This is a genomic window from Paenibacillus sp. J22P169 (assembly GCF_059691995.1).
The window spans coordinates 1-115,343 of record NZ_JCAUAO010000006.1; the positions used below are offsets into that span (position 1 = coordinate 1).

Annotated in this window: 94 protein-coding genes; 27 read left to right on the plus strand and 67 right to left on the minus strand. The window is 47.9% G+C overall.

Going from position 1 to position 115,343, the window contains the following annotated elements; all coding sequences use genetic code 11:
- Positions 1-281: 281 nt before the first annotated feature.
- From AC58QG_RS24275 to AC58QG_RS24285, 3 genes are all read right to left on the minus strand, one after another.
- Entirely contained in the window at positions 282-1,238 is a 957-nt protein-coding gene (locus tag AC58QG_RS24275; protein WP_497364687.1) for an ABC transporter permease subunit, read from the minus strand.
- The gene (locus tag AC58QG_RS24280) at positions 1,235-2,311 is read right to left on the minus strand and encodes an ABC transporter permease subunit (RefSeq protein WP_497364688.1); all 1,077 of its coding nucleotides are present in this window, start codon (positions 2,309-2,311) and stop codon (positions 1,235-1,237) included. Before AC58QG_RS24280 ends, AC58QG_RS24275 begins: the two co-directional genes overlap by 4 nt.
- Before the next feature lie 155 nt (positions 2,312-2,466).
- The gene (locus AC58QG_RS24285; protein WP_497364689.1) at positions 2,467-4,182 is read right to left on the minus strand and encodes an ABC transporter ATP-binding protein; all 1,716 of its coding nucleotides are present in this window, start codon (positions 4,180-4,182) and stop codon (positions 2,467-2,469) included.
- Between the two features lie 176 nt (positions 4,183-4,358).
- Here AC58QG_RS24285 and AC58QG_RS24290 point away from each other — a divergent pair, with 176 nt between their 5' ends.
- Positions 4,359-5,141 carry a lipase family protein gene (locus AC58QG_RS24290; RefSeq protein WP_497364690.1) on the plus strand — a complete coding sequence of 261 codons (783 nt, stop codon included), beginning with the start codon at positions 4,359-4,361 and terminating at the stop codon, positions 5,139-5,141.
- Between the two features lie 52 nt (positions 5,142-5,193).
- On the opposite strand, the gene AC58QG_RS24295 is transcribed toward AC58QG_RS24290, so the two are convergent.
- From AC58QG_RS24295 to cysK, 6 genes are all read right to left on the minus strand, one after another.
- The gene (locus AC58QG_RS24295; protein ID WP_497364691.1) at positions 5,194-5,667 is read right to left on the minus strand and encodes a DinB family protein; all 474 of its coding nucleotides are present in this window, start codon (positions 5,665-5,667) and stop codon (positions 5,194-5,196) included.
- Positions 5,668-5,706: 39 nt separating this feature from the next.
- Positions 5,707-6,216: a HugZ family pyridoxamine 5'-phosphate oxidase gene (locus AC58QG_RS24300; protein WP_497364692.1), complete on the minus strand. Its 510-nt coding sequence runs from the start codon at positions 6,214-6,216 to the stop codon at positions 5,707-5,709.
- Complete coding sequence (locus tag AC58QG_RS24305) at positions 6,161-7,003, minus strand: ABC transporter ATP-binding protein (RefSeq protein ID WP_497364693.1); 843 nt, start codon at positions 7,001-7,003, stop codon at positions 6,161-6,163. Before AC58QG_RS24305 ends, AC58QG_RS24300 begins: the two co-directional genes overlap by 56 nt.
- On the minus strand, positions 6,996-7,997 hold the full coding sequence (locus AC58QG_RS24310; protein ID WP_497364694.1) for a FecCD family ABC transporter permease: 1,002 nt from the start codon (positions 7,995-7,997) through the stop codon (positions 6,996-6,998). Before AC58QG_RS24310 ends, AC58QG_RS24305 begins: the two co-directional genes overlap by 8 nt.
- Before the next feature lie 18 nt (positions 7,998-8,015).
- A complete protein-coding gene (locus tag AC58QG_RS24315; RefSeq protein WP_497364695.1) occupies positions 8,016-9,020 on the minus strand; it encodes a helical backbone metal receptor in 1,005 nt (334 codons plus the stop codon).
- A gap of 190 nt (positions 9,021-9,210) precedes the next feature.
- A complete protein-coding gene (gene cysK, locus AC58QG_RS24320) occupies positions 9,211-10,149 on the minus strand; it encodes a cysteine synthase A (protein ID WP_497364696.1) in 939 nt (312 codons plus the stop codon).
- 225 nt (positions 10,150-10,374) lie between these two features.
- On the opposite strand from cysK, the gene AC58QG_RS24325 reads away from it, so the two are divergent.
- The 4 genes from AC58QG_RS24325 to AC58QG_RS24340 all read left to right on the plus strand — a co-directional run bounded on the left by AC58QG_RS24325 (position 10,375) and on the right by AC58QG_RS24340 (position 16,782).
- Positions 10,375-11,133, plus strand: coding sequence for an exodeoxyribonuclease III (locus tag AC58QG_RS24325; protein WP_497364697.1), 759 nt, complete (start codon positions 10,375-10,377; stop codon positions 11,131-11,133).
- Between the two features lie 129 nt (positions 11,134-11,262).
- Complete coding sequence (locus AC58QG_RS24330; RefSeq protein ID WP_497364698.1) at positions 11,263-11,919, plus strand: DUF2306 domain-containing protein; 657 nt, start codon at positions 11,263-11,265, stop codon at positions 11,917-11,919.
- Positions 11,920-12,044: 125 nt separating this feature from the next.
- Positions 12,045-12,560, plus strand: coding sequence for a hypothetical protein (locus AC58QG_RS24335; protein WP_497364699.1), 516 nt, complete (start codon positions 12,045-12,047; stop codon positions 12,558-12,560).
- A 127-nt stretch (positions 12,561-12,687) separates the two neighbouring features.
- Complete coding sequence (locus AC58QG_RS24340; RefSeq protein WP_497364700.1) at positions 12,688-16,782, plus strand: S-layer homology domain-containing protein; 4,095 nt, start codon at positions 12,688-12,690, stop codon at positions 16,780-16,782.
- A 54-nt stretch (positions 16,783-16,836) separates the two neighbouring features.
- On the opposite strand, the gene AC58QG_RS24345 is transcribed toward AC58QG_RS24340, so the two are convergent.
- The 3 genes from AC58QG_RS24345 to AC58QG_RS24355 all read right to left on the minus strand — a co-directional run bounded on the left by AC58QG_RS24345 (position 16,837) and on the right by AC58QG_RS24355 (position 19,627).
- On the minus strand, positions 16,837-17,244 hold the full coding sequence (locus AC58QG_RS24345) for a VOC family protein (RefSeq protein ID WP_497364701.1): 408 nt from the start codon (positions 17,242-17,244) through the stop codon (positions 16,837-16,839).
- A gap of 351 nt (positions 17,245-17,595) precedes the next feature.
- Entirely contained in the window at positions 17,596-18,039 is a 444-nt protein-coding gene (locus tag AC58QG_RS24350) for an SRPBCC domain-containing protein (protein WP_497364702.1), read from the minus strand.
- Positions 18,040-18,055: 16 nt separating this feature from the next.
- The gene (locus AC58QG_RS24355; protein ID WP_497364703.1) at positions 18,056-19,627 is read right to left on the minus strand and encodes an ABC-F family ATP-binding cassette domain-containing protein; all 1,572 of its coding nucleotides are present in this window, start codon (positions 19,625-19,627) and stop codon (positions 18,056-18,058) included.
- A gap of 171 nt (positions 19,628-19,798) precedes the next feature.
- On the opposite strand from AC58QG_RS24355, the gene AC58QG_RS24360 reads away from it, so the two are divergent.
- Genes AC58QG_RS24360 through AC58QG_RS24370 form a run of 3 tightly spaced genes read left to right on the plus strand, consistent with a single transcriptional unit; the run spans position 19,799 to position 21,503 of the window.
- On the plus strand, positions 19,799-20,245 hold the full coding sequence (locus tag AC58QG_RS24360; RefSeq protein WP_497364704.1) for a hypothetical protein: 447 nt from the start codon (positions 19,799-19,801) through the stop codon (positions 20,243-20,245).
- Between the two features lies 1 nt (position 20,246).
- Positions 20,247-20,468, plus strand: coding sequence for a helix-turn-helix transcriptional regulator (locus AC58QG_RS24365; RefSeq protein WP_497364705.1), 222 nt, complete (start codon positions 20,247-20,249; stop codon positions 20,466-20,468).
- A 36-nt stretch (positions 20,469-20,504) separates the two neighbouring features.
- Positions 20,505-21,503 (plus strand): NAD(P)-dependent alcohol dehydrogenase, encoded by a 999-nt coding sequence (locus AC58QG_RS24370; RefSeq protein WP_497364706.1) that lies wholly within the window; start codon positions 20,505-20,507, stop codon positions 21,501-21,503.
- Here AC58QG_RS24370 and AC58QG_RS24375 read toward each other — a convergent pair.
- Complete coding sequence (locus AC58QG_RS24375; protein WP_497364707.1) at positions 21,463-22,362, minus strand: LysR family transcriptional regulator; 900 nt, start codon at positions 22,360-22,362, stop codon at positions 21,463-21,465. The two genes, AC58QG_RS24370 and AC58QG_RS24375, sit on opposite strands and share 41 nt — an antisense overlap.
- 243 nt (positions 22,363-22,605) lie before the next feature.
- Between AC58QG_RS24375 and AC58QG_RS24380 the strand changes: the two genes are divergently transcribed.
- Positions 22,606-24,804 carry a YhgE/Pip family protein gene (locus tag AC58QG_RS24380; RefSeq protein ID WP_497364708.1) on the plus strand — a complete coding sequence of 733 codons (2,199 nt, stop codon included), beginning with the start codon at positions 22,606-22,608 and terminating at the stop codon, positions 24,802-24,804.
- Between the two features lie 65 nt (positions 24,805-24,869).
- Here the strand turns inward: AC58QG_RS24380 and AC58QG_RS24385 are convergent, their stop codons facing one another.
- The 14 genes from AC58QG_RS24385 to AC58QG_RS24450 form a co-directional block, all read right to left on the minus strand.
- Positions 24,870-25,082 (minus strand): helix-turn-helix domain-containing protein, encoded by a 213-nt coding sequence (locus AC58QG_RS24385; RefSeq protein WP_497364709.1) that lies wholly within the window; start codon positions 25,080-25,082, stop codon positions 24,870-24,872.
- A 137-nt stretch (positions 25,083-25,219) separates the two neighbouring features.
- Positions 25,220-27,370 carry a hypothetical protein gene (locus tag AC58QG_RS24390; protein WP_497364710.1) on the minus strand — a complete coding sequence of 717 codons (2,151 nt, stop codon included), beginning with the start codon at positions 27,368-27,370 and terminating at the stop codon, positions 25,220-25,222.
- Positions 27,371-27,400: 30 nt separating this feature from the next.
- Complete coding sequence (locus AC58QG_RS24395) at positions 27,401-28,870, minus strand: ABC transporter substrate-binding protein (RefSeq protein WP_497364711.1); 1,470 nt, start codon at positions 28,868-28,870, stop codon at positions 27,401-27,403.
- Positions 28,867-29,796 carry an ABC transporter ATP-binding protein gene (locus AC58QG_RS24400; RefSeq protein WP_497364712.1) on the minus strand — a complete coding sequence of 310 codons (930 nt, stop codon included), beginning with the start codon at positions 29,794-29,796 and terminating at the stop codon, positions 28,867-28,869. The genes AC58QG_RS24395 and AC58QG_RS24400 overlap by 4 nt, the downstream gene beginning before the upstream one ends.
- 1 nt (position 29,797) lies before the next feature.
- Positions 29,798-32,728, minus strand: a complete 2,931-nt coding sequence (locus AC58QG_RS24405; protein ID WP_497364975.1) for an ABC transporter permease — start codon at positions 32,726-32,728, stop codon at positions 29,798-29,800.
- A 5-nt stretch (positions 32,729-32,733) separates the two neighbouring features.
- On the minus strand, positions 32,734-33,837 hold the full coding sequence (locus tag AC58QG_RS24410; RefSeq protein ID WP_497364713.1) for an efflux RND transporter periplasmic adaptor subunit: 1,104 nt from the start codon (positions 33,835-33,837) through the stop codon (positions 32,734-32,736).
- The gene (locus AC58QG_RS24415; RefSeq protein WP_497364714.1) at positions 33,800-34,570 is read right to left on the minus strand and encodes an ABC transporter ATP-binding protein; all 771 of its coding nucleotides are present in this window, start codon (positions 34,568-34,570) and stop codon (positions 33,800-33,802) included. The genes AC58QG_RS24410 and AC58QG_RS24415 overlap by 38 nt, the downstream gene beginning before the upstream one ends.
- Before the next feature lie 246 nt (positions 34,571-34,816).
- The gene (locus tag AC58QG_RS24420) at positions 34,817-36,094 is read right to left on the minus strand and encodes an MFS transporter (protein WP_497364715.1); all 1,278 of its coding nucleotides are present in this window, start codon (positions 36,092-36,094) and stop codon (positions 34,817-34,819) included.
- Positions 36,095-36,331: 237 nt separating this feature from the next.
- Entirely contained in the window at positions 36,332-36,769 is a 438-nt protein-coding gene (locus AC58QG_RS24425) for a rhodanese-like domain-containing protein (RefSeq protein WP_497364716.1), read from the minus strand.
- Positions 36,770-36,861: 92 nt separating this feature from the next.
- Positions 36,862-37,749, minus strand: coding sequence for a LysR family transcriptional regulator (locus tag AC58QG_RS24430; RefSeq protein ID WP_497364717.1), 888 nt, complete (start codon positions 37,747-37,749; stop codon positions 36,862-36,864).
- Positions 37,750-37,825: 76 nt separating this feature from the next.
- Positions 37,826-39,022 (minus strand): glycosyltransferase family 4 protein, encoded by a 1,197-nt coding sequence (locus tag AC58QG_RS24435; protein ID WP_497364718.1) that lies wholly within the window; start codon positions 39,020-39,022, stop codon positions 37,826-37,828.
- Positions 39,023-39,178: 156 nt separating this feature from the next.
- Positions 39,179-39,706, minus strand: coding sequence for a hypothetical protein (locus AC58QG_RS24440; protein WP_497364719.1), 528 nt, complete (start codon positions 39,704-39,706; stop codon positions 39,179-39,181).
- A 221-nt stretch (positions 39,707-39,927) separates the two neighbouring features.
- Positions 39,928-40,773 carry a sulfurtransferase gene (locus tag AC58QG_RS24445; RefSeq protein ID WP_497364976.1) on the minus strand — a complete coding sequence of 282 codons (846 nt, stop codon included), beginning with the start codon at positions 40,771-40,773 and terminating at the stop codon, positions 39,928-39,930.
- Between the two features lie 28 nt (positions 40,774-40,801).
- Positions 40,802-41,275, minus strand: a complete 474-nt coding sequence (locus AC58QG_RS24450; protein ID WP_497364720.1) for a GNAT family N-acetyltransferase — start codon at positions 41,273-41,275, stop codon at positions 40,802-40,804.
- Positions 41,276-41,387: 112 nt separating this feature from the next.
- Here AC58QG_RS24450 and AC58QG_RS24455 point away from each other — a divergent pair, with 112 nt between their 5' ends.
- Positions 41,388-41,975 carry a GNAT family N-acetyltransferase gene (locus AC58QG_RS24455; protein WP_497364721.1) on the plus strand — a complete coding sequence of 196 codons (588 nt, stop codon included), beginning with the start codon at positions 41,388-41,390 and terminating at the stop codon, positions 41,973-41,975.
- Here the strand turns inward: AC58QG_RS24455 and AC58QG_RS24460 are convergent.
- From AC58QG_RS24460 to AC58QG_RS24470, 3 genes are read right to left on the minus strand one after another with little or no spacing between them, the layout of a single operon-like run.
- Complete coding sequence (locus tag AC58QG_RS24460) at positions 41,964-42,269, minus strand: 4a-hydroxytetrahydrobiopterin dehydratase (protein WP_497364722.1); 306 nt, start codon at positions 42,267-42,269, stop codon at positions 41,964-41,966. The two genes, AC58QG_RS24455 and AC58QG_RS24460, sit on opposite strands and share 12 nt — an antisense overlap.
- A 15-nt stretch (positions 42,270-42,284) precedes the next feature.
- Positions 42,285-44,096 (minus strand): DNA helicase RecQ, encoded by a 1,812-nt coding sequence (recQ, locus tag AC58QG_RS24465; RefSeq protein WP_497364723.1) that lies wholly within the window; start codon positions 44,094-44,096, stop codon positions 42,285-42,287.
- 39 nt (positions 44,097-44,135) lie between these two features.
- On the minus strand, positions 44,136-44,429 hold the full coding sequence (locus AC58QG_RS24470; RefSeq protein ID WP_497246133.1) for a hypothetical protein: 294 nt from the start codon (positions 44,427-44,429) through the stop codon (positions 44,136-44,138).
- A 193-nt stretch (positions 44,430-44,622) separates the two neighbouring features.
- On the opposite strand from AC58QG_RS24470, the gene AC58QG_RS24475 reads away from it, so the two are divergent.
- Together AC58QG_RS24475 and AC58QG_RS24480 are read left to right on the plus strand one after the other, a co-directional pair.
- Positions 44,623-46,221 carry an SWIM zinc finger family protein gene (locus AC58QG_RS24475; RefSeq protein WP_497364724.1) on the plus strand — a complete coding sequence of 533 codons (1,599 nt, stop codon included), beginning with the start codon at positions 44,623-44,625 and terminating at the stop codon, positions 46,219-46,221.
- Positions 46,209-49,085: a DEAD/DEAH box helicase gene (locus tag AC58QG_RS24480; RefSeq protein WP_497364725.1), complete on the plus strand. Its 2,877-nt coding sequence runs from the start codon at positions 46,209-46,211 to the stop codon at positions 49,083-49,085. The genes AC58QG_RS24475 and AC58QG_RS24480 overlap by 13 nt, the downstream gene beginning before the upstream one ends.
- A 490-nt stretch (positions 49,086-49,575) precedes the next feature.
- Here AC58QG_RS24480 and AC58QG_RS24485 read toward each other — a convergent pair whose 3' ends face one another.
- Entirely contained in the window at positions 49,576-50,757 is a 1,182-nt protein-coding gene (locus AC58QG_RS24485; RefSeq protein ID WP_497364726.1) for an EAL domain-containing protein, read from the minus strand.
- A gap of 209 nt (positions 50,758-50,966) precedes the next feature.
- On the opposite strand from AC58QG_RS24485, the gene AC58QG_RS24490 reads away from it, so the two are divergent.
- The 3 genes from AC58QG_RS24490 to pyrH all read left to right on the plus strand — a co-directional run bounded on the left by AC58QG_RS24490 (position 50,967) and on the right by pyrH (position 56,214).
- The gene (locus AC58QG_RS24490) at positions 50,967-53,852 is read left to right on the plus strand and encodes an ATP-binding protein (protein ID WP_497364727.1); all 2,886 of its coding nucleotides are present in this window, start codon (positions 50,967-50,969) and stop codon (positions 53,850-53,852) included.
- Between the two features lie 132 nt (positions 53,853-53,984).
- Positions 53,985-55,310: an MFS transporter gene (locus AC58QG_RS24495; protein WP_497364728.1), complete on the plus strand. Its 1,326-nt coding sequence runs from the start codon at positions 53,985-53,987 to the stop codon at positions 55,308-55,310.
- 163 nt (positions 55,311-55,473) lie between these two features.
- Positions 55,474-56,214 (plus strand): UMP kinase, encoded by a 741-nt coding sequence (pyrH, locus tag AC58QG_RS24500; protein WP_497364729.1) that lies wholly within the window; start codon positions 55,474-55,476, stop codon positions 56,212-56,214.
- Positions 56,215-56,724: 510 nt separating this feature from the next.
- On the opposite strand, the gene AC58QG_RS24505 is transcribed toward pyrH, so the two are convergent.
- Positions 56,725-57,606: a GNAT family N-acetyltransferase gene (locus AC58QG_RS24505; RefSeq protein WP_497364730.1), complete on the minus strand. Its 882-nt coding sequence runs from the start codon at positions 57,604-57,606 to the stop codon at positions 56,725-56,727.
- A gap of 178 nt (positions 57,607-57,784) precedes the next feature.
- Between AC58QG_RS24505 and sigY the strand changes: the two genes are divergently transcribed.
- The 4 genes from sigY (at position 57,785) to AC58QG_RS24525 (ending at position 60,312) form a co-directional block, all read left to right on the plus strand.
- The gene (sigY, locus tag AC58QG_RS24510; RefSeq protein ID WP_497364731.1) at positions 57,785-58,309 is read left to right on the plus strand and encodes an RNA polymerase sigma factor SigY; all 525 of its coding nucleotides are present in this window, start codon (positions 57,785-57,787) and stop codon (positions 58,307-58,309) included.
- Between the two features lies 1 nt (position 58,310).
- A complete protein-coding gene (locus AC58QG_RS24515) occupies positions 58,311-58,721 on the plus strand; it encodes a YxlC family protein (protein WP_497364732.1) in 411 nt (136 codons plus the stop codon).
- Complete coding sequence (locus AC58QG_RS24520; RefSeq protein WP_497364733.1) at positions 58,708-58,920, plus strand: sigmaY antisigma factor component; 213 nt, start codon at positions 58,708-58,710, stop codon at positions 58,918-58,920. The genes AC58QG_RS24515 and AC58QG_RS24520 overlap by 14 nt, the downstream gene beginning before the upstream one ends.
- A 186-nt stretch (positions 58,921-59,106) precedes the next feature.
- Positions 59,107-60,312, plus strand: a complete 1,206-nt coding sequence (locus tag AC58QG_RS24525) for an MFS transporter (RefSeq protein WP_497364734.1) — start codon at positions 59,107-59,109, stop codon at positions 60,310-60,312.
- A gap of 6 nt (positions 60,313-60,318) precedes the next feature.
- Here AC58QG_RS24525 and AC58QG_RS24530 read toward each other — a convergent pair whose 3' ends face one another.
- The 9 genes from AC58QG_RS24530 to AC58QG_RS24570 form a co-directional block, all read right to left on the minus strand.
- Positions 60,319-60,846 (minus strand): GNAT family N-acetyltransferase, encoded by a 528-nt coding sequence (locus AC58QG_RS24530; protein ID WP_497364735.1) that lies wholly within the window; start codon positions 60,844-60,846, stop codon positions 60,319-60,321.
- A gap of 39 nt (positions 60,847-60,885) precedes the next feature.
- On the minus strand, positions 60,886-61,656 hold the full coding sequence (locus AC58QG_RS24535) for a DeoR/GlpR family DNA-binding transcription regulator (protein ID WP_497364736.1): 771 nt from the start codon (positions 61,654-61,656) through the stop codon (positions 60,886-60,888).
- A gap of 57 nt (positions 61,657-61,713) precedes the next feature.
- The gene (locus AC58QG_RS24540; protein WP_497364737.1) at positions 61,714-62,754 is read right to left on the minus strand and encodes a DUF4432 family protein; all 1,041 of its coding nucleotides are present in this window, start codon (positions 62,752-62,754) and stop codon (positions 61,714-61,716) included.
- 3 nt (positions 62,755-62,757) lie between these two features.
- Positions 62,758-63,309, minus strand: coding sequence for a D-lyxose/D-mannose family sugar isomerase (locus AC58QG_RS24545; RefSeq protein ID WP_497364738.1), 552 nt, complete (start codon positions 63,307-63,309; stop codon positions 62,758-62,760).
- 4 nt (positions 63,310-63,313) lie between these two features.
- A complete protein-coding gene (locus AC58QG_RS24550; protein ID WP_497364739.1) occupies positions 63,314-64,528 on the minus strand; it encodes a carbohydrate kinase family protein in 1,215 nt (404 codons plus the stop codon).
- Position 64,529: 1 nt separating this feature from the next.
- A complete protein-coding gene (locus AC58QG_RS24555; RefSeq protein ID WP_497364740.1) occupies positions 64,530-65,687 on the minus strand; it encodes a Gfo/Idh/MocA family protein in 1,158 nt (385 codons plus the stop codon).
- Entirely contained in the window at positions 65,687-66,529 is an 843-nt protein-coding gene (locus AC58QG_RS24560) for a class I fructose-bisphosphate aldolase (protein ID WP_497364741.1), read from the minus strand. The genes AC58QG_RS24555 and AC58QG_RS24560 overlap by 1 nt, the downstream gene beginning before the upstream one ends.
- 132 nt (positions 66,530-66,661) lie before the next feature.
- A complete protein-coding gene (locus AC58QG_RS24565) occupies positions 66,662-67,792 on the minus strand; it encodes a trans-sulfuration enzyme family protein (protein WP_497364742.1) in 1,131 nt (376 codons plus the stop codon).
- A 36-nt stretch (positions 67,793-67,828) separates the two neighbouring features.
- Entirely contained in the window at positions 67,829-68,839 is a 1,011-nt protein-coding gene (locus AC58QG_RS24570; RefSeq protein ID WP_497364743.1) for a Gfo/Idh/MocA family protein, read from the minus strand.
- Positions 68,840-68,946: 107 nt separating this feature from the next.
- On the opposite strand from AC58QG_RS24570, the gene AC58QG_RS24575 reads away from it, so the two are divergent.
- Both AC58QG_RS24575 and AC58QG_RS24580 read left to right on the plus strand, forming a co-directional pair.
- On the plus strand, positions 68,947-70,755 hold the full coding sequence (locus tag AC58QG_RS24575; RefSeq protein ID WP_497364744.1) for a sensor histidine kinase: 1,809 nt from the start codon (positions 68,947-68,949) through the stop codon (positions 70,753-70,755).
- Positions 70,733-71,779, plus strand: coding sequence for a response regulator (locus tag AC58QG_RS24580; RefSeq protein ID WP_497364745.1), 1,047 nt, complete (start codon positions 70,733-70,735; stop codon positions 71,777-71,779). The genes AC58QG_RS24575 and AC58QG_RS24580 overlap by 23 nt, the downstream gene beginning before the upstream one ends.
- 61 nt (positions 71,780-71,840) lie before the next feature.
- Here the strand turns inward: AC58QG_RS24580 and AC58QG_RS24585 are convergent, their stop codons facing one another.
- The 8 genes from AC58QG_RS24585 to AC58QG_RS24620 all read right to left on the minus strand — a co-directional run bounded on the left by AC58QG_RS24585 (position 71,841) and on the right by AC58QG_RS24620 (position 84,451).
- Positions 71,841-74,315: a hypothetical protein gene (locus AC58QG_RS24585; protein WP_497364746.1), complete on the minus strand. Its 2,475-nt coding sequence runs from the start codon at positions 74,313-74,315 to the stop codon at positions 71,841-71,843.
- Complete coding sequence (locus AC58QG_RS24590; protein WP_497364747.1) at positions 74,312-76,057, minus strand: polysaccharide deacetylase family protein; 1,746 nt, start codon at positions 76,055-76,057, stop codon at positions 74,312-74,314. Before AC58QG_RS24590 ends, AC58QG_RS24585 begins: the two co-directional genes overlap by 4 nt.
- A gap of 44 nt (positions 76,058-76,101) precedes the next feature.
- A complete protein-coding gene (locus tag AC58QG_RS24595) occupies positions 76,102-77,337 on the minus strand; it encodes a DegT/DnrJ/EryC1/StrS family aminotransferase (protein WP_497364748.1) in 1,236 nt (411 codons plus the stop codon).
- A gap of 18 nt (positions 77,338-77,355) precedes the next feature.
- Positions 77,356-79,830, minus strand: a complete 2,475-nt coding sequence (locus AC58QG_RS24600; RefSeq protein WP_497364749.1) for a glycoside hydrolase family 38 N-terminal domain-containing protein — start codon at positions 79,828-79,830, stop codon at positions 77,356-77,358.
- Positions 79,831-79,886: 56 nt separating this feature from the next.
- Complete coding sequence (locus tag AC58QG_RS24605; RefSeq protein ID WP_497364750.1) at positions 79,887-81,485, minus strand: extracellular solute-binding protein; 1,599 nt, start codon at positions 81,483-81,485, stop codon at positions 79,887-79,889.
- Between the two features lie 38 nt (positions 81,486-81,523).
- A complete protein-coding gene (locus AC58QG_RS24610) occupies positions 81,524-82,393 on the minus strand; it encodes a carbohydrate ABC transporter permease (RefSeq protein ID WP_497364751.1) in 870 nt (289 codons plus the stop codon).
- A 13-nt stretch (positions 82,394-82,406) separates the two neighbouring features.
- Positions 82,407-83,366 (minus strand): ABC transporter permease, encoded by a 960-nt coding sequence (locus AC58QG_RS24615; protein ID WP_497364752.1) that lies wholly within the window; start codon positions 83,364-83,366, stop codon positions 82,407-82,409.
- A gap of 245 nt (positions 83,367-83,611) precedes the next feature.
- On the minus strand, positions 83,612-84,451 hold the full coding sequence (locus AC58QG_RS24620) for a DUF6597 domain-containing transcriptional factor (RefSeq protein WP_497364753.1): 840 nt from the start codon (positions 84,449-84,451) through the stop codon (positions 83,612-83,614).
- A gap of 93 nt (positions 84,452-84,544) precedes the next feature.
- On the opposite strand from AC58QG_RS24620, the gene AC58QG_RS24625 reads away from it, so the two are divergent.
- Positions 84,545-84,994, plus strand: coding sequence for an SRPBCC domain-containing protein (locus tag AC58QG_RS24625; RefSeq protein WP_497364754.1), 450 nt, complete (start codon positions 84,545-84,547; stop codon positions 84,992-84,994).
- Between the two features lie 148 nt (positions 84,995-85,142).
- Here AC58QG_RS24625 and AC58QG_RS24630 read toward each other — a convergent pair whose 3' ends face one another.
- The 4 genes from AC58QG_RS24630 to AC58QG_RS24645 are packed head-to-tail and all read right to left on the minus strand — an operon-like array spanning position 85,143 to position 88,405.
- Complete coding sequence (locus AC58QG_RS24630) at positions 85,143-85,814, minus strand: GNAT family N-acetyltransferase (protein ID WP_497364755.1); 672 nt, start codon at positions 85,812-85,814, stop codon at positions 85,143-85,145.
- Between the two features lie 15 nt (positions 85,815-85,829).
- Positions 85,830-86,504 (minus strand): GNAT family N-acetyltransferase, encoded by a 675-nt coding sequence (locus tag AC58QG_RS24635; protein ID WP_497364756.1) that lies wholly within the window; start codon positions 86,502-86,504, stop codon positions 85,830-85,832.
- 4 nt (positions 86,505-86,508) lie between these two features.
- Entirely contained in the window at positions 86,509-87,366 is an 858-nt protein-coding gene (locus AC58QG_RS24640) for a carbon-nitrogen hydrolase family protein (RefSeq protein ID WP_497364757.1), read from the minus strand.
- A gap of 49 nt (positions 87,367-87,415) precedes the next feature.
- On the minus strand, positions 87,416-88,405 hold the full coding sequence (locus AC58QG_RS24645; protein WP_497364758.1) for an acrylyl-CoA reductase family protein: 990 nt from the start codon (positions 88,403-88,405) through the stop codon (positions 87,416-87,418).
- A 195-nt stretch (positions 88,406-88,600) separates the two neighbouring features.
- On the opposite strand from AC58QG_RS24645, the gene AC58QG_RS24650 reads away from it, so the two are divergent.
- Both AC58QG_RS24650 and AC58QG_RS24655 read left to right on the plus strand, forming a co-directional pair.
- Positions 88,601-90,190: a histidine kinase N-terminal 7TM domain-containing diguanylate cyclase gene (locus AC58QG_RS24650; protein ID WP_497364759.1), complete on the plus strand. Its 1,590-nt coding sequence runs from the start codon at positions 88,601-88,603 to the stop codon at positions 90,188-90,190.
- Positions 90,191-90,248: 58 nt separating this feature from the next.
- Positions 90,249-90,452: a hypothetical protein gene (locus tag AC58QG_RS24655; protein ID WP_497364760.1), complete on the plus strand. Its 204-nt coding sequence runs from the start codon at positions 90,249-90,251 to the stop codon at positions 90,450-90,452.
- A gap of 127 nt (positions 90,453-90,579) precedes the next feature.
- On the opposite strand, the gene AC58QG_RS24660 is transcribed toward AC58QG_RS24655, so the two are convergent.
- Genes AC58QG_RS24660 through AC58QG_RS24670 form a run of 3 tightly spaced genes read right to left on the minus strand, consistent with a single transcriptional unit; the run spans position 90,580 to position 94,581 of the window.
- A complete protein-coding gene (locus AC58QG_RS24660) occupies positions 90,580-92,355 on the minus strand; it encodes an ABC transporter ATP-binding protein (protein WP_497364761.1) in 1,776 nt (591 codons plus the stop codon).
- The gene (locus AC58QG_RS24665) at positions 92,348-94,102 is read right to left on the minus strand and encodes an ABC transporter ATP-binding protein (protein ID WP_497364762.1); all 1,755 of its coding nucleotides are present in this window, start codon (positions 94,100-94,102) and stop codon (positions 92,348-92,350) included. Before AC58QG_RS24665 ends, AC58QG_RS24660 begins: the two co-directional genes overlap by 8 nt.
- Positions 94,103-94,134: 32 nt before the next feature.
- A complete protein-coding gene (locus AC58QG_RS24670; protein WP_497364763.1) occupies positions 94,135-94,581 on the minus strand; it encodes a MarR family winged helix-turn-helix transcriptional regulator in 447 nt (148 codons plus the stop codon).
- 405 nt (positions 94,582-94,986) lie between these two features.
- Here AC58QG_RS24670 and AC58QG_RS24675 point away from each other — a divergent pair, with 405 nt between their 5' ends.
- Entirely contained in the window at positions 94,987-95,169 is a 183-nt protein-coding gene (locus AC58QG_RS24675; protein ID WP_497364764.1) for a hypothetical protein, read from the plus strand.
- A 278-nt stretch (positions 95,170-95,447) separates the two neighbouring features.
- On the opposite strand, the gene AC58QG_RS24680 is transcribed toward AC58QG_RS24675, so the two are convergent.
- The 3 genes from AC58QG_RS24680 to AC58QG_RS24690 form a co-directional block, all read right to left on the minus strand.
- Positions 95,448-97,025, minus strand: coding sequence for a UDP-glucose--hexose-1-phosphate uridylyltransferase (locus tag AC58QG_RS24680; protein WP_497364765.1), 1,578 nt, complete (start codon positions 97,023-97,025; stop codon positions 95,448-95,450).
- A gap of 127 nt (positions 97,026-97,152) precedes the next feature.
- Positions 97,153-98,151 (minus strand): UDP-glucose 4-epimerase GalE, encoded by a 999-nt coding sequence (galE, locus tag AC58QG_RS24685; protein WP_497364766.1) that lies wholly within the window; start codon positions 98,149-98,151, stop codon positions 97,153-97,155.
- Positions 98,152-99,333 carry a galactokinase gene (locus AC58QG_RS24690; RefSeq protein ID WP_497364767.1) on the minus strand — a complete coding sequence of 394 codons (1,182 nt, stop codon included), beginning with the start codon at positions 99,331-99,333 and terminating at the stop codon, positions 98,152-98,154.
- Positions 99,334-99,554: 221 nt separating this feature from the next.
- Here AC58QG_RS24690 and AC58QG_RS24695 point away from each other — a divergent pair, with 221 nt between their 5' ends.
- Together AC58QG_RS24695 and AC58QG_RS24700 are read left to right on the plus strand one after the other, a co-directional pair.
- Positions 99,555-100,412, plus strand: coding sequence for an AraC family transcriptional regulator (locus tag AC58QG_RS24695; protein ID WP_497364768.1), 858 nt, complete (start codon positions 99,555-99,557; stop codon positions 100,410-100,412).
- A 107-nt stretch (positions 100,413-100,519) separates the two neighbouring features.
- Entirely contained in the window at positions 100,520-101,560 is a 1,041-nt protein-coding gene (locus AC58QG_RS24700) for a bifunctional transcriptional activator/DNA repair enzyme AdaA (protein WP_497364769.1), read from the plus strand.
- A gap of 80 nt (positions 101,561-101,640) precedes the next feature.
- Here the strand turns inward: AC58QG_RS24700 and AC58QG_RS24705 are convergent, their stop codons facing one another.
- The 8 genes from AC58QG_RS24705 to AC58QG_RS24740 form a co-directional block, all read right to left on the minus strand.
- Positions 101,641-104,712, minus strand: coding sequence for a response regulator (locus tag AC58QG_RS24705; protein ID WP_497364770.1), 3,072 nt, complete (start codon positions 104,710-104,712; stop codon positions 101,641-101,643).
- A 131-nt stretch (positions 104,713-104,843) separates the two neighbouring features.
- Entirely contained in the window at positions 104,844-106,871 is a 2,028-nt protein-coding gene (locus AC58QG_RS24710; RefSeq protein ID WP_497364771.1) for a methyl-accepting chemotaxis protein, read from the minus strand.
- A gap of 415 nt (positions 106,872-107,286) precedes the next feature.
- Positions 107,287-108,270, minus strand: coding sequence for an ABC transporter permease (locus AC58QG_RS24715; RefSeq protein WP_436239190.1), 984 nt, complete (start codon positions 108,268-108,270; stop codon positions 107,287-107,289).
- Between the two features lies 1 nt (position 108,271).
- Positions 108,272-109,351, minus strand: a complete 1,080-nt coding sequence (locus AC58QG_RS24720; RefSeq protein ID WP_497364772.1) for an ABC transporter permease — start codon at positions 109,349-109,351, stop codon at positions 108,272-108,274.
- Positions 109,344-110,885 carry an ABC transporter ATP-binding protein gene (locus AC58QG_RS24725; protein ID WP_497364773.1) on the minus strand — a complete coding sequence of 514 codons (1,542 nt, stop codon included), beginning with the start codon at positions 110,883-110,885 and terminating at the stop codon, positions 109,344-109,346. The genes AC58QG_RS24720 and AC58QG_RS24725 overlap by 8 nt, the downstream gene beginning before the upstream one ends.
- Positions 110,886-111,017: 132 nt before the next feature.
- Positions 111,018-112,067 carry a BMP family lipoprotein gene (locus AC58QG_RS24730; RefSeq protein ID WP_436239193.1) on the minus strand — a complete coding sequence of 350 codons (1,050 nt, stop codon included), beginning with the start codon at positions 112,065-112,067 and terminating at the stop codon, positions 111,018-111,020.
- Between the two features lie 300 nt (positions 112,068-112,367).
- Positions 112,368-113,624: a threonine ammonia-lyase IlvA gene (gene ilvA, locus AC58QG_RS24735; protein WP_497364977.1), complete on the minus strand. Its 1,257-nt coding sequence runs from the start codon at positions 113,622-113,624 to the stop codon at positions 112,368-112,370.
- A gap of 174 nt (positions 113,625-113,798) precedes the next feature.
- Positions 113,799-115,301: an MDR family MFS transporter gene (locus AC58QG_RS24740; protein WP_497364774.1), complete on the minus strand. Its 1,503-nt coding sequence runs from the start codon at positions 115,299-115,301 to the stop codon at positions 113,799-113,801.
- Between the last annotated feature and the right edge of the window lie 42 nt (positions 115,302-115,343).

Below are 115,343 nucleotides of genomic sequence, written 5' to 3' on the forward strand. Positions count from 1 at the left end.
GTACAAGGTCGAATAGCACAATTGGTTACATGTCCCCCGCACAATTCGAGCAGCTCTACTACCAGCGGTTAGCTTAACTTAGTGACGTCCACTTTCTTGACAGAAGAGCAATTTTCCAGTTAAACGAAGCGTAACTCCCTTTTCGCAGCCATGCAATTGCAACCATCCGATTCCCAGGGCAAGTGAAACAGCACCAGCACCAGCACCACCCCCACTTCCTCCTCCTCCTCCACAACTGACAAAAAAGCCGAGCCCCATCCCTAGGATGAAGCTCGACTCTGTTACATCAGTTGGCGCTCCTCGCCATAGCGGCGCTTAAGCTGATTTAAGAAAAATTGTAGTGAAAGGAATAACAACGCAAAGCTTGTGCCCGCGCTGAGAATAATCCACGGGTGGAGACGAATATAGCGTGCGCCGTACGCGATCAGCGACAGCCATTCACCGGAGGTGCTGATCGTAATCTGGAAGCCGGCTTCCTCGTCGCCGATCGTTTCTGTACCGCCGAGCACGATATTGAATACGGCTAGCTGCCCCAGCAGGAAGAGCACCTGCATGAACTCGCTCAAGAAGATGAACATCATTTCATTACGCATCGACGGGAAAATATGTCGAAGCGTCCGATGCCAGAATGAACCGCCCATGAGGCGAGATGCTTCAATAAACATTTTACCACTATAATAGCGTGTCCGATCTGCGATCTGATGAGCCAACGGGAACATGCCAATCAGTGTAATTAAGATAATGAAAGTGATGCTGAACAATAGCTTATTGTGTGGATCCGCTTTGGCCCCTAGATCGAGCCTTAGCCCGTAATACATCCCCGCGAGCGGCGGATAGAGGAAAATAAATGCCGGCACCGCCGCAACCGCCCACTGCAAGGAACGGAGAAGGCCACGCCCTCTGCCGGTCATCCCGCTCCACAATCCCCAAGGCAGCGCCACAGCAAGACGGAGCAAGGTTAGCGCAAGTGCCGTACCTAGTGTGTATTTTAACCCATTCAATAATAAGCTGACCATGTCGAATCCACGATGATCCGTTCCGAGCAGGAATGTGCTATTCGGTGCATAAGGCGGGATTGCGTATCTTGTTTTGCCATCCTCTTGGTATTGGATCATGTTGATCTTGTCCTCTGGCGAAATCCCATGCGGCTTCAACCAGGACCCGAACACCATCACAATAAGGAATAGTGCCAAGACAGCGATGGAGATATAAAAGGCGGTAGAAGGACGTTTTCTCATGGCCTAGCCACCTCCTCTGCACGAACCACGAACCGCTTCCGAAGCAAAGCGTACAGGATATGAAAGGCCATTGCAACCACACCAAGCACCACACAGATTGCCGACATAGAAGTGATCCCCTGGTAGATAGGCAAAATGATGAAGCCACCCAAGCCACCAATGCCACAAATCGCTTCGGCGACCGCCATACTGGCTAGCGCTAATGTCGTTGCTCTAGGCAATATAGCGAGCACATCCTCCATCACATTCCGCAGTACATGCGAGAAGAGCACCTCGCGTCGCGTTAATCCTTTGGCCAGTGCGGTTACAACGTAATCCTGCCCCAGTTCCCGTGCAATCGCGACACGAAGTGTCCCATAAATCGTCACCGACGGAATCAACGCAATCGTCAGAAAAGGAATGAGGAATGGCGTTCTGTCTCCCACTTGAACGATCAGCAGCACATAGTGACCGAGAAGCTTAGTCGCGTAAATGGCCCCCAATTGAATCAACACGATCAGGAAAAAGTCCGGTAATCCCACTAGCAACGCATGAATACCATCCAACAGGGCGCCGAGTCGCCTTGATATGGAAGCCCACAGGGCGAACAGCATACTGAGTATGATTGCAAGCAGTAAGCCAGGAATGAAGTAGGTACAGGTTTTTAATAGCATCTTAGGGATCGCGGCCGTCACCGCCACTTCCTTGCGCGTATAGGGATCTCGGTATTTCCCAAAATCACCATGCAGGAAGCCCTTGAGCTGATCTTTGACCGTATAGCCATAATAACGCCACGAAATAATAGGCTGTTCTAACGGAACGACCGAGGATCGCAGCACACCTTTAATCGTCATCGCCGTTCCTTGGTACTCCCAGAACTTGCCGTAAGGGACTTCTATCAGACCACTTTTCTCATTCAAAATCTTACTGCCGGGCAGCATTTCACTTACTTTCTGCATGCTGATGCTGGTATTGACTGCCACCTTGATCTGATCCGGCTGGACGGAAAGAAACATCTGCCGAATGTTACTCAGCAAGAAGATTCCCATCAGCGTGATCACACCCAGCAATAGCCATCGTCCTATTGACTTCAATCCGTGCCACCTCATTTATTATTTACCCTAGGTAAAATAGTCATTGTATTGTCATAGTTTATCACGAAGGTTTTGGACAGGACTAGTCTATTCTGTTGAAAAAAGAAAAAGCCTCCACCTTCCCGAATGAACAGGAAGGTGAAAGCTTCCAAACCTTAAGAACTGAACTGCGCCTGATGCAGGCGGCTGTAGACACCGCCTACGGCGATAAGCTCCTCATGTGCGCCTTGCTCGGTGATGCCCTCTTCCGTCACAACGACGATCCGATCCGCATTCTTGATCGTCGCGAGTCGATGCGCAATGACGAGCGTCGTGCGGCCCTTCGACAGCTCCGCCAAGGACTGCTGGATCGCCGCTTCGGTCTCGGTATCTAGCGCCGATGTCGCCTCATCGAGGATGAGAATCGGCGGATTCTTCAAGAACATGCGCGCAATCGCGAGGCGCTGCTTCTGCCCACCGGAGAGCTTGACGCCGCGCTCTCCGATCACCGTATCCAGTCCCTTCGGCTGGGACTGGATATAGCCCTGCAGCTGCGCGCGCCGCGCAGCGTCCCAGATCTCCTCATCCGTCGCGCCTAGCTTGCCGTACGCAATGTTCTCCCGCATCGTGCCGGAGAACAGGAACACATCCTGCTGCACGATGCCGATTTGGCGGCGCAGCGATTCCAGCTCGATATTGCGAATATCGAGACCGTCAATGGCGATGCTGCCCTCGCTGACATCGTAGAAGCGAGGCAGCAGGGAGCAGATCGTCGTTTTGCCTGCGCCTGATGGTCCGACGAAAGCGACCGTCTCCCCCGCGCGAATGGACAGGGAGATGTTATTCAAAATACGAGCCTCGTCCCCATATCCGAAGGACACGTTGTTGAACTTGATTTGGCCATCGAGGTGGTCGACCTTAATCGCATTCGGGTGATTGGCAACCTCCGGCTCTGTGTCGATGACCTCTACATAGCGTTTGAAGCCCGCAATCCCCTTCGGATAGCTCTCAATGACGTTATTGATTTTCTGAATCGGGCCTAAGAAAACATTCGTTAATAGAACAAAGGCAATGAACTCGCCATAAGTAATTTGCTTATCGATAACAAACCACGTACCACAGATGAGCACGAATACCGTTACGGAACGCATTAAGATGTAGCTTAAGGAAATGTTCCACGCCATGATTTTATAAGAAGCCAGCTTCGTCAATCGGAATCGGCCATTGTTCACCTCGAACAATTTCTTCTCATGGTTTTCATTCGCAAACGCTTGTACCACACGAATACCGCCGATGTTATCTTCGACTCTTGCATTAATATCCGCGAGATCGCCCATCATGCGGCGGAATGTCTTTGTCATTTTCTGATTAAAATACACCGCAATCCACAGCAAAAACGGCACAATAACGAACGTTAGCAAGGCTAGCTTCACATTAATTTGCAGCATCAGCAGAAGCGCGCCAATGAGCGTCATTACGGCAATAAACAGATCTTCTGGACCATGATGCGCAACCTCTCCGATTTCAAGCAAATCATTCGCCATGCGCGACATCAACTGTCCCGTTTTGTTATTGTCATAGAACCGGAAGCTCAGCTTCTGCAGATGGTTGAACATCTTTTTCCGCATATCCGTTTCAATGTTAATCCCCAGCATGTGTCCCCAATACGTAACGACAAAGTTCAGCAGTGTATTCAGCGCATAGACGGCCAACAATCCTACGCACGCCCATATAATCCACGCCCAATTCCCCGCAGGAAGTAATTTATCGATCACCTGATTGACGGCCAGCGGAAACCCTAGCTCCAACAACCCAGCCACCACTGCACAAGTAAAATCCAAAATAAATAAGTGCTTATAGGGCCGATAGTATGAAAAAAACCTTCTTAACACGTGTCTATCCCACCTTTCGTATCGTTGACAACCCACATTGCATCGTGCACGTAGTGGTGGCAACATCTGCCTATTATACCTGAAAACCTCCACAAATAGGCAGTTGCCAGAGGACATGTATCCAATATTTTCATATAAATAGGTATATCATATCCTGGCTGTGGAGGCATGGAATCATGTTCAGCAACTCTATGGATACGCGAACTGCCATTCGCCTTGCGGCGATGTGCGGTCAAAGCTACACCCAACTGGAACAAGGAACGGAAGCTGTCACTCTACCTGCTACCTATCGAATCGTTTCTCCGATCACGGCGAATTCCGCTTTTGGCGGACGCGAGCTGTTTGGTTTTATTGCAGAATCCGACAGTCAAATTGTGATTGTATTTCGAGGCACCTCCACCACGTCGGACTGGATCTCGGATGCCATCGCTAGACAGACTGATTTCCCCTATGCCAAAGAAGGCGGACTTGTGCACCAAGGGTTTCTAGATATTTACCAATCTGCACGCAAACCAATGATAGCGACGATGGCCAAACTCTCTGCTCACAAACAACTTTACCTGACAGGGCACAGTCTCGGCGGCTCGCTCGCTACCTTATGTGCTGCTGATTTAGCAACGAACACGAAGTTTAAGGATCCCTCTGTGTATACCTTCGGTTCACCTAGGGTCGGCAATACGACATTCGCTAATCAATTTAATCGCAAAACAGGGCCCCACTATCGCGTATACAATCGCAACGATATGGTTCCTTCCCTGCCACCTCTCGTTTATAAATCGCCTCGTACGGGTGATCTCTATCACTATATTCATGTTAAAAAAGGCGTTGAGCTTGCCTTTCCAACCGGGTCGTTCGCAGGTAACCATGCCGTTAGCAGCTACTACACAGAGCTCGCTAAGCTCGATCCGAAGTATGCGAAGCTAATCTGTACCAAAACGCCGGGCTTCTGCCCGAACTGAAAGAGACTATGGGACATGGCCCATAGTCTCTTTTGGCGATTACAACCGCTTCTTAGTGCGCTGCATTTTCTTGAACAGCAAAGTGCTTCTGAATCAAAGAAATTTGACCCGAATGAATGCCCGTGTGATACATCAATCTTCCCACTGCTTCTAATGGTGTCGATGGCCCCATTGGCGATTCAACGGGTACGCTCCATGCTTCTTCAGGCAGTGCGCGCATAGCTTCAATTAGATGGTTATTGGAGGCAGTCAGATCATCGACCAATTCTTGCAGGTTGGTAAATGCAGGTTTTACCTTCGGGCCATTAGGACCGCCTGCTGTATACAGCTTAGTGCCTTCTGGAATTTTCACTCCGAAAAACCAGTTTGCGAACATATATTCAACCTCAGCGTTATGACGAAGCATATAGCCAATTGAAGCTGAACCCAATTCGAGGGTCAAATCAGCTTCCGGGAGCTTTTGGACTGTTTTATGGAAACGACCTTGAATCGCATTCCAAATCGGCAATACCGTTTCAAAACTCATGTTTAAGCACTCCTTCGGGATTCGAAATTCGGAATTATATTAGGATGATTTTGCAGGTTGGTGACCGTCTCTGGCTACGTGCTCGAATTTGGTTGCTGCCAAGTCGATATCGAAAGCTTGACCGAATCCAGCTACATAGCGTCCTTCTAGTGTTGAAAGTTCGAACAAGGAGAAGTCCAGCGTTTTCAAAACGTTGATCATTTGCTTACCAAAGCGTTCACCGAACAAGTCAAAAATATCTTCCTTATCTTCATTTCCAATATTAACAGCTGTACATACGAAACGTGCACGTTGTCTTGCAAACAGGTTCTCTGTGGAAATTTCGTCTTCAATTAGCATAACATCAATGGAAGGGTTCGTCTCCATATAACGGAAATGATTCGCGATTCTACTAATAAAGATATACAGCTTCCCATCCTTCTTCACAAAAGGGGCATAGGAAATGAACGGCTTCCCGTTATCATCCACTGTGCTCAACATTAACGATTTCAAACTATCTGAGAACTTCAAGTACTGGAGCTTGCTGATTTCTTGATCCAATTGTTTCATTCGGTAACACCCCTGCTTTCTTCAAAATATGTATGCGGGGACCCGCACCATGATCGCTATATTGAATGTCGGATTCCACATCGTAGACATGTCTGAGCAAGTCGCTCGTTAACACATCTTGCGGTTTGCCGTATTGATACCGTTGCCCATTCTTCAGTACACAAATGTTATCGCTGTATGCACTCGCATGATTCAAATCATGAAGAACCATGACCACGGTTATCTTCAGTTCACGATTCAACTTGCGCACTAGCTCTAATACATCCAATTGATGTGCGATGTCCAGATACGTCGTAGGCTCATCCAATAGTAGCAGCTTAGGACGCTGCGCTAATGCCATGGCGATCCAGGCACGCTGCGCTTCACCGCCAGATAGGGAGTTTACGAGACGGTCTTTGTAGGGGAGCAGCCCCGTTTGTTCCATAGCCCAGTTGATAATTTCGTAATCTTCCCCATTAAAGCGTTCAAACCACTTCTTATGCGGCATCCGCCCGTAGCCAACAAGCTCTTCAATCGTCATATCCGAAGGACTTGTGTTCGATTGACACAGCATGCACATCATACGTGATACTTGTTTCGTGCTGAGAGATTGCAACTCTTGATTGGCAATACAGATGCGACCGCTCTCGCATGGAACGAGTCTGGAAACGCCTTTGAGAATGGTTGATTTCCCAGAACCGTTGGGTCCGATAATCGATACGACTTCCCCCTCCTGCACAGCTAACGAGAAGTCATTCACAATCGTTTTATCCCCGTATCGAATCGTTAAGGACTGAACATCAAGCACGGCTTGCTTCCCCCTTTCGCATCAGATATAGGAAATAAGGGCCTCCAACCATCGCCATCACAATGCCTGAGGGTATCTCTAATGGTGCAAATACGGTTCGCCCGACGGTATCAGCTAGTAATAAAATAAGTGCTCCAAGCACGACACTTATAGGCAGCATAAACCGATAGTTGGAGCCGACCAGCATGCGAGCAATGTGTGGAACAACGAGTCCCACAAACCCGACAAGTCCGACCGTGGATACCGAAACAGCAGCCAAGTAGACCGCGACGAACGACAGCGTAAACCGGATACGTGTCAGGTTCTGCCCTAAGTTATGCGCAGCCTGCTCTCCCAAACGCAAAATGTTTGCTTGGCGAATGCATAGGAAGGCAACCACCAAGCCCACTATTGAATAGGGGAAAATCGTCATGACACTGCCCATCCCTTTACCGGAAAGGCTGCCGTTTAGCCATTGCAGTGCAGCAGGCAGCTTATCGCTATATAAAATAGAGAGAAGTCCAATGACACCTCCGAAAACAGCATTGACGGCAACCCCAGATAGAATCACGCGAATTGGCGCGAAGCCGCTGCGTTTATGCCAAGCCCACACATAGACCATGATTGCCGCAAAGGAGCCTCCAATAATGGCACCTAGCGGTATCAAGGAAGAGAAGCTTGGAAACACAAGAATAATGAGCAGCACCGCAACCGCCGCACCACTCGAAACGCCCGTCAGTCCAGGATCAGCGAGCGGATTAAGCAAAACAGCCTGGAGTAAAGCACCCGATGCCGCTAAGTTAGCTCCGATTATTAAAGCTAGAAAAACTCTGGGGATACGAATATCCCACAGAATTGTATGATTGGAGCCATCACCATTACCAAATATAGTAAGGATCGTATCTAGTGGTGATATACGGGCGCTGCCTAGGCCGATAGATAGCAACGTGCTCGCGAGAAGCAGAACACATGCAATCCCTATATAAGTGATGTTTCTTTTCTGCTTCTCGACCACGAATGCATTCCCCCGGCTTTATTTATACAGAACTTGCGCTAGATCTTTGAAAGCCGCAGGGGCATTAACGATAGATGCAATACCGAATAGGTTGTAATCTAGCGGTTTGAATTTACCATTTTTGAATGCGTTCAGTTTCTCCCATGCGCCGTTCTTCTTCAAATCCTCTTCTAATTTCTTCGATACAGCCGCAGGATCACCATGTGCTACCAGCAAAATAACATCTGGATTTGCTGTTACAATGCTTTCCATGTTCAGTGGCACGTACGCTTCTTTCATCTTCAGAACGTCGGATACCACGTTGGAGGCTCCTAGTTGTTTAACCAAGCTGCCTGTGAACGTATTCTCGTTCATGAACATCAGCGATTCAGCGGATCCGAAAAGGATCAGTACCTTCGGTGCTGCTTTGCCTTTACCTAGCTCACGCGCTGCTGTTTCTTCGGTCGTGGTTTTCTCAAGAAGTGCTGTTGCCTTCGCCTCTTGTTTGAATAATCTGCCCAGGACAACTGTAGAAAGCTTCAGCTCTTCTAGGGAATCTACAGGAATGTAAGCAGATGGCAGCTTCGCTGGTTGGAATTTCTTCTCTAGGCTATCTTTAATGGAAGCTGGTGAAACAATTACATCAGGCGTTAGCTTAGCAATTTGCTCTAGATCAGGTGCATGTGAGCTGCCGATTTTCGTTACATTCGCATACGCTGCTGGCATCTTGCTCGTTGTAGTGGGTACGCCAACTGGCATAACGCCAAGTTCATTAAGGATTTCTGAGATCCCTACAGAGACGGTAACGACTTTAGCAGGGTTTGGTGTTTTGAACTGAGCGAGAAGCTCCGTCGCTTTGGCTTCATCAATGGCAACCTTCGGTGCAGCCGTTGGTGCTGCTGTTGGAGCTGGCGTTGCGGCTGCTTTCGCTGCAGCACTCGCTGCTGGCGTTGCAGCTGGTTCGGTTGTTGTCCCTTGGCCGCATGCGACTGTCAACGAGAGTAAAAGTACGGCCATACCTATTTTTACGGATGCTTGTTTCATGATTTTTGAATCCCCCTATGTAATTGATAATGATTTTCATTATTATTATATTGATAATGATAATTGTTTTCAATAAGAATTTTTATGTCGTATTTTTGCGTGGCATATTTCGCTAGATTTCAGCACGAAAAAAACCGTAAAAGGTGCGGTTTCGCTACCTTTCACGGTCTAAATGGTTCCGTTAGTACGCCTATTCGAGCTCTGCATAAAGCGCCGATGACAAATATCGCTCACCCGTATCCGGGAGGATAACAACGATCGTTTTCCCTTTGTTCTCAGGTCGCTTCGCCAGTTGGACTGCTGCAAAAGCAGCAGCGCCAGATGAAATGCCGACGAGAAGCCCTTCGCTTTTGGCCAATTGGCGTGCCGTCTCCATCGCCTCTTCATTGCTAACGGTGAGGATTTCATCCACGACAGCCCGATTGAAATTATCCGGCACAAAACCAGCGCCGATCCCTTGAATCTGGTGCACGCCACGTGTGCCACCGGACAACACAGGGGAATCTGCAGGCTCCACAGCCACAATTTGAACATCGGAATGCCGCTGCTTGAGGATCTCTCCTACACCTGTAATGGTGCCACCCGAACCTACGCCTGCCACAAAAATATCAACCTTGCCCCCCGTATCTCGCCAAATTTCTTCTGCGGTTGTTGTGCGATGAATCTCAGGGTTCGCTGGATTGCTGAACTGCTGTGGAATATAGGAATTGGGCAGCTGAGCAGCTAATTCCTTGGCTTTGCGAATGGCGCCTTGCATGCCTTCCGCAGCTGGCGTGAGCACAAGCTCTGCGCCTAGGGCTCTTACAATTTTGCTGCGCTCCTCGCTGAACGAATCCGGCAGAATGATGATCAACCGATAGCCTAAGGCCGCTGCTGCAAAGGCGAGACCGATGCCTGTATTCCCACTGGTCGGCTCTATGATGACGGTATCTTGATTGATCTTCCCTCTGCGTTCCGCATCCTTCAGCATGGCATAACCGATACGATCCTTCACGCTGCCCGCTGGGTTGAAATACTCCAGCTTGGCGACAATTCTCGCTTCAAGCTCTTGCCGTTTATTGAAATTCCAGAGCTCCAGCAACGGTGTATTTCCGATGAGTTCTGTTAAATTATTATATATCTTAGGCATGGGGAACCCTCGCTTTCAGCAGTATAATATTAAACCTATACGTTTAGTTGGATAAATAAAGTATAGCATCTGCCGAGAGGGATATTAAATCAATAATCCTGATAAAAGAGTGTGGTATTTTCTTATATTGGGAGATTTGTTGGATTAGAACAACCCTACAGACGAACATATGGTACACTGGTTTTTAGATCATAAAAATCAGTAGAGAAACAAGGAGAAACATAGATGAAACTCGTATCATGGAATGTAAATGGCTTGAGAGCCTGTGTGAATAAAGGATTTACTGATTACTTCAGAGAGGTGGATGCTGATTTATTTTGTTTGCAGGAAACGAAGCTGCAGGAGGGTCAAATCGACCTCGACCTCGGTGAGGGATACAAGCAATATTGGAACTATGCGGAGAAAAAAGGGTATTCCGGCACGGCCGTTTTCTCGAAGGTGGAGCCACTTTCTGTTCGGTACGGCATTGAAGAAGATTCTGAACCAGAAGGTCGCATCCTGACCTTGGAATTCGAGAACTTCTATCTCGTGACGGTGTATACACCGAATGCGAAGCGAGATCTCTCCAGACTGCCTTATCGGTTAGAGTGGGAGGATCGGTTCCGCAACTATTTGCTCGGGTTGGATGCGGTTAAGCCTGTTTTGGTTTGCGGGGATTTGAATGTCGCCCATAACGAGATCGATTTGAAAAATGCCAAAGGCAACCACAACAACTCCGGCTTCACCCTCGAAGAACGTGGCAAAATGACGGACTTGCTGGCTGCTGGCTTTATTGATAGCTTCCGACATCTATATCCGGAGAGAACAGACGTGTACTCGTGGTGGTCTAATATGCCAGGCGTTAGGGCTCGGAATGTAGGCTGGCGGATTGACTATTTCCTCGCGTCTGCGCGATTAGCACCTAAAATCACCGAGGCATCGATTGCATGCGATATCTTAGGGAGCGATCATTGTCCGGTGGTTTTGGAGCTGGATTTAACCTAGAGAGCATGGCTGCGCCCAATCCCCGACTTAAGGAGGAGCGCCCGCTCCGACCATGGTCGCTTCTGGAAATAACTCCCTGAGTGGTATGATCGAATCAAATAGAATTCGATGAGCTGTGAGGGGTGCAAAGTGAAGAGAAACCGAAGAAGAAGGCGAAGTTGGGTGTTTGGCATTTTGGCTTTTCTGGCCGTTGGGATTGCGGCTTATGCCTTGTTCTTCTATGGAAATCCTGACGGTATCAAGGATCAAGGCTTCGTTACGGAAAAAGGCAGCATGCCTGATCTTTGGTATACCGTTCTATGGATCCATGCAGGTTCTGGTGGACTTGCGCTAGGCATTGGGTGGCTTCAATTTATTAAAAAGATTCGACTCCGCACACCGAATGTCCATCGCGCAATTGGCTATGTGTATGCAACGATGATTACGGCAGCAGGTGTGACGGGTCTCTACATGGCCTATTACGCAAGCGGAGGCTTGAGTGCTCAGCTTGGCTTCGGAGCATTATCTCTCATGTGGTTGTACACACTTTACCTCAGCATAAAAAGTATTATCAGCGATCGCAATCCGATCGCACACGGTCAATGGATGCTGCGAAATTACGCGCTATCTTGCGCGGCAATCTCCCTGCGTATCATGACGCCGTTAGCGGGTATGTTCTGGGGTCTGACAGATACGAATGAGACATTCGGCGTCATTGCTTGGCTCTGTTGGGTGCCGAATTTACTCATCGCAGAAATGATCATTCGCAGTGGAATTCGCAGAATTTCGAATCCTTTGAATGCTTAAGTTAGCAATAGACACATAAGAGATCCCTTCGGTTGCGAATGGATTTCTTTCTTGTTTATATCAATGCTGCTAAGCAATATTTCGTATAATAGGAGTGAAGGAGTGATGTGCCAATTTTAGTACAAATGAGCCAAGATACTTTTCAGCTTTTAGAAGATCAGGCCCTGATCGCAGCCTGCTTCCAGCCGATCATCCATGCCTATAAAGAGATTCAAACGCGAGGTGAGGATTTCAGCTCCGGGTTATTTCAAGAGCTTACACCCGGTCAACAAGCCCTGTTCGCGTTTCGCGTCTATCACACCCATGCCATAGCATCGCAGGCTGACTTCTATTGGTGGAGTGCCTATTTCCTCGCACAGCCGGCGAGATGGACGGGCCTTCTGAGCGCGCTGCGCTTTTTCGAAGACTCCACCACGCTGCCTCAAGTTGAGCATATGGAGTCTCTCCTTCGACAGCGCAATCACCCGAGGAGCGTCACCGACTTCGATATTTCTACAACGGATCTCGAGCAGGATCCCGAACTGGTCTCGGAGGTCAGACCGCTCTACGCAGCCTTACTAGAAGCAGCAGAGATCACTAATAAGGGCATAGCAGCTTACATACGTAAGTATCCTGGCGCGTTTGTACGTATAGAGAATTAGGAGAATGAATAATCATTTGCATTCCCAAACCCCCCCTCAGGATTTATTTTATGAATAAAAAAGGGAATTAAAGGTATTCGTTGAATAAATAAACTTTTCATACAATTCACTCCGGAGGATGAAATCCATGTTGCTTCAATATCAGAAAGGTTTTATACGACTAATCTGCCTCTTCTTGTTGTTTTTATCGTACACATCTATTGAACATGTCCAATCCGCACACGCAGATACAACAGCAGCAGTAACAGCCCCCCAACCTACTTTAAGCCTAAATTTCACCCAAGGAGTGACGGATTGGTTAGCAGATAATACACTCGGATATCTTTATGTTATTTCGAAAGATACGAATAAACTTTATTTTATTCGTACATCAGATTTTGTAATTGAGAAAGAACTATTTGTCGGCTCTAAGCCAACTAGCCTAAGTAGAAACGGAAATTCTTTGTACATTGCTCTAGCCGATGCTTCTCACGTTCAGGTGGTAAATTTAACTACAAAATCACTATCCACACAAATTGAATTATATCGAGGGACATCCTCGCTGGCCGTTACTTCAGACTACTTATTTTTTTCAGACAATACATCTACTGCCTTTAGGTATGACAGGAATGGCCAAACTTTTACTAACTTCGATACTTTACTCTCAGACGCTATATTTGCGACAGATGAGTCCACCCATACCGTTTATGTAGGCGAAACAGGTTCATCCGGTTCTAAGTTAATCGCGTATAACTATGTCACCGGCCAGCAAATAGGCGTAAGTAACTATTATGGAGGTTACGGGTTTGCGTTTCCTAATCGAAAAATATTCTTTGATGGGAGCGACTTATTCTTTGGCGGCATGCGGATGAACGGTTCTAACATTGCTGACATAAAGGGCGCTTACAAACGATACGGGAATTATAGCTATTTAAACTCAAGTATTATGGACGTTGCCGGAAGTTATGTTTTGACAAGTCAAGCTGTTTTTGACAAGGAAACCTATAAAAAGCTAGCAGATCTCCCCTATGAAGTAACCCATGGTTTAATGGGCACTAATGGAACGGTCTATGTGGCTGAAATGGGGATTTACGGAAGGAATAAAATCGAAGCATATACACTAAATCTTTCTGTCCCTTATACAAATCAAATAAAATCTTCAAATAATCATCTGAATTTCAGTGACTCCATTAATGCTTGGACAACAAATGAAGAAAGTCCTTATATTTACTCGATCTCCTATGATACCAACGAAATGATTGTCATTAGGAAAAGTGATATGAGTGTAGTGAAGAAGAGCGATATCGGATCCAATCCATCTGATATTCAACTTTACAACAATCATATCTATGTTGCACTTAACGGCGCAACCAAAGTAGGCGTTGTAAATACGGGAGATATTACAGCCTCTTCTCCGTTACCTATAACTCAGTTTACTACCTCAGTAAATCCAAAGTTGGTTTATCCTACTAGTCAGTTCATCTATTACTGGGGGTACTCTATCTTCCAGAGCATGAGGGTTCTAAATCCTATTTACGAAGGAAATCTTCAACTAGCCGATCAACATCTTGTCAATGGTTATATTTATAACGGCTTAGTTTATGATAGCGTAACAGATAACGTATATGGGCTATCTAATTCGAGTCAAATATTCAAGATAGATCCAGTAACGCAGACACAAGTTTCAATATCCAATCCGATTTATGATTTACCTAATTATGGGAAATTAATTAAAGATGGAGACCAATTTTACTTTGGAAATAAGCGCATTGGCATAACGGGTAACGTATACGGGACATATCCCGATACGGTTGTTAGCGCGTATGGACCACTTGTATTTGGTACAACTGCTGTTTATGACAGAGATACGTTCACTAAAATTAAAGACTTACCTTTTAAACTTACGAATGCCTATGTAGCTCAAGATAGTACGTTGTACTTGTCATCAGCAAAAGATGTATTTAAGTTTGCGAGCCTAGCTGATTTAGATACCTACATACAGATGGAATTACTTCCTAGAAATCCAATCCTAGTTGATGCAGAAATAAGAGAAGGGTGGATTCAGGGCCATATCCTTTTCAAACCTGCTATTAATCAGTCTGGTATTTCTTACTATAAATTTTATTTTTTAGATGCCAACCAACAACCAACTGGATATCTGAGTTCAACATATAGCTCGACTCTTAGCGATGGGACTTTAGATTATCAAGTAAATAATTCTTCCATACCTCAAGGGTCCGTTAGTCTAGGTGTGTACGCTTATGCAAAAATAGATGATTATACGGATAAGCAAATAGCGACCCCAGTGGTATTTCCGCTATGGGACTTGCCTAGTTATTTACCTAAAAATACAAACCTAACCTTATCTCTGGACACTCCAACCTCACTAAAAGGTGTGCTGACATGGAAGAAAGGCAAAGTTGAAAGCCCGGGAACCGTCTATCGTATTTATTACATTGATGATTCAGAAATTATTGGATCTGCCATTGCAGAAGCTCAAACAGGCCAATCTGACTATTCCATTCAATTGGACCAACACCAGATTCCCTCGAAAGCAGTTGGACTAGCGATTACCACCGAAACGTCAGAAGGTCAACGAGCTCCCTACTATGCCTATTTACTTTTCCCAAGACTTCTGACGGAACCTGTACCTGCAGAGAATGTGACTCTTGTCAAAAATATGGCAGCGGACGACACAGTTACGGTAACTGGACTTCAATCCGGCCAGTATATCTCTGTGTACCGCGGAGATGGAACAGTTCAGCTCGGAAGCGCAATTGTAGCACAAGGACAATCTTCCGTTACTATTTCAATTCGTGATTTCGGCAATCCAGGCGATTCTCTTCTGATTACACGGCAAAGTCCTGGTAAATATGAAAGTCAGAGTACGAGAGTTTTTATTCCAATTTCCAATAACTCTGGTGCAGGTGGCGGCGGTGCTGTAGGCGGTGGTGGCGGCGGTGGCGGTGCTGTAGGCGGCGGTGGCGGCGGTGGCGGTCCCGTTGAGAATTTTAAATGGGATATCATCAATACCAATCATAAAGTAGAAATTACTTCGAGCATTACCAATGAACAGTTATTAAAGCTATATAAGCTAGCTTTTGCAAATGGAAGCAGTGAAGTCATTATTCCATTGAGCACGTCTGCCGAGGGATATCAGTTCGAATTGCCAACAGGTACACTTGATCAACTTAGGAATGACAAGGACGATTTTTCGATAAAGGTACAAACCAAAATAGGTACAATTAAGTATCCAATTCGCGTACTACAGGATGTACTTGTTACTTCAAGTGTATCGGGTGATAAAAAGCTTAACATTCATATTGATTATATTGATCTAGCAAAGAAGAATCTCATTAAATCAGGCATTGGAGCAATAGGTGGAACTTTAGTTGGAGATCCTGTGTCCTTCCAGTTATTTGTTGAAGATAAGGACAAAAACCAACAGGAGACTACTACTTTCAATCAATTTATAGGGCATACACTGCCAATTCCTGCTGACGTTTCTTTAGCAGAGGGTGAACTATTCGCAGGAGCTGTTTGGAATCCCGAATCAGGCACTTTTGAAAACGTTCCGATACAAATTGAGTATGAAAATGGTCATCCTTCGTTAGCTACCTTATGGAGAAATGGGAATTCCATCTATGTCTTGTATAAAACAAAAGCAAAGTCGTTCCTAGACCTTGAAGATACTCACTATGCTAATCAAGCTATTCAAGCGCTAGGTGCCATGGGTATTATCAATGGTTTCGCCGATGGAACATTTAAGCCAGAACAACATGTGACTAGATCCGAGTTTGCAGCTTTGCTTGTTAGGGCACTGGGTCTCAAACAAAATCCCCACAAGATCGTACAGTTTACAGATGTCGGGGAGCACGACTGGTTTTATCCAAGCGTACTAACAGCAGCTTCCAATGGGCTTATTCATGGTTATGAAGATAACAGCTTCCGTCCTAACGAGCGGATCTCCAATCAAGAAGCTCTCACGATGCTTGCAAATGCATTACAAGTATCCCCAGCGAGTCAACAATTTCAGCAGACAGAAATTATTGAGGAAATAAGAAAAGTAAGCGCGGAGATGTCCGTTGATTCTTGGGCAGAGCAAGCACTCGCAATTACTTCGAAACAACATATAATCAAGCTTGGCGAGCCATTCAGATTCAATAAGGATACAGATACGAATAGAGGTCAAACAGCACTCTGGCTTAATAGATTGATAAGTCAAATAAAATGGGGAAATTGAACAAAAGCCGACAGCTTCTCGAAAGAGATAGCCTGTCGGCTTTCTTTATTTCTCTTATAATTTATGCTCTAGTGCTACCGCAAAAAGCGAATGAACATTCCCATCTGGATCAGCAAAGAAGGCCGTTACATGTCCCCAGGACTTTGACTTTGGCTCCATAATCGCGGTAGCTCCTTTGGAGATATACTCCTGATAAAGAGCGCTCACTTCTTCCGGTGAGTCACATTGAAAATTGAATTCGAAGACTTGCCCTTTACGCTCTTCCAGAAACGAAGGATGATCATTCGTATTATCCGCCATAAGGGGAGTCGAGCAAATCGCTAGACGGACGCCGCTATTATCAAATTCGACGTACTCCTCTTCTTCCACGACGATTCGAAAGCCAAGCACATCACGATAAAAACGAGCTAGTCGTGCCACATCACGCGATAACATTGTGATGCCTTCTAATTGGATTCTCATTTGGCGATCCCACCATTCATCATCTATTTCCTAAAAGTGTAACACGAAGAATGATATGGGATCAAGTGTTCTTATTTTGCAGAAGCCCACTCGACCAGCAGCCCTATAGTAAGAGTCGCATGCCTCCACATAACGAATAGCTGGAAAAACTCCAGCTATTTCTCTGCCTAACTGATATTTCTCCGAATTACATGGAAAATGTACATGTAATTCCGCCGAATTCTTCCCTACCGACGAAATATCTTGAAATTAACTGCGCTTTTTACAGTTAATTGAACAAAAGTGCGTATTCGAGAGAAATTAACTGTATGTTTTCCAGTTAGTGACCACAAGACGTTGATGTCCACGCTTCTAATAAGGCAACACGCGCTCCTCCAAATGAGCCTTCAAATTCGCCAAAGACATGGCGTAGCCCTCTTCGGTCGGCTTTGCCTGCTCCTTGGTTTCATATCCCGTCTCCGTGATCGTCACACGTGTGCCGTCCTCTTCCTCGGCTAGGAGAAATGTCGTGATCATCTCGTAATCGGGTATCCCCAGCTCCCAACGCAACGCGAACCGTTGCTGAGGTTCAACCCCCACGGTCGTTGCTCGCAAGGTGACAACCTCCGTCCCCGCATGGTACGCATTCGGTGAATGGTGAAAGTAAACCGTAGCTCCGAGAGAAAGCTCGGAGACTTCCCATGGCGAGCCTGGCGAGTACCACTTCGAAAGCTGCTCCCCTTCCGTCACCGCTTGCCATGCACGCTTCCGCGAAGCCTGGATCCAAATGCTCTGTACGACTGTAAACTGTCCCACACGAACCTCTCCTCACTTATAAATTCTGCTCACTGACGCCCGTCACCGGGTCGAACGTCAGCATTTTCGTGCCGATTTTATCAATAAAGAAACGATCATGACTTACCGTAATCACAGCGCCAGGGAAATGAATCAGAGCCTGTTCCATGACCTGAATACTCATGAGATCGAGATGATTCGTCGGCTCATCTAAGATGATGACCGCGGCGCCGGAGAGGAGACACTTCGCTAGCGCGACCCGCGCCTTTTGCCCACCGGACAGGTTGCCAATAAACTTGCTGAGGTCCATCTCCGAAAATTGCAGCATGGCTAGGAATTTGTTCACCTTTTTCCGCGGCGCATCCAGTCCTAGACCGTACGTATTCACCGCATGGCTTACAGTATCCTTCGGATTAAGCTCCTCCCACATGCGGTTGAAGTAGGCGTAGCTGACGCCTTTTTCCCAGATCACCTCGCCGGATTCCGGCTTCTCCTGTCCTGTAAGCACCTTAATAAGCGTGGATTTCCCGCTTCCGTTGGGGCCAACGATGACTAGGCGGTCCTCCTTTTGAATATCGAAGCTGACGTCCTGAAAGATGGTCCGATCCTCGTAAGTCTGACCGATACCTTTCACCTCGCACAGCTTGTCTGGAAACCGCAGACGCTCATAAATATCCGTGATCAATACGTTGACGGGGTGCGGCTCGATCCGTTTTTTGTTATCTGCTAGCTGACGTGAGAGACGGTCCTTGGACATTTTCTTGCTGGCGCGGCTTTCAATGGCCTCCGACTCCATAAGGAGCAGCTCTTCTTCCCACTCAAATTGGCGGTCGAGCTCCTTTTTGCGCATCTTCTTTTTGCGGATATAGTCGGTGTAATTCCCCTCATATTCCTGAAAACGATAGTTCTCGATCTCGATCACTTGCGTGACCACTTTGTCGATAAATTCCCGGTCATGAGATATCAGAATCATCGCGCCTTTGAACCGATACAGCCACTGCTCCAACCAAGCAATACCTTCAATATCTAAGTAATTGGTCGGCTCGTCCAGCAGGACAACATCGGGCAGCTCTATGAGCATTTTGGCTAGCGCCGCACGGTTTCTCCAACCGCCGGACAATTCATCGACAGGCTGATGACGCGACCGCTCATTAAACCCAAGCTTCGTTAGAACCGTGTTAATTTCAACGGATACATTCCACCCGTCCAAATGCTCCATTTGCTCAAACAGCTCAGCTTGCCTCGTCAACAGCTTATCCATCTCACCATCATCGGTAACAATACCGAGCTTCTCTCCAACTTCCTGCAACTCGCGTTCAATCAGCGCAACTTGCTCGAAACACATTTCCAGCTCCTGTTGAACGGACAAGCTTCCGGTCATTTCCGAGAATTGCGAGAAGTACCCTATTTTAACCTGAGGATCAACTTCTACTTTGCCTGACGTGGGCTCTTCCTTACCCATAATTAGCTTAAAAACCGTCGATTTCCCGGCACCATTCCGTCCAATCAGGCCAATTCGTTCCCCTTGACTCACCTTAAAATAAATATCGCGAAAAATCATCGCGTCCTCATATTTCTTCGTAACGTTCTCCAAACGAATTACACTCATGGCTATCCCCTTTTACCTGCATCATTCTAGGCTGATTATATCATGTTTGCGATCATGACATTTTTAATTAAATGGTGTATTGTACAGTTGACTTCATGTATAGTATAAGTTACATTGTGTATATAATATTTTACTAAAGGTAAAAATGAACATACAGGAGGCATGGAAGAAATGTCCTATCAAGAGAAAAAGCATATCGTCTCGTTTATAAGCATGGTGTTCATTTTTGGTTTCTATTGTTGGTATGTCTTTCAAAAGATTCAGGATACGAGCATGGACACGACGGAAACCTTCCACTTTTGGGCGGCTGCCATCTTAATCTTAATTCCGGTGTCCATTGTTGCCAAAATCATCATTGCTATCATTTTCAATATGATCTATCGCATGACGACCAAAGAAGTGGAGCCTTCCTTCTCAGATGAACTCGACAAATTAATTGATTTGAAGGCTACAAGAAATTCTCATTATGTATTTACGCTGGGTTTTCTTCTAGCCATGGGATCGCTGGTGATGGATATGACGCCTACCACGATGTTCATCATTCTTATATTCTCAGGATTCTTGTCAGAAATGGCCGGTGTATTCACACAGCTCTACCATTATCGGAAAGGAGTTTAAGATGGGCAAAAGTCTGATCAGCAATCACATACGGAAATTACGATTTAACCAGGATGAAATGACGCAACAGCAGTTGGCAGATAAGGTTGGGGTAACGAGGCAAACCATCGTCGCCCTCGAACAGGGCAAATACTCCCCTTCTTTGGAATTGGCTTTTCGCATTGCACGTGTTTTCAAATTACCGTTGGAAGATGTTTTCTTCATTGAGGATGACCAAGTGTGAGATTGGCTAACAACAATCCATGCAGGAGGGATATGAATGAGAGCGATTGTTTGTACCACGTACGGGTCACCTGAGGTGCTTCAGTTCAAAGAGGTAGAAAAGCCAGAACCTAAGGATAATGAAGTACGGATTAAACTGCACGCGGCTATTGTCACACCTTCGGATTGTGCTTTTCGCAAGGCTGACCCTTTTATCATCCGATTCATGTATGGTCTGCACAGGCCAAAACATACGATACTAGGCGTAGAGTTCGCTGGTGAAATTGACGCAGTAGGCAGAAGCGTGACGTCCTTCAGGGCAGGCGACCGTGTTTCCGGTATTAGTCCGACTACCTTCGGCACCTACGCCGAGTACGTATGTCTGCCTGAAGCTGGCACATTGGCTATTCTTCCAGCTAATGCTAGCTATGATGAGGCTGCGGGCCTCTGTGACGGCGGCTTAACGGCATTGATATTCCTCCGAGATACGGCACGACTGCAACGGGGACAAAAGATCTTGATCAACGGCGCTTCTGGATCCGTAGGGGCTTACGCGGTACAACTGGCGAAGTACTTCGGAGCCGAGGTGACGGGGGTGTGCGGTTCCACGAATACAGCATTCGTGAAATCGCTGGGGGCAGACCAGGTCATTGACTATACCCAAGAGGATTTTACCAAAAGCGGTCGGACTTATGATGTTATTTTCGATGCGGTAGGCAAGCGTTCATTCTCGCAATGTAAAGGCTCGCTATCTGCAAAAGGATTCTATCTCACTACCGTTCCATCGCTAGGCATTATGCTTCAGATGCTATGGACATCCAAGATCGGCAGCAAAAAAGCCAAGTTCACAGCTTCGGGTTTACAGCAGAAGAAAGAGAATCTCGCGTTTCTCGCAGAGCTTTTTGAGGCGGGACAAATGAAAGCCGTGATTGATCGACGCTATTCGTTGGAACTGATGGCTGAGGCTCATAGGTATGTGGATACAGGGCGTAAGAAGGGGAATGTGGTTATCACTTTCACTCCAAATTCGAAAACAAATGCTGCGTATACTCCTTAATAATCGCGGACACTTCCACATCCTTCTTGGTGATTCGCCACAGATAGTTCGGGTACTTTTTGTATTTTCCAATCGGTATCGAGACGACCCCGTTCTTAAATTTCTCTGGCATCGTAGTCACGATGTAATCCGTTGCGATCGTAATGGCATTGCCGCGGCTAACCATTTGCATGATGGCTTGTGTGTTATTGGTCGTTAAGGCAATTCGGTTGCCTGAGTCCCCGGAAATCAACTCCGCGGCAATCCGTTCAATATAAGCATCTTTATAAATAACGAATACTTCATTATGTAGTTCAGCGCCTGTTATGGCAGTTAAAAATCGCAAAGGCGATTGTTTATTCACGACAATAACAGCTTCCCCGCGAATCACAGGCTCCCACGTGAACGAGTCGTCCTGACTCTCACGCGACAAGGAAACGAAACCCATATCCGCTTCCCCTTTCATCACTTGATTCATCACCGCTGTATTATCGCCCTCCAGAAGTTGAACATTAATATGCGGATAGATCCCCATAAAGGTAATCGTCGTGTCCGTTACTAATGAAACCATGCCAGGTATCGTGGCGATCACAATATTCCCTGTATTGATTGGATTAGATTTGGAAAGCTCATTTCTCATATTTCGCACATTCGTCAATATGGTACGTGCATATTGCATAGCTTTAAACCCATCCTGTGTAAGAGCAATACCTTTTTTGGAACGGGTAAAAAGCGTAGCTTCTAATTCATTCTCTAGCTGACTGATCGACTGACTGACGGCTGGAACGGTAATTCCATGCTTTTTGGCCGTTTCTGTAAATGACCCCGACTCCGCAGAATCAATGAAATATTGGAGCTGTATAATATTCAATCGGCTCATCCTTAACTATTTGTTTATATAAATAAAATAATCTTAAATATATTTTATCATTTGTCAGTGGTATTATACAGTAACAATCATGAACCTTGCCGAAACCCTCGTAGATGAAACCAAGCATCTTTCGAATAATTGTTTGGAAAAAGGGAACATCATTAACGACGATTATCACACACAATAAACAGCTGCGCCGTCTTTCTAGGCGGAGTGCGTTTATTTATTCTATATCGCAAAGGAGCATCACAATTGAAAAAAAACATTTTCCAAGTATTTGCAGGTGAATTTCGCCGCTTTATTAGGAACCCTATGATGATTATTACCTTTATAGCTGTCGCATTAGTCCCTATTTTATATAGTGGATTTTTACTTAAAGGAACATGGGACCCCTACGGCCAACTGGAGAAACTGCCTATCGCCGTCGTTAATTTGGATCAGGGCGCTGATTTTGAAGGCGAATCTCGCAATATAGGTAATGAATTTATGGATGAGTTACGCAAAAATAAAAACTTTTCCTGGGGCTTCATGAGTGCAGAGGAAGCCGCACTTGGCATGAGAAATAACCATTATTATGCCACCATTACGGTTCCACCCTCATTCTCAACAGATGCCGCATCGATAACAAGCACGACACCGAAGCAGGCAGAAATCATTTTCGAATCCAACAGTTACTACAACTTTGTAGCCGGTCAGATTGGGGAAAGCGCGACGAAGGAATTAAAAAATAAGTTATCCCAAACGTTGACAGAAGCTTACTCCACAAGCATTCTTTCCGAATTCGAAACGATTTCGAACGGGCTCAGCGAAGCAGGAAAAGGGGCCTCCGACCTTCAGGCTGGCGCACAATCCTTAAGTGATGGGATTCATCAAGTAAAAACCAACTTGGTCATCCTGGCGGACGGCACCAAGCAATTGGACGACAGCGCTGGTTTGCTGCAAAAAGGAGCCGCTAACCTGAGCTCGGGCGCTTTGGAAGTTAGCAAGGGTGCCGCTGCTCTATCCAGCGGAGCAAGCCAATTGCAAGGCGCAGGCGCACAGTTGGAGCAAGGTGCTCAGAAAGCAGTAACAGGCAGCTCCTCCTTAGTTTCGGGGTTACAATCCTCCCAAACCGGAGCGGATCAATTAGCCTCTGGCCTTGCCTCCTCTGCCAAAGGCAGCACGCAATTGGTGGATGGCCTCACATCAGCCGTAAGCGCTAGTGATAAATTGGAGGACGGCTCCGCACAGGTCGCCTCAGGTCTTGAAGCATTCGTCGCCGCGCATCCAGATTTAGCTTCGAATGCGACAGTTACCAAGCTCCTTGCAGCCAGCAAAGAGGTCGCAGAAGGAAACAAAAAGCTGCATGACGCCGAAAAGAAGCTTCTCACAGGCAGTGAGGCTGTGGCTTCTGGCACGGAAAAGCTAGTAACTGGAGCTGAGAAGCTCCGTGACGGACAAAAGCAATTAGTTGCTGGAGCAACGCAACTACAAACGGGTGGGCAGCAGTTGGCTGATGGCTTGCACACCTTCAATGCTAACTTGCCGCAGCTAGCGGCTGGTGCCACCAAGCTGCAAAGCGGCGCGGCGCAAGTCAGCACGGGAGCCGGAGATCTGGCTAGCGGTATGACGCAAATGACTGCGGGTATTCATAAAGTAGCCAGTGGCGCGTCGCAGCTGAGTGCGGGAGCAACTGAGCTTGATACAGGTGCACCAAAATTGGTCGACGGCAGCGGCCAGCTAGCAGCGAAATTGAACGATGCCGCGAAACAGACAGCCGCTGTCAAAGCCGATGACAAAACGATTAAAATGCTGGCAGAACCCGTTAAGATTACAGCAAATGACGATCGCAAGGTTGCGATCTATGCGAACGGTATTGCCCCTTACTTCATTTCTATGGCGTTATTTGCAGGCTCGCTCGTGTTCACAACCATTTACGCAGCTAGAAGCACGTTCACGCCAGGTGCGCACGGGCTCCGATTGCTGGTCAGCAAGCTTTTAACCTTTAGTCTGATGAGCATTTTCCAAGCGCTGATCGCAACAACCGTTCTCACCTATTTCTTAGATTTGAAGGTACAGAGCATCCCCTTATTTTATGTCTTTACCTTCGTTGTCGGCTTAACCTTCATGCTGGTCATTCAAATGTTCGTCACATGGCTAGATCAACCAGGTCGATTCGTTGTACTGCTGCTAATGATCTTGCAGTTAGCTTCAAGCGCGGGGACCTATCCGCTCGAGCTGCTGCCTGATTGGGCACAAGCCATTCATCCTTGGCTGCCCATGACCTATTCGATCCAAGGGTTCCGGTATGTCATTTCCAGTGGCCAGTACACTGACATGTGGCATCAAGCAGGCTACTTATGTATCTACCTAGTCGGTTCCTTGATTCTAACCAGTGTTTATTTTCTCTCCCGTAAAAAGAAGGAAAGTAATGACGATGAACATGAACAGTTGATGCCTGTTACGGTATGATGCAATGAGAAAGGGCTAGAAACCGCCTTTGAGGTGGTTTCTAGCCCTTTTTGTGTCCGAGATTTTTAAGGTCCAATTAACTCATACAAATCGTTCACTTTGCAACCGATGGTATCCGCAATGGAAATAGCGACTTGCAGCGGCATGATCCTTTTTTTCTCTATGTAGTCAACGAGCCGTTCAGGCTTGTAATGCAATGCGCGGCATAGTTCTTCTCTAGCCATTCCGTGTTCATCTAATCGTTCTTGTAACAGACATCGTCCCAGTTCAAATTTCATTACTTGCCCCCTGCGTTCCTCAGCATGCTACCCTCAGCCTAACCAAGGTTAGTCGCTTTTATTCGCAGTGAACAACCCACCCTAAGCTGGCACGGAAGTGCATGATAGAGGTGGGTTGTTACAAGCTTATGTTCAACTTAGTCCGAAGTGATAAACCATTCAGCCTGTTGTGTGGCCAGCAGCTTTCTTTGACCTTGGAACTCGTCATAAATGCTGAGTGAATATTTTTTTAAAAATTTAGTGTTATAAATGAGGCCTGGATCATTGGTTGTTATTATGAAGTTGTCTCTCTTACCTAGACGAATCTTAACATCTTCATCCGCCGTTGAGTCTCCATTAATGACATCAAAATCTTTGAAATCGAATTTCTTCTCTAATCGCTTAATCCCGCCGCCATCTTCAAAAACAAGCAGTAAGTTATGTCCTTCGGTATTAATTTCCGTCATTTTCTCTTTGGTTAACTCGTAGTTGAATTTCAACGTAAATTCACTGGTCGAAATGGATGTTCCTATTTTATCAATCGAGATCGTATATGGGAACAATTCAACATTTTTAAGTGTTGTTGCTACTTGAGTCTTCTCGTCTGGCAGCCCGTAGGCTATTGGATTCACATAGGAATCCGCAACTGCTTTCTCACCTTCCGACAGTTTGCCTTCCGTGACTGCTTCTCCTAGAAGTAAATTCATATGTGTAGTGGAATAGCCCTTGGGAACCAATGCCCAAACATTTAGCAGTGCTTTGCCAGTAGGACTGATCTTGTTCTTCACTTCCGCAACTGTTGCCGGGAATATCGTACCGTCCGATGAACGGAAATTGGCTACGAACTTGGACACATTCGTGAATCGCTTCTCCAAATTGGTGGCTTCCACCATCGCCGAATACATGACATTTGTTTTATCCTCATAGGTCGATACGCTTCGAATCTCGTACTTCGCCTTTCGCCCGATGTCATTCGACGTATAGGATTGCCCCATACCGATGTATGGAATAGCTTGGATTTCAGCTTGTGTCGAGAACTCCAGCACATCCGTTGCTGTAGTACTGCCTGTACCCGATCCAGTACCCGTCGTTTCTCCCTCATTCTCTTGGAGAACTAATTTAATTTGGGAAAACTCGTACGTATAGGGTATTTTGCCTGCGATTTGCAGATTGACGCTTGCGCCTGCTCCCAATCCAATCACTTTAGCTGTCTGGATAATCTTTGCATCAATTTTCACAGCGTCATCTAATAAGAAATACCCGGATAATTTCGGGATAGGCAGTGATTCTTCACCTGTATTGCTCAGCGTTAAATCGGCTGTCAGGAGGTCTTGATCTTCCCACGGCAATCTGTGCAAACCGTTCAGCTGAGTCGTATATACACCGGATTTACTTGTGAAGGTATATGCCTTTCCAACAGAACCGCCTTCTTGCTGAGAAACAGCTGGCAGCTGGAAATTCGCAACGGCGATATTCAATTTCAAGTCTGGAATCGTCTCTGCAATCGCTAATTGCCAATCATCTGCAGCAACAGCAATCGGAATCGAACCGGAGAGCTGAATTTCCTTTGTCTCCTTCGGATTGATTTTCAAATCCTTCATTCCTTTGGCTTCTAGCGGATACAGCAGCCCTTCTGAGGTACGGATAGAGAAGAGGTATGTAGGAATCGTGACGGTATGACTTCCGGCATTTTCTAAGGTCATATACACCGTTGGAACATGATATTTCTCATTCTTGTTACTGACGAACTTTTTAATCGAAGCCTTCACGTTAGTTCCACCGACAGAAATCTCTGCTGCAAGGTCCGCAGGTGTTACATCCGTGTAGTCATCGGGGATTGCAACCTCACCCAGCACTCGTTCGAAATTAGATTGGTTAAAATCCCACTTAATAAATTGCACAACGAGATCTTGTAAGTTCGTGCTCGTATTTACCGTTGCATAAAACGTTATATCTGTCGTGGAACCGGGAGCTACCCGGTTCTTATCCTTATCCGCCGGCAGTAAGCGAGCTGAGAATTGATTGCCGGATTTGCTTTTTAACCGCACCCAATAATCGATAAATTGCAGTTCACTGTTGCCCTCGTTGTGGATGGTTATGGTAAAAGTCGCTAACTTCCCACCTTGATCCGGTAGAACATGAATCTCTTTCAATTCAAAGTAACTACTTCCAGAAATGCTTACTTTTCCTGCATTCAGCGAAAGCGTGGAGGGGCTGCCATCGGCCCAGACGGGTGTAACGGCTCCAAGCGCAATTAGCGCAGACAAGGCTATGGTTGCTAAGTGCTTGTGGCGAATTGGGTTTATCATTGTGAGGTATCTCCTCCTTCAATATCCATCTTATCCTGCGGGAACGGCTTGGTTCATTATAGGTACCGGTGGCGCACCCGGATTTTCTTTCATTTGTTTAAGCATCGCATCGCCATCCGTTTGCCATTTCTTGAGTGCTTCTCGAGCCGTCGATTTTCCTTGCAGGACGTTGGTAAACTGCATCTGACCAATCTGTTGCACTTGATAAATATTAGGATTATTACGATATATTTTCGTGTTATTTTCCATCGGGGCCGGTGTTACATTGTAGAAGGCTTCCATGTGGAAATCCAGTCCTTCTTTAGGTTTCAAATATTTGGAGCGTGCCACTAAGCCATTTTGACTATGAGACTTCAGCTTAGCCCAATCATCTCCATTAATGAACTTGATGAACTTCCAGGCATCTTCTGGATTTTGCGCTTTGGCGTTAATGCCCATAATGCCATTCATATAAATAGAGCCGCCAACGCCTTTGGCTTCGGGGTGAGAAGGAATCGTTACAACATCCCAATCAATCGGTGTGAATCCTTTATAATTAGCTGCATTTTTGTTGGCGTTCGTTAGCTGTTGAATCTGTCCATAATTAATAATTCCCATAGCCAAGCGACCCGACATAAAATCATCGTACGCAAAAGGATTATTTTGATCAAACCTTCGATTCATTTGCTTCTGCGGATCCATCATCTCTGGGAAAACATTCTCTTTTTGCAACTGAGCCATTTTGGCCCATACTTTCTCCCATTGGTCCGTATCTACCGTCATTTTCTCGCCAGCATCATCAAACATTCTTAACTGCAGAGGAGCTGTATACATCTGCATGCCGTAGAACAAATCGCCACCCTGGGATTGTGTTGTAAATGAGAACCCATAGATACGCTTATCCCCTTCACCTTTAGCCAATCGTTTGGAAAGATCAAATGTCTCATCCCATGTCATGTCGTCTTTCGGGAAATCGACTCCCGCTTCTTCGAACATTTTCTTATTGTAAATGAGCGCAGAGGAGCTGAATGTCGGAGCAAGTGCGTAAATCTTACCACCGCCTGCATTTTTCATCCCCTCCAGCACGGCTGGGACTATGCCTGTTGTATCGAATTTATCTTTCGTTATGAGAGGATCGAGCTGTAATAACAGGTTACTTTCGATGATTTCTGGCAACTGTTCATAGCCAAGCATGACCACATCCGGCGGATTATCACTCTGTAACACTTCCTTTAGCTTCTCCATCGGATCCGGCATCTTCTCACCCGGCTGAATGTTGCCAAATTGGAACTTTTCATCCATCGTTGAAACCATTTCTAACTTGATATTTGGATTGGCGAATTCAAATATTTCTGTGAATTGCTGTCTAAAATATTCATAATCACCACCACCGCCCATATTGGTCGCGATCCTCAGCACACGCTCCTGGTTATCGTCGGCTTTCTCCCCTTTTGTGCAAGCAACAGCAAGTGGAGCCATCAAGGCTAAGGTTAAAGTTGTAACCATCATTTTACGTATCATTTCGATTGCCCTCCGACCATTCGCGAATTGGATGATTCTTTTTCTTCCTTTGCAGCAGGTAGTACTCTTGGCGCTTTAATCATGATCGTCTCGCCATCAAACTCCATCGTAGCTTTCCCGTCAATGTTCAGAGCGTTCAAATAAGCTTTTGGAACCTGTAGACGGCCCGCACGATCCAATACGACATACTCCTCATGAGCCTCTTCTGTGAGCCCAGTCGATGCTCCCTCTACATGTGATATCGAAGGGTTGCGGGCAATAAACTCCGAGCTTGTCATCCCATCTCGAATAGCAACGACTCGCCCTACTTTGCCTGCCATGGACATATCGTGGGTAACAATCACAATCGTGACACCTAATTCCTTATTCAACCGTTGGAAAATAGAAAGAATCATATCCGCCGTCTTCGTATCTACCGACCCCGTCGGTTCATCCGCAAGCAGCAAACGCGGACGGTTAGCAAGCGAAATCGCTATGGCCACGCGCTGCTGCTCACCCCCGGAAAGCTCTTGCAGCTTATTATTCAAGCGGTGGCTAAGCCCCACCCATTCAAGCAATTGCTTCGCGTAGGCAGGATCATAGCTCCCGCTTAACATCATGGGCACTTCCACATTTTCAAGTGCAGTCAAGTAAGAAACGAGATTCCGCGCATTATTTTGCCAAATGAAGCCCACCGTATGTCGTTTGTAATCAACAAGCTGCTTATCAGTAATCTTAAGCAAATCCCAATCTCCGACCTTCACTTGACCTGCGGAAGGGCGATCAAGACCTCCCAAAATGTTCAGCAGAGTTGACTTGCCGCTTCCGCTATTTCCGATAATCGCCATCAACTCACCGTCGTCAATCTGAATGTTCAGTCCTTGCAAAGCGACAACTTCGATCTCGTCGGTTTTGTAAATCTTCACTAAGCCCTCGCAAGTAATCACGCTATTTCTCCTCCCCTAGCTTCACAGCCTGATGAACGCGCAGCCTTCTAATGTGTAAGAACAGCAACAGTGCGCCAGTTAGCATCATGAAAGCAACTACGAAATATAACTGATAGGTGTCCTTGGAATCGAATACGACTCGGAATGGCGGTACCTGCGTTTTCACATTCTGGGAAGTTTGCAGAAAGGGTAGGAAGAAAAAGCTCGTTAGCTTGCCAATTGCGATACCTAGCACGATAGATAGTCCAGCTGTGAAGCCCTGCTCAAGCAGCAGCATACCGGTCAATTGCTTGCGGGAAAGCCCCATAGCACGCAGAACACCAAATTGTACGACCCTGCTAGATAAGTTAAAGAACCAATAAAGCATATAACCGATGAGAGAGACGACGACAGAAACGAGGAAACCCAAGCTAAGAATACCGAACACACCGCCTCTTGCCGGGAGCTTCTTCTGAACGATGAGCTCGTTGCGAACATCCTTGACAGAAGCAATTTCAATTCCTTTGGCTTGTAAGGCTGTAACGATCGGGAGCACTTTAGCTTCCGGTTTCATTTTGAGCCATACTTCATAAGGTGTAATCGGTGCTTGATCATAGATGTAATCTAGATTCGCTACGAAAAATGGTGTTTGATCCGGATATTGACTTGGCCAATACGGTAATATCCCAACAATTACGAATTCCACGGGCTGCTGTCCGATGGTAATGGATAGTAAATCACCCGCCTTAAGCGCATATTTGCTTGCATAGTTGGAAGGAATAATAACGGCTTGCTCATAGCTGCCTAGCAAATTCAAATATTGATTCGGGTGGGCTGGAAATAAATCAGGTCGGAACCACGCTACTTTAGCGAAATCAGCATTATCGATCCCCATGATAATTCCCTGTCCGGTAGATTTACCGGAAACGACTACATTTCCTTTGGTTTGCATCACTCTGGCAGCAGCCTGAACGCCTTCCAAATCACGGAACACTTGAAATGGCGGTTCTACGTAACGAATCTTGGATAGGGTTTCCTCACCCGGTTTGGGGCCGCCTTGACCTTGACCCTGACCTTGGCTTTGGCCACCGCCTGAACCGGACCCATCACTGCCATTCCCACCGTTCGCCCCGTTTCCTCCCTGAGCTCCGCCACTGTTGCCACTCGCGTTCGGATCCTTTGGCAGATCATCTGAGAAACCTTCCCACACGGTTTGCAGCACGACGTCGGTACCATATTGGTATAAGATCCGCTCCGAAGAGTTCAGATCTATCGTACGTGCAGCCGAGGAATTGTACACACCAAGACCAAGCGTAAGAATGAGCAGCAGCATAAGCGGATAATACGCTTTGGCTGAACGAGAAAGCTGAACAAGCGTTAAATATAGCGGCACAGGCAGGAACTTTCGACCAAGCCAACCGAACAATCGCAGCAGCCACGGAAATACGCGGAGAAAGAAAAGTCCCAGAGCGAAGATCGAAAGCGCCGGTACGAAAAACAGCAGCGGGTGTACCTGAAGTTGATCGGTTGTCATTCCTGTTTGTACAGATAATACTTGACGTTGGTCAAATAAGTAGAAGCCATAACCAACAAATCCCAGTAAAATAATGTCAAGGAACCACCGCTGCCATAGTGGCGAACGGTCTGACCTTGCGAGCTGCTGCTTATAGTTCACAATCGAAGATCTTGCGAAAAGCACAGCTGGAATAACACTGGCAAGAATCGCAATGAGAACAGCGAGCCCACCGTAGAGCATTGCTTCTGTTGTAAAGCTAATCGGAACGGATTTTCGATCCACAAATGTTAGAAATCCACTGGAGGAACCAATGCTTTTTGCCATGAACCAGCCCATAAACGGCCCTACCAACAGCGCAATCACTCCTAGTAACAATCCTTCTAGGAAGTATATCCCCACTATTTGCTTCGTGCTGCCCCCACGGCTTCGCAAGATAGCAATCACCCCGCGCTGTCGATCTAGCGATTGCCTGGCATTCATCATAATGTAATAGAAAACCATGGCAATCATGGGCGCCGCCAATGTGAATAATAAAATCTGCATCTGTAAGCTTTGGGCTTTAAATTCGCTTAGAATCGACTTGAATGATACATCTACCTTTGTATTCTTAAGTTTCTGGAACAAGTTAATATCCAGTCGTTCCAAACGGCTCTCCAGTGGCGATAATTGACTTGTTTGAATGTTACGCAGATCGAAAGCATAGTACCAATTGGCGAGCTGCAGCGGAATTTTCTTCTCCGTCAGCAACGTCTTCATGAATACATCGTCATGAATAATAAGTGCATTGACTAATCCCTCTAACCCTTGAAACCAATAGGCACTCGTTTCGTTCTTCGGTTTGAAGGAACCAACAACCTTCACCTTTAGCAATTGACTGCCGCTGGCACTTGCAACGGAATAATTGAATACATCCCCTACGTGCAAATCGTTTCGAAACAAAGCTTCTTCTAGGACTACTGCTTCCAATTGGCCATTTTGTACTTGTCCAGAAGCCATTTGTCCATTTGTCCAATCGACCTGATCCTTTAACCCACTTATTGACGTTAACGTCATTTGACGACGTTTACTTGGATCTGCTTTCGTCCCTTCAGCGGGAGATAGTTGTGCTCCTTTGACCGCATAGCTACTCGCATAAGTATGTATGGGAAAGCCAATATCTTTTGGAACATCATTTTGTATATACACATTGACGCCTTTCAACTCTTCCAACTCTGCACGTTCTGTCCCGACTGCTTGATACCGCATGAGCAGTGAGCCTGCGGGAAGTCCCTCGCTCTTTTCTTCTAAAGATTTGGCGACGACACGCTTCAGTGACCCATCTGCATACATCGGAATACTCGTGGTGAAAGCAACGGCCATGACAAGACCAAGCAAGGTGCTGAGCGTTAGCCAGCGGGTATTCCACATTTTCCGAAATAAAAACCGCAGCATCGGCATGGACATTAGCGACCCACTACTTTCTGTCCGGCTGTGAGACCCTTTATTATTTCCACATCCGTTGACGTCTGCTGACCGATTTCCACGTCCACTTCCTTCTTATTTCCTTGGGTATCAATGACTTGCACATAATTTCGGCCTGAGTATGAACGAAGTGCAGCCAGAGGGATCGTCGTAGCGTTTTCTTTTCTCTGGGTAATAATCGTCACACTTAGCGGAGTACCACGATTCAGCCCTTTCGGAAACTCATTCAACTGAACAACCAAATAATTATCGATCGTATCCTGCTCCCCTTGTTGTCCTTGACCAGGGAACCCACCACCATTATTATTGTTGTTCCCAGCTTGCGGGTTTGGAAGCTGCTTCACTTTCCCTTTGTGCTGACCAGCTGAATTGATATCCACCTGAACTTCCATGCCGATAGCCACTTTCTTCGCATCATCTGCACTAATGCTTGCGGCGACAGTTAGTTCTTTCAAATCGGCGAGAGTCGCTACGGATTCTCCAGACTTCACGGTGTCACCTTTCTTGATAGCTACGGTAACAATTGTTCCACTGAACGGTGCGAGCAGTTTCGCTTTACCCACTTGTGATTCTAGCTTCGTCAGCTCCTCACGTTTCAGCTCGAAATCAATCTTCGCCTGCTCAATTTGCTCAGGCGTCATTTCGTCAGCCTTACGGAGTGTTTCGATCATCGTCAGCTCATCCTTACGTGTTTGAAGCTTCTTCCGCTTCAAATCGCTCTCCATATCCGATACGTCGAGCTCGGCGATCGGCTGGCCCTGTTCGACCGAATCTCCATTTTTCACAAGAATGGCACTTATCCGTTTGGCAGTCATATCTTCGGAGAAGAACAGTTTCTCTTCTTGCAAGGCCATTAATCGCCCACTCCCTCTCACTTTCGTCTCAAGGGTTTCCGTTTTCACCGTATATTCAGGCTTTTTGGAAAGCTTAGGTGGATTAATCGTCGGAAGCGCTTCTTCATCCTGCTCCTTAGGCAAAAGTGAGCACCCCGAAGCAAGAAGGAGAGTAGAACTTAAAAGCAGTGCTGCTAGGGGTTTCATCGCCCACTTACGTGACGAATCTTCCGTCCACCATTTCATAAACATGATCGGCAACCTCCAAAATTGTAGGGTCGTGTGTTGTCATACAAATTGTGACTTGCTCTGTAGCGATGATGCTGCGAAAAACAGACATAATTTGGGCCCCCATCTGAGAATCCAGCTCAGCAGTCGGTTCATCCGCCAATATGAGCGATGGCCTATGTGCAATAGCTTTGGCGATCGCGACACGCTGCTGTTCGCCGCCGGAAAGCTCGTAGGGACGATGATGCATCCGTTTACCAAGACCAACAAGGTCTAGACAATGATTTACCCGCTCTTTCCACTGAGCGCGTGGCGTCCCTGCCATGCGCAGCGCCAACTCAACATTTTCCCAAGCAGATAACAATGGCATTAAAGCATAGGATTGAAATATAAAACCAATCTCTTTGCGACGAATCAACGTCCTCTCATCATCGCTGCTGTGGTGAAAGGCATATGTTTGAAACAAAATCTCCCCCTTCGTTGGTAGATCCAGCCCTCCGATTAAATTAAGCAGTGTTGTTTTCCCCGAGCCTGATCGGCCTTTGAGCATGACAAGTTGCAGCGGACTCAGCTCCATTTCAATCCCTTTCAGGACATCTAACTGCTGACCTCCAACTTGAAAGGAGCGATGTACATCCCTTACCGTCAACAAAGGTGAATTGGGTTGGATGATGCGAGAGAAACCGCTATTAGAAAACGGCTCCTCTTCGACAGATAAAGCCTCCAATGTGCTTCTTTTACGAGACCAGCTCGTCATATGGATAATTTTCCTTTCATTTCCAAATTTTTCGTATGATAAAGTAGACGGTGCAAGACACTAAAAAGTTCTGAAAAAAGTGGAAATTTTATCTATTTATTTGGATTATAATCCCATTTAATTGAATCTATTGGAATATACTATTAATTGGAAAATACATCCATACAACTAATTACCTATTTATTACAAAACAAAAAGACGGTTCACCGCCAACTTCTTAGCGATCAACCATCTTTTGTTGTCATCCTATCGATCGATCCCTCGACGCGACCAAATCATAACCGGGATCAGTAACAGTGACAGGAATCCTCCTGCCAGAGAAAGAAAAGCAAAGCTGGAATGAGCGGCGACCATCCCCGACAAAGCACCGCCCGACGCGCCCGCCAACGACACCAAGACGTCCACAGTTCCTTGCGTCTTGGCACGCGTGGCTGGGGTTGTCGCATCGATGATCTGCGCAGTACCGCTGATCAGGCCGAAATTCCAGCCGAGTCCCAGCAATGCCAGTGCGACAATGAGCCAGACCATCGAATCCGCGGGCGCCCACGCGGCAAGTAAACCAGCCATGAGCAGTGTAACCCCCGATGTACAAGACATAAAGATGCGCCCGAGTTTATCCACAAGTATCCCTGTTACCAATGAAGGCAGGAACATCGCCGCGACGTGAATGCCGATAACCATGCCGACGGCGCTCAGTCCATGTCCGTGATGCTGCATATGAATCGGTGTCATCGTCATAATCGCGACCATCACGATCTGCGTTAAGACCATCACGGTGGTCCCGATGATAACCCCTCGACTTCGCGCCGATGTCGCTTTAACATCTGCTCGATCCGTCCCCTGTGCAGCATTCGCTTCTTGCGCTTTAGCAATAGCTTTAGAGATGATATATGGGTCTGGACGGAGCATCACCCACAATACAAGACCCGCCATTATAAAAGCGGCAGCCGCGAGCATGAACGGCCCCGCCAACGCAGGGACACCAACCGAAGTCGCGAATCTTCCCATGACTCCCACCAGGTTCGGCCCCGCAACTGCACCAAACGTCGTAAATACCATAGCCAAGCTGATCGCTCGCGCTCTTTGATTCGGTTGAGCTAAATCCGTTCCCGCATACCGTGCTTGGAGATTCGTCGATGTGCCCGCCCCATAAATCAGCATCGATACGAACAATAACGGAAGGTTATCTGCAATCGCTGCAAATACGACGCCAATCGCCCCAAGTCCTCCGGCAAGGAAACCTGCGGTTAGACCGACCCTACGACCAAATCGGCCAGATAGTCGTCCAACGATGAGTGCTGACGAAGCTGCGCCCAGTGTCAATAATGCCGCAGGAACCCCTGCTAAGCTATCCGTTCCAAGCATCTCTTGTGCAAGCAGCGCTCCAACCGTCACACCAGCGGCAAGCCCCGCTCCACCAAATAATTGTGCGATGATGACCGTCATCAAGGTTTTGCGGTAGAGCTGCTGTTGTTTTCCCGGAGTATCTATATATGCTCGAATCCATTCGCTGCCTTCAGACATCCGTACACGCCCCTTCTAACTTGAGATTCCTCTTGCCAACATCATACCTGTGTCGAAGGTTATTGGCTATTTCAATTTGTTGTATCAATCTTAGCGCAAATCGGTCACATGGCTTCTGGACCCATTGATTACCGGTTTCTACTCAGAAGATACCGACGCATAAAACTGAAAAAGGGCTTGAGCGACTGCCTCCCGGCACATCGATCAAAGCCCTTCTTGTACAAATCTTTAATATACCTATCCGATCAATGGGGCAGCTTCGCCAAGCGTTCCTTCTACCTCATTCCCTTCCTTCCTCCAGTACTCAATCCCTCCTAGCATCTCTTTTACCTTGAATCCGAGACCCGAGAGACGCGCTGCTCCTTTGGTGCCGCCGTTGCAAGCAGGCCCCCAGCAATAGACGACGATCGTTTGCTCTTTCGAAAATGAAGCGGTCGTTTCTTCGCTGATCTGGTTGGAAGGAAGATTAATCGCGCCAGGAACATGACATTCTTCATAAGCTTTTGCGCTGCGAACATCGATGAGTAGGAAGTCGTTGAAGCCATGTTGCATGTCATAACGTACATCCGCAACATCCGTTTCCACGGAAAGCTTGTTCATGTAATGACGGTGAGTATGTTCCGGTGATGCGGCTGGTGTCTCGAGAACGAGCGATTTGTTTTTTTGAGTGGTCATTTGGGTTGCCTCCAGTAGGTTTGTTGATTTCTTGATGTTAATGTAACACAGCACCCTACATTGGAGTTATCGATAGTTATTGATACTTAACTTCAATGATTTCGATAGTTAGCGCCACCGATTAGTTCTAAGAAACCAAGATAGGCTTTCGATCTCCACTTTTTCTTAGCGATGATTACTTGTGTATAGAACTTGCACTCCGGATCAACGAAAGGTATCGCGACGATCTGCCCTTTGCGGATTTCCTCCGCGACGGCAATTCGGGGCAACAACGCGATACCAAGTCCGTAAGTCACGCACTGCTTGATCGCTTCCAGGTTACCGAATTCGTAAGATAACTTGTAGCTCACTTGATTTCCTTTCAACACCTTAAGCAGCATCGCTCGGTATGTACAACCGTCCTCGGTCAGGATCAAGGATTCGCTCTCTAGATCTTCCACGTGGACTTCGCTTTGTCCAGCTAATTTATGATCAGGACTTGCAATGATAACTAATGGTTCTTCTCTCAAAATGGTGCTGTCCAGCTCCGGATCCGTAAATGGCGGGTCCAAAATAATCCCGATATCCAGAACACCTTCTTTCACCGATTCGATAATGAAGGGCTCGTTCCCTGGTTGAATGACAATATTGACGTCCGGGTAGTTGCGACGATAAGCCTGAAGATACGGAGGGAGAAAGAAGGCCGCCAACGTCTCGATCGTTCCTATCGTGATCGTACCCTTCGATTGCTTGGAAACAACTTCCTTGGACTCTTCATACAAGCGATAAATATCATTGGCGTATTGGAGGAGCGCTTCTCCAGCCATCGTCAATTTCATAGTTCGTCCGAATCGCTCTAAGAGAACAGCGCCGTAAGATTCCTCCAGCTTCTGGATCTGCGCCGTTATGCTGGATTGCGCATATCCCAGCGTTTCCGCGGCTCGGGTGTAGCTTCCATGTTTCGCTACTTCGCGAAATGTTCGTAAATAGGTCATTTCCACAAGTTTCACCTCCACAAATCTACTAGGAGCATTCATATATTTGAAATATAGCAAGGACCTACGGTCTTATCAACTATCATGATTTCACATCGGATCGACTTCTAATAAACTTTTTACGTGAAGGATGGACCGTACAAAGGATTTCCACGTACTGATCGAACGTCTCTGTGAGCACTTCATATTGGAAACTGGACTTCGCACGTCTGTAACCACCCTGTACAAGCTTTTCTCTGAACGCCTCATCCCTTGCCAACTGGAGAACGCTTTCTACAATTTCCGAATGTGAATTAGGATCAACGAGAACTCCTGTCACTCCATCAAGTACCGCTTCTAAAGCACCACCTGACCTTCCGGCAATAACCGGGACACCTGTTGAAGCTGCTTCCAGATAAACAATGCCAAACCCTTCCGCATCCCCCTTCTCCAGTTCCCTGCATACCATAATAAACTGATCGGCCAAATTGTAATAATCATTTAATTCCTCCCCGCCGCTTACGCTTCCAATGAACAAGACAGCATTCGTAACGCCAGTAGTTCGGGCAAGTTGCTCGAGGCGGGCTCGTTCCGGACCGTCACCAATAATGACATACACCGCATTAGGAATATGTTTGATGATTTCTGGCATCGACTCGATGACCCGATCCTGCCCTTTTCGCGTCACCAGTCTCCCTACGGATAAAATAATATATTTACCTTCAAGCCTATGCCGTCTAAGCAGCTCCAAATTCCTAGGTTTCCGTTCAAAAACAGCCTCCACGCCAGGATGCACAAGGCTGATACGAGAAGGATCAACCCCATAATCTTCCACAAACCCTTTAGTAAATAAACTGTTCGTCAACACGCCATCTGCATGTATCAATATCTGTTTAACTATATAATTCAAGCTGAAGAAGCGGCGGAACATTAGCATATCCATGCCATGTGTCGAAATGACATAGCGCCGCCCGCCAAACACTTTAAACAGCAATCCGATGATACCGATTAGCACGTATCCATATACCGTGACATCTGGTTCTTCAACGGTCATCATTTTTTTTACGTGGCTGAACAGTCGCCCCCAACTTAAAAAGTGTGCACGTTCACCCCGCATAAATGATCCTCGCACTGTCCGAAAAGATTGTTCTCCATCGAATGCTTCACTCCCCGGATATTCGGGGGCCAGCACGGTAATATCATGTTTAGTATGTTTGGAAAGGTTGTAGTAATAACTTTGCATCCCACCGATTCCTGGTGGAAATACACCTGTAACTAGCACGACCTTTTTACGATTCATAACTTCTCACCTTCCTCGCTAGTCTGCTGACCGTTTGAATACTCATCCAGAATGTGATTTCAGCCATCACGTTCCATAACCGAGCAATGATCGATATCTGCACTGCCGCATCTGTAGGTAACTTAAGCGATAAAAAGTAAACAAGGAATCCTTCCCTTACCCCAAGCCCACCCGGAAGTGGACCCCAACCGTAGCTGTTAACGTAGATAAGAGAATGATGCCAGGCTCTGCACCCAAATTCACAGCGAGTAAGAGGGTGTATGAAAGTGCAGCGAATACCAACAGGATATTCTCATACATAATAGCAGCGAACTGTGCTGCTAATGGGACACCTGCCCTCGTGGCAAGCACAATACGTCCTGCATAGTTCCAGATGCCGCCTGGGATGTACTTCGCAAATTGCGAGTCGATAAAGATCCTCAAACCTGATAGTAGACTAAGCTTGTGACTGCTGCCCGCTTGCACGGTTCCCATGTATACCGCATTAACGATGAGTACCCAAATGCTCGCTTGTAACATTAAAAAGACAGCAAATAGAACCATCGATAGATAGAATCGATAATCCGCACGTTTTAAGAACGCAACCAGGTCAGCCTCTTGAAGAGGTAAGCTTCGCAGAGCGAAATACGCGATCACTGCGACGAGGATGGTTTTCAGCGTCGACTTCATCCATTTTGGTATCATCGCCTCGTTTCCCTTCGTTAACTTAGCGTAATCCACACATTGTGTTACTTAATTGTAAGGGGGATAACAGGCAATTATTTTTGTTTTGTTAATTTAATGATTGGTTGGCTATGTATGACAAAAAAAAGTGTTCTCTCACCATCTGGTGGGAGAACACTTTTGGGCTACGAATATTCAAATTACATAATCCTGTATTGATTTTTAAACCGCTATTCTCCGACCTAAGCTTTTTCCTCTTCACCCGTCGCAATCGGGTTATCTTTCCAACTGATCCAGTCGCTCCAACTTCCGCTGTAGAGCTTCACATTGTCGAAGCCCGCTTCGCTAAGCCCCAGCACGTTCGGGCACGCCGTCACGCCCGAGCCGCAATAGACGATGATTTCATCAGCGTCACGCAGTGCGGCAAAGTGCTGCTCCTGCTCCGCAGCTGACAACCAAGCGCCGTTCTCGCCGAGAACGCCTTTCCAGAAGAAGCTGCGCGCTCCCGGGATGTGGCCAGCCACCGCATCGATCGGCTCTTCCAAGCCGAGGTAGCGGCGCTCCTCGCGTGAATCCACGAGCACGGTGCCTGGGCGACCGAGCTTGTCCTTCACTTCATCCATGCTAGCCAGCATGGAGCGGTGCACCTTCGGTGAGAAGGTGCGCGGGAATACCGCGGGCACTTCAGCCGAAACCGGGTACCCTGCGGATTTCCACGCACTATATCCTTGATCCAAAACGTATACCTCGGAGTGGCCGAGGAATTTCAGCATCCACCACAAACGTGATGCCATAGCTCCGCCTTGATCGTCATATGCAACGACGGTCTTCGTGCCATCGATGCCGAGACTGCCGACGAGGATCGAGAACGCACCGAGATCCGGAAGCGGATGTCGTCCGCCGTGCGCCATTTTAGCTCCGGACAAGTCCTTCTCCAAATCGACATACACCGCTCCTTCAATATGATCCTGCTCATACTGTTCACGGCCTGATTCAGGCTTGCCAAGCGCAAAACGACAATCAGCGATTACGATATTCGCATCCCCCAGCTGCCCAAGCAGCCAAGTCTGACTTACGATATTTTCCACGGTTTCTGCCACCTTCCCCAACCTACAGTTAATCTCCCATCCCACTTGTGGGATTAGCGGAGTACGATTGCCAATTGCTTCGATCTCCACCCATTTTATCGTAAAATGCTTGCGCGCGTAAGTTATCTGGAGCTGTTGTCCATGTTAAATTTGCATAACCGTGTCTAGCTGAGTATCCTTTGCAAGCTGCGAACAGCTTTGCTGCCGCACCCTGTCCACGTTCTGCTTCAACAACGTACAAATCGTTCATGACAGCAATCTTGGAGGCGCGCAGCGTGCTGAAGGTGAAATATAAGGTCGCAAACCCCACTAACGCCCCCTCATCCGTCTCCGCCACAAATTGAATCCCAATTTTCTGTTCGAGCAGTTCATGAATCAAAGCGTTCAGCTTCTCATCCTCAGGTTGTCGGTACTGATAGAAATCCACAATATAAGCGAGCATTAAGGTTTTGAGCTGGGGGATGTCGGACATAACAGCTTCACGAACGGTCACTTGTGTCATCTCGTGTGCCCTCCTTTTTATAGTTTATAGATAGAACGAGTGGAATTAGGGAGATTGTTATTTTAAAATAGAACAATGGCCAAATACTGCCTATAGAAAGGTTGCCCACAATATGCCTCAACCTATTACCTTAACTTTACCATGGCGTGTGGTTCCATTAACCGAAACGGCTTGTCAGGAGCTTTGCACATGGCGCTATCCCGCTCCCTACGATCTCTACAACTGGCCCGCCTGGACCACGATGCAAAGCGAGCAATCCGAATTCGCTGATCCCCAAATAAGAGATGATCAATATCGCGGTGTTGTCGATGAATCGGATAGATTACAAGGATTCGTTCAGTTCTTCCCCATCGTGGGTGTGACCCGACTAGGCCTTGGGCTTCGGCCGGATCTTTGTGGTAAAGGCGGGACTAGCAGCAGCGAAAGTCGAGGCGAGAACGAACGCAACAACACGGGTACAAATGAAAACGGAAGAGGGCTCGGCACGCGATTTGTTCAACTGCTCGTAGCTGAAGCACAGCGACGTGCCCCCGAGCAAGAAATCGATCTCGAGGTGCTCATCTGGAACGAGCGAGCGATTCGTGCTTACCAGCATGCTGGCTTTACCATCACGGATACCTACGAGAAATGGACACCGACCGGTCCCGCAGACTTCCACTGCATGGTCTACACCGGTCCGACTAACATCTTAGTGCGTTAACTCCGCATACGCCTGATCAAACTTCGCAGCGGTCGAGAAATCGAGCTCGGTCAAACCGCCAGCACTCCACGAGGTCAGGCGCAGTGTCACCATTTTATAATCGATGGCAATCATGGGGTGGTGATTTACTGCTTCTGAGATACGGGCGACCTCGTTAACGAAGGCGATTCCCTGCAAGAAAGCCTTGAATCGGTATTTGCGTACGATCCACTTGCTCTCTTCAGCTTCTAGACGCCACGTACCAAGCTCGGCAAGCCGCACATCAACTTCAGCTATCGCTAGCTTCACCCTCATCGTTACTCCGCTCCCTTACTCGTACTCATACGCAACCGCGCCCATATCGCTCTCTCCCGCATACGTACGGAGAAGCTCTAGGAACGGCTTACCGTAGTTGCGGTATTTCACCTCACCGACCCCTTTGATGCGCAGCATCGCGGCCTCCGTGGTCGGACAGCTCTCACTCATCTCACGCAGCGTGCTATCCGCGAAAATAATATAAGGCGGCACCTTCTCGCGCGCAGCCATTTCACGACGCAGCAACCGAAGCTGCTCGAATAACGTATTGTCCATCGCGGCGACAGTGCGAACGGATTGTTTGCGTACCTTTTGATTCACCGCCAACTTACCCTGAAGGACGTCAGCAGCAGGCTGCATCAGGCGAACTACTGGGTATTGACCCTCGGACAACTGCAAGAAGCCTTCCGAAATCAGCACGTTGATCAATTCGGCGATCTCTTTCTCCGGCAGATTGCTCATAATCCCGTGCGTCGGAAGTCGATCAAAGCGATAATCCATGATCTTCTTCGCCTTGGAGCCTTTGAGCACCGAAGCGACCATCGAAATTCCGAACCTCTCGTTCATACGGCGAATACAGGAAAAAATCTTTTGCGCCTCGACGGTAATGTCAACCGTGTCGCGATCATCCTTGCAGGAGCTGCAGTTCCCGCAGGTGTCTTGAATATTTTGCTCATCAAAATAATGTAAAATAGCATTCCGCAAACAGCGCGGCGAATAACAGTAGTCGATCATGGTTTGGAGCTTTTTGTACTCGTTCGCTTTGCGCTCAGGCGAGAGCTGGTTCTGCTCAATCAGGAATTTCTGCGTCATAATATCCTGCGCACTGAACAGCAGAATACACTCGCTTGGCTCACCATCACGCCCCGCACGGCCGGCTTCCTGGTAATAAGCTTCCATATTTTTCGGCATATTGTAGTGGATCACGTAACGGACGTTGGATTTATCAATCCCCATCCCGAAAGCGTTCGTCGCGATCATCACGCGAATATCATCGTAGAGAAACGCTTCCTGCATATAGGAGCGCTCATCATCCGACATTCCGGCATGATACTTGCCTGCGGCGAAGCCTTTTTTGCGCAACGTCTCGTACAAATCCTCAACATCCTTACGCGTCGCAGCATAAATAATGCCGGGCTGATGCGTATGTTCCTTCACGTAATTCTGTATGTAATCCCGTTTTTTCTCTCCGCGAAGAATGGTTAGCTCCAAATTATCGCGCGAGAAGCCGTTGATGAAAATACCCGCCCCATCCAAATCCAACAGCCTAGCAATATCCGCTGTTACTTCAGCGGTAGCTGTTGCTGTGAACGCCGCCACGATCGGTCGATTCGGCAATTGACGAATGAACGGCGCGATCGAGACGTAGCTTGGTCGGAAATCATGACCCCACTGTGATACACAGTGCGCCTCATCAATCGCAACCAGTGGCAGATTCAACGCTGCCATCCGGGCGCGAAAACGCTCTGACTCCAGACGCTCAGGTGCAATGTAGAGCAACTTATATTTACCCTGCATAGCTCCCTGCATGCGCTGTTCCACTTCTCTAGCTTCCAGCGTACTATTTATGAACGTGGCAGGAACACCGAGCGCGCCAAGCGCATCCACCTGATCTTTCATCAAGGAGATGAGAGGGGAAATGACTAATGTCACGCCCTCCATCAGCAGTGCTGGAACCTGGTAACAGATCGATTTTCCGCCGCCCGTTGGCATAATACCTAAAGTATCCTTACCCTCGAGAAGGTTCGTAATAATATTTTTCTGGCCCTCACGAAACTCGGGATACCCATAAACCTGTTGTAGAACCTTTCTTGCTCCATCCAACATAGCTTCTTTACACCTTTCTATATCGCAGTTCTTCCTGTTTTAGACCAAATAGATCACCGAAACCAACTTTTCACCATCATGTACCTTGAGCACGTGGTTACCTGCATCATGTCTTACCGAGCCTGCTCCGACCTGCATCACCGGTGAACTGCCTAGTCCGTAAAATATATCGTCAGCCAGCGTACGCAGGCATTCTTCTTGTTCACTCTCGTCCAGCTCCTGCCAGTCTTCTGCATTCATCTCCAGCAGCTCGTAGAATCCATTCACCATTTCGATCCCACGTACAAAATCAGTAACAATGTCCTTATATTCACGACCAAATTTAATACCCACTCGCGCAGTCTCCCTTCAAGAAGCATTTCTCTAGCTTCACTTTATCATATTCTAGGTGAGATTGCAGGGTTAACCCCTTTTGGTACGGATTAAAAATATCACCTTTGGCATAAACTGTGGAAATGGGCAATTTCGGAAAAAATCTGTTACTATGGAAGAAGGAATGCGCCGCTCGGAGGGTAGGAACGATCACATGTTGAAACTTCAAATTCCCAAAAATCGAATGAACTACCTCATTAAGCAAATCCCGCTTCACTTCGACGCCACCCGTCTGGAGCAAGGCTGGGAGTATTATCATAAAGGCCGCGTGACCGAGGTTGATCTCAAAGGGCTTAGTGTCATAGCAACCGTCGCAGGCAAACAGATCCACACTGCAGAGGTTCATTTAGAAAATTTCGCTGCGAGTACCTGCACTTGCTCCTTTGAGGGCTTCTGTCAGCATATTGGTGCTACGTTTTTTAGCTTGTACGCCACTTATGGTCGGCCTGAGCTTGTCCTGCAACAGTTAAAGCAACAAATCCATACACGGAAGAAACCAGCTCGCGGTGTTGCCGCTTCTGTTATGCAGGAACGCAAAGCGGCCGCACAGGCGAATGTACCTTTGGAAGAGAGTATGCCTAGCGATTGGCATCGTTTTTTTGAAGGGAAATTTCACGGTTTCTCTATTTCACATCAGCACTCCATAGAAACCTTCTATGAGTCTGCCTTGGAATCGTTGCCGCCTTATGCAGCGAACTGGCGCGATACGACGCGTGAGCTCTATATGTTCCACATTGTGCTGTTCATGATGCGGAAGATTGAACAATTTTATCAAGAAACGAAGAGCTCCTATCTGTCTTACTATCACGAAAATGGGTGCAAAATCGCCGCCAAAAACTGTGAAGATAAGCTTGTCGTATTCGTGGAACGGATCGATGTGAATCGCTCTTTCCTGGCAGAGCCGAAAGTCTGGCTATCGACGATGAAAATGGTCGGGGAATCCGCGCTGCAGGGCAAGGATAGTCCTGTTGATTGGCTGTTTGTGTACCGTTTCATCTGGTGGAAGCTGACGGATCAACCTAGCGCACAGAAAGAGGAAGTCACCCGTCTCGATGGCCTTCTGGCCAAAAAAGAGCTGCTTCCGAAGAAAAAAGATACATTGCTTGCGGCTAGGGCTCATTTTGATATTATGCAGGGCCATACCGAGCAAGCATTCGAACGCCTTGCGCAGCTAGCTCATCCGCAAGCGAAGGATTTCTTCCTCTATTTAAATAAATTTGCAAACGATGGACAGTGGGACCACATGTTAGTCTGGCTCCGTTGGCTATTCACCTCCATTTCGAATGCGAATCACGATGATTTCCGGACCTTCTGCCAATATTGGCTGGATACGACGAAGCATCTGGCAAACGATAGCGAGTGGGTTCAGGTGATGGAGTCCTTGCTGCCGCGTTCATACTACTATTACACCGCGTACTTGCTGCAAACGAAGCGGTACCGTCAGTGGGTAGATTTGCAGCTTGCGAATCGAATTTCCCCGTTGAATCTGTATGGGATGGAGCTCAAAGCAATTGAAGAGCATGACTCGGCCCTGCTCCTTCCGCTTTATCATCAAGCAGCCGAACGGGCTGTTCTGGAGAAAAATAGGGCTTCTTACAAGACAGCAGTCCGCCTCCTTAAGAAGCTGCATAGCATTTATAAACACATCGGCCAGGATGACCGCTGGGAGCACTATATTTACCGCTTAGCGGATAAGTTCTCGCGTTTGCGTGCTTTCCAAGAAGAGCTCAAGAAAGGAAAATGGATTCGATGATCGAAACCAGCGCGCTGACCGTTCACGTTAGTTCCTTACCTAACGGGTCATTATTTCTATGGGGTTCCCGTGAAAACGGCGGTATTTGGGATGCTCTTGATTTAAAACATATGCTTTTCGCCTGGCATCGAGCCTCCTTCTTCGGCACCTTCATGGAACCGAGTGAATGGCAGAATCGAGAAGGCATCGAGCTGCAGCCGCTTGAAGCGCTCGACTATTTCAGCGAACCACTTCCCGTCCAGCACTTGCAATTGAAGTGGCATGCTTCTAGCGCTGATGTGATTGCGCTAGCTCCTGCTATTCGCGAGTCGCTTGCGACAGGGCGCTTCATGCCGGACTACGAGAAATGGAAGTCCGGCGAAATCGGTTGGAAGCTGCAGCTGCCAGAGGAGCTGCAAGTCCTTGAGACGCCAGCGGTTTCACGCTGGATTCATGCTTTGATCCCGGAATGGGTCGATGCCGACGGGATCATGAAGGACAATTTACGCAAGCTGGAAGCTGCGTATCCATTAATGCGCCGCGGCGATGTCAGCGGCGAGGTGTGGCTGGACGAGGAAGACTGGCTCGTCAGCATCGGTTGGCGTCAGGACCGGACGCCAATGCGGACGTGCCTGCAGCTCGTCGAGCCGGACCTGGCGCACGGCGCAGGCTGGCAGCTGCGCGTGCTGCTGCAGGACCGGCTCGCGCCGGAGGTGCTGCGCACCGTGACGACCGTCGGCGAGCCAGTCGCAGGTGAACAGCCACTGCCGGAGGCGTGGCTGCCCGAGATTGCCCGCGTCGAGCGCGACGCGGCGAAGTGGGTGCGCATCCTGCCGTGGCTGGATGCGGGCGAGGGCGCCCTCCGTCAGACGGTGACGGAGGAGGAGGCTTGGCGCTTCCTCGCAGAGGGAAGCGTGCGGTTGGTTGAGGCAGGAACGAGCGTGTTCCTGCCGGCGTGGTGGGATCGCATCCGCAAGATGCGGCCGAAGCTGCGCGCGAAGATCAAGTCTTCCGTCGGTTCTGGACGGGAGACGATGTTCGGGCTGACCCAGCTGATGCAGTTCGACTGGAAGCTGGCTGTTGGGGATTTGGAGCTGACGGAAGAAGAGTTCCGTCAGCTTCTGGAGGAGAAGCGTAAGCTGATCCAGATTCGCGGCAACTGGATTCAGCTCGACCCGAAATTCATGGCACAGGTCGAGCAAATTATGAAGCAGGTGCACAAGAAGCAGGGGCTTTCCTTCCGCGATGTGTTGGAGCTGCATTTTGCCGGTGATGCTGGCGGCTTGCTGCCAGCCGAAGATGATCCAGATGCCATGCGCTACCTCGACATGGAGGTTGAGCTGAACGAGCAGCTGCGCCACATGATCGATCAGCTGACGCAGACCTCGGCGATCCCGACGATTGAGCCGCCGGCGAGCTTTCATGGCTCACTGCGCCACTATCAAGTGGACGGCATCTCGTGGCTGTTGTTCTTGCGTCGTTTCGGTCTTGGCGGCTGCTTAGCCGATGACATGGGTCTCGGGAAGACGATCCAGTGGATCACGTACTTGCTAACGGTGAAAGAGAATGAAAGTCCGGATACACCGTCCTTGCTTGTTTGTCCGACCTCCGTGTTGGGGAACTGGCAGATGGAGTTAAAACGATTTGCGCCTTCACTGCGCGTCCATCTTCACTATGGACCACAGCGGTTAAAAGGTCCTGCTTTCGGCGAAAAAATCGTCGGTAACTACGATTTGGTTTTGACGTCCTACACGCTTTCCCATCTGGATGAGAGTGAACTTGGCGCTATTGCTTGGAACTCGATCTGTTTGGACGAAGCTCAAAATATCAAGAACGCTTATACAAAGCAAGCTACGGCCATTCGCCGTTTGAATGGGTTTCATCGTATTGCCTTGACGGGGACGCCAATTGAGAATCGTCTGACGGAGCTCTGGTCGATTTTTGACTTCGCAAATCCAGGTTATCTCGGTACGGTGCGCGAGTTCACGCATCGCTATGTGAATGCCATTGAGAAGACGCGCGATGAAGCGACGATCGGCAAGGTTCAAAAGCTAATCCGTCCGTTCTTGCTCCGGCGCGAGAAGAAGGATCCGGCCATTCAGCTGGATCTGCCAGAAAAGAACGAATCCAAAACGTTCATCTCGCTCACAGCGGAGCAAGGTTCATTGTACGAGAACTACATTCAGGATATGTTCGATCGACTGGATAAGCTTTCCGCCATGGAGCGGCGCGGGCTCATCCTCGCTGCGTTGACGAAGCTTAAGCAGGTGTGTAATCACCCGGCTTTGCTGCTCAAAGAAGGGCTGGGCGCCCCGTGGAGCGGACGCTCGAACAAGCTGGAGCGCTTGCTGGAGATGGTGCAGGAGCTGCGCCAAGAGGGCGACAAATGCTTGATTTTCACGCAATTTGTCGAGACGGGCAACCTGCTGCAGCATGTGCTTCAGCAGGAGCTCGGCGAAAAAGTGTTGTTCCTGCACGGCGGAACGTCCAAGAACGGGCGCGATGAGATGATCGCGCACTTCCAAGACCCTGATGACCAGCCGGTCGACGAGCAGCGAAATGTGTTCATTCTTTCGCTGAAGGCCGGCGGCATCGGGCTCAACCTGACGGCGGCGAATCATGTGTTCCACTATGATCGCTGGTGGAATCCCGCCGTCGAGAATCAAGCGACGGACCGCGCCTTCCGTATCGGTCAGACGCGACATGTGCAGGTGCACAAGTTCGTGACGCTTGGCACGCTGGAGGAGCGCATCGACGAGATGATCGAGCGCAAGCTCGGCCTCAGCCAGCAGATCGTAGGCTCTGGCGAGAACTGGATCACGGAGCTGTCGACCGACGAGCTGCGCGACCTGTTCTCGCTACGCCGCGAGTGGGTCGAGGCGTAGCGCACGAGCTCAGTTGTCATGGTTTCACTTTGATAAACACAAAAGAGGTTATCCCAAGCTTCACCTGGGGTAACCTCTTTTGTGCTCCATACATATCCGATCTATCTCTATCTCTATCTCTATCTCTATCTCTATCTCTATCTCTATCTCTACTTACTAACTTCTCCCTCATTACCTTCAACTACTCTACTATCTACTATTTACCTTCAACCGTCTACCCAACCTCGCCCACCAACAAGCCAAATCAATAAGTTAACTGTATAAACTCCAGTTATTTCTGCTCTTTTCAGCTAAATATCCCGTTTAACTGTACAAACTACATCCAATTTTATCGATTATGAATAAATGTTGCCAGTTACTCAATATTAACTGTATATTTTACATTTAACCGTTTCATTTCGTCTTGAACGCTTGATTTAACTGTACTTTTTTCAGCTATTTGCTCTCGGCGAGTCGTGCTGAGTATTCTCGCTCTTGTGCGCTTCCTCACTCATATCACCAAATCCAAAAACAAATAATATCCCTCACCTATCGCACACGAGTAAGTCTGAATCTGTCGTGAGGTATCCAAGTCGGTATAGGCTTGGGAGAGAATGCCTTGTTTTTGCAGGTTCATCATCAGAATATTTGAGATGAAATAAGGCCGCCAGGTCCAGTTCGCTTGGCGATAACTCTCATCTTTGCCCCAGCCTTCCTCTGTACGGGCGTAGTTGGAGGAGATCTGATAGCCATCTCCCTGGCAAATGTACATGCGGATACAATTGTCCGTGACATTACCGATGATTTGTTCAATCACAGTGTCGGCATCCTCTGCATTCGAGATGTGAACGGACGAATGGATGAGTGTATCCAGCTTTTGATGCACACTCAGCAAGCGATGATATCGCTGAAACTCGTCCTCACCGAACGATTTAATTTCTTCCTCCAGCATGGCCTTGTACGCATCCGGTCGCTGTAAGTCTGGCTCTGCTTTTGAGAATAAAAAGCCTTGAACATATCTCGCTCCCACCTGCAAAGCGCTGCGCAGCTCCTGCTTAGTTTCGACGCCCTCCACAAGCAGTGAGGCACCAATTTGAGCTGAAACGATGGAAAAGGATTGCATAACTGCTTTGTAACCGTCGTGAACGATACTCTTTTTCAAAATATTCAGGTCAACCTTCAAGATCTTCGGCTGCAAGCTCGCAATGCGATCGAAATTACTAAAACCACTGCCCACATCATCAATGGCAATGGTACAGCCAAATTCACGATAAAGCTCAACGATCCATGTCAGCTCCTGGAGCTTACCTGTAAATTCCTCCTCCGTGATTTCAATAACGATTCGCGAGGGATTTATCTGGTATTTCTTCAACAATTCAATCGTGGGTAAGACACCTGTGCGTTTGTAGGTTCTATAAATCCAAGAGGGTTTTAAGTTAATAAATAGCTCACTCTCGTCCGATTCAGCAGCTATTCGTTCTATGGCCTGCTCTCTCAAATGCCGATCGATCATTAGATGCATGTCCTCGGTAATGTCAGGATCTTTGAAAAAGGGACCTAAGCTTTCCACGCTGCTTTCACGAACCCGTCTCCCCAGTGTCTCATATCCGATTATACGTTGACTCTGTAAAGAGATAATGGGTTGAAAATAGGGTCGTACTTCATGACGTGGCGGAATCTTGATGTTTTTCACCTGCACAGTGCGCCTCCTTCTTAGAAATTCTATCATGTCATATGAGTTGACATTCCATTGATCATTGACTCATATTTTAAACGACAACGCCACTTTCCGCAATCTGTGATGACAGAAAACATGACACGACTTTTTTTAGAGGAATTTGTTGAGCTTTGTCGAATTTCTATATGTTCTTTATTCTATTAAAAGTCAGGTGACCGATTGCGATGAAAACCTTCACGAGATCACGAATCTCCATGTTATATGTTATTTTAATTGTCGTTTTGCTAGCTTTCGTCAGTGTATCCAACTATATGGCTTCTCGAAATATGGAGAAAGAGAACAATGCGATCGTGAATCAGGCTATTCCGATTCTGACGACGGCTAATAGTTTATTGACTAGCTTAATCAATCAGGAGACGGGTCTCCGCGGTTACCAATTAGGTGGAAGTGAACAGTTTCTTGAACCTTACAGCACGGGAAGAGAGCAGGTCGCTGCTGATTTAAACACGCTTTCGACCTACGGCAAAAAATATCCAACCTTACAAATCATTATTGATACCCAAGCGATACCTGCCATTACCAATTTGCAAAAGTATTATGATACGACCTTGGAATTATTCCGTGCCGGTAAAGTTGAAGAAGCGAAAGCCCGTGTCACTGGCGGTAAAACGCTGATGGATCGCTACCGTGTCATTCATACGAGTATCGAAAACAATATCGAACAGATAACCTCTACAGCCTATGAGGCTTCTCAACAAGCAGGTCAAACCTCCCGTTTGATCACAATTGTCGGCTTCGTAATCGCTCTTCTTGCAGGAGGTATGTCCATAATCATCTCATTGCGCTCCTACCAAGCGGAGAAAGAACTTCGTAAGAGCGAGGAAACCTACCGCTATATGGCGGAAAGTCTGGAATCCCAGAACGAGGAAATTATTGCCCAGCAAGAGGAGCAGCAGATCACGCTGGCTAAGCTGTCTGAACGCGAACGGGATTTGGAACTTATCTCCTCCTATCAAGAGAAGCTCACTGGCTATGTGAAGTTAACTGATTTCTTGAAGCATACGTTGCCTGCTCTATTAAATTCACTAGCCCATGATGCTGCCTTGGTAGTCCTCGAAAATCGCACAGAGGATGGACCTATCTCCTATGAAGTTATTCATTCCATTGGTTACCCTAAAGGACAGATTCAAGCTTCCGTCAGTGAACTTTTCGGCCCGGCCAGACGTGTATTCGATGAAGGAATCTCGCTCACACATCCCCGTGATGTAACGGGTAATGAGCAAGGTATACACAGCGGAGTATTACGAGCCATCGACCATTACATTCCGCTCACGGATGATAAGCAAGAAGTCATTGGCTTTCTTTTACTAACGAGTTATCAAAGCTCACTCTATCAAGATGATAATCAGCGTCTGACCAAAGGATTAGTACGTCAATTCGGACTAGCCTTCTATGCACAGCTCGTGAACGATGAGAAGCTGCAGCAGGCGGAAAGCCTAGCCAAACTAAATGATCAACTCACTGCGGAGAAGCAGCTATTAGAAGGACAGCACGATCTCATTCAAAATATTTTGGAATCCGCCCACGAGGGCATGATGATGTGTGATTCGCAGGGCACGATTCTGTTCTCTAACCATCGTATGAATCAGTATTTCGGACTTAACGAACGTATCGGTCAGAACTTAGTTGCCTGCAGCTATGACATCGGAGCCACATCCCCAAGCTTCCATGGGGTAGCAGCCTCCATCGAGGCCTTGATTGATCGCTCGTTGTCTCATTTGACGCAGCGCTTTAGCTTCCAGCAGGATGAGCAGCTTCAACATGCGGAGCTTTACGCTACGGTCGTTAGTGAAGGCACCGAGCAGCAAGGGTACCTCTTCGTTTTCCGTGATCGTACGGAAGAAGAGCGTGTAGATGAGATGAAAAATGAATTTATCTCTATTGTTTCCCACGAGCTGCGTACTCCGCTTGCCAGCGTGCTTGGCTTTATCGAGATTTTACTGCATCGTGATCTTCCGCAAGAGAAGCAGAAACGCTACATGGAAACCATTTATAACGAAGCACAGCGACTATCGAATTTAATTAATGACTTCTTGGATCTGCAACGGATGGAGTCTGGCCGTCAATCGTACAACTTCTCTCCCATTCATTTGCAATCCATCGTCACCGATATTGCAGAGCAATGGCAGGATAAGCAGCTTCATAAGATTGTCATTCATCAGCAAGAACCAGAGCTATGGGTGCGGGCAGATTTCGATCGTATTCGCCAAGTATTTGATAACCTCATTAGCAATGCTATTAAATACTCGCCGGCGGCAGATCACATCGAGATTCACCTGACAGCTCACGAAGGAAAAGTCACGATTGCTATTCAAGATTACGGACTAGGCATTCCTCAGGATGCCAATGCACATATGTTTTCGAAGTTTTTCCGTGTCGACAACTCCGACCGCCGTCAGATTGGTGGCACAGGCCTCGGACTAGCCATTGTGAAAGAAATCGTTGAAGGACATGGCGGTCACATCTCCTATACATCTGAGATGGGACATGGCACCACGTTCCGAATTGAACTTGACCAATATGAGATTTCTGGCTTAGACGGGAAGATTGTTATTTTTGAAGATGATGATAACTTGGCCAAATTAATTCAAGTTGCTTTGCACAAGCTGAGTCTGCCATCTATCCAACTGCGTTCCGCTGAGGAAGGTATGATCGCACTGCGTCGCTGTGAGGGCGAAGGCCCCATTCTGTTCATCGTAGACATTCATCTCGAGGGTGAGAAAACAGGCTGGGATTTCATCGCAGATCTGTACAAGCACCCTGTACACGCCCAGACACCGGTTATTGTTTCGACAGCGCTTGATCCGCCTCATGATTATCATGAAAAAGAGATTGAGAAATATCTAAAGAAGCCGTTCACGATGGAACGCCTCGTTCAGGTGGCGAAACGCTTGCTCGATAATAAAAGCAGCTTAGCTTATGTTTTCCCAGCCCAAAACAAAGAAACACTCTCCACTACCTTAGAACGCAACGGCATTAATGTGCTGAAAATGCAAGAGAATCAAGATATGATTGAGGTTGATCTCATTAAGCCCCAATCGGACAAATAATCCTTCATTAATCTCCCCTTCCTATCTTAGGCAGGGGAGATTTTATTATTGTTGTAAAGAAGAGGGATTTCCCTACAGAATCGCCAATATATTAGAGTAATAGAGGTAAGTGAAGAGAAAGGGTGTGCCCTCATGGCGAAGCTTGAATCAGCTTCCAAACCATTGCAAGGACGAAGTGTTTGGGCGTTGTTTTTCTCCCTGCCGATTTTCGCATGGGCGATGTATGATTTTGCAAATACCATTTTTTCTTCCAATATCGTGACTGTGTTCTATCCTTTTTACTTAAAAGAAACCTTAGGCAGCAGCGAGGAAATGAACCAGATTGCAAGTACTTTCATCACTTACTCCAATGCGTTATCCAGCTTCTTCTTAGTGCTCCTATCTCCCTTATTCGGCGTCTGGATTGATCGCACAGGCAAAAAGAAAGCCTATCTCGTCCCCTTCACACTGATTGCGATCATCGCAACGCTTCTTATGGGGGCATCGGCACTATGGGAGACAGATCAAGAATGGTTAGGACTCAACACATCGATTCTCGGTGTTATTGTATTCTTTATGATTGCTAAATTTTTCTATAACTCCAGCTTAGTCTTCTATGATTCCATGATTTCCGATCTAGGCAACGAACGTGAAATCCCGTTGATCTCGGGGTTTGGTGTAGCGGTTGGTTATGTAGGCACGCTTGTCGGCCTTGTTGCTTTCTTGTTCGTTCATGATAATCACTTCGAGAGTACCTTCATCCCGAGTGCTGTCATGTTCCTCATCTTCTCACTGCCGATTATGTTCCTGTACAAAGAGAAACGTCAGAAACCTGTGGCTAGCAACAAATCGTTACTTAGCGGCTATCGCGAGATCTGGATGACGTTCAAGGAAGCTCGAAAATACCAGGCAGCTTTCACGTTCATGATCGCCTACTTCTTCTTTAACGATGCGATTGCCACAGCGATTGCCGTTATGGCCATTTATGCAAATACAGTCATGGGCTTCTCTACGGGGCAGTTCATTCTACTCTATCTCGTGTCCACGGTCAGCAGCGTTATCGGCTCCTTCCTCTTCGGGTATGTCACCCGCAGCATTGGACCTAAGAAGGCCGTAACCATCGTCGCACTTATTCTCATTGTCGCCATCTCCCTCGCCGCTCTTGCCACGAGTCAGAGTATCTTCTGGGTAGCCGGCAGCCTATATGGCGTCTCGATGGGCGCTATGTGGGTGACGTCCCGTACATTGATCGTGCAGCTAACACCGGAAGAAAAGCGTGGCCAGTTCTTCGGTCTGTTTGCCTTCTCCGGGAAAGTGTCGTCCATTGTCGGACCTGCGCTTTACGGCTCCATCACGTGGGCATTGGCCTCGTCAGGCAACTTAGCAAGCCGTGTCGCTCTCGGCTCCTTATTGATCCTTGTTATCATTGGCCTTATCGTCCATATGCGGGTTCCGCAGAAATTGCATAATCCTTCCTAATTCATGTACAATTACTTCTAACCAGAGGAAGCAGACACAGCAAACACTAGAGCATTTAAGGCTTTAGTGTTTTTTTGCAAGCATCCATGGGGACCGCACTTACACAACCTAGTCAGACATAACCTATCGTACAGGCATTCTCATCAGAGAGAGGGGATATGAAATGGCTTTACGGTACAAACGAGTCCTCATTAAACTTAGTGGCGGGGCTGTAGCAGGCGACAACTCATTCGGCTTCGATCCTACACAGCTAGATCATATCGCCAATGAAATTATGACTGTCGTGAATTTGGGCGTTGAAGTGTGTCTTGTGATTGGTGGGGGAAATATTTTCCGCGGTAATATGGGTGAAAGCTGGGGCATCGAGAAAGCTGAGGCTGATAACATTGGGACACTCGCGACCGTCATTAACAGCTTGATGCTGCGTGGTGTATTGAAAGCGAAGACAAAGGCAGAGGTACGCGTAATGACAGCGATTCCGATCGCTTCTGTGGCGGAGCCTTTCATCCGTTTACGAGCCATTCATCACTTGGAAAAAGGATACATCGTCATTTTCGCCGGTGGAAATGGGCAGCCTTTCGTTACGACGGATTACCCTTCCGTACAACGTGCCATTGAAGTGAATTGCGATGCCATTCTCGTTGCTAAGCAAGGTGTGGACGGCGTCTTTGACAAAGATCCGAAGCACCATCAGGGGGCACTCCAGTACAAATCCCTCCATTACAATGATGTCATTCAACACAATCTGAAGGTAATGGATCAATCCGCCTTTATTCTGGCGCGGGATTACCATGTACCGATTCATGTGTTCAATTTTGACAAACCTGGCTCAATGAAGGACATTTGTGCAGGACTGAATACGGGAACAATTATTAGTGCATCATCTGAACTCATTTATCATTAACAGATTTGCTTAAACTCTTCTCTCCACCACCTCTCCATTGATCCGTCGCGTCACTAACTGTATAAACTACAGCTAATTCTGCAACTTTTCTCACAAAGGATAAAACAACTGGATTTCCTCCAGTTAATTTGACCCGCTTTATGCTGTCATGGCTGATTCCACGGATTTTAACTGTAAGTTTTCCATCTAATCGTGCAATTCGAGCTAAATCGGCGAAAATAGATGGAGGTTTTCCAGTTAGACTCGGCAGGGCGGCTTGGTGGGAGGGCAAGTAAGCGGTTGTTGGTTGGATGGTTGGGGCTTGCCAGCGTGATGCAAGGACAAGTAAGCGGTTCGTTCGTTGGGGGCCTAGGGGTGCCAGCGTGGTGCAAGGACAAGTAAGCGGTTCGTTGGTTGGGTGGCTGGGGGTTGCCAGCGTGGTTGGTTCGAGTGACGGGCATGAAGTTAGTCTCCCTTCAAATAGCAAAAAAGGATAGACAGCAGAGCGATCTGCTGATCTATCCTTTTATTTTAACCGAGGAGTAGCACGTAATAGTCGTTAGCGTTTCTCGTCGCAAATCCACAGGATTCATACAGGCCGAGCGCCTTCTCATTCTCCACGGACACTTCCAGCTTGATATGCTCCGCATGATCTCGTTCTTTAAGTGCCGTAATCGTTTGGCTTAAAATCTGACGACCATAGCCCTTGCCCCTAAAGCTAGGCAGCACACAAAAGCCATAAATAAATCCACTAAGACCTGGCTCCACCATCGCACCAAGTTTTCCAATAGGTTCTTCACCTTCACCTAACTCCGCAATCCACGTCCGTTCCTTGTCACCTGTGATGGTTTGGTTCACATACTCGCGTGTATCCACTTCTGTCATGTCGAAGCCTGACATATTCAATTTTACGAGTAGCTCCGTATCGGAACTGTCCGCTAAGCGAATAAATAGCTGTGTTTGCATGGAAACAGGCGGGATAACCTGCTCTTTTAAATCCATCACATACTCCGAAAAAGAGTAACCCGCGCCCAGCTTGGTCAAAAAAGCCTTCCCGCTTTCCGAACCACGCTCATTGATGAAAATAAGCTTAGGCACCTCTCTTTGTCTGCACGCCTCTATAGCCGTTTCAACAAGTTGCTTGAAAATCCCTCGGCGCCGCGCCTCCGGATGCACCATACCGCTGATTTCCACTTCGGTGGAGAGGAAGCTGTAGATCGCCAGAAAGCCAACAATTCGGTCATTCTCGTAATAAACGAAATCATTGGTCACGAGGGCAGGACGGCTGGATAAAGTACCCCAGTTTAGTTTAATTTCGATACTTTCGTGCGCATTACATATTTCCCACAGGGCTCGAATTTCCGCCAGCTCTTCAGGGGATAGACCCGCTCTTGCATAGATACCTTGTTTCATATGTTGTCCTCCATTAGTCATCTCATTCATATGGACTTACCTGCTGTCATTATACATGTCTGAGCACTGCGGTGGTAAGCTAATAAATCATTCTACAAATTTTTTCGTGTAGCTGTGAACGATCTTCTCGAGCTGTTCGTACTATCTATGAAACCAGGCAGAGAGGATGTTCAATCACTTGGAAGAGAATGAATTCATTCGTCAGGCCATGTTAGGCGACACCGCGGCTCTGTCTAAGCTTCTTCAGCAGCATTATGCGTTTGTGTATAAATATTTGGTCAAAATCACGCTGAATCCCTCCCAAGCGGAGGATCTCACGCAAGAAACGATGGCCCGATGTATCGAAAAAATAAAGCTCTACAACGGGACTTCGAAGTTCTCGTCCTGGTTAATCACCATCGCTACACGGTTGATGATCGATCAGGGGAGACGCCGCCTTTGGGAGCGCAAGTGGCAGGAGAAAGAACAGCAGCAAACCTTGCGCCAGCTGCAATGGCAGACAGCGCATCATACGGATGACGCTTGGCCGGAGGTGTTAGACGCCTTAGCCGAGATGCCGCGGGAGAGTCGCATCCCGCTCATTCTCAAGCATTACTATGGGTACACCTACGAAGAAATTGGCGGCATGCTCTCCCTTGCAGAGGGCACTGTGAAATCAAGAGTGCACAATGCACTGAAACAACTACGGAAGGAGCTGAAGTAGATTGGACGAAGATTCGCAAAAGCAGCAGTGCGAGACAGGGGAGTTAAGCGAAGGGCACAGCAGGGTGCTGGATGGAAGCGAGCCACATCGAGCGAGCCAAACGCAAACAGACGAGGACGTCGCTCGTCAACTGCGCGACGGGCTGGACCTGCTCGATGCTGCCATCCATGTGCCAACCCCGAGTGCAGCTTGGTTTGATCAGCATATTTCCGCGACGCAAAGTAAGCGGAAATCCAGACTGATGCGTGATTTGGCTATCCTATGGATCAGCGCGATGTGCTTGTTTTATGTGTTTTATCTGACGGTAACGGCTCAGCCTGTTGCCTTCCTCTCCATCCAAGCTGCGGCGATACTGATTCCGCTAGCTTGGCTCATCTTAAGAAAGCAGGTGGCTTCTCATGACAACAACTGAATCCAAATTCGATCTATTACCCCTCTGGGCATGGATTGGTCTTGCATTAATCATGCTTATACAAAGCTCATGGCTGTATATGGATTCCCGCAAGCACGGTGCCCGTCACCCTTGGTTTTGGGGCATTTGGGGCATCATTCAAGCCCCGGTTCCCACGATTGTATATCTCTTTGCGGTGCGTAAGATTCACCGCAAATAATCTGTGTTCTTACTTGAAACGGCTGCCTCCATGGCAGCCGTTTTTTCATGCCCACGCGGATACAAGTCTTGGAAATAATCAAAATCATATTGACTTCCTTCTGTCGTGTGGGCTATGATTTGGGTGTTATTTTACTAACTTAGTAAATTAGTAATTTAGTAAATTTAATCGAAAGGAATGAGACCTTTGTTAACCAATCGCTATGTTCGAACCATTCTCCTATCCCGTGTGCTTCTGCAGCTAGGCATTTGGATCCGGAATTTCGCTATTCTCCTCTATATCTCGGACATTACACACAATAATCCACAGTATGTATCCTTGATTTCCATTGTAGAGACGGCACCTATTTTCATCTTCGCCTTTATTGGCGGCACGTTCGCCGATCGCTGGCAGCCGAAGCGGACTATGGTTTGGAGTGATCTTTTATCCGCTGTAACGGTGTTCCTTGTATTACTTACCCTGTTAACTGGCTCTTGGTATGCTTTGCTAATCGGGACGTTCATTTCTGCAAGTTTATCGCAATTCTCACAGCCTTCCGCCATGAAGCTCTATAAAAAGAATGTACCCGCGGAGCACCTCCAAGGTGTTATGGCCATGTCTCAGTCTCTCGTTGCCATTTTCATGGTTTTGGGCCCTGTGGTCGGTACGTTCATCTATCTGAACTACGGTATCGAAGCTTCTCTTATCCTCACGGGTGTGATGTTCTTCGGATCATCCCTAGTGCTTACTTTCCTCCCGAAAGACGAGATCGAAGAAGCCTCTTCAGGAACCACAAACTTCTTGAAGGAGCTAATTGCCGGCTTACGATATGTGCAATCCAACAGTGCGCTCAGAACGCTAAGCCTCACTTTCGGAGTTACTGGATTAGCCGCGGGTCTTGTTCAACCACTCGCGATATTCATAGCCATCGAGAAACTAGGATTAAGTAAACAATCTCTACAATGGTTTCTGATGGCGAATGGGGCCGCAATGCTTATCGGCGGGGCTGTCATTATGGGGATTGCGAAGAAGGTTAAACCGCAATTTTTGCTTGCAACTGGTTTACTTGTCAGTGCTGTTTGTACCATTGGGGTCGGAGCCTCCACCCTCGTATCCGTGACGCTGATCCTACAGATTGTAAGTGGATTGTTTTATCCCTGTATTCATGTCGGGATTCAAACCCTCATTATGCGTAACACGGAAGGGCCGTTTATGGGGCGAGTTGGCGGTGCGATTACACCGATTTTCATGGGGATGATGCTTGTGGGAATGGCCTTATCAGGTTACTTGAAGGATACAACGTCATTGTTGACGGTGTATGTTTGGAGTGGTGGTTTGCTGATGGTAGGCGTTGTGTTGTTAAACCCGCTTCTGCGGAAAAATCAACTTAAAGCGAAGCAACAAACTATGTAGGCATGCTTACTTATTTCTCAACACGGTAATAAACCCATCGAGGATTTGATGACTTATTCGGAACCCCTTGCCTTGATAAAACTTTAACGCAGCATCGTTTCCATTGGATACAAAGATGAACAGATCGCTTATCGAGTCAAAGGAATGTAGCCAATCCATGGACTTTTCGAATAAAACAGAGCCAATACCAGCACTACGATAACCTTCTTTTATATAAAACTGAGAAAGACAGCCTACGGCCTCATTTTTTACAGTATCAAGGTCAAAAAAAGTAGCAAATTCATTTGCATATGTCTCCTTCAGCGAAATATTGCTGTACACATAACCAACGATTTCGTTACCATCTTTGGCGGCTACTATATAATTAGCTCTCGCATTTTTAACGGATGGTATCATTCTCGTTTCAAAGCTCATGTTATCGAACAACTCTGGGTGTATATAGGCCTTTGATTTTTGATAAGCCATTAATTCATTGCATAAACCCTTAATACACGCGATATTTTCGTCTGAAATGATCTCGTAATGGATGTTCATATTTATCTCCTTGCTGACATACTGTCCTGCGCACACTGATTAATAAGCAACTTCTATCTGGACGTTTGCATCTTCACAGGCCTGGACCAACTCATTTTCCGGCAGGCGATCCGTCAGTATCCGGTGCACGCCTAATAACGGCGCAAACGAAAAAAGCACTTTAGCCCCGAATTTGGAATGATCCAAAACGACGTTCGTTTCTTGTGACTGCTTGATGGCGAGTCGTTTCATTTCTGCTTCATAAATGTTTGAATTGCTAAAGCCATGCTCAATGCTAACGCCGGTCGCACCTAGGAAAACACGATTGAACGCCATCCCCTGCAGCGTTTGAACAGCTACTGGACCGATCAATGAAGATGTGGCCTCAAGCAGCATACCACCTGTCATTAGCGTTGGAATGTGTTTGCCCGAAAGCTCATTGGCCACATTCAGAGCGTTCGTCACGACGGTAATGTTCATGCCTGGAGGCAAATACCGGGCAATTTGCTGTGTAGTCGTTCCGCCGTCAATAAATATGGAATCGCCTGGACGGACTCGCTCCGCAGCGGCACGTCCGATCCTCATCTTCTCCTCCATAAATACGCCGGAACGTTCCAGCAAAGCCACATCTTTCCCAACGAGAATGGCTCCGCCAAACGTCCTCTTAATTAAACCCGCTTCCTCCAGCTTCTCCAGATCACGCCTGATCGTCATCTCCGTTACTTGGAACGTATCCTTCAAATCGGTGATCTTAACTTCCCCATCACAGGTAATCCGCTCCAGGATCTGCTGCTGTCTCGCATTGAATCCGCTATTCATTCCAATCTGCATATACGAACGGCCTCCCGCCGAGTTTTTCACGACATGTAAAACTAATCTGTATTCATTTTATAAGATCAATTCCAACCGGTAAAGCACGGATTCGCCAGGGGCGAGCATACGAGGTCCGCCTCGTTCCTGTTCTGCCGCGCGTCCTTCCACTTTACAATTAGCTGGCTCGAGTCCTAAGACATGTTCGCCTGCCCCAGGCATACGCCATTGTACCAACATGGGCAGTGTGTCTGCCGACCAGCGCAGTTTGGCTGTTACGGGACGTAAGACGCCACCGCTTGGAAATGATCGATTATGAATTTGCACTTCGGCCATACCAGCAGCATCCGAGGCAAGATGACTAAGATGATGATAATACACGCCTTCGGAAGCCGCAGGATCAGGCCTCTCCCAGTTCTCACAGTTTTCAGTCGACAAGCCAGCTTCCCGAGGTTCAATGTCCGCAGGAGGGAATTGAATGGTCGTTTGTTCCCCGAGCAGCGGAAAACCAAAGTTAAAATGATAGAGCAACATATGTGGGCTTGCGGTAAACCCCATATTTTCGACCCGGTCATCAATCGTTATACGATTCTCACCAAGCCGGCCGGATAGGGTGCGATGCATCCGTAGTCTGGCCCCGAAAATGGAGGTCTCCTCCACAATTCCGGACACCTGCCATTCCAACTGGTCACCTATCCACTCTTCCCGAGTGTTAACTTGTCTTGCCGGCGTATGATGTGCTCGTCCATGCAATCCGTAACTACCAGTCTCAGCCACACTTGGCGATCCGACATGTGTAAGCCCGCAAGTCATGAGAAGCCCGCCTGACGCCGTGCGCAGCCATCCAGTTCCTTCCGGCTCATAATACGCAGGTGACACGTCGCCATTAGGTGATTGCCAGGAAATAGGCACTCCCCATAGCTCCGTTAATGAAATATCAAGCCCTTTGGAAGGGACGATGTCGAAAGCAAGCCCAGCCCCTGTCCGAACGCGAATCAGTTCGACCCCCGCTTCTTTGCCTTCCGTCAGCTTCATCCGCCGGATCCCGCCAATCTGCCCCAGATGGCCGACCCGCACCTCCAGCTCCCGTCTTGTCCAGTCTCGGCCATATAACTGCATCGTCTAATCCTCCACGATTACTGGCATTCTGACAATGTTCGGATCTGTGAAAATATCGAACTCATCACGGCTAGTGCTCGAAAACTCCGATACGATGGCGCCATCCGGCCCCCCTTGAAACCAATGCTTGGTTTCCGGCTGAATCGTATATTGCTCTCCAGGCAGTAATTCAATTTCGTGGAAAACGGTGTAGAAAGGTTCACTTCCCGCTGGTATTACGGCTTGCATGTTCGGCGTAGATTCGCCCTCTACGTATAACAACACCTTCCCCCAGCGACAGCGGAATGTTTCCATCTTGCCAGGCACGCCCTCTACAGGTGGGTGCAGATGCTCTGGGCATGTTTGCCTTGGGAAAAGCACAAGCTCTTTGGCACAGTACCGATCTGTGTTCACATAGGTAATGAGCTCAAGCCCTTGATTGGCCAAGTCGCCTAGACCGAATCCAGCGACTTCAATAGCATCCTGTTCTTCCGGTGTAAGCACGATTCCCGCCTGACGAAATAGCGTTGCTGTTTCCGTCTGGGCCTTTCTCACATCGCTTCTTCTTAGTGTCATCGATCTATCTCCCTTCAGTGTTATTTATGTACTCCCATAAACAGAGTGATTCGTTCCAACTCCAGCCTGAAAGAGGGATCGTTCCGGTCCGTTGAGGCCATCCAAGCTTAATTCGATCTTGTACATCACGCCAGACAGGTACACCGCTTACAGCGTCTGCTTTCTCCACATTGCAAGCCCCAACGCCTACTGCACCGATCAGAACCTCTTCAACCGTCAGCCCTTTCAGGAGCCCCGCCAAAAATCCGGCAATCGTGCAGTCCCCCGCTCCCGTTGTTCCAACCGCGTTTACTTGGAAGCAAGGTGCAAGCAGCTCTTTCCCGAGCCAGTTCTTGATCATCTTTTCGATGGGCGCACAAGTTCCCATGGAGAGAAGTCGACTCGGGTTGGATGACGTCTTCATATATAATCCGAACTCTCCAAGCTTCAGAGCGACTACGGCCGCTCCCATTTCTAGCAATTCATCGGCAAGCTGCGACAACAGCGAACCATCCGCATACGGTAACAACTCCTCCGTACCCTGTTCAAGCTGTATCTGACGGTAGCGGTCTGGCTTCAGCATATACAGAATTTCTTCAAAGCTGGGTAAAAATACATCCACGAATGGAAGCGTTTTCTCCAGTATCCTTCTCCAATCGGCGCGTCCTGCCGCCGTTGAAGGATCAGGCTTCGCCAAATCAAGGGATACCGTCAATCCTCTCGCTTTGACGCCTGATAGAAGTCGGACAAGATCGTCACCTTGATGCTCATACATGTTTCGCATCAGAGGCGGATAGCCGAAATGAAACAACCTAACGTCTTCTAGGCTTGCCAAATCCACGTCACTCGCCTGAAAGGTGTCATTCGCTCCCGTACAATGGAGGAAAATACGGTCCACCCCAGGCGGACTAATGACGATGGTGTACGAGCTTTGCTCATCTGGAGAAACGATCATCCCTTCCGTTAGATGCTCTCCATATCCCCGTAAGTTCTCCAAGATGGCCTGCCCGAATAAGTCGTCTCCGACTTTACCCATCAGATTGACTTGAAGACCAAGTCTATGCAACGCAAGACCCGTGTTAGAGACCGCCCCACCGGTGGCGATCAGTGCTGTTCCGATTTCAACTAGTTTACCTGGCACAAGAAACTCATCGATTCCATTCTTCTTCCCATGAATGGCCGGAATGATATCCAGACAAATATGTCCTGCAACCACGACATCTGCCGATCGTCTTTTCAACTTAGGTCCCCCAGTCTATCGTCACCGTTTCTCCATTTCTCTCCGACTCGAGTGCTGCCGTAAAGATACGATGGCTGTCTGCTGCTTCCTCCGGTGTGACGCAACCGAAAGGCTGCTGCATGCTCGCTCCATGTGTAAGCTCATCACAGAATGCCGCCCACATTTGCAGAATCGAATCGGAGAAACCAAATTCAAAAATTCCTCCAGTAATCGTACTATAGGCAGATTTATAAGGTACATCTACCACATGCCAAGCTTGCTGTCCTCCCGGTTGATACGGCATGGAGGCAACCTGCTTCGGATTTTTGGTTGTAAACTCTGCAGATAACGCCGTACCTTGAATACGGATAAACCAAGTATTTGCATGGCCTGGCGCAATTCGTTTGGTAGACAGGATCATCGGGAACTGTTCGTTAGCCAGCTTCACATCACATGCGAGAATCGCGTTGTCCCATGTTTCACAAGGCGCGGAGCCTCCCTTTCCATCTGGACGCTCATGAACGATTTTGGATAGAAGCGCCCGTACGTTCTTGGGCTTCCAACCGAATCGGAGCGGCAGATGCAGCACGTGCATGCCGAGATCACCCATACATCCGTATTCGCCGTTTGTATTGATTCTTCGCTTCCAATTAATCGGCTTCGTCGGATCCAGGTCGCTCGAGTGCCAGAAACCAGCTTCCACCTCAATGATTTTCCCGAATTTCCCCACATTTACCCATTTCATGATCTGTTGGGCTCCTGGGAAAAACGGAAATTCCGAAGAGCAGCGGACGATGACATTCGGATTCTCGGCAATTACTGCTTGAATGGCTGCATTCGCTTTTTGGTCGATGCCGAACGGCTTCTCGCCTAAGAGATGCTTGCCTGCCCGAATGATGTCGACATACATGTGCTCATGTAAATTATGAGGTACAGCACAATAAATAGCCTCCACTGTCGGATCATCCAATAGCTTCTTATAATCTGTATAAGCGTTTTCCACACTCGGGACATGATCGAGGAACCATTGAGAAGCAGCTGAGTTTGCGTCACATACCGCCACAATCCGGGGTTCAAAATCAACGTCCGTCAGTTGACACCAACGCGCAGCGCTGCTCGCGAACTCTTTGCCCATTAAGCCGCAGCCGATAATACCAAAACGAATTATTCTTCTTTCCACTATTCGCTGGCCCCCTTCAGAATGCTTAGCGCTTGCTCCGCCGTTGCGCCATGATGCACAATACTCATTAAAGCTGCGGTCATCTCAGCAGGTTTCGGGTGTTGAATGACATTACGCCCATAGACGATGCCTGAAGCACCCTGCTCCATCAATTCCACCGTACGCAATACGATTTCCTCATCGCTCGCCCTACCACCACCGCGCACAAGCACTGGAATGCCAGAGGCAACTTCAATCACCCGGTGATATTCGGAAACATCATCGCATGGGTCTGCTTTTATCACATCGGCTCCCAACTCAACGGCCTGGCGAACAAGCGGCATAATTTTGTGAATATCGCCATCGACCATATAACCGCCTTTTGCTTCATTCGGAAGCATGACAAGCGGTTCAACCATCAATGGCATCCCATATTTTTCACTTTCCGTTTTCAAAAGGGCTATGTTCCGCACACACTGATGATGCAATTCCGGTTGACCCGGAAGAAGCAGCAAATTGACACAAACAGCGACGGCATCCAAACGTACAGCTTGCTCAATCGCCCTGTCGATCAATTCGCTGAACACAAATTTCGGCAGCTCTGTGCCATAAATATTGGCCGCATCCGTTCGCAGGACGAGTCCCGGCTTCTGTTTCCCAGGGATCTCTTGCAGCAAGCGAGCTTGCCCAGTACTTAGCTGTATGCAGTCCGGATTTGCTTTGACAATCGTTTCAATGGCCTGTTTCATATTCTCAATGCCTGTTAAGAAGGAGAATTCATTAAAAAAACCGTGATCCACAGCAACATCGAAACATTTTCCCTGATCACTGAACATGCGGTTAATACGTGGCAATCGAGACATCTTATCCACTCCTAATTGTTATTAACGAACATTTATTTATTCTTTTTAAACATATATTAGGAGAAATTAGGCCGTACGTCAATCCATTTATTCTTAATTCTATGCACTATTGTTTGAAATAAACATTTATTTTCATGAAAGACTATTCAATGCTTGATCTAAGTCACTTATCAGCGAATCTACCGACTCCAGCCCGACTGAGATCCTTAGTAATCCACGCGGAATACCGGTCGCTTGAGAGGCTTCCTCACTGATTCCTACGCCTGGATCGATAATTAGACTTTCAAATCCGCCCCAGCTAGGGCCGAACTCGAAATAATGGAGCTTCGGGATCATCTCCCGAATGGCTTGCTCATTAGCGCGCGGAAGGAAGCTTATTAATCCCGTGTACCCGGTAAACAGCTTTCTCCCAAGCTCATACTGCGGATGACTTTTAAGACCAGGATAATACACGCGTTCCACCTTCGGATGGGTTTCAAGAAACTCCGCAATTTTCATGGCACTTTCTTGATGCTGTCTCATACGGACAGGCAGGGTGCGCATTCCCCTCAATAGAAGCCACGACTGATGCGGATCCATACAGGAACCGAGCAACGCCCGTTCCTCATGCGTGATTTTCTCCATATCATCTCCTCGTCCGATCGCAACACCTCCAATAATGTCGCTGTGACCGCCCAAATATTTCGATGCCGAATGAACGACCATATCGATACCGAAGCGCAGCGGGTTGCAAAATAAAGGGGTCGCCCATGTACTGTCAATAATGGTTCCGATCCCATTCGCCTTGGCCAATTGAGCTATCGCCTCCAAATCCTGAAGTACGAACAAGTGGGAAGAAGGACTTTCCAAATAGATCAACTTGGTATTCGGTCGAATGGCTTGCTCGAACTCGTCTAATCGATCTCCAGTCACGAACGTCGTCTCTACCCCGAACTTCGCCAAGTAAGAGCTCAGAAACTCCCGTGTCGGGCCGTATGCGCTCCGTATGCAAATCACATGAGCCCCTGCTGAAACATATCTCATAATCGACGCCGAAATCGCTCCCATACCGGAGGAGAAACATCTAGCGGCCTCTCCTTCCTCTAGGGCGGCTATTTTTCTCTCTACTACCTCGGTGGTTGGATTCCCTATTCGGGTATACACGTAACCGTGATCTTTCTGTTTTCTAGTGAACAGGGAATTTTGAAAAATTGGAGGTACAATCGCACCCAAATATCGATCATAATCATCTCCCAGATGCATTAACATATCTTCTTTCGTCATCGTCTCTTCATCTCCCTGATGTATAAATTGTCTTAACTACCTTTCCATCCATTGCATAATGGCAGCTGCTTCGTCTGCTTCCACGGCAGCTTTACATGCTTGCAGGACATCGTTAGCTGTCAAAATCGCCGGCCGTCCTTCAATACGATTTAGGAAGTCTTCACTTAGCGATAATGGAACTGTGTCCGGCTCTATTGTCCTTGCTGGCATATCGTTCGTCACCTGGATAAATAATGGCCCCTTGCCCACAATCGGGTCTCCCTCCAGACGCAGCTCCGCGCAGCCTTTCGTACCGGTCACATAGATGCGCCCGTCTCCCCAGGTCCAACTAGCTTCAGGTGTGTGCCAGTCCGTATATAGCTGTGCGGTAACTCCTCTACTGAGAAGCACTTGCAGAGATGCAGCGTCCAAAAATGTCGGATATTCCGGCAGTATGCGTTTGCTTTTCCAGCCATGAACCGAAGTTACCTCTTCTCCTGTCAACCATCGAAGCAAGTCAAAATCATGGATGAGAAGATCAATAATCGGTCCTCCGTTGCGAGCTTTATCAAAAAACCAAGCTGGCCTTCCCGAAGCGCGCAATCTATGCGGCTTGCGCATCTGAATATGGATGATCTTACCTAGTTCTCCTTGCCGAATAGCCTCTCTGAGCGCAAACAGTTCCGGACGAAATCGCTCCGTCAGCATCATACCGACTTGTATACGTCCCCGGCGGATGACTTCGGCAAGCCGATTGAGCCCAGCTGAGTTAACGACCGCTGGCTTATCCACCATCACATGCCGACCATGTCTTTCGCAGAGCTCAATGATATCGATTTTGTCTTGGTTGACAGCAGCGCTGCCTACAATGGATCCGCTCACACTAAGCAGCTTCTCTGGATCGTCGAATAGCGTGACTCCATACCGATCAGCCAGCCTGCTTGCCATCGCGGCATCTTCTCCATCATAAATACCCGCACAAGGGTGCCCCAAATCGTTCATTTCCTGAATAAATTGGGCAATATGCATATGCTGGCAGCCTAAAATGCAAAAAGGTTCCTGTTTCATCTACAACTCTCCTCTCAAACGCGTTATGCTTCTTTCCATTCATTTCGCCCCTTGTTATAATTATGGAACACTTCATTAACCTACTTAGACGAACGGAGTAATCCGCTATGAAATTCTTAAAGATGGCAAGAGCATTACCCATTCGCACCAAATTGAATGTATTAATCCTCTTGTTTCTATGCCTGCCGTTTATCTCTCTCGGGGTAATCTGGTATGAAAAAACAACAGAAAAGATCGAAACGAACGCTGTCCATTCCAGCCAACAGCTTATTACTCAAATCAATAATCAATTGGACAATTATTTCATCGACTTGGAACGGATCACGTTTCCCGTTATCACGCATCCGCTCATCCTGAAATTCATGCAGCTGCCAGCAGATGAGCAATATGATCGGTTTATCATCACCCGTGATATCGAAAAACAAGTACTGCCGAATTTCATGTTCGGCCGCCCGGACCTGAAAGGTTTCTCCGTCGCAACGGAAAATGGCGTTGTCAGTTATGGCGGCGTTTCCCCCAAGAGCGACTATATGAAGTTATTCCAACAATACGCGGATGCAACATCCTTCCGAATTGTCGGCATCCGCAATCCAGATAATTCGCCCGTGCTGACCGTTGTCCGCACATTTCGCGATGCTGCCAATTACAAGTCACTTGGTATGTTGGTGATGGATTTAAACATGAACCAGATTATGAACATTCTGGCAAAGGTTCAACTTGGACAAACCGGCTATATTTGGATTGCAGACAACAATGCTCAAATTCTGTATCATCCGGATCTCAGCTATCAAGGCAAGCCTGTGGATTCCAAGCTGATGGAGCGATTCCGCGGGAGCCAGGAGGGCTATTTCTTGAAAAATACCGATGCAGGAAAAACATTGGTCATTTTCCATCGCTCTCCTTACACGAACTGGACAATGGTATCTGAAGTCCCGCTGCGGGAGCTGATCAGCAACCTGATCGATCTCCGAAATATAACGCTGTGGATTGCCTTTTTCGTTATCTTGTTCGTAATGGCCGCGTTAGCAGGATTTTCCTTTAACCTAACTCGATCGCTCTCTGTTCTCCAGCGGTTAATGAAAAATGCGGAGCAGGGGAATTTGGCTATCCAAGCCCCCGAGCACCGAGAGGACGAAATTGGAAGCCTATACCGCAGCTTCAACAAGATGGTCAGGGAAATACGCAGACTGATCGAAGTCGTGCATTCTTCTAAGCTCAAGGAGAAAGATCTTCAGCTTAAGCAGCGAGAAGCTATGATGCAGGCGATGCAATCGCAGATCAACCCGCATTTTCTCTATAACACGCTCGAAGCCATTAACTCCTACGCCGTCGTGGAAGGCGTGCTGCCTATTAGCAACATGGCAACCTCTCTTGCAGATTTGTTCCGCTATAGCGTAGGCAGCTCCCAGCAAATCGTCAGTCTCAAAGAGGAATTGGATCACGTCAATACGTATTTGAACATCCAAAACGAGCGATATCCCTACTTAACATTCGATTGCGGGATCGAAGCACGAACGGCATCTAACGTACAAGCTGTTCGCTTAATCATTCAGCCCTTGATTGAGAATTCGATCGTCCATGGGTATGAACGCCATAAACTTCGCCCGACCTCTATCAGCGTTTCTTCCGAGCAGCTGGAGAATTACTGTCTGCTGCGGATTACCGACCATGGTCAAGGCATGGATTCGAAGCTATGCGAGACATATAACAAAATTTTCGAAGGCTCCCTCGCAGGCGACGAGACAGAACTTTCCTTTCATCACATCGGATTGCTGAATGTCCATCACCGCATTCGATTGACTTATAATGAGCCCTACGGGCTTTATATAGAGAAATCAGATACGACAGGCACTGTCATTCAAGTTAGACTGCCTTATAAGGAGGGATCACAACATGTATCGAGTCATCACGATTGACGACGAGCCGATGGTCAAAAAAATGCTTGGCAAGCTGATTGATGCAACAGGCCGCTTCAAGGTGGTTGCAGAAGCGGAAGACGGCCAGGAGGCTCTTCGGCTCATCGAACAGCACGCTCCTGATCTGATTTTGACCGATATACGCATGCCGATTATGGATGGTCTTGAATTGCTGCAGGAACTGCATAAGCGGAACCAAAAACCTAAAGTAGTCATCCTCTCCGGCTATGATGATTTTACCTTTGCCCAACAAGCGATTCGGTATGGGGCCTCTGAATATTTACTGAAGCCCATCCGGCCGGCTTTACTTCAAGAAACGCTTGATCGCATTTTCACTAGCTTAGAGCAAGAAAAATTATCTTTATCCGACCGTGGTCGCTGGATTCTTTTAGTCAAAGAGCATGCTGAATCTATGAACGAGAACGTCTGGATTCTGAATGATGATGCCGTAATAAACGATCTTAAGAAATTCCAAACAACTCTTGTGCTGGAAGCAACGGAAGACTCGCAGATACGAACTGCCTATTTCGAACTGCTTTGCCATATCGACGCAAGATTGAGCGAAAAAGGGATTCGGATGTTCAATGACGGTGCGGATGACCCCATTCCAGTCAAAACGGAAGAGCTGTTCAACCATACATGCTCCCTCCTGGCGTCGGCTATTCAGCAAATCCGCCAATCCCGTAATTGGGGGAGCCATCAAGGCATTCAACGTGCAGTGGACTACATTAAACACAATTATACGTCCGAAACCTTCTCCATGCAGGAGGTCGCTGACTATATTCAAATGTCCGCTGCTTACTTCAGTCGTTCCTTTAAGGAAGAGATGGGGGTCCCCTTCATCCATTTTCTGACCCAACTGCGAATCGATATGGCGAAAGACATGTTAAGTGATCCTGCATGCAAGACAATCAACATTCCTCATGCCATCGGTTATGCCGATTATCCCCATTTTGCTAAAGTGTTCAAAAAAAGTTGTGGACTAACCCCCACCGAATACCGAAAAAGGCTGGGCATCCAATAGCAACGAACCGAGCAGAGAAGATCCACTCTTGGACCCTCTCTGCTCGGTTATTTTTGTACGATCAAACCTCAAGCGTATGGCATCCGCCTGCGGCAACTTTTATATCTAAGCTCTTGCCATTAGTTAAGGTGATTGTGCAGGAAACCGCATGCTCACTTTCATTCATCAAGATCATATTGCCATCGGCGACAGTCACATCAAGCAACAATTTCGCAGCCAAATCAACGGATAGCTGACAAACCGCTTGGCGATAAAGGGAAGAAAAGGAGGGTACATAGCCATGCCAGAAATACGCTTCCCCTCTTAAGGTTTGCCTGCCTTCATAGACATTCAGTACCATGCCTGCCACGATGCGTTTTTTTGCAATCGTACGCACCCCATCTGCACGGAAGTTGGCAGCGACGATACAGTCCTCGGTCTCTACAACGATCGTTTCGTCATTCGTTTCTAGCTGAACCGTTTGACTGCTTGCTACTTCTGTCTGCGCTGCTGTTTGGTTAGGGATCGAGACCACAATGAATGGTTCCCTTGTCTGCCCTTCCGTTAGCTGCATGGAACCGATATCATTGAGGACGAGTATGTCTTCTACGCCCTTCCACTTCAAATATTCATGCTTGTTGATATATGTGATGCCCTGCCCGCCGATGATAACGTACCCGATATAATCATCTACATTCACGTAGGCAGCACTTCCATACGTTTCAACCTGATTGGGCTCCTGTCCATAGAAGCCACGGAACTTGTCGGTACCGCCCGGATAATATAAAGTGCGTGTGCCGGGGGCTAGCTCTGGCATGGCTGCATAATTCTCATTGCGGATACCAATGATGCCAGTTTGCGCATGCTGAATTGTCACATTCTTCATCGCTTCGAAACGCTCAATGTACACGGTACTGCCGTTCGGCAGTGACAGAAAAGCCACATGCTGAAGCAGCTCGCGGGCTCCTCTGGCAATTGTCACTGTTGCTGCGAAGCCATCATGGAACGGTAGAATACTTTCCTGCTCCACATCACGGATGATCGATTCGTTGCTCAGACCTTTAATCCCCTTCTTCTCTGCAAACTCTACCGTTCCTGTGTAACTCGCATAAAGCGGGGTTACCTGCCATAAGCCTTTGGAAGGCAATGTTAGCGCCATAACATTGTTACGCCATGTAAAGCTCGCGAAGGAATCCTTGCGACGGTGAACGATGGAATTACCATAAGCGTACGTGTATACACCTAACAAACGATTCGTCATTTCCTCCGTATCGCTTGGCTCTGCGCCAGGGCCTCCAAAGAGGTATATCAAATATGAGCAGAGCAGATCGACCGCTGAGCCATGCTCCAAGTCTCTGGCAAACTGCGCGTGCGCTTTATTGATGATACATTCTTCCCCGCGTTCTTCCAGCAAGCAACCGCGTGAATTGCTGGCTTGGATGCGTTCAATCGAGTCAAGTGATCCTCTTACCAGATTAGCAGCATCCCGATTACCATGAATGACATTTAGAATTGTATGCGTCAGCTGGCGCTCATGCTGCCGATTATACCACCAGTCTTGGCCTTGAACTGGAACGGCCAAGCCATCGAACTGCGCCCAAATTTTAATTGTACGCTCATACAGCTTCTCGTTATTGTGTACCGCCTCACGGAGAATTTCTTGACCCGCGGTCAGTGACATTAAAGCAAAGATTCCGCGTAGATTGGTCCCTGCGCACAAATAGCTTGGATGAACGAAGGCATGGTTTTCCGCTGTCATGTCAGGATGGAACGTCACCGTTCGCACCAGATTTCCAATGGGATTATCGATTAAGCCAGACGGGTCAGCGAGCCTGTCCTTGTAGGTGGTGACGGAGTTTACCGCCCACAGGCGGAATCCGTGCTTCCACTGTGCGTGATGCGGATGATCGGGAAACAGTGCAACCGCCGCTCCGATCCCTGCCGCTGTCCATCCGTTTTCCTCGCATTGCGTATCATAATAAACGCCATTACGGGGTTCGTCGACTGACCATTGATCGGCATAGCTAGAAACAACATTTTGCACGAGCACCTTCGTCTCTATGTCCAAGTCATCCCACAGCATCCAAGCAGCGTAGGCAAAGAAAGCGATGGAGCGGCCGTTTTGGCTAGCCATAAAGAAGCTATCGCCTTGACCTCCCCACTTTTTCCCGCTCGTGTAAGGCAGCACGCCCTCTACTCGGACACAATCCTCTGGACCCGTATCATGCGTAAATCCAATATAGCGAATCGCTTTGATGGCACGTTCTTTCAAAAGATTCCGGGAGATCCCCGTTGCCTGCTCGTCATATTCGCCTAGCTTGGAAAGCACCGCGTAAACAAGCGAGTTCTGGGCCGAGTCGGATTGGTACCAGAAAGTTCCTCCGAAGAAATGACCGCTGTTCGGACGTACATCCCAGTCCTGAAAATGCTCATTAGCAAAAGGCAGCCATTTCAACAAAATGGCATAGATGCGGCGCGACATGTCATTTTCTTGAGCTAAATCCCAACGGATAGGAGCAATGCGCCATATATCTGTTGATGGTGTGTAGGTAATCATGCGCTTATCACTTCCTGAGCCGTTAAAATGACTTTCTTACACGCTACGCCGTAAAGCTCCCTGATCTCGCCGCTTGAGCTATCCAAGCTGTCCGAGCTGCTCGATCCGTTGGTGCTTCCATTCATTACTGGCACCCAAGCAACAACACGGCCACCTTCGACCGGCACGTTATCCGTAATCGGATAACCGTCTGCCGTCAATCCAGAAATGGCGACCTTGCGGCGCGCCCGCACCCAACGGTTGATTTCTTCATTCGTCCAGAAGACAAACCCGCGCTTGCGCGCTTCTTCTACAACGTAACGGAACGCATCCCGCACCACTTCTTGGTGGTAGATATGAAATTGATGGAACAAGAAATGCGCAACACCTTGCACCTTGGCCACTTGTTCCAGAATCGGAATGACGATGCTGCGGTCACCCCACTTTTTCAATTCCAAATCCGGCGTCAGAAACCCGACTTCCATCACGTTGTATACCCGATTTTTCTCGTCAGAAAGCGCAATCGGAAAGAACGGCTGACACGTTCCAAACGCGAACCCAAGGTTGCCCTTCTTGCTGCCGCCACGGCTTTGGTCCGATTCGATGCCGCAGTTTTCGCACCATTGGAACAGCTCTCCCCATCCTTCTATGCGGGTAAGATGGTTCTTATTCGTCGGCACTTGCTTCATGCCCGTTGCCTCTTGGAACCATTCGAATTGCCGGCGGAATTCTTCTCCGCTCCAATTGCCGTTGTCTACATCTACAGCGTTGTAGTGCAGCGCCAGCTCATGCCCGTCTGCTTCGATCTGCTTGTATAAGCCTTTACTATAGCCCGGCTCCAACATACACCAGGTAGAGCGGACGCCGGTTTCCTTTAGGATGTCTAGCGTAGCTACGGCATGCTCGTCAAAGTTATAGTCGCTGTCATGCGAAATGTGAGCCACCTGCTCCGTGCCTTCCGGCCAATAGCCGAGAAACGGTAGCACCAAGCCTTTTTCTGCTGTGCGTCGAAGCAAATGCCCGACCAATTCATCACGCCACATGTCGGCATAGGGGTGAAGAAACAACGGGATTCCCGTTTCCGTTGCGACCCGGTCGTGCTCGTAATCAAGCTCGATCACGTCATCTGCCTTCAGCACGCCATCGTTCACCAGGGCAGTTCCATCTGCAGATGGTGGCCCATCCTCAATAACAGGCTTGCTTCCTTGCTGGAGCTGGACAATGGTATTCACGACATCTACGGAATAACGCTCCAAGCTTCCTTGTCCAATGCTGAATTGCTGTAGGGCAGGTCCATAACCGTCGCCGCTTGGCGAGCCTTTGCAGATGGTTCCGATCTTCTGGACGTTTGTTGGCTCCTCCATCGCGTTATTCGTTGCGACCCACGGCACCGCATCCAGAAAACGAAGCGGTCTGTCGCTATGCGGGAGGTGAGCGTACCCTGCACCTGTGCCCATACCTTTGTGATACCCTAATTTCTTCGCAAGATCGTTCGTACCCGCAAAGGAAACGACAATGCCGCCCCTTTCCATGTAACGCCAAAGCAGCGCTGCATGCTCCGCAGTTTCATCTACGGCTGCAACCAGAATGACATCACATGGATAATGATCTGTTATGCTCTTAACCGAGTGAATCCAATGAAACGGAATTCCGCGATGCGTCAAGATTTCCCCCAGATAACGATTGAATACGTTTATGTTATATCGCCACCGTTTTTCAGCAGCAGCCTGATCCAGCAAAATACCAATTCGCGCCATTTTCATCGCAGCAGTTCCCCCATTCGCAAGCTCACTTGCAAGCCTGTACGTTATTCAAACGATCTCAACACTTTATTTACTGCCGTCGCAATGTCGTACATTGCCTTCTCATCCGCCAACAATACATTCTGATGCAGCCACATCGCTTCGTTGTTGCAAGCTCGTTCGCTAATTGGACAAGCATATTGTCGATGCTCGGATTCTCCTGTCCATTTGGCAATCTCTTCAAGGATTGCTTTGTTCCTGTTTAAGGAAACGTATCCCGCATGCATGGGAATCCCTTCTCCATTCAATCGACGAATCATCTCATTCTTATCGATGCGGCTCGCTAGGTCAGGTTTCAAGAACAGTAAGTGCAAATGCTGGGCGTGACGGTTAACGCGCGGATCGCGTTTAACCGTAAGAATACCCTCGATCGGGGCCAGCAGCTCATTCAGCAGCTTTGCATTGCGTTCCCGCAGGGCAAACTGCGCTTCGAAACGGCTCAATTGCCCAAGTAATACAGCTGCCTGGAATTCGGTCATACGCAAGTTCCAGCCTACAGCCTCGTGCTGATACCAGCCGCCTTGCTTGATACGGCCTACATTCACAAGCGACCATGCTTTTGCAGCAAGCTCGTCGTCATTGGTCAAGATAATGCCGCCTTCTCCCGCCGTCACGTTCTTGCCCGACTGGAAGCTAAACGTGCCCAAGTCTCCTAGAGCACCAACACGCCTACCGTCCCACTCAGCTCCGACTCCTTGCGCGGAGTCCTCGATCAGACGCAAGCCATGACGGCTCGCAATCTCCTTCAATCGAGTCATGTCCGCCGAAGCCCCTGCTAAATGCACAGCGATAATCGCCTTTGTCTTCGGTGTGATTGCTGCTTCGACTTTATCAGGGTCAATCAGCAGCGTATCCGGTTCTACGTCCACAATGACGGGAATGGCTCCGAAGATGAGCGCTGATGACGCCGTGGCAATGAACGTGTATGCCGGCAGAATGACTTCATCGCCCGGTTGCACACCTGCTGCCTGCAGCGCAATGGTAATTCCGATCGTTCCGTTCACCACCGTAATGGCATGCTTCGCGCCATGCATGTCGGCGAACTGCCTTTCGAGTTCAGGCAGCTTCGGTTCTAGACCTGGAACGTTGGATTTCCCCGTTCCCCCCCACTTCTGCGAATGCAGCACCTCTAGCAACAGCTTCTCTTCTTCTTGGCCATAGATCGGCCAAACTGGGAATGGATCTGTCCGAACAGGCGTCCCGCCGTTTACTGCTAATTGGGCAACCGTCAATTTATCCATCGCTTCTCACTCCTGTTCCTATTCCATTAAGTTCTCATCGACCAGCGTTCGATCCGTCACATTCAATCGCAATGTTTTAATTTCAAATCGACCCAAGCGTATCTCTTGATTTATGCCAAGAGATGGGATCGAAACGTTCGTCAACCGTTCCTCTCCAGATGGCTCATACAAGCGTACAATGAAATCGTTAGTAATTTCTGCTTTCTTAAAAGCCGTCATCTGTATCGACGGATCACTCAAGCTGATTAATGGAGCAGGCGCCTTGCCTTCTCCAGATGGGAAATAGGTTAACGCATAAGGCTTCTCATTAAGTGCTAGCGCTTCTCGATCTAGTTGAGGCAGACGTTCTTCCCACGTCCCTGCATTAAACCAAAACGTGAACCGGCGCTCCCCTTGATCGATTCGTGGCGAAAAGCGGTCCTTCGGTAATGTATAGGGCATTTTGCCTCCCGGAAGCGCGGAATAGCCCGGCGAACGAAGCAGCGTCAGCCGCAGTTCGCCATCGTGGATACTGGATCCATACGTTCCGTCATTCACGACGGACAGAGATGCACCCGTAGCCCCATCAACTGCAGCGACCCATTTTTGAGCGACTGCTTCCCTGCCGTTAGCAGGCAGTTCGTCTACACCGTAAGCCACTTGGCCGTAATATTGCGGCTGCTTGAACGTTGTCGGCACAGATAGCTTGAGCATTTTTGCCTTCTCGTTCCAATGGACAGTAAGATCAACCTTCACTTCCGTACCCTGCTTAGGCAAATAATAACGCTGGCAGATGAATGAGTCTTTGTAAGCAAACACCGCTTCAATCACACTTCGTACTTCGCCGTCTTCAATCACGCGGACCGAAGCAATCGGCTTGCCCGGAATGCCCGAATAGCGGGAGCCTTTCGCTTGAGACATGAGCTTGAATTCTCCGATGACATCCGGGAAGCTTTGCGTTTGACTGCCCCATGAATCGTCATAATCCTTCACCACAACTGGCTTGAACGCATTGGGTTGTACCATGGAGACACCATCCGCTGTGTACGAATCAATGAATCCGGTATCGCAGTTAATAACAACCTCCAGCCGATCCGTCTTAAAAACAATCAACCCATTCACCGCTTGGAGTGTCGGCTTTGGTTTCTCCGGCAGAAATTCGACTGTACAGTCAAACCGATTCATCTGACCAGGCTCGAGCTCTGCATAAAATACGGCACGTTTCCGCCAATCAACGTAAAGACTGCTAATTTCCTTTTCAACCTGACTCGGGATTCTTTGTCCTTGTATATGCACTACCGGAACCGCGAATTGTCCTTTCGACGCAGCCGGCAACTGAAATTCACATTCAAAAATGCCTTTCACCTTATAGGGGTGGGGATTATAAACAAAAATCGGAACCTCGCCTTCTGCGGCTTTCTGTTGACCGCCCGTCAAGGCAAAGAAAGCGCGAGCTTTCAATCGAGACAAAATTTCCAAACCGTGATCCATTAATCGAATAGCCGCTTCTTCCACGGGTTGAACTGAAGTACCCGGCAATATATCATGAAATTCAGCAATCATTAAATCAACGGTAGCTTCATGAATGTCCTTTTGCGGATAAGGGCCATAACCCTGGAGCGCGTAAGAGGACATCATTTTTTCAACAAAAAACAACTCATTTTCAAGCTTGCGATGTTTTTGCTTAATCATAATTTGGGACGTATAGCAGCCAACCGCCCAAGGATTCAAATCTTTCTCGTACGTCGGCAGCTCTTTCCCGCTCGCTTTCAGCTCTGCAAAATAATCTTCTGGCGTGGAGTGGATCAGATCGAACGCTTCTGTCCTCTCTTTTAGCTCCTTCAGATTGTTCAAATCAATCCGGGAAGGTCCGCCTCCGTGGTTCCCTATTCCCCACAATACAAGTCCTTCCGACTTGTCTGGATGATCCTGCATCCAGCCTTCAACCTTCACATGCGCCTTGCCGCGCCCTGATAAATAAGCTTTGTAAGCGCGGTGAACCGTAACTTCGGAACCGTCATGCCCAATCCAACGGAATTCTTCCCCTGGTAAAGAACAGTCGTTCTGATCAGGCCGGCACACGATATACGAATCAAAGCCTGCCTTGCTCATAATTTGCACGAGTCCGCGCGTATGACCGAACGGATCGAAATTAATAGCCGTCGTCGGCACTTTGCCGAACTTCTCTTTGAAATACACGCGCCCTAGCAGCATCTGCCTAACGAACGATTCTCCGCTTGGCATATTGCAATCCGGCTGCAGATACCAGCCACCCATGATGTGCCACTTGCCCTCGGACACCAGCTTCTGAATGCGCTTAAATAGCGTCGGATCGTATTCTTCAATCCATTTATAAAGAATGACTTCGTTATGGTTAAAAATGAACCCGCCATATTCTTCGCAGAAATCAGCCGCGATTCGGAAGGTGGATAGCGCCTCTCCCGCTCCTTCTTCAATCTCCCATAGCCAAGCAGGGTCTAAATGAGCGTTACACAGTAAGTGAAGTTTTCTCATGGTAATCTCCTTGTTTTTTAGAAAACCCCCACTGGGACAGCGGGGGTTCATGTGTATTATTTTTTATTTTTGGCTTTGTACCATTCTGTTGCCTCTTTGATCAATTGATCTCCGCCTTGTTTCTTCCAGCTAGCTACGAAATCGTTGAATTTATCCACCGATTCTTTGCCAGTAATGACTTTTGCAGCAAATTCCAGCCACAATCCGTCATAGTTCAGCTCTGGTCGTGTTTTCAAGGTTGGCATTGCAGGGATTTCTAGCGCATCGTCTTGGAAGCTCTCTTTATTTGCCACCTGCAACGATTTCACCGTTTTTTCTCCGCCTGGCTTGTTCTTGATGAAGCTATCATCCGTAAGATGCGGCTTGCCGCCAGTGAAGTGTACCCACTCTTGGAACGTATTCTCTGCTAGGATCTGCTCATTGGTTGTCGGGTAGTTGTACTTGATTGCACCGTTTTCTACCTTGTACGTGTCACCTTCAATCCCATACATGAAGAACGTATCTTTGGCTTTATCATCGGAGTAGAACCAATCTAGGAATTTAATGATGGCTTCAGGGTTTTTAGCACTTTTCGGGATCGTCCATACAAAGTCAGATACCGTGGAACCTAAAGGGTATATCCCACCCGGCTTGCCGTTAGGTCCAACTGGAGAAGGAATGATTTCAACGGCCGCTGTCGGTACATTCGCTTTAATAGCCGTTTCAACAGCACCCGGCGTTACTGCGGATGTAGACCAAATACCTACCGTACCTGCACCTTTAATCTTGGCATCCCAATCTTTGCCTTGGAGCGTAAACACTTCGTTATCCAGCAGCTTCTCTTGATATAGCTTTTGGTACACTTTCAGCGCATCAACCATGCCTGGGCGAATAAAATTCGGCACTAATTGATCGTTCTCAAATTTCCAACTTTGCGGCTGCACGTCATAGGCAGTGAAAAATTGATAGGCGAAAGCCAACTTCGCGCGTCCCGACATTGGAATCTCATCTTGCTTCCCGTTGCCATTCGGGTCTTTATCGCGGAATGCTTTCATGACCTCGATGTATTCATCCACGGTTTTCGGCACCTGAAGACCCAATTTATCCAACCAGTCTTTGCGGATATAAGTTACCGTGCTGTTCGTAATCGGGTTTTCTTGCGGGATACCATAAATTTTTCCGTCTTTGCTCACGCGAGCAGAATCCCAGGATGCCTTCGGCACTTTCTTTTTCAAATTCGGTCCATACTTATCGATCAAATCATTTAGCGGAAGCAACACGCCAGAATCAATTGCAGGTGCTACTTCAGGTCGGTTAATTCCTTTGGTCTGCAGCAAATCAGGCAGTTCGCCGGAAGCAAATAGCAACGTCATGCTTTGGTCATAGTTCTCATGAGGAATCAATTGCATTGTCAGATCTGTTTTAGATAATTCTTCTAGTTTCTTTACATACTTGTCGTTATTGATATCCGCCGATCCTTCAACATACTTGGAACCGCCAGTCGTTAGCCCCACTTTGAACTTCGCAGGAGCGGCAGGGGCGGCAGATGTTGTTGAAGTCGATGATGTCGATGCAGCTTGTCCTGATTTCGTCTCTTCTTTGGAGGTACAGCCAACCAAACTACTTGCAGCTAATGCCATACAAAGTGCTACTGGCAACACTTTTCTCTTTTCCAAATTAACCTCTCCTTTTTTTAAACCATGTTGTTTTATTATTATCCTTTGACCGAACCAAGCATTGAACCTTTAACAAAATGCTTCTGAATCATTGGATATATAATCAGGATGGGGATGGTGGCTACCATGATGGAAGCCATTTTAATGCCTTCTACAGACTGAATGGTTACCGCCGCGCTTTGCAGCATGCTTTCCACGTCACTTTCGACGATCAGCTTGCGAAGCTTTAATTGCAGCGGATACAAATTAGGATCCCTAATAAACAGAATCGCATTGAAGTAACCGTTCCAGTGCCCAACTGCGTAAAACAAACCTATTGTGCTTAAGGAAGGTAAGGAAAGAGGGAGAACGATGCTCCACAATGTCCGATAATCGTTGCACCCGTCGATTTTGGCTGCATCCAGTAATCCATCCGAAATGTTGCGAAAGAAGGAAATCATGATGATCAAGTTAAATGCACTGATGAGATCGGGTATCATCAAAGACCATAGTGTATCCAACAGACCAAGTGATTTGACTAGCAAATACGACGGAATTAACGGTGCTTGGAAAATCATCGTGAACAATACAAGTAAAACGATGAACTTTCTCCCTTTCAAGTCTTGCTTGGATAGCCCATAAGCCATTAGGCTGGTGAAAATAAGATTAAGCAGCGTACCTACGACCGTAATAAATACGGTAACGCCGAAGGATTTCCAGATCCGCGAGTCATTCAGAACAACTTTATAATTCAAGAATGTAAAATCTGCTGGAAAGATCGTGACTCGTCCTTGAATGATAGCGCCAGCGCTGCTGAATGATCCCGCCATTATATGAAGAAACGGAATGAGCATAGCGATAGATACCAGGACAAGAAACGTATAGTTGAAAACAGTAAACGTCTGGTAAGCGGGCGATTTTCGAACCATGATGTGCTCCTTTCTAGTAGATCGAGCTGTCTGTCGTTTTTTTGCTAACGTAATTCGCCCCAACGATGAGGATGAAGCCAACAACGGATTTGAACAATCCGATAGCTGTCGTATAGCTATATTGTGCCCCTAATAAGCCGACTCTGTAGATGTAAGTATCAAATATTTCCCCAACTTCACGAACAAGCGGGTTAAGAAACATATAAATTTGTTCGAAGCCAAGGTCCAAAATATGACCGATCTGTAACAATAGCAATACCATAATAGTAGGAAGGAGGCTTGGAATCGTAATACTAAACACTTGACGCAATTTCCCTGCCCCGTCTACCTCAGCTGATTCATACATTTCAGGATTGATCCCGCTCAGCGCAGCTAAGTAAATGATCGTCCCCCAGCCAACTTCTTTCCAGATGCCAGAGGAAACGATAATGGTTCGGAAGTAATCCGGCTCCTGTACGAAAATGGTGCGTTCAAAACCAAAGGAAGCTAAGGTATCATTGACAACCCCTGTCAATGAAAGGAAATTAATGACCATACCGCCTACAACTACCCAAGAAAAGAAATGCGGCAGGTACAATAGCGTTTGAATCGTCCGTTTAAAAACAACCTTGCGAACTTCATTCAGCAATAGCGCCAATACGAGCGGTGCTGGAAAAGAGAAGATGAGCCTATACATACTGATCAGGAGTGTGTTTTTGAGTATTTTGTAAAACTCCGGATAGGTGAACAGATTGTCGAAGTGCTTTAAGCCGACGAACTTACTTCCCGTTACCCCCTTAAACACATCATAATCTTGAAATGCGATAATACTGCCGCTAAGAGGGATGTACTTGAATATGATAAAAAACAATACGCCAGGCAAGATCATCGAATAGATCTGCCAATGTTTTAGCATATAACTTTTCTTTTTTGGTATCGCTTTCAAGTCAGATAGAGTTGCCTGTTGCGTAGGTCCATTGATAGCCACTTTCATTTATCCCCTTTCACTGCTTGATCTCTGTTTCCACTATAAAAGTTTGAAGATCAGAAAGACATGTTATTTTTTGACTTGTGTTGTCAATTTTTAACCAACTCGAAAGCGTATTCACCCTCTCACTCATCGTTCCTCGCAATCTCCAAAACAAAAAAGAAGCGGCCACTTAGCCCCCTCTTTTGCCTATAGAACGCCCGCCATTTGAACGCTAGGTATTGAATCATTATTCATATACTATCAGGAGGCTAATGTCTACGTTTCCCCCATACATACTCCTCCGGTGTCTGACCAAGTACCGACTTAAAATCCTTTATGAAATGCGATTGATCATGATAACCGAGATCCATCGACAGCTTGGCCCAATTGTGCGTATCATTGCCGTCTGTGGTCTCTGCAGCGTTTTGAATACGTGCGATTTTGATCACCCACTTCGGGCTAACTCCGACATACTGGTCGAAGAGACGCTGCAGCGTGCGGATATTCATTTGAAAATGCTCACAAATGGCGTCGACCTTGGTGATATCCGGCTGTCCATACACATAATCTACGATCTGATTCACCAATGTGACCTGTTCATCTTGGGCAGGCAGCTTGGCCCTAATCATGCTCTCAACCAGATTAACGTTCCGCCCATCCTCACTGTGACTAAACACTTGCGCTTCCAAGGAACGTGGGTCGGTGTCGAAAACATCGCCAATACACAGCGGATTGTTCAACATGCTAGACACGTTTTCTTGGACAAAAGGGTAAAAGCCGCCTGGCTTAAATTTCACGCCAAACACACTCCCCTGCCCTTCCAGGTGATGTCCGTACTTCTCTTTGCCAGGACCGTAAATAGCCGTTTTACCCGGCTCTACAACGAGATTCACGCAGGGATTAGGAATAACATGCTGTGTATAGGGCTCCTTCCCAACCAAGTCCCACTTGACGACCCAATAATGACGAACGAAAAAAGCTACATCCTCAGCCGGAGCATAGCGACAAAGCTGAAATTTGTGCCCACCTTGTTGGAAATTTATAATACCAAGGCTAGGCATGGGGGAATTGGGTTGTGGATTTGGATTTGGATTCGCATTCATAGGCATGTCGAACACTCCTTGTCGCGTTTTTACAATACATGGGAATACTAGATGCAATATGATAGGTAGGATCACAGAAGCGAAGGAGTGCGAGCGATTATGGAGCTGAAGTATGAATTTTATATTGGTGCAAGCCCGAAGCAAGTTTGGGATATTCTCATCACACCAGAGGGAACTCGGCAAATTTTGTTTGGCAGCGTGCTGCATTCTACCTTTGAAATTGGTTCTGACTATTCCTATATTGGTCCAGGTCAAGATGGGGATGAGACGGTTCATGTGTATGGCAAAATTTTGGCTTATGAGCCTGAAAAATTATTGAGCTGTACGGAGCATGCGGGTCCTTCCTATCGAGAGAACCATGCTGAGTTCGAATCACGCATGACAATCTCACTAGAAACCGTAGGCAGCTGTACAAAATTGACGCTCGTGAACGATCAATGGACGCCAGACCACCCGAGCTTTGAGTCGACAAAGGCCAGCTGGTGGATGATTCTGAGCAATATCAAGACATTAGCGGAGACAGGTAAAACGCTAGATTTCGGTTGGTAAGATGTCGTTCGTTCGTACCTATGGCGTGGATGGAAATGGAAAAGCCAGAGGATGTGTAATATTATACAGGACGTTTATTAGCTGAAGTCAACTTCAATTAAAACAAGGTGTTTCCTGTCCTGTGCAGGAAACACCTTGCTATCTAGAATTACAACGGTAGCAGCGCCAACCTCTCTTTACCTTCCAAACCAGCAACCATTGCTTCCCAAGCATGCGGCTTGTTCGCGAGCACCGCATAATACCGTCTCAGGAACTTCGCTACCAACGCCGCACTAATTTCCGTCGCATCTTCATCGGTCGGGAGGAAACAAAGATCCAACCCCTCTACAGCTTCCCCATTGTTCTCCCAAGATGGATGCACGTAGCTGAAGTCGATCCGCTTATAGCCAAGATGCGACAGCACCTCACGTCGAACGTAAGGATCCATTGGCTTTACGCCGCCGAAAGCATGCCCCTTGATCCGATACGGATCGTAAATTTCAGCGAACATCCCTGCTATCTGCTTACCTGACTCTGACGCCAATCGCTCCAGATCCTGCCACCGTCTTCTTGCAAGAAACCGCCCAATCCCAAGACCTGCCTGGCCAATAATCGTAAAATCCGTCATCGCCACTTGGTCATCCTCATAATAGCGATACTCCGTCGTGCCGACTACCTTGCCTTCATGAACGGCCACAAATACGCGAATCCCTGGATCTTCGAGAGGCTCCCTCCACAAAGAGTATTCGAGTACTTCCTCCGCCGGAAATACCTCTTTCATCAAATCGTGCATCGATCGAAACAACGGATCCTCAATACTCGTTATGCGTATGAATTCCATAAGGTCAACTCACTCCTATTTGTAATTTGTAAAAGGGTTCCGCCACTCCATCAACAGCGCATGATTCAGCGATTCCTCATCCTCCAAATAATTTGCAACCACAGCGACTGGCGTTCGGCCACATCGCAGCAAAAAGGTAATCACCGGGTCCTTCATCGTCCCCGCCATGACAGCTGCCGCATACTCATCGGCACTCATTTTCTCCGCCACCCTATGGTAGCCAGGCATCCGCCCGCCTCCAAGCAAACGAGCCAGTCCTAGCTGCACAACGACCTCGTACATCGACTGCATGAGCCATTTACCGAGGCCAAACTTGCGATACGCCGGCATGATACACACATCCACGATGTAGAGCGTATCACCATCAGGACGATGTGTGCGGATATACCCATCATCCGTCATCTCTGACCAGCTATGATCGGCATCCCCGGCCATCCGCTCACTATCCACTCGCAGTCCTGTGATCGAGCCCACAATCTGACCCGCCACCTCCACGCACAGCGCGCCCTCCGGAAAACGGGTGACATGTTCCATGAGCTGCTCCTTCGTCCACCAGAGTTCAGACGGAAATGGAGGTGGAAAGCTCAGCTGCTGAACGCGAATCAATGCATCGAAATCTGCTTCAGCATACGTGCGAATGACCGCCTCCACAGGGGTATCGCCATCATACACATAGAGTTGTTTGCGCATCGACTCAAGACCAGTCCGTGTATAAATCAGTGCGGCGGTCGCGCCAAGTGGTGACAGAGCCCCGCTCCCGAACGAGCGTCAACAGCGAGAGGTCAAGGTCGGCGGTCACAACCATATCACCGTTAATCTCGCCCTCGACCAGAATGCCTTTTGGTGGGAAGGGCACATCATTTGGCGTAATAACAGCAGCCTGTCCAAAGTTAGCTCTCATGAAATCAACCGTTGGTAGGGCACCAACAGTCCCTGTTGTTACGGCGTAGATTTGATTCTCAATCGTCCGAGCGTGACAGGTGTAACGTACCCGATGGAACCCATGCCGATCATCCGTACACGAAGGAGCGAACAGCACGTCTGCCCCACGGGCTCTGGCCATCCTTACGATCTCTGGGAATTCGACATCATAGCAAACCAGAATGGCAATTCTGCCTTTATCCGTATCAAAAACCTGCAGCGAATCCCCAGCACCCATGCCCCATTCCTTTACTTCGGTCGGAGTAATATGCAGCTTCTTTTGCTCGCCAATTCGTCCATCAGGATAGAACAGGAACGCTGTATTAAACAGCTTGTCCCCCTCAGCCGTAATGTGCGTACCGCCGATCAAATGCATGCCCGTTTGCTGAGCAAGTCCCTGGAATAAGTCGCGATAGGCCTCTGTAAAAGAAGGCAGTGCCTCGATCGGCAACGCTTTGCCGTTCTCATCGCCAATGGACATCAGCTGTGTGGTGAACAACTCCGGAAACAGCACAAAATCCGCCTCAAACTCCTGCGCCACCTTCACATAATGCTCCACCTGTGCGGCGAACTCTTCGAAGCTACTAATCGTATGTAAATGATATTGAACAGCTGATACCCGCATTTTCATTGTGCAACTCTCCTTATCTCCCAAATACAGGCATGCCGCGATCTTTCACTTACAGCCGAACCAGCACCCTGCCTCTTACCTTACCTTCCAATACTAGCTCCGCTGCCTCAGCAACCTCATCTAGCCGCACTTCCTTATACACCGTCTGCTCAAGCAGCCGTGGCTTCAACTCCGTTGCCATCCGCTCCCAAAGTGTCTTGCGCACTGCTGACGGGCAATAGACGGAATCAATGCCAAGTACATTCACACCTCGCAGGATAAAAGGATACACCGTCGCCGCAAAGTCCGCGCCGCCCGTTAATCCACTCAGCGCCACGGAGGCGCCGTATTTCATCCGGCTAAGCACGTACGCGAGTGAGGCGCCTCCCACAGGATCAACCGCGCCGGCCCAGTACTCCTTGCTGATTGGCTTGCTTTCGGCAGGCGAAAGTTCCTCCCGCGAGAGCACGCGCGTCGCACCAAGCTCAAGCAAATACGCGTGGTCAGCGGACTTCCCTGTACTCGCTTCCACTTCGTAGCCGAGGGCGGCGAGCATCGAGACGCTGCTGCTGCCCACACCACCCGTTGCCCCGCGCACGAGCATGGGTCCCTGCTCCTTGCGCAGCCCATTCTGCTCCATTCGGTGAATGGACAGGGCTGCTGTCAATCCCGCCGTGCCGAGGATCATCGCTTCGCGATGCGTCAGTCCCTGCGGGAGTGGCACGACCCAATCGGCGGGGACACGCGCATAAGCGCTGAACCCGCCGAAATGCCCTGTGCCCAGCTCGTAGCTGGTCACGAGCACCTCATCTCCCTCGCGATAGCGGGGATCTGACGAGGCCACGACCGTACCCGTCAAATCGATGCCAGGTACCATTGGATACTGGCGTACGACTCGTCCCGATGGGCTGCAAGCCATCGCATCTTTATAGTTAATACCGGAGAAAGCGACGCGGATCGTAACGTCCCCAGCGGGCAATTCCTCGATGCGGATCTCTTTCATTTTTAAAGAAAACCGTTCCTGTGTTCGTTCCACGACCAATGCGTTAAAGCTATCCATGTTCGCTCCTCCTACCTGTTAATCACTACTTCACTTGATCCTTTTAGTTTACTAAATTTTGTAACGCCTTGCCATTCTCACCTGCATACATACGCAATCGAATTTACGTGTCAACTCCCTATGACAGCATTCACGGATGTGTTACCATTAAAACGACAAATTACCAATAATCCTACAAATGATGGAGTGCGAATCATGGATCCAACGCTTACCATGTTCATTTCAATCGTCGCAACCTCAGGTGTTTTTACAGCCTTTCTGTGCATGTATACCTTTATCAAACGCAAAGAAATCCCCGGAGCTTACACATTCGTCATTTATACGGCTACACAAGCTATTTATATTTTTGCTCACGCATTTGAAATGGCCAGCGATACGTTAACCGAGGTAAAAATATGGACGATTTTCGAGTATGTTGGCATTGGAGCTGCACCTGCCATTGGCTTGCTCATTGTTATGCAATATATCGGTTTGAATCTGACACGCAGAAAAATAGCTGCACTCCTCCTCATTCCTGCCATTACCTTCGTTATGGTGATCACCAATGATTATCATCATTTGTTCTATAAAGATATGTATTTCCGCGAAAATGCCCCCTTCCCCACGACGGATGTTGTCATCGGACAATATTATATAATTCACGGGGCTTATATATTCGGATGCATGCTGGCAGCGGTCGTACTGCTCTTGCGCAAATGGCGTCAAACTAAGAAGGCCTACCGTTTGCAGCTAGCGACCTTAATCATGGGACAGTTCCTGCCGATGACAGGTGCGTTCGTTTATCTGATGGGTCTAACACCGTATGGCATTGACCCTGTGCCCATGATTCTTTGTATAACTTCTGCCATGTACATCTGGTCAATGGTGTCTACAAGGATGCTGACGGTTATTCCGATCGCGAAGGATCGTATTTTTGAAAGTATGCGTGAGGGTGCTGTCGTGCTGGATTCCTCCGATCGGCTTGTTGACTTCAATGGCGCGATCAGCAGTATGTTTCCAGGCTTAACGACGGACATGCTCGGATTAACACTGGATGACGCTTGGATTCGGCTGTCGGGTACACCATTTCCCGTGGTGCGATCACAAGATGGTGTGCAAGAAGAATTTGTTTGGCGTGCCGCAGATGGCAAGGAGTTCTACTATCAGATCCGATCTTCGGCTGTACGAGGACGCAGTGGAGAGACCATCGGGAGTCTGCTGATGCTGATCGATGTCACCGAGCCAAAGCTGCTCCAAGATCAATTAAAGCAGCTTGCCTACTATGATGGCTTGACGAAGCTGTTAAATCGCACGGAATTTATCCGCCGCAGCAAGGTTGTTTTGGAAGAGGCTCAGGATGACCAGCTGTCGACATGTATCCTGCTTTTTGATATTGATCATTTCAAGCATATCAATGATACGTACGGCCACGATGTTGGCGATCTCGCGATTCAGCATGTGGTTGCAATTGCGAAACGAATTGAAGCTGATGAACCTAGTGCGCTTATTGCTCGTTATGGCGGTGAGGAGTTTGTCGTCACCTTGCCTTCCTGCTCGCTGGATGAGGCAGCTTTGCTGGCCGAACAAATACGCGCACAGCTCGCAGCCGAGCCTATGATCGGGAGCTTCGGCACGATTGCCGTAACAGCGAGCTTCGGATTAACTCAGGCAAGCCATCGCGGAGATACCTTGGAGCTGCTGCTGAAGCATGCCGACATGGCTTTGTACCAAGCCAAACGGGCGGGGCGAAATCAGGTGAGTGTGTTTGACGGGCATGTTGAAGCACCGGTCGGAACTTCGAGGTGAGCATTAACTGGATAACATACAGCTAATATTGACTAAACCCACTAATTTCTGGATTTAGATGGGAAAGTTACAGCTAATTCTGCCAAATGAGGGAGTCTCGGCGAAAATGGCGCGGATTAGCTGTAGAAATTCCATCTATTCGATGCGGACGGGGAAAGTGAGCTGGATTAGATGGAGGAAATCCTTCTATTTCGCTGGTGGTGAGGAGCTGCAGCGGACTGCGGCGGGAGTAGAGCGGGACTGTGGCGGGACTGCAACATGACTGCGGGTCGCCGAGGAGCTCCGAGGGATTTGCAGGCGACAACGGAGGACTGCATCTATTTGAAAAGGGAGTTCCCATTAACGGGAACTCCCTTTTTGCTTGCGGCGGCTTCAGCACGCCTCGTCCGTCAAAGTGAACTAGCCTGGCTGAATTGGCTTGCATACAATTCGTAATAATGCCCGCGCAAAGCCAGCAGCTCCTCGTGCGTACCACGCTCCACGATTTCGCCGCCGTGGATGACCAGTATCGCACTCGCTTCGCGGATCGTGCTGAGCCGGTGGGCGATCACGAAGCTCGTTCGCCCTTTCATCAGTACGCCCATCGCCTGCTGGATGTGCAGCTCTGTGCGCGTGTCGACGGAGCTCGTCGCCTCGTCGAGCACGAGAATCGCGGGGTCGGCGAGAATCGCCCGCGCGATCGTGAGCAGCTGCCGCTGGCCCTGACTCAAGTTACCGCCGCCAGCGGTCAACTTGGCGTCATAGCCGCTCGGCAGCTTGCGAATGAACCCGTCCGCGTTGGCAAGCTTCGCGGCAGCTTCGACTTCTTCGTCCGTGGCGTCCAGACGGCCGAAACGGATATTTTCTCGGATCGTATCCGAGAACAAGTACACATCCTGCAGCACGATGCCAAGCTGGCTGCGCAGGCTGTCTTTTTCCATATCGCGAATGTCCAGCCCGTCTATCGTAATACGGCCCTCATTTACCTCGTAGAAGCGAGTCAACAAATTGATAATCGTCGTCTTCCCTGCTCCCGTCGGGCCGACTAAAGCGATCAGATCACCTGGCTCGGCGGTAAAAGAAACCTCTTGAAGCGTAGGCACATCATCGGTGTAAGCGAAGGAAACGTTTTGGAAAACGACTTCACCTTTGACATCTGTTAGCTGAGAAGCCCCCTGTTTGGAATCGTATTCCGTTTCATTATCCATCACTTCAAAAACACGCTCCGCCCCCGCAATACCCGACTGAATCATATTGTACTGGTTGGCGAGATCGTTGATCGGACGGCTGAATTGTTTCGAATAGTTCAAGAAGCTAATGATCACGCCGACCATCGTCCATCCCTTCAGCACCATCCAGCCCCCAATTGCTGCTAATAAAATGAAGCTAAAATGGTTGATCATATTCATGCTTGGCCCCATCATACCCGAAAGCTGCTGAGCACCCGTACCAGAAGCACGAAGCTGCTTGTTGATTACAGCGAGTTGATCGACAACTGCGGCTTCGCGACGAAAGGTTTTCACAACCTTTTGCCCAGAAATCGTCTCCTCAATTAAGCCATTCAGCTCACCGAGTCGCTGCTGCTGCTCTTTGAATAGGCGCTGTGTATGTTTCGTGATTTGCTTCGTTGTGAAGAGAACGATCGGAACCGTGATTAATGCGATCAGCGTAAGCCAAATATTCAAAGTAATCATCATGATCAAAGACCCGACAATCATAATGATACTGGTCATAATCTGTGTTAAATTTTGACTGAGCGTGGTTGCAACATTATCGACATCATTGGTCGTGCGGCTCATGAGTTCCCCGTGGGAAGTCTTGTCAAAATAGCTAATAGGCAGCTTGTGCAGATGACGAAAAAGATCCTGTCTCATTTGCCAAACCGTCCGCTGGGAAACCCCAGCAATCAGATAGGATTGGATCCAAGAGGCCGCACCACTTACTACGTAACAACTTAGGAGGAGGAGGCAAAGTCCCAGCAGTCCGCTCCGATCTCGCGGGATGATGTAATCATCGATGGCTACACCAATTAAATAGGGTCCGAGCAGGGCGAGGCCACTGCCAAGAACAGTCAAGATCGCAACAGTAAGTAGTCCTGCACGTTGAAGTCGAAGGTAACCCCACATGCGAAGGAGGGTTGCGCCGATGTTTTTCGCGCGTGGTTTGCGCGTTTGCTTTTTAGCCATGCAGAGCAGCCTCCTTCCCTTGCTGGGAGTTGTAAATATCTTGGTACAGCGCGCTTGTCGCCAGCAGTTCCTCATGGGTTCCTCGTGCGGCGATGCGCCCCTCCTCCAGGACAAGAATTTGATCGGCCTGCAGGACCGAGGAGACGCGCTGCGCGATAATAATGCGCGTGCTGCCTGCCATCAGCTCTTGCAGGGAACGCTGGATGCGTTTCTCCGTGCCTAGATCAATAGCGCTGGTACTGTCATCTAGCACAAGCAGCGGCGAGCGCAAAAGTAAAGCCCGTGCTATCGCTATTCGCTGCTTCTGACCTCCGGAGAGATTCACGCCTCGCTGTCCCAGCTTGGCTTCGTAGCCCTCCGGCAGCTTGCGGATGAAGCTATCCGCTTCCGCTGCTTTGGCGACTGCCTCCATCTCAGCATCTGACGCCTCTGGCTTGCCGAAAAGAATGTTATCGCGAATCGTGCCGCTAAACAAAATGGACTGCTGCAGCACAATGCCGATCTGACTACGCAGCTGCTCGACAGGCAGCTCTTTCACATCCACTCCATTCAGACGGATATGTCCGCTGGAAGCTTCGTAAAGTCGGGGAATCAAACTAACGAGTGTAGACTTGCCGGAGCCTGTCGCCCCGAGAATCCCAATCGTTTGACCAGGCAGAGCCTTAAACGAAATATCCTTGAGGACAGGTTGATCGGGAGCCGTCTCATATACGAATGAAACCTGATTGAATTCTAACTCACAGCCGAACACTGGTGACGGTGTAAGCGTAGGTGGCTGACTCCCCTTGGCTGGTTCATTCAGATCCACCTTCGTATCTAGCACCTCACGGATGCGTTCGGCGGAAACCTGCGCCCGGGAAATGTTCATCAGCGTATTGCTGATGGACACGAGGGAAAACAGCACTTGGCTTATATAGATGATGAATGCCGCCAAATCTCCAATCGCCATCGACCCGCTCCACGTTTGAGCGCCGCCAAACCAGAGAACAGCTACAATGCTCACGTTCAAAATCAATGTCATCAGCGGACCGCTTGTAGCTAAAGCGCGAGCGGAGCTAAGACTGGCGTTGAGCAGGTCGGTGTTCGCTTTACCAAAGCGAGTCCGCTCGAAGGCTGCGCGAACAAAAGCTTTGATCACCCTAATGCCCGTCGTGCTCTCTTGCATAACGGTGTTTACGCGATCGATCTTCGTCTGCATCTGGCGAAAAAGCGGTGTAGAGCGTTTCATCAACACATACAGGATGACAAATTGAATCGGCACGACTGCAAGCAGAATCAAGGAAAGTCGCGGTGAAATGACGACGGCCATGATGATACTGCCAACAAGCAGCGACGCTTCACGTGTGAATTGACGCAGTAGAATTTGCAAGATGTTCAGCATTTGCATCACATCGCTAGTCAAACGAGTGATCAGCGATCCAGTCGAAAAAGTATCCAATTGGCGAAACGACAAGGATTGCACCTTCTCGAAAACACTTATCCGCAGGTCAGCGCCAAAGCTTTGAGCGGCTTTCACTGTGAAAAATGTACAACCCACTCCGCCTGCGAGACCAATGAGGGCAACAACCAGCATATGTATGCCTGTCGACCACACCAACGCTAGATTGCCTTCAGCAACCCCGTGATTCACAATAGTAGCCATGAGACGAGGCTGCGATAAGTCCATACATACCTCCATCACCATCAGCAAGGGAGCTAGCAGCGTTATGAACCAATATGGTTTAACAAACGATCGTAGTTTCCACATAAATGATGTCCCTTCTTTTGTTTGTCGACTAACTAATTTAATTCCTCTTTAGGACGTAGATTATCCTTCATTTGAAGCAATAGGCGGCGAAATAGCAGCATTTCCTCTGGCAGAAAATGCGAAAAGGTTATCTCATCCGCAGTCTTGATCGCTTCTCTAACATGTACAGTGACTTCCTTCCCCTTCTCGGTCAGGTAGACACGCGTAACCCGTTGATCGTTCTCGTCGGGGCGTCGTTCGACGAGGCCTGTTTTTTCCATGCGATCCACCATGACGGACAGCGTCGCACGTTTATTGTGAATGCGAGCAGCTAGTTCGCTATGACTAAGCCCATCCTCAACAGACAAAGCAAGCAATAGCGGGGGTTGCCCCGGATAAACATCATAGGGATGAATGATTTGATCAACTGTATGCCGGTGCATTTTCAGCAAATGATGCATGAGATGTGTTAGTGATTCTGGATTATGGTGACGTGACAACAAAGCACTCCCCTTTTAGTTAGTCAGCTAATTAATAGTTTAGGTAGCGCAACTCGTCCTGTCAATATGATATTTTCCATTTCCTCGTTCGTGAAGGACGCCGTGACATGAATGTTTGGGTGGGCTGGGATGAGTAATTGGCTTGTTTTCTGGTGCGTGAGGTTTGTTGAGGATGGGGCTTCTGTTGGTGGGAGGTGGTTTGGGGAGTAATCACTTGTTTTCTGGTGCGTCAGGCTAGTTGGGGATAGGGCTTCTATTGGTGGAGGTGGTTTGGCGGAGTAATTGGCTTGTTTTCTGGTGCGTCAGGCTAGTTGAGGTTGGGGCTTCTGTTGGTGAAGGTGGTTTGGGGGAGTAATTGGCTTGTTTTCTGGTGCGTCAGGCTAGTTGAGGTTGGGGCTTCTGTTGGTGAAGGTGGTTTGGGGGAGTAATTGGCTTGTTTTCTGGTGCGGGAGGCTAGTTGAGGTTGGGGCTTCTTCTGTTGGTGGAGGTGGTTTGATGGAGTTATTGGCTTGTTTGCGGGTGCGGGAGGTGTGGTTGGAGCTGTTGGTGCGGGTGTTCGGGAGTAAAAGTAGCCCAGCAACCGATTAAATGGAAAATCTCCATCTAATTCCATCCTTTCCTCATCAAATTTCGATTTAGATGGATTTTCTACATTTGAATTCCCCCATTCTACGCCCAATGGGGGAATTCAGGGAAATTAGCTGTATGTTTTCCAGCTAAATTCCAAATTTCAAGCGTTTCCCTTGAAATTAGCTGTAGTTTTTCCAGTTACTCGTCCACTGGAAACATCCCGTAGACCCGCCCGCCTCATTCGCGCGCGCGCACAAAAAAATCCCTGGTCCACCGACCAGGGATTCCGCACTAACCTACTGCTGCGTGAAACCCACTGCAGCCAAAAACCGTCCGAACGCCGCTTGCCCGGCTTCGTCTCTCTTGAAGACGCCTGCGTCAAGCAGGACGTCCATGAACTTGCTGCCGACCTCAGTCTGCAGCACCGCATTCGCCGCGTCGGCCGTCAGCGCCGCGCCATGCTTCGCGAGCAGCGCCGCGATCCAATCCGCATGCTTATGCAGCGGATGGCCCTCGTTGCGCACCTCGCGGCTGAGCTCGGCTTCGCCGGTCAGAAGCTTGGCGATGTCCGCCAGCTCCTCTTGCAGGCGGCCTGGCAGCACCGCCAGCCCCATAACCTCAATCAAGCCGATGTTCTCCTTCTTGATGTGGTGCAAGTGCTGATGCGGATGGAAGATCCCATCCGGATGTTCAGTGCTGGTGCGGTTGTTCCGCAGCACCAGGTCAAGCTCGTACTCGCCCCGTGCATTGTTGCGGGCGATCGGCGTGATCGTGTTATGCGGGATCCGCTGTCCGTCCTTCTCGCTGAACGCGAGGACGTCCGCTTCCGCATCACTGTATGCACGCCAGTCTTCGAGCAGCTTGCTCGCCAGCTTGTACAGCTGCTGCTTGTTGTGCCCGCTCAGGCGCAGCACCGACATCGGCCACTTCACAATAGCAGCCTTCACACCAGCAAAATCCTTATGTGAGAATGCTTTCTCACTTGGCGCTTTTTCCATTGGGAACTTGTGGCGTCCCCCTTGGAAATGATCGTGATTCAGGATGGAACCCCCGACGATCGGCAGGTCTGCATTCGACCCAATGAAATAGTGTGGGAACTGTTCGATGAAGTCTAGCAAACGATAGAACGTATTTGCCGTTGTCTTCATCGGAATATGCTTCTCATGGAAGATAATGCTGTGCTCGTTGTAATAAACGTATGGTGAATACTGCAGGTACCACTTCTCACTATCCAATTCAAGCGGGATGACGCGCAGATTCTGTCTAGCCGGGTGATTCACACGGCCTGCATAGCCCAGATTGTCTACGCATAGTAGACATAGGGGGTAGCTGCTTTGTGGAAGCGTTTTGAGCAGCGCAATTTCCTTCGGATCCTTCTCCGGCTTGGAGAGGTTGATCGTAATTTCCAAATCCCCGTAGGCCGTTTCTGCTAACCAGTAGGCGTTCTTAGCGATTCGGTCCATCCGAATGTAGTTCGAATCGATGGATTGCTTGTAAAAATACTCGGTTGCCGCTTCGACATTCTTCGTCTTAGCCAGCGTCCAGAATTGGCGCACCACCTCGGAAGGACGAGGCATCATGAGTCCCATGATTCGCGCATCTAGCAAATCGCGGTACGTCATCGTGTTTTCTTCCAGTAGTCCCGCTTCCCAAGCTGCATCCAACAGCTCTTCCAGCAAGCCAACCGGACTGCTCAATTTCTCCGCAGGTACTTCCCCTTGGAAAGGCTCCGCCAGTCCGAACAAATCCAGCAAAGCATTGCGCGAGGTGTAGACGTCCAGCTGTTCGATCAACCCATTCTGGGTGGCGAATTGCAGAAGTCTTTCTATGGTTAACGCTGCATATTGCGGCGTTTGTCGTGTGTGTTCCATCATGCCACTCCCCTTTCTTCTAAGAAGAACCTCAACCAAAAGCCTGCAAATGTGCATCCGTTTGCTGCATCTTTTTGTGCCTCATTCGCAGACTTAAGGGTGTGGCTTCTAGTTTGATCTCTATATTAGATTAAACGTTCACTTCCGCCGCGTACCCCTTCGGGTGCTTCTGATGCCAGTTCCACGCGCTCTCGATGATCGCTTCCAAGGAATCCAAAGCTGGCTTCCAGCCAAGCTCCGCTCTTGCACGTTCCGAGGAGGCAATCAGCGTCGCCGGGTCGCCCGCTCTGCGAGGCTCAACGACCGCAGGGATCGCATGACCTGTGACTTTGCGCGCGATATCGATCACTTGCTTCACGGAGAACCCTGTGCCATTGCCAAGGTTGTAAATATTGCTGTCCGCACCGCCACGCAGCTTCTCAACTGCAAGCACGTGAGCGCTCGCTAGGTCGCTAACGTGGATATAGTCACGTACGCAAGTGCCATCTTCTGTTGCGTAATCCTCGCCGAAAATCGAGATATGCGCTCTTTGACCCAACGCTACCTGCAGAATAATCGGAATCAGATGCGTTTCCGGGCTATGGTCTTCACCGATTTTGCCACCTGCATGTGCGCCAGCTGCATTAAAGTAGCGAAGCGACACGTATTTGATGCCATGAGCGGTATCGAACCATTTCATCATTTTCTCCATCGCCAGCTTCGTCTCGCCATACGTATTGGTAGGCAAGGTACGGTCGCTTTCAAGGATTGGAATGTTCTCAGGCTCGCCGTACGTTGCAGCCGTTGAGGAGAATACGATTCGCTTCACGCCGTATTGCGTCATTTTTTCAAGTAAACAAAGAGTTCCGTACACGTTATTATGGTAGTATTTCGCCGGATTGGTCATGCTCTCACCGACGAGGGAATTCGCTGCAAAATGAATAATGGCATCGATGTTATTTTCAGCAAAAACCGTATCCATGAAATCCCCGTCGCGCAGATCGCCAACGTAGAGTTTACCGCCAAGTACCGCGTCCTTGTGACCTTGCTGCAGATTATCGACGATCACAACTTCCTCGCCTTTGGCCAGAAGCTCTGCTACCGCATGCGATCCAATATACCCCGCTCCACCTGTAACTAGAATTGCCATTTACAACGCCTCCTCAAGTTGCTCTACACCGTTGCCAATATCACACACGTAAAAGCTTGGTGTAAGCCCTGTAATTCCCGTATATTCCGCGCCCACTTGATCGATAAACGTCTGAACGCTATCTTCATGCACCAAGGAAACCGTACAACCGCCGAAGCCTGCACCCGTCATCCGCGCACCAAGCACACCTGGCACCTTCAACGCCGCTGCAACCATCGTATCAAGCTCCAAGCCTGTTACTTCATACAGGTCACGAAGAGAATCATGGGATCCGATCATCAGCTTACCGAAAGACTCAAGGTCATTCTTCTCTAGTACTTCGATGGATTTCAAAACACGATCAATCTCTTCCACAACATGCTCTGCTCTACGACGAACCGTTTCGTCTGGGATCAGATGTTTATATTCGTTAAACTGTGCAAGGGTCAATTGACCAAGCAGTGTGATGTGTGGGAATTGCTTTTGCAAGTAGGTAACCGCCTGCTCGCATTGGCTTCTTCTCTCATTGTAAGCGGAGTCGACGAGACCTCTGCGTTTATTCGTGTTGCCGATCACAAGCTTATAGCTGCCGCTTTGAAAAGGAACATGACGATACTCGAGCGTATCGCACATCAGCAGGATCGCGTTGTCTTTCTTGCCATTCGCTACAGCGAATTGGTCCATGATACCGCAGTTCACGCCAACGAATTGGTTCTCTGTTTCTTGCGCAAGCAGCGCGATTTTCACCGTATCCACCGGATACTTCTCAAGCGTCAGCAAGCTATACGCTGTCACAACCTCGATGGAAGCTGAGGAAGAGAGGCCAGCACCGTTTGGAATTTCACCATGGAACAATAGGTCATAACCTTGCGTCACAGGAAATCCTGCTTTTGCTAAGTGGACAAAGATTCCTTTCGGATAATTGATCCAATCGTCCTGTTCTTGGTAGGACAAGTCGTCTATGGAAATTTGTTTGCGCAGTGCCAAATTGGTGGACGCGAAGCCGATCACGCGGTCTTGTCTTGGACGAATGATCAAGGTCGTTCCGAACGTCAAAGCTGCCGGGAATACGTAACCGCCGTTGTAATCCGTATGCTCGCCGATCAAATTCACTCGACCAGGAGCATGAAATGCTGAGATTTTCGCAGCCGTTTCTCCGTAAATTTCGATAAACGTGTCTTTTAGAGCTTGCAAATCTGCCATGTGCGGCACCGCCTTTAGTGGTATTGGTATGTGTACTTGGTTGCTGTTAGAAATGTTGTTTGTGTAAGTTTGTAGCTTAAGTATAAGAGATACGCCACGGATTGGCTATGGAGGCATGTTATTTCTACATGGAAAAATGTGATTTGCAGATTCCGTTCTATGTTAGATTTATGATACAGTGGAAGGAACGAATGGTCTTCGAACGGAGATGAGGAAACGTCATGCAAAAGCCAGAAAGCTATTACGTTGTATCGAACCCGCTTCCTGCTGGGGAGAGCGATTTCACGGTATTATTCGCAGGGGAAAGTCAGACCAAGCCCGAGCATCGGCTTGGACCGAAGGTCTATGACTATTACTTAATCCATTATGTCATATCGGGCCGAGGCGTATTCTCCTCACATGGAGAAGAGTATGCAATTGGCGCTGGCGACAGTTTCGTCATTGAGCCTGAACAATTGATAAGCTACGTCTCCGATGAGATCGATCCGTGGCATTATTGTTGGATCGCTTTTACGGGCGCACAGGCAGCTAAGCTCGTGGGTGAGGCCGGCCTCACGCCCGCCAACCCCATCATCCATATCGCGCGCAACCGGCATATGCCTGTGCTTTTTCGCCAGATCCAGCAGGCGCTCAAATCCAAAAAATCAAACGCGCAGCTCAAAGCGACTGGCTACCTCAGCTTATTGCTCGGCGAGTACTGCGAAGCCCTGTCTGCATCTGTGGTAACAGGACTCGTCACTGAAGACGAAAGCGACCGTATCGTGCAGCAAGCGATTCACTACTTGTCCACACAATACGCAGAGCCCATCACCATCGAAATGATGGCTGAGAGCTTGGGCTATAATCGCGCTTACTTATCGCGCATGTTCAAACGGCACACCAAGGTGACACCGGTTACGTTCCTGCTCAAGCTGCGTGTGGACAAAGCACGCTTGCTGCTGCGGGAACGGCTGGAGCTCACCATCGAGCAGATTGCCGCTTCTGTGGGCTTCTATGACCCACTGTACTTCTCCAAGCAGTTTCGGCGCTGGTATGGCGTCTCGCCGAGCGAGTATCGGAATCAGATCAAATCGCTCTGACACGAATTCATTTCTTTCTAAACAAAAAATTGATGCCTGATTTTCGGCTATGCCCTCTGAAAGGACATTGTATAATTTAGATATAAATGATGAAACAGGGTGTGTGTATGATACTTGAAGATGAACATAAGCAAGAATATTATAGAGCGCTAGTGGACAAAAAATCGGAATATGAAGGTGTATTCTACGTAGGAGTTAAGACAACCGGCGTATTTTGCCGCCCGACTTGTCCAGCGAGAAAACCAAAGTATGAAAACTGTGAGTTTTATGAAACATCGAAGCAGGCACTTTTGGCCTCATTTCGACCCTGTCAACGCTGTCGTCCATTATCGCATCCCAATCAAGTCTCAGAGCTAGTTACGTTGCTAGTTGAAGCCGTTGAGAACAACCCCGAGAAGCGATGGACAGAGCAAGACTTCAAAGATCTCTCTATCGATGAATCCACGGCACGCCGTCAATTCAAAAAACGTTTCGGGATGACTTTTGTAGAATATGCAAGAGCACGTCGCATGGGACTAGCCTTAAAGAACATTAGATCTGGGGGAAAGATCATTGATACACAATTAGCATCTGGTTATGAATCCAGCAGCGGCTTTAGAGATGCCTTCTCGCGCATCATGGGTGCACCACCTACCTTGTTAGCAGATAGCAAAGTATTAAAAGCTGCCTGGCTGGATACTCGACTGGGCCCCATGATTGCCATCTCAGATGAGAGCAAACTCTACTTGTTAGAATTTGTTGATCGCCGAGGACTAGAACTGGAAGTAGAACGGCTTAGAAGAAGAACAAAATCAGCTGTAATCCCTGGTCTCACAGAGCCAATTCGGTCGATTGAAAAAGAACTGACTCATTATTTCGAAGGTACACTAACTGAGTTTAAGACCCCCCTCTTTTTAGTGGGATCGCCTTTTCAGAAAAGCGTCTGGGAGCAATTACTACAAATCCCGCCAGGAGAGACTCGCTCCTATGCTGACATTGCAATTTCACTCGGTAAACCAACCGCCTATCGCGCTGTAGCTCAGGCTAACGGGGCAAATCAATTGGCCATTGTGATTCCCTGTCACCGTGTTATTAACTCGAATGGTGAGTTGGGCGGTTATGGCGGCGGACTAACACGTAAAAAGTGGTTGTTGTCTCATGAAAAATAAAAAACAGCGGCAGCCTAGGACTTTAGTTTCTCATCCATGGCCACCGCTGTTTCTTTGATTTGGTGTTCGTCTAACACACTTTATTTCTCTTGAACATTTGCTGCCAAATATACGGTAATGGCTTGATTAACCTGCGCCAACCTGCTCTCTGCAGTTACCAAAAGCCCTTCTATCAACCCAATAGAACCCTGATGAATCGCCGCTTGAAGCTCATCAGCTGTATGACTAAGCGGCGTTGCTCCGATGTTGGAAGCCACGCCTTTCAGCGTATGAGCAAGCATCAACGCTTCGGGATAGTCTACTTTCAGGATCGCCTCTCGTATCCCTTCTATGTCGTTGGCGTGATTCGCTGCAAACTTGTGCAAGATTCGCTCGTAGAGGTTCACATTTTGTCCCAGGCGACCTAGTGCCTCTGCCTCATTCAAAGCTGGCAGCGCCTCGATTTGCTTCGCTGCTGCGACCTCAGCATAACTTCTTCCTCGCGAGCTCTGAATCATTCTCTGTAAAACGCTGAATAACTGGATAGGTTCAAATGGCTTAGATATATAGGCATCCATGCCGGCATCCATGACCTGCTCTTTGATTCCCTGCATTGCGTCAGCCGTCATCGCGATAATCGGCGTCTCTTGATCAAAATCTCGGATATTTCTCGTTGCCTCAAAGCCGTCCATCAACGGCATCTGCAAATCCATTAAAATAGCATCGTATTGCTTCGTCGATGCCCGTTTCAACGCTTCGATGCCATTCACTGCTACATCAACGTGAATATCCATCTCCTGAAGAATTGCCTGCGCCACTTGTTGATTGATTTCATTATCTTCCACCAATAGGACTTCGGTGTTACGGAGCATATGCAGTTTTTTGGTTTCATTCTCACCTTGCGGCGATGTGATCTTCATCTGCAGCTGCTCTTGGAACAAGTTCGTAATTTGGTTATACAACTGTGACTGACTCATTGGATAATAGAGCACCTTTTTCACGGATGTCGTCTGAGATTTCAACTGAAGCTCCGATTCGTGATAAGAACTGATAAGTACGATAACCTGTACAGGTGTCGCATACTCCAGCTTTATTTTCTCCGCCAAGGAGTGCGCCTTCTCATCTTGAAGCTTCCAATCGATCATAACCAGATCATAACGACCGTTAGCGCTGATTTGTTCCATTGCACTTTGAGCTGAATCTACGTCGTTGACGATAAATTGGAACTGTTCCAGCTGATTCTTCAGCACGAGACGCATCTCCTGATCATCGCAAATGAGAAGAACGCGCAGGAATTTCAAATAAGATGCAATCGGCGCACTGAACAGGTGCTCCGATCCCACATCGAACTTCACCGTAAAGATGAAGGAGCTTCCTCTTCCCAGCTTGCTCTCTACGTAGATCTCCCCTTGCATCAACTCTACGATACTCTTACTGATGACTAGCCCAAGTCCCGTCCCCCCGTATTTACGAGTCGTTGACATATCGGCTTGCGTGAAGCCGTGGAACAATAAGGCTTGCTGCGCGGGTGTCATCCCGATCCCTGTATCCTTAACTTCAAACCGAAGCGAAACCCCGCTATCATCTTGTGATGAGACGCTTACCGAGATGGCAATTTCACCTTCATCCGTAAACTTCAAAGCATTATTCACCAAATTGAGTAGCACTTGATTCAACCGGAATGGATCGCCATTCAAAACTTGAGGTACTTCATGATGAATCGAAAAATGTAGTTTTAACCCTTTCTCATACAAAGAAAACCCGATGATATTCGAAATATTGCTCATAATTTCATACAAATCAAAATCGATGCGCTCCAGCACAATCTTCTTCGCTTCGATTTTCGAGAAATCGAGAATATCGCTGATGATCGTCAGCAAGCTTTTGGCCGAAAGCACCGTCTTCTCGACGTAATCCTTCTGCCGCTCTGTTAAATCCGTTTGTTGCAGCAAATAATTCAGTCCGATAATTGCGTTCATAGGTGTTCGGATTTCATGACTCATATTCGCTAGAAATTCGCTCTTCGCGCGATTAGCAGATTCGGCGGATTCCTTGGCATCAGCAAGAAGCAGATTCTTGCTTTCCAGCTCTGATGTACGTTCCTCTACCAACACTTCAAGATGATCTTTGTACTGATTCAGCGTCTCTTCGGCCTGTTTACGTTCGGTAATATCCACGCCCGCAAGAATCACACCGCCAATTTCGCCAGTTTCTTTCCAAATCAAGTTATTATTCCACCCAAGAAGACGCTCTTCCCCTGAGCTAATGGTGATCGCTAACTCGTAGTAATCCTGCGCCGGGACGCCGTCCATGATTCCTTGATAATATCGTTTCCGCACATCCCATTGATGCTTGGGCACACATATCTCAAACCAATTCTTACCGATGAGATCCGCTTCCTCATAACCCAACATGGCGCAGCCTTTCCGATTCAACAGCTCAATCCTGCAGTCGCGGTCCAGCACCACAATCATCACGTCGACGAGATCGAGATAGCTTTGCGCTTTCTCTTTCTCCTTCATCAACTTCTGTTCGCCTTTTCTCCGCACAGATCGCGTCTGCATGGCAAGAGCAGACCCAATGGCAATGGCCACTATCGTGAAAATACTCGCCATCCAAAGCACTAACTCTCGCTGATTGGATGTGCGATCTACATCCCTTTGCGTTCCTGTTAAATTATAAGCAATCCACTGCTGCAAGCTTGCATCTGCTTGCTCTCTTTTCGGTGTAAGCTTATCCAACAAGCTCTTCCCCATGGCATAATCGCCAGATTGAACCGCATCGATGATAAGCTGACCCTTTTGCAAATAGTCTATGGTTTTATCTGCGACATCTTCGTAAATCAGTCTCTCATCCTCAGAATTAATGAAAGAGGCATAGTTATGATATTTCTCATCAAACTGTCTCCGAGAATCCTGATAAGAGGTGATCACTGAGAGCAGACCATTTTTGTCGGTTTCAAGCAACATTTTATGCAAAAGAACTCTTTCTTGTGTAATGATCTCCTGCATCTCTACAATTCTAGCAATACTCGGCATCCAATTCGTCTTAACATGATCAATCGTTCCCTTGAGAGCAAACATCTGATAGAAGTTTGTTCCAATAACGGCTATTAGCAACGCAATGATGATGATAAAAGTCCATATCGACTTCATTAAAGTAACCGCTTTCATCAGTATTCACCCCTCATTCCCGATTATAGCATATTGTCCACCTTGCTAGTGAAAAAGGCCAATCAGAATTCCCTGATTGACCCCCTAAATCCCTAGTAATTATCCCCAATCCTAGTTCGCAAGACATACAATTAGCGAGTTTTAAAGCGAGAAAGCGATTCTTGCAATTCTTGCGCCATATGACTGAGATCCTCCGCAGAGGCAGATATTTCTTCCATCGCCGCGAGTTGCTTCTCAGAGCCTTTCGAGATGCCTTGACCATGCTCGTGAGACGCTTTCGTCATATAGACAATTTCGCTCATGGACGCTGAAACTTCTTCTGTTCCCGCCGACATTTCCTGCGATGCCGCTGACACCTCTTGGATTTGGTCCGAAATTTCTTGGAACGCAACCGTCACACGATTAAAGACTTGACCTGCTGCATCAATCAGCTCGGATCCTTTCTCCACGTCCTTCACACCACTGTTCATCGCTTGTACCGCTCTCGCCGTCGATGATTGCACCTCGCGAATCAGCTCGGAAATATCCTTCGCCGATGAAGACGACTGCTCAGCAAGCTTCTTCACTTCATTCGCTACCACGGCGAAGCCCCGCCCTTGCTCTCCAGCACGTGCCGCCTCGATCGAAGCATTCAGGGATAGCAGTTGCGTTTGGTTCGTAATTTCGGTGATCACCGAAACGATTTCCCCAATCTTTTGCGAGTAGGCTTCGAGTGCTCTCATATCTTCGGCCGATTTGCCAACCGAATCATTAATGAACTTCATCTGTTCAACGGCCTGATTGATCGCGATGCGTCCTTGCTGCACTTCCATCATCGACGTATGAGAGGCTTCCGTCACGACAGAGGAGGATTCAGCAATCCGCTGAACGCCTACCGCCATTTCGCCCATTGCGATCGACGTTTGCTCGGCCCCCATCAATTGTCCTTCACTCGCATTAAATACTTCTTGCATAGACTCGACAATGCGATTGGAAATGCCGACAGATTCCGCTGCAGCAGCCGTTAGTTCTTCCGATGAAGCCCCTAATTGTTCCGCGGTTAAACTGGCTTTACCTACGATATCCGAGAATGAGTCCAACATCTGATTCATATTAACACCTAGTTGTCCAAGCTCATCGCTGCGGTTGATCGTAAGACGTGGTGTCAGATCACCCCGTGCCATCTTCTTCACAGCTTCTGTAATGGCTAGAATTGGTTTCGTAGTCGCTGTTGATACCAGCAGTGCGATTCCAGCTACAACAATTGTCGTGATCACAGCCAGCCAGATCGATACTTGATTTGCCGTTTTGACCGAGCCAAAGACATCGGAGTCGACCACATTGGTGATCAAGCGCCAGCCTGTTGAGGGAATCGTATCGAAGCTGATTTCTCTCGCCACGCCATCATCACCTGTGAAGTTAAACGTACCGCTCTTTTCTTTCAAAACCGTTTCTTGCAATTTCGTTACTTCCGACTTCGGAAGCACATCCGCGATATTTTTTCCTGCTTGATCTTTACCTGGATACGTTAAAAGTCCACCACTTGGCGACATTAAGTAGCCGTACCCTGTAGCTCCAATTTGTATCGTATTCGTGTACACATTGAGGTTACTCGTCGTCAAGGGAGTGAAAATCCCGCCAATAAAATTCTGCTTATCATCCAGCATCGGGACAAATAAAACAATGATGTTATTCCCTGTTGCCTTACTGACGAGGAGATCCGTACTCACCGGCTGCTTCGTTTGTTTGGCTTGTTTGATGTAATCACGATCGGATACAGGAATTTTCTGTCCTGCTGAGGTTAGCGCGATTTCATCTTTATTAACATAAACGTACTGTTCGACGTCTTTGTTGGCTTGTTCGAATTTGAGGAGTGTTTTCATGATTTCCTTCTCATTCCCACTCTTGATCTCCTCGTATTTCAGCATTTCTTTCAGAATCGAGATCTGACGCTGGATGGAATAATCGATGGCCGTAACATTCGCTTTCAGGATACTCTCTTCCTTGGAGTGAACTTCGTCATTCACCACATTTTTCAAATAGTAGGATGAAAAGACGGTACTAAACAACATCGGTACCAATGCGATAACCAGAAACATAATCGTCATTCTTGCTCTGAACGAAGTAAAGGAGACTGCCTTCACCCACCCTTTTACATTCATTCCTCGTTGCGTATTCATTTTCTCTTACTCCCCCTTTATGCTAGTTGCTCTTCTTTATGTGGTCCCGCCAAATAATGACTATTTAAGGAATTCAGACTCATTTCGACATTTTCCTGCAAAATGCGACATTAGTAGTTTGTTGCTTAGACCATCACCCACCAAATAACTGGAAAACCTCCATTTATTTGCTAACTGTTTCGCTCCAAATTCAGCTTAAATGGAAAATATGTAGATAATTCTCCCCACTACACCCCAACTGACAACATAGCTCCGAATAAGCTGCACCTTTTACAGTTAATCGAAAAATAGTGAGCATTCGGGCGAAAATAGCTGTATGAAATCCAGTTATTCTATCCTGGGGCGTTCCTTGGCTTACCCAATGCAAAAAAACACCATCACAGGATCACTCCCATGATGGTGCTTATTCATCGATCTATCTTTTGCCTGGATCGTACGGCTCACCCAGTGCTGACGGTGCTTTCGCGCGGCCCACGGCCCCTGCCAATACTAGGATTGTCAGTACGTAAGGCAGCATGTAGAGGAATTCCTGCGGAATGTCTTTCGAGAAATCGAACAACCGCATGAAGTTGTTGAGCGCTTGCGCCATTCCGAAGAATACCGCGGCGCCCAGTGCGCCAAATGGGTGCCATTTGCCGAAAATCATCGCAGCCATCGCGATAAAGCCTTGACCCGAGATCGTGTTATGCGAGAACGCACTTGTTGTCGTTAGCGTAATCGTCGCTCCGCCAAGTCCCCCTAGCAGACCGCTGATTAGAACAGCGAGGTAACGGATGCGTTTCACTTTAATCCCCACCGTATCCGCGGCACTCGGATGCTCACCAACGGCACGCAGGCGCAAGCCGAACGGTGTTTTGAACAGCACATACCATGTCACGAAGACTAGTATTAACGCAATATACGTTGTTGGATAGGCTGTAAAGAGGGCATAGCCAATATACGGGATCTTGGAAAGAAGCGGAATTTCCCATTTGGAGAATACATCATTCAAGGTTTCGGTTTGACCCGCACCGTTGAACAATACTTTCACCAAGTACAAAGTTACGCCAGCTGCCAAGAAGTTGATAACCACACCGCTGATAACTTGATTCGCTTTGAACGAAATCGTTGCTACAGCATGAATCAAGGCGAAGATCAGAGCAAATAGCAGCGCGCACAAGAGTCCAATCCACGGGGACCAGATGCCCATGTTCGCTTCTTCCGCATAATAAGCACCAACCGCTGAAGCGAATGCGCCGGAAACCATCAGACCCTCGATTCCGATGTTGACGATACCGGAGCGCTCTGAGTAAATACCACCTAAAGCTCCGAAGATAAGCGCTGTGGAATACACCAGCGTTGTATTAATAAGTTCACTGAATTTCGTGAAGAACGCATTAAGCATACTGAGCAGGTCCATATTACGAAGCCCTCTCTTTCTTGCGTTTGCCGTAGAACGGGATCAGCACCCATTTGACAATACCTTGGGTAGCAACGAAGAAAATCACCGATCCGATGACAATACGGATAATTTCTGGTGGTACATCCGCACCAAAGCTCATCCCCGCAGAACCATAAGATAAGCCACCGAAAAGGACAGCGCCCAGCACGACTCCTATCGGATTGTTGGCCCCGAGCAAGGATACCGCGATACCATCGAACCCATACCCCGGCGTACCTGCCGCAACGACCTGATAATGGAATACACCGAGAACCTCGAACACACCAGCAAGTCCAGCAAATACCCCGGAGATAAACATCGCCTTGATGATGTTCTTATTCACGTTCATGCCCGCATATTTGGCGGCATCGATATTATGCCCCACGGCACGCAGCTCGTAGCCTTGCTTCGTTTTCCAAAGAATTAAGTAGAAGATCACCGCAGCCAGAATGGCAATCAAGGTTCCCCAGTGGAGCCTTGCGTGATTCATCGCATCCGACAACCAACCGATGCTTAGAGACGCGGAGTCTTGAATCATATAAGAGCGCTGCTGCTTCGGCTCCAGAAGGAAGGTGTTCACGATATAGTTGGACAAGAACAACGAGATCCAGTTCAACATGATCGTGGTAATTACTTCGTTAACACCGCGCTTCGCTTTCAAATAGCCTGCAATTGCGCCCCAAAGCCCACCAATCAGCGCACCGACAATAACCGCAAGCGGAGCATGGATGATCCATGGCAGACCATGAATTTTGACACCAATAAAGGTAGCCCCCGTCATCCCCATCACGAACTGACCTTCCGCACCAATATTGAACAAGCCAGTACGGAAAGCGAAGGCAACGGATAACCCTGTTAGAATTAGTGGTGTAATCGCCCGAATCGACTCACCGATATCGTACGGACTGCCCAAAATACGAGAGAACAATGACCCATAAGCAGCAATCGGATTGTAACCGCCAGCCAGCATGACAAGAGCTCCGAATAGCAGCCCCAGCACAATCGCCACAAGGGGATTTACCGCTGATTCACTTGTAAATACGCGAACAACTTTATTCATGAAGGGCTCCTTTCTGAGTAGCCTTACTGCCTGCCATCAGAAGACCGATCTCCTGATCGTTGGTATCCTGCGGCATTACTTCGCCCACAATCTGTCCTTCGTAGATAACGGCAATACGATCGGAAACATTCATAATTTCATCCAGCTCAAAAGAAATCAACAGAACGGCCTTCCCTTTGTTCCGCTGCTCGATCAGCATCCGATGAACAAATTCAATCGCACCAACATCCAAACCGCGCGTCGGCTGAGCCGCGATCAACAGATTCGGATTCTTATGTATTTCCCTCGCAATAATCGCCTTTTGTTGATTACCGCCAGACAAGGAGCGTGCCTTGTTGTAAATACTCGGTGTGCGCACATCGAACTGCTTAATCAATGCTTCCGCATGCTTATCGATGGCATCATAATTCAGAAAGCCGCCTTTGCTATACACAGGGTGGAAATACGTTTCTAGCACCATATTTTCGCTCATTGTAAAATCAAGCACAAGCCCGTGTTTATGACGATCCTCAGGGATATGCGATAACCCTGCCTCCGAAATCTCACGCGGTGTCTGATTGGTAATATCGCTGCCCATGAGCAGCACTTTGCCGCCATCCACAGCACGCAAGCCCGTCAATGCTTCGATCAGTTCACTCTGACCGTTGCCATCTACACCCGCGATACCAAGAATTTCTCCAGCTTTCACTTCAAAATTAAGCCCTTTCAGCGAGGCTAATCCTTGCTGATTGCGCACCATCAAATCTTGTACCTGGAGAACAGGCTCTCCAAGCTTGCACGCTTCCTTGTTCACTTTAAATGAGACATCGCGTCCGACCATTTTCTCGGCCAGAATTTGCGGATTCGCTTGGGCGCATGCCAAGGAATCAATCACCTTACCGCGACGAATAATCGTCACTGTATCGGCGATTTCCATAATTTCTTTCAGCTTATGTGTAATGAGAATAATGGACTTGCCCTCTTTCACAAGGTTACGCATAATGACCATCAATTCACTAATCTCTTGCGGCGTTAGTACAGCTGTAGGCTCATCAAAAATTAAAATATCGGCGCCGCGATACAGCGTTTTCAATATTTCGACACGCTGCTGCATACCGACTGAAATATCTTCGATTTTGGCTTTTGGATCCACACGTAAACCATATTGCTCGGATAGCTTGCGCACTTTGTCTTGTGCTGTTCGAATATCCACATTCATACCACGTTTGGGTTCCATCCCCAAGATGATATTTTCCGTTACTGTAAATGGTTGTACCAATTTGAAATGTTGATGCACCATCCCGATGCCGAGCTCAATCGCTCGATTCGGACTGTCGATGAAAACCTCGTTACCCTGGACATAAATACTGCCTTCATCCGGCTGATATAAACCGAACACAATGTTCATCAGTGTTGATTTACCTGCACCATTCTCGCCAAGTAAGGCATGAATCTCGCCTTTTTTCAGCTTCAGGCTAATGGCATCATTAGCAACAATGCCTGGAAATCGTTTTGTAATGTTGCGAAGTTCAACAACTGGGACTGCTTCACTCATCAGATCACCCTAAGGATCAATTTTTTATTACTCCATGCCCATTAAAACTAAAGAACAAGGCTAGTTAATATAACTAGCCTTGTTTGTACAGAAGCAAACCTATCGTTCTTACCAATAACGTCAGTTCGACGCTTATGGTTTTTCAGGAACTTTGATTTCGCCGCTAATAATTTTGGCTTTGTACTCGTCTACTTTTTTCAAGATGTCAGCAGATACGTTTTTCTTGGATGTTTCAGGAAGGCCTACGCCATCGTCTTTCAGACCCAATGTAACGACTTTCCCACCTTGGAATTTACCTGCAACCACGTCTTTGGATACACGAAGTACCGCAGAGTCAACACGTTTCAACATGGATGTTAGTGTAACTTCATCACCAAACTCAAGGGATTGGTCTTTATCTACACCGATAACCCATACTTTTTTACCGTTTTTAGCGCGATCCTTCGCTTCGTTGAATACACCGTTACCCGTGGATCCAGCTGCGTGGAAAATGATATCAGCGCCATCGTTATAGATCGTTGCTGCTGCTGCTTTACCAAGGTCAGGCTTGTCGAAAGCGCCTGTGTAGTTGATTTGAATTTTAGCATCTGGTTTTACCGCTTTAACGCCAGCTACGAAACCAGCTTCAAAACGTTTGATAACCGGGATGTCGATACCGCCAACGAAACCGATTTTATTTGTTTTTGTTGTAAGACCTGCAACCACACCAACAAGGTAAGAACCTTCTTGCTCGGAGAAAGTAACGGATTCTACGTTTGGAGCTTCTACAACGTTATCGATGATCGCAAGTTTCGCGTTCGGGTTTTGAGTTGCTACCGTTTTAACCGCGTCACCCATTAAGAAGCCAATACCCCAAGTCAGGTTATAGCCATCTTTAACGAATTGATTCAAGTTAGGCGTGTAGTCTGCATCACTTTTACTTTCAAGGTTTTTCACGTTAGCGCTTGTTTGTTTTTTCAGTTGCGTCAAGCCTTCCCAAGCGCTTTGGTTAAAGGATTTGTCGTTTACGCCACCGATATCTGTAACCATGCCGATTTTGAAGTCTTTACCTGTGTTGTCACTAGCTACTGCACTTGCTGCTGGAGATGCGGATGAACCTGTCTCTTCTTTTTTGGCACAACCGGAAATCACTAGTGCAGAAACCGTTACAGTCATCAGAACTGTTGAAAAAATCTTCTTCATCGATTTTACCCCCATCGTATCATCATTTAATTGAAACCATGAAGCCCACACTGTAGGTTGACCAAATTCAGTTAAATTATGTAAGTTGACTTCAAATTAAGTGTATCATTTTGATTCCTAACAGAGAAGCGAATCGTACATAGAATCACATAATTCGTCATGTCACACAAGTTAACATCTTCTTTTTGTTTTCTCCGACAATATAGGTTCTAAGCCCCAATTATTGATTATACAACCAGTGGTTAATAAAATCTAGATTGCTCAATGTTAATTTTATGACACTCTCGTGTCATAATATTGCTAGATCAGCAGGTTAAATAGTTTTGGATCTTTATTGATCTCGATATAGCCATAATCCTTGCGAGATAGGCGCTCAATTAGCCCCTCGTAATCGTCTTTATTCTTAAGCTCAATCCCCACCAAAGCCGGGGCATCATCGCGATTATTCTTCTTCGTATACTCGAAACGCGTGATGTCGTCCGATGGTCCTAGTACTTCCTCCAGAAATTCGCGCAAAGCTCCTGCGCGTTGCGGGAAATTCAAGATGAAGTAATGCTTCAAACCTTCATACACCAAGGATCTTTCTTTGATTTGCTGCATCCGATCAATATCATTATTCCCGCCGCTGATGATGCATACGACGTTCTTCCCGCGAATTTGTTCGCGATACGCGTCCAACGCTGCCACTGGAAGAGCTCCTGCAGGCTCAATAACAATCGCATTACTATTGTAGAGTTCCAAGATGGTTGTACATTCTTTGCCTGAAGGAATGATGACGATATCCTCTAGCATCTCTTTACAAATGTCAAACGTCATCTCGCCTACCTGCGCTACGGCTGCACCGTCAACAAACTTTTCAATCGTTGGCAGCTTAATAACACTTCCCTGCTTCAAAGCCTCTGTCATGCTAGCCGCACCCTCAGGCTCGGCGCCAATAATGCGCGTCCGTGGTGAGACACTCGCCACATAGGTCGCAACTCCTGCAGCCAGTCCACCTCCACCAATCGTAGCAAAAATGAAATCAGGCGTTTCCGGCATCTGGTTCATAATCTCAAGTCCAACTGTTCCTTGTCCAGCAATTGTACGCACATCATCAAATGGATGGATGAATACCTTGTTCTCTTTCAGGCAATAGGCCTTGGCTTGGGTCGAAGAATCATCGAAGGAATCACCTACGAGGATAACTTCCACGAATGAGCCGCCGAACAGCTTCACTTGCGAGATCTTCTGACGCGGTGTAGTGGTTGGCATGAAAATCTTGCCCTCAATGCCTAGCTGCTTACAGGAATAAGCGACACCCTGCGCATGGTTGCCTGCACTCGCACACACAACCCCCGCTGCGCGTTCTTCTTCGGTTAAGCTCTGAATCACATTGTAAGCTCCGCGGATTTTGAACGAACGTACGATTTGCATATCTTCACGTTTGAGGTAAACGTTACATTCATACTGGCTAGAGAGCAGCTCATTGCGTTGCAGCGGCGACGGTTCGATCACCTTGCTGAGCACATGATTGGCTCTAATAATATCTTCCAAACCCACTTTACCAGATACAACCATCTTCTCAAACACCCTTTCTTTGTTGAAGCTTCCATAAAGTTTTAACATGTATTGTAACATATGTGGTGCGTTCTGTACGCAAATATCGTTGGCAGCAAGCTTAACAAGCAAAAGCCGCCCCTCGAAGTCAATTGACCTTGAGGAGCGGCTCCTTTATACGTCCAAGCTTATCGATTAATGACCAACCATCATCGGAATTTCAGCCGTATTATCGGACTGGCCTTCCACTTTCTTAGGCTTCTGCAGCATTAAACCAAGCAGACCGCCAACAATCGCAATACCGAGTAGAATAAGGAATGTATGACCGAATGCGGACGCGTATAAGCCTACATCTGGCTTTTGTGCGCCTGACTCAACCATCAAATCCTTAAATTTCGTACTGAAAATTGTCATCAAGATCGCAATAGCGAAGGACATCATAACTTGCTGTGCCGCGTTCGTCAATGACGTTACACGACCAACCAAATTCTGTGGCGCTGATTGAATCAAGTGGTTATTCAACGGCATCATGAATAGTCCCATACCCGCTCCTAGAAGCGTAAGCGGCAGCATAACCGTACCAATTCCTGAATCACCAGAAATATTGGAAAGTAATAATGCCGAAATCGTTGTAAGAACCATACCCGCAATAACGAGCGGACGAGCACCGAAACGGTCGGACAGCTTACCGCCGATTGGCATGAACAACCCGGAAGCCAAAGCTTGCGGAAGCATGATTAATCCCGTTTTCAATGGGCTGTATCCATGTGCTTGCTGTAAGAATAGAGGGACAAGGAACATCGTTCCGAACATCGCGATTTGTGAAATCCATTGCACGATAATCCCCTTAGTGAAGTTACCAGAACGGAAGACACGAAGCTCCAAGAGTGGATTCTTCTGTTTCAATTCAACAATAATGAATAGGATAAGTGCTACTACACCAACACCAGAGCCGATCAGCGTATCTGCATCAGTCCATGTAGATTTCCCCGTTATTGGATCAATACCCCCGTTGGAAACACCATAAACAAGTGCCGCGAAAGCTAGAGGTCCTAACAGCATACCCAGCAAATCTAAGGAAGCAACGCTCTGACGCTGCATATTTGGCAATGTACGAATACCTAAGATAATACCGATAACACCGATAGGCAGATTAATAAGGAAAATCCACTGCCAGCTGTGATACTCAACTAACCAACCTGCAACGACAGGACCAAGAGCTGGACCCAGTAGGATTGGAATACCCATCATCCCCATTACAGCCCCTACTTTACCTGGTGGAGACAAACGATAAATGAATGCCATGGCAATCGGCACAACGACACCGCCGCCTAAACCTTGAATAACGCGGAAAGCAATCAACATTTCAACCGAGTTCGCTAGTGCACAAAGGCCTGAGCCAATTGTGAAGAGACCTACGGAAATTAGGAAAATTTTCTTGGCTCCGAAACGATCCGATAACCAGCCTGCCAACGGAATAACCGCGGCTTGTGCCAATGCATAACCAATGACCGTCCATTGTACAAGTGATAAATTCAACAAATTGAATTCTTCTTGCAGCTTAGGAAGCGCAACGTTTACTGCAGTTCCGTCCAAAATAACCATGAAAATACCTACTACAATCGCTACCAGCGGCCCCAAGATGCTGCGCATTGAAAACGGGGCTTCTGTTTCTTTCGATGTTGCTTGTGAAGACATGTAATCCCTCCATCCGATTAATTACTCTCTCTTGTCTATCGT

What these genes read in the sequence shown, in the direction of transcription:
- AC58QG_RS24275 (WP_497364687.1), bottom strand. Translation starts at nt 1,238, where the DNA reads ATGAGAAAACGTCCTTCTACCGCCTTTTATATCTCCATCGCTGTCTTG.
- AC58QG_RS24290 (WP_497364690.1), top strand. Translation starts at nt 4,359, where the DNA reads ATGTTCAGCAACTCTATGGATACGCGAACTGCCATTCGCCTTGCGGCG.
- AC58QG_RS24295 (WP_497364691.1), bottom strand. Translation starts at nt 5,667, where the DNA reads ATGAGTTTTGAAACGGTATTGCCGATTTGGAATGCGATTCAAGGTCGT.
- AC58QG_RS24300 (WP_497364692.1), bottom strand. Translation starts at nt 6,216, where the DNA reads ATGAAACAATTGGATCAAGAAATCAGCAAGCTCCAGTACTTGAAGTTC.
- AC58QG_RS24315 (WP_497364695.1), bottom strand. Translation starts at nt 9,020, where the DNA reads ATGAAACAAGCATCCGTAAAAATAGGTATGGCCGTACTTTTACTCTCG.
- cysK (WP_497364696.1), bottom strand. Translation starts at nt 10,149, where the DNA reads ATGCCTAAGATATATAATAATTTAACAGAACTCATCGGAAATACACCG.
- AC58QG_RS24325 (WP_497364697.1), top strand. Translation starts at nt 10,375, where the DNA reads ATGAAACTCGTATCATGGAATGTAAATGGCTTGAGAGCCTGTGTGAAT.
- AC58QG_RS24335 (WP_497364699.1), top strand. Translation starts at nt 12,045, where the DNA reads ATGAGCCAAGATACTTTTCAGCTTTTAGAAGATCAGGCCCTGATCGCA.
- AC58QG_RS24340 (WP_497364700.1), top strand. Translation starts at nt 12,688, where the DNA reads ATGTTGCTTCAATATCAGAAAGGTTTTATACGACTAATCTGCCTCTTC.
- AC58QG_RS24345 (WP_497364701.1), bottom strand. Translation starts at nt 17,244, where the DNA reads ATGAGAATCCAATTAGAAGGCATCACAATGTTATCGCGTGATGTGGCA.
- AC58QG_RS24355 (WP_497364703.1), bottom strand. Translation starts at nt 19,627, where the DNA reads ATGAGTGTAATTCGTTTGGAGAACGTTACGAAGAAATATGAGGACGCG.
- AC58QG_RS24360 (WP_497364704.1), top strand. Translation starts at nt 19,799, where the DNA reads ATGTCCTATCAAGAGAAAAAGCATATCGTCTCGTTTATAAGCATGGTG.
- AC58QG_RS24365 (WP_497364705.1), top strand. Translation starts at nt 20,247, where the DNA reads ATGGGCAAAAGTCTGATCAGCAATCACATACGGAAATTACGATTTAAC.
- AC58QG_RS24370 (WP_497364706.1), top strand. Translation starts at nt 20,505, where the DNA reads ATGAGAGCGATTGTTTGTACCACGTACGGGTCACCTGAGGTGCTTCAG.
- AC58QG_RS24375 (WP_497364707.1), bottom strand. Translation starts at nt 22,362, where the DNA reads ATGAGCCGATTGAATATTATACAGCTCCAATATTTCATTGATTCTGCG.
- AC58QG_RS24385 (WP_497364709.1), bottom strand. Translation starts at nt 25,082, where the DNA reads ATGAAATTTGAACTGGGACGATGTCTGTTACAAGAACGATTAGATGAA.
- AC58QG_RS24390 (WP_497364710.1), bottom strand. Translation starts at nt 27,370, where the DNA reads ATGATAAACCCAATTCGCCACAAGCACTTAGCAACCATAGCCTTGTCT.
- AC58QG_RS24395 (WP_497364711.1), bottom strand. Translation starts at nt 28,870, where the DNA reads ATGATACGTAAAATGATGGTTACAACTTTAACCTTAGCCTTGATGGCT.
- AC58QG_RS24405 (WP_497364975.1), bottom strand. Translation starts at nt 32,728, where the DNA reads ATGCCGATGCTGCGGTTTTTATTTCGGAAAATGTGGAATACCCGCTGG.
- AC58QG_RS24410 (WP_497364713.1), bottom strand. Translation starts at nt 33,837, where the DNA reads ATGTTTATGAAATGGTGGACGGAAGATTCGTCACGTAAGTGGGCGATG.
- AC58QG_RS24415 (WP_497364714.1), bottom strand. Translation starts at nt 34,570, where the DNA reads ATGACGAGCTGGTCTCGTAAAAGAAGCACATTGGAGGCTTTATCTGTC.
- AC58QG_RS24420 (WP_497364715.1), bottom strand. Translation starts at nt 36,094, where the DNA reads ATGTCTGAAGGCAGCGAATGGATTCGAGCATATATAGATACTCCGGGA.
- AC58QG_RS24425 (WP_497364716.1), bottom strand. Translation starts at nt 36,769, where the DNA reads ATGACCACTCAAAAAAACAAATCGCTCGTTCTCGAGACACCAGCCGCA.
- AC58QG_RS24435 (WP_497364718.1), bottom strand. Translation starts at nt 39,022, where the DNA reads ATGAATCGTAAAAAGGTCGTGCTAGTTACAGGTGTATTTCCACCAGGA.
- AC58QG_RS24440 (WP_497364719.1), bottom strand. Translation starts at nt 39,706, where the DNA reads ATGATACCAAAATGGATGAAGTCGACGCTGAAAACCATCCTCGTCGCA.
- AC58QG_RS24450 (WP_497364720.1), bottom strand. Translation starts at nt 41,275, where the DNA reads ATGACACAAGTGACCGTTCGTGAAGCTGTTATGTCCGACATCCCCCAG.
- AC58QG_RS24455 (WP_497364721.1), top strand. Translation starts at nt 41,388, where the DNA reads ATGCCTCAACCTATTACCTTAACTTTACCATGGCGTGTGGTTCCATTA.
- AC58QG_RS24460 (WP_497364722.1), bottom strand. Translation starts at nt 42,269, where the DNA reads ATGAGGGTGAAGCTAGCGATAGCTGAAGTTGATGTGCGGCTTGCCGAG.
- recQ (WP_497364723.1), bottom strand. Translation starts at nt 44,096, where the DNA reads ATGTTGGATGGAGCAAGAAAGGTTCTACAACAGGTTTATGGGTATCCC.
- AC58QG_RS24475 (WP_497364724.1), top strand. Translation starts at nt 44,623, where the DNA reads ATGTTGAAACTTCAAATTCCCAAAAATCGAATGAACTACCTCATTAAG.
- AC58QG_RS24480 (WP_497364725.1), top strand. Translation starts at nt 46,209, where the DNA reads ATGGATTCGATGATCGAAACCAGCGCGCTGACCGTTCACGTTAGTTCC.
- AC58QG_RS24490 (WP_497364727.1), top strand. Translation starts at nt 50,967, where the DNA reads ATGAAAACCTTCACGAGATCACGAATCTCCATGTTATATGTTATTTTA.
- AC58QG_RS24495 (WP_497364728.1), top strand. Translation starts at nt 53,985, where the DNA reads ATGGCGAAGCTTGAATCAGCTTCCAAACCATTGCAAGGACGAAGTGTT.
- pyrH (WP_497364729.1), top strand. Translation starts at nt 55,474, where the DNA reads ATGGCTTTACGGTACAAACGAGTCCTCATTAAACTTAGTGGCGGGGCT.
- AC58QG_RS24505 (WP_497364730.1), bottom strand. Translation starts at nt 57,606, where the DNA reads ATGAAACAAGGTATCTATGCAAGAGCGGGTCTATCCCCTGAAGAGCTG.
- AC58QG_RS24520 (WP_497364733.1), top strand. Translation starts at nt 58,708, where the DNA reads ATGACAACAACTGAATCCAAATTCGATCTATTACCCCTCTGGGCATGG.
- AC58QG_RS24530 (WP_497364735.1), bottom strand. Translation starts at nt 60,846, where the DNA reads ATGAACATCCATTACGAGATCATTTCAGACGAAAATATCGCGTGTATT.
- AC58QG_RS24535 (WP_497364736.1), bottom strand. Translation starts at nt 61,656, where the DNA reads ATGCAGATTGGAATGAATAGCGGATTCAATGCGAGACAGCAGCAGATC.
- AC58QG_RS24540 (WP_497364737.1), bottom strand. Translation starts at nt 62,754, where the DNA reads ATGCAGTTATATGGCCGAGACTGGACAAGACGGGAGCTGGAGGTGCGG.
- AC58QG_RS24545 (WP_497364738.1), bottom strand. Translation starts at nt 63,309, where the DNA reads ATGACACTAAGAAGAAGCGATGTGAGAAAGGCCCAGACGGAAACAGCA.
- AC58QG_RS24560 (WP_497364741.1), bottom strand. Translation starts at nt 66,529, where the DNA reads ATGTCTCGATTGCCACGTATTAACCGCATGTTCAGTGATCAGGGAAAA.
- AC58QG_RS24565 (WP_497364742.1), bottom strand. Translation starts at nt 67,792, where the DNA reads ATGACGAAAGAAGATATGTTAATGCATCTGGGAGATGATTATGATCGA.
- AC58QG_RS24570 (WP_497364743.1), bottom strand. Translation starts at nt 68,839, where the DNA reads ATGAAACAGGAACCTTTTTGCATTTTAGGCTGCCAGCATATGCATATT.
- AC58QG_RS24575 (WP_497364744.1), top strand. Translation starts at nt 68,947, where the DNA reads ATGAAATTCTTAAAGATGGCAAGAGCATTACCCATTCGCACCAAATTG.
- AC58QG_RS24580 (WP_497364745.1), top strand. Translation starts at nt 70,733, where the DNA reads ATGTATCGAGTCATCACGATTGACGACGAGCCGATGGTCAAAAAAATG.
- AC58QG_RS24585 (WP_497364746.1), bottom strand. Translation starts at nt 74,315, where the DNA reads ATGATTACCTACACACCATCAACAGATATATGGCGCATTGCTCCTATC.
- AC58QG_RS24590 (WP_497364747.1), bottom strand. Translation starts at nt 76,057, where the DNA reads ATGAAAATGGCGCGAATTGGTATTTTGCTGGATCAGGCTGCTGCTGAA.
- AC58QG_RS24595 (WP_497364748.1), bottom strand. Translation starts at nt 77,337, where the DNA reads ATGGATAAATTGACGGTTGCCCAATTAGCAGTAAACGGCGGGACGCCT.
- AC58QG_RS24600 (WP_497364749.1), bottom strand. Translation starts at nt 79,830, where the DNA reads ATGAGAAAACTTCACTTACTGTGTAACGCTCATTTAGACCCTGCTTGG.
- AC58QG_RS24610 (WP_497364751.1), bottom strand. Translation starts at nt 82,393, where the DNA reads ATGGTTCGAAAATCGCCCGCTTACCAGACGTTTACTGTTTTCAACTAT.
- AC58QG_RS24615 (WP_497364752.1), bottom strand. Translation starts at nt 83,366, where the DNA reads ATGAAAGTGGCTATCAATGGACCTACGCAACAGGCAACTCTATCTGAC.
- AC58QG_RS24620 (WP_497364753.1), bottom strand. Translation starts at nt 84,451, where the DNA reads ATGCCTATGAATGCGAATCCAAATCCAAATCCACAACCCAATTCCCCC.
- AC58QG_RS24625 (WP_497364754.1), top strand. Translation starts at nt 84,545, where the DNA reads ATGGAGCTGAAGTATGAATTTTATATTGGTGCAAGCCCGAAGCAAGTT.
- AC58QG_RS24630 (WP_497364755.1), bottom strand. Translation starts at nt 85,814, where the DNA reads ATGGAATTCATACGCATAACGAGTATTGAGGATCCGTTGTTTCGATCG.
- AC58QG_RS24635 (WP_497364756.1), bottom strand. Translation starts at nt 86,504, where the DNA reads ATGCGCAAACAACTCTATGTGTATGATGGCGATACCCCTGTGGAGGCG.
- AC58QG_RS24640 (WP_497364757.1), bottom strand. Translation starts at nt 87,366, where the DNA reads ATGAAAATGCGGGTATCAGCTGTTCAATATCATTTACATACGATTAGT.
- AC58QG_RS24645 (WP_497364758.1), bottom strand. Translation starts at nt 88,405, where the DNA reads ATGGATAGCTTTAACGCATTGGTCGTGGAACGAACACAGGAACGGTTT.
- AC58QG_RS24650 (WP_497364759.1), top strand. Translation starts at nt 88,601, where the DNA reads ATGGATCCAACGCTTACCATGTTCATTTCAATCGTCGCAACCTCAGGT.
- AC58QG_RS24655 (WP_497364760.1), top strand. Translation starts at nt 90,249, where the DNA reads ATGGGAAAGTTACAGCTAATTCTGCCAAATGAGGGAGTCTCGGCGAAA.
- AC58QG_RS24660 (WP_497364761.1), bottom strand. Translation starts at nt 92,355, where the DNA reads ATGGCTAAAAAGCAAACGCGCAAACCACGCGCGAAAAACATCGGCGCA.
- AC58QG_RS24665 (WP_497364762.1), bottom strand. Translation starts at nt 94,102, where the DNA reads ATGTGGAAACTACGATCGTTTGTTAAACCATATTGGTTCATAACGCTG.
- AC58QG_RS24680 (WP_497364765.1), bottom strand. Translation starts at nt 97,025, where the DNA reads ATGATGGAACACACACGACAAACGCCGCAATATGCAGCGTTAACCATA.
- galE (WP_497364766.1), bottom strand. Translation starts at nt 98,151, where the DNA reads ATGGCAATTCTAGTTACAGGTGGAGCGGGGTATATTGGATCGCATGCG.
- AC58QG_RS24690 (WP_497364767.1), bottom strand. Translation starts at nt 99,333, where the DNA reads ATGGCAGATTTGCAAGCTCTAAAAGACACGTTTATCGAAATTTACGGA.
- AC58QG_RS24695 (WP_497364768.1), top strand. Translation starts at nt 99,555, where the DNA reads ATGCAAAAGCCAGAAAGCTATTACGTTGTATCGAACCCGCTTCCTGCT.
- AC58QG_RS24700 (WP_497364769.1), top strand. Translation starts at nt 100,520, where the DNA reads ATGATACTTGAAGATGAACATAAGCAAGAATATTATAGAGCGCTAGTG.
- AC58QG_RS24705 (WP_497364770.1), bottom strand. Translation starts at nt 104,712, where the DNA reads ATGAAAGCGGTTACTTTAATGAAGTCGATATGGACTTTTATCATCATC.
- AC58QG_RS24710 (WP_497364771.1), bottom strand. Translation starts at nt 106,871, where the DNA reads ATGAATACGCAACGAGGAATGAATGTAAAAGGGTGGGTGAAGGCAGTC.
- AC58QG_RS24715 (WP_436239190.1), bottom strand. Translation starts at nt 108,270, where the DNA reads ATGGACCTGCTCAGTATGCTTAATGCGTTCTTCACGAAATTCAGTGAA.
- AC58QG_RS24720 (WP_497364772.1), bottom strand. Translation starts at nt 109,351, where the DNA reads ATGAATAAAGTTGTTCGCGTATTTACAAGTGAATCAGCGGTAAATCCC.
- AC58QG_RS24725 (WP_497364773.1), bottom strand. Translation starts at nt 110,885, where the DNA reads ATGAGTGAAGCAGTCCCAGTTGTTGAACTTCGCAACATTACAAAACGA.
- AC58QG_RS24730 (WP_436239193.1), bottom strand. Translation starts at nt 112,067, where the DNA reads ATGAAGAAGATTTTTTCAACAGTTCTGATGACTGTAACGGTTTCTGCA.
- ilvA (WP_497364977.1), bottom strand. Translation starts at nt 113,624, where the DNA reads ATGGTTGTATCTGGTAAAGTGGGTTTGGAAGATATTATTAGAGCCAAT.
- AC58QG_RS24740 (WP_497364774.1), bottom strand. Translation starts at nt 115,301, where the DNA reads ATGTCTTCACAAGCAACATCGAAAGAAACAGAAGCCCCGTTTTCAATG.